Genomic DNA, 115,343 nt, shown 5'->3' with positions numbered 1-115,343 from the left:
ATGCGATATGACCGGTCGCCTCATAAAGAGAATCTGCATATTCCTTGGCGAAGTCACCCAATTCACCAATGGGAGAGTACTTCTTAAGGATCACTTCCCCTTCCCGATCCACGAAGATCTCTAAGGGATCTCCCTCTCGAATGCGAAGTGTCCGACGTATTTCCTTTGGAATAACAACACGACCAAGATCATCAATTCTTCTCACGATGCCTGTTGCTTTCATGTACGCTCTTCCCTCCTTATAGTCATTACGTGCCGCCTGGTTTGGGGCCGTTACAGACACAGCAAGACCACCTTAAAGCTTAAGTTAATCTGACAACTGTCCTGCCTGTGGAAAATTTTGCGTTGTCTTTAACTTCATAGATAGTATATATCTGGTGATTCTCTATTATTCATTTTTTTCCATGAAGTTACTAAACTGGATAAGGAAAGTTTAGGGATCGAAAAAGATATACTTAAAAAGAATCTCTTTCTAAGTATATCTTCATTGATTGTCAAGCATTCACCTTGGATAAATCCTTGTTCTTTAATTGTTCGTTAAACGGCCGGTTTGTATTTTTCCGAGTACTCAATATTGGCCTGGGCCTTCTCCCGCAATTCGTCGAAATAGCCCCCGAATTTTTGAGCCTTGGCATCGGCTAAAGCATCTTCCGTCACTTGGCCCTTGACTGCTTCATAATCCGCTTTGGTAGCCGCCTTATGATCTTCGACCAAGATGATATGATAACCGAATTCCGATTTAACCGGTGTTTTCGTATAGGTGCCTACTTCTTGGGCAAAAGCCGCCTCCTCAAACTCCGGAACCATTTTTCCCTTGCCAAAAGACCCTAAATACCCGCCGGAGCTTTGGGAACCCGTATCAGTGGACTTTTCCTTAGCCAATTCGGAGAAATCCGCTCCGCCGTCCAGTTGAGCGATAATGGCTTTCGCTTCATCCTCTGTCTCCACCAGGATGTGGCGGGCTTGAACTTCCTCTCCTTTACCGCCGTAGAGCTCCTGGTTATTCTCGAAGAAGGTCTTCTCCTGCTCCGGGGTTACCGTTACATCTTTGGTTATTTCAGCGGATAGAGCAAAGTAATTTTTCACTTCATCTTCCGTCATGGCTTGCTGTTTAAGCCATTCCTGATATTGACTTTCATCCCCAACCATTTGAATAATGTTCTTTTCCTGCTCCAGAATCGATGGATCATTGACATCCAGCTTAAGTCTTTGCGCTTCCTGTATGACAAGCCGGGAAGCAATCATCGCTTCAAGAACCTGGCTCTTCACTTGATTTAATGCCTCTTTGCCCTGATCGGTGCTGAAGTCCATTCCCATGCCTTCATAGGCCTTTTGCACATTAGAGACCCGAGCGGCAAAGTCCTGCTCTGTGATGGTTTCGCCATTCACTTTGGCTGCCCACTGATCCCCGCCGGCGGAAGAACATCCAGTCAAGGCCAAGGTCAAAACTAAGGCCGCAATTATTCCTTTACGGAAACTCCTCATTATTACACACCCTTTCGCATCCGTTAAAAGCAATTATATCAGGATGCTGTTTTGGACGCAATACCATTAAATACCATTAATACTTTATGAATCGCCTCTAAAAGCTCTTCTTGGACCACGGAACGCAAACGAACTTTAATCTCAAGATTGCCGTTGCCGGTGGTTCCAAAGGAAACCGGATAGGGGGATTGGGTCGCCATGGTCATCAGCATTTCCCCGGATATGCCGGGGTCAGCCGCAAAGCGGAACACCATCTGCTGCTTGAGCTGCTGAATCTGCTCAATCTTCATCCCTGAGGCCATCCATTTAATCCGGACAATCTTCAAAAGGTTCTCCACTTCCCGCGGCGGAGTGCCGAAGCGGTCGATCAATTCATCGATCATCATACTGAGGTCCTCTTCATTATCGATGGCTACCATCCGCTGATAGAGAGCCGCCTTAAGCTGACGCTCCCCAATATAGATGTCCGGCAGATAGGCATCCACCTGAACCTCGATACTGGTCTCGATCTTTTCCTCCACCTTCTCACCCTTGAGCTCCTGAACCGCTTCCTTAAGCATCTGGCTATAAAGCTCAAATCCCAAGGCAGCTAAATGACCATGCTGTTGGGCGCCAATCAGATTCCCGGCCCCGCGAATCTCCAAATCCCGCATGGCAATTTTAAGGCCGGAGCCAAACTCGGTAAATTCCCGTATGGCTGCCAGGCGTTTTTCAGCCACCTCGGTGAGAACCTTCTGGGGTTTATATAAAAAGTAGGAATAAGCCCGGCGATTGGAACGCCCTACCCGGCCCCGCAGCTGATAAAGCTGCCCCAGACCAAGGCGATCAGCCTCATCAATGATCAGGGTGTTGACATTAGGCATATCCAAACCCGTCTCAATGATAGTGGTGCAGACCAGGACATCGCTTTCATGCTCCAGGAAAGCCAGCATCTCCTGCTCCAGCTCTTTTTCGCTCATCTGCCCGTGGGCGATGCCGTAACGGGCCTCAGGCACCAACTGGCTGAGGAAATGAACCACCTGCTCCATATCTTCCACACGGTTATGGACAAAGAAGACCTGGCCTCCCCGCTGGATCTCCCGGCGAATGGCCTCTCTCACTACATCCGGACGGAATTCCGCCACATAGGTCTGGACGGGAAAGCGATCCTCCGGCGGGGTCTCAATGATACTGAGGTCCCGCACCCCTACCAGAGACATATGCAGAGTCCGTGGAATGGGCGTAGCCGACAGGGTCAGGACATCCACATTGGCTTTAAGAGTTTTCAGCTTCTCTTTATGGGCCACCCCAAACCGCTGCTCTTCATCAACGATTAAAAGTCCCAAATCCTTAAACTTAATCGAATCAGAGACCAGCTTATGGGTCCCCACCACTATATCAATGGATCCTTCCTTTAACCCCTGAAGAATCAGTTTCTGCTCCTTGGCGGAACGAAAACGGCTCAGCATCTGGATGCTCACAGGATAGCCCATAAAGCGCTCCTGAAAGGTGTTAAAATGCTGCTGGGCAAGGATGGTGGTGGGAACCAGAACCGCCACCTGCTTGCTGTCCATAACCGCCTTAAAGGCCGCCCGCAGGGCCACCTCGGTCTTGCCATAGCCTACATCCCCACAGAGCAGGCGATCCATGGGCCGCTGACGCATCATATCCTGTTTGACTTCGACGATGCATTGCATTTGATCCGGGGTCTCCTGGTAGGGGAATTTCTCCTCAAATTCCTGCTGCCAGACATTATCGGGAGAAAAGGCATAGCCCTTAGTCGCTTCCCGCTGAGCATAAAGTTTAACCAAATCAAAGGCCATTTCCTTAATGGCGCTTTTCGCCTTGGCTTTGACCTTTTTCCATTCGGAGCCCCCCAGCTTATAAAGCTTGGGCAGGGTCTCCGCATCACTCCCTAAATATTTCTGCAAAAAGTTAAGCTGATCCAGGGGAACATAGAGCTTATCCTGGCCGGCATATTTGACCGAAAAATAGTCCTTTTCCACTCCCCCCACGGCAATCCGCTCAATGCCCATAAATTGACCAATGCCATGATGAACATGGACCACAAAGTCTCCCGGCTTAAGATCCGCAAATTGCAGCCTCTGCCCTGTTTTCTCAGGGGCCTTTTTGCGCTTGACGGCCGCTTTGCGCTCCCGTTTATAAATCTCCGCCTCACTCAGGACGATCAGCTTGCTTAAGGGAAGCTCAAACCCCTGATCAAGGGAGGATGAATAGACGTAGACTCCGCCCTCCTGAACCGGCTCATGGAGCTCATGCTTTTTGGCCAGAGCTCCCCGATCCCTTAAACCTTGCAGCATCCGCTCTGCGTGCTCTTCATCGCCAACGAAAAGATTTACAATATGGCCGGATTTTTGCCAATGCTCAATCTCATCCACCAAAATCCCGGTTTTCCCCATAAAGCCCGTCAAAGGCCGGGCATTTAAATTGAAAATCCGTTTCGGAGCCACCCCGGGAATTTCTCTGGGTAAGGTGGAGATCAAAACAAACGGATGCTTTTCCCCATATCTCAGGAATTGTTCATAGCTTACAAATTGATCCTCAGGGCTATAAAATTCCTCACCCTTGGCCAAAGCCTGGGTATATTCCTCAAGCCTTTCCTTCTGTTGGAACTCCAGCTGTTCTTTCAGCCGCAGTGGCTCATCCAAAATGACATAATGATCTTGAGAAAGCAGTGAGAAAAAAGGCTCCAAAGGCTCCTCAAGGAGGCTCAGGTAGGGATAGATGCTTTCATCCACCCGGCCTGTTCTCAGCCGTTCTTCAATCCTCTGGGCTTGTTTCATAACCTGCTCGGCCACATCCGAACGACCGCTGCGGTTTAAGCGTCCGGCTTGCTTCCTGGCCTGAGCCCGAACCTCCCAGCCCAGCTTCTCCAATTCCTCAGGGCGAATCACGACCTCCAAGGCCGGAGGAATTTTAACGCTTTTCAGGGTCTCAGTAGATTTTTGGGTCTCCAGATCAAAGACCCGGATGGAGTCCACTTCATCATCGAAAAACTCGATCCGTAAAGGCTCCCCATCCAGAGGAGCAATATCCATGATCCCGCCCCGAATCGCAAATTGACCTTTCCCGTCCACTACGTCCAGCCGCTCGTAACCTGCCGTGATCAGCTTCTGGGCAAGATCTTTCAGATCATAGGATGTCCCTTCCTTTAATTCCAGGATGTACTCCTGCCAGCGGCGGCGGGAAAAGCTCCGCTGATTCACAGCCAAGGCCGGCACGACCACCGTGCATTGGTTATCCTGTGCCAAACGGTTGAGAACCCGGATTCTCTCGATGGTGGTCTCCCGGCTTTTACCCAGGACCTCAAAGGGCAGCCATTCCGAGGAGGGAAAATAGAGCACATCTTCCCCAGGAAGCCAGGAACGCAAATCATTGACCCATTTTTGCGCAAGCTCCTCCGAATAAGTAATAATCAGCCCCGGCTTACCCTTTTGGATCAGCTGGGCGGCAAAGGCGGGCTTCTGACTTCCTGTTAAGTTATAGATCATTTGCGGCCATTCCTTATAGGATATCGCCTTGTCCACTGCCTCAATATCGAAGCCTAAACGCAAATAATGGCTGAGGGTTTTCAAAAAATCCTTCCTTTCAGGCAACACAAAACCATGGACATCCGCCAAGAGGACCCCCATTGTCGCCTAAGTTTTAAGCATCATTCCATAGGTTATCTAACCACAAGTTATTAAAACAGAAAAAGTGCAAGAATGAACAAGAGGAGGAACAGGCAGATTTCACCCCACGCAGAGCCGTAAGGCGTGTGTACTGCCTAGTTTAAGCGACGGTACTCCCCGACTTCCAATTCATTCATACAATCCGGGCAAAGGGCATACGCCACATTCCCAATGATATTTATTATAGAGTCGGGACGCTCCGAGGTCAAGTCATCCAGCTCCATCTCTCCTAAGACTTGATCACAAACCTGGCACACCCTCATTACCAGCATGAAAAAGCACCTCCCAGAATAGGTTTGCCTGAGAGGTGCCGGGTTATTCATGGCTGCTGGTAAATCATTTTATAAACCGAGGCCAATCGGAATACCGGAAACATAAAAGAGATAACGGCCGGCGATTTCCCCCACAACAATGACAGCCATGGCTAAATATAAGAAACTCATTTGCTTAGCCAGCTTGCCCGTCCGGGAAAGAGACAGCAGGAAAACCCCTCCCAGGGTGAACAACCAACTTAAAATCAAGGTCGCCTGGCTTCCTGCCAGCAAGGCCGCAGTTTCCTTGCCTGCTCCGGTGAGAGCCCCCAGACTTGCCACATAACCAAGGGCGAAGGCCGCCTGGACAAGCACGACAGCCCATAGCATTAAATCGATGCGCGGGAGCTTTTCCCGCTGCTCCCCTGCCGTAACATAAAATACGACACCACCCAGAACAATGGCCGTGGCATAGAAGCTGATCAGGGTGTTGGCATTTTGCCAGGCGGGCATGATGCTCTCCATATAAAGCCGGGCCATGGCATAGATGTCAATCAGGCCTACACCCGCTGTGATAACACCTAAAGCAGTGCGGACGCCGGGGGCTTTTTCCCTTCTCTCCACCCACCAGAAGATGAGCAGCAAGCCAAAGAAAGCACCACTGAAGAAAATCTCACGGCTTAACCAAGACGTAGCCAGGTTGAACATACTGGTCAAAGCCAACATGGGTTTCCCTAAATGGAGTAAGGAAGCGACGATACCCACAGCAGCGAGGCTCAGTGCCGCAAGAGTATTCCGTTTAAAAAGAGGCGCATCCTGTGCTTTAATCCGAAAGACAACAGCCCATAGAACCGCTCCGACAGCAGCTTGTAAGCATAGGGTAAAGGTTAATAATGGTAATTCATGCATGCTACCCCTCCTTCCTACTCAATTGCTTTTTTATGAGGGCTGATGACGATACATGGTTTGGTGATCTGGGCTGAAGGCAACCCTTTGACTTCGTCCACATTGCCGTATTTGGCACGCAATTCGTCGATTGGCCCAAACTCAATGACCCGCATGATGCAGGCATCGACACAGGCGGGATTCTTGCCTTGTTCCAGTAAATCAATACAGAAATTGCATTTGGAAACCGTTTTCCCTGCCAATTTAGGAGCGCCGTAGGGACAGGACCAGGTGCAGTAGCCACAGCCCAGGCATTTATTTTGGTCCACCAGAACGATTCCGTCTTCTTCCCGTTTATACATGGCTCCGGCCGGGCAGTTTTGCACACATTTAGGTTCCTGGCAGTGATTGCAGCTCATGGACAGCCAGTAGGCGAAGACATTGCTGCGATACACCCCGCCTTCCAGGATGGTATCGCCCCCTTGGAATTCGTGGACTTTGCGCCAGCACTGCCCCACTTCCAAGTCATTTTTATCTTTACAAGCAATCTGACAGGTAAAGCATCCTATACAATTGGATTGATCCATATAAAATCCATACTGTTTTGCCATCGTTCGTCACCTCCTACGCTTTTTCAATTTGAACTAAGTTCGTATGCTGGGGATTGCCTTTGGAAAGGGGATTAGGCGTCCATTTCGTCAGAGTATTGATACATCCTCTCACATCAACACCGCTTTGGTCAGGAGTGTACCAGGCTCCCTGTGGAAGTGAGCAAACTCCGGGAATCAGACGGGGGGTCACTTTCACTTTAACCTTCACAGTACCCCGGTCATTGTAAACCTTAACCGTATCATGGTCTTTGAGCCCCCGAGCCGCAGCGTCCTGGGGATTCAGCCACAGCATTTGAGCTTCCGCTTCTTCCAGCCAGGGCATATTATCGAAAGTGGAGTGTACGCGGCGTTTGGTATGGTGACCGATGCATTGCAGGGGATACTTCTCCTTCAGCGGATCTTCCGGACCCTCCTCCACAGCCATATACTTAGGAATGGCCGGAATCTGCGGGTTTTGGATGTCATAGAGATCTTTGGAGAAAATCTCAAATTTCCCGGAAGGAGTGGTCAGAGGATTGGCCTCCGGATCTTTGATGAATTTTTCGTAGGCCACTACTTTCGTTGCTTTGGTCTTATAAATTCCTTTTTCCCTGAATTCTTCATAGGAGGGGAAGTCAGGATGACTGGCTTGGGATACCCCGACAAATTCCCGCAGATAATCTTCTTCCGACTTGCCGTCGTCGAACTGAGTCAAGACACCCAGTCTTTCCGCCAAAGCGCGGCCCACTTCATTGATGGTCTTGCACTCAAACATCGGTTCGACCAGTTTTTGCCCGTAATAAGCCACCCCATGGCCCATGGAACGGGTGATCATGTCATTGACTTCAAACTGGGTAACACCCGGCAGGACAATATCGCAGTACTGCATACTGGGAGTCATAAAATTATCCATGCCCAGGATAAACTCGCATTTGCTGTCATCTTTAAGCAGAGCAGCGGTCCGCCCGGAATCAGAATGCTGATTGATCAGGGTATTGCCGCCGTAATTGATGATCATTTTGATAGTCGATTTTGTTTTGTCCGCACCTTCAATGCGGTCCTGTTCTTTAGTCAAAATTCTTTCAATGGCGTCGGTCCACATGAAGATGGAGATTTTTGTCTTGATCGGATTCGTTCCAATCGGATAGTTGCCCGTTTTTACGGAAGGGCCGCCTTCATACAAGCCCGGATTGCTGCCCAAAATTCCCACATTGCCGGTCATGAATGACAGTACCGGAACCGCCAAAGACTGAAATTCTCCATTGCCATGGCGCTGAATTCCCCGTCCTTGCAGGATAAAGCTGGGCTTGGTCCCGGCAATGTCCCGGGCAAGCTGTTTGATGGTTTCCACGGGAATCCCCGTGATCCCCGAAGCCCATTCGGGTGTCTTCGGCTTGCCGTCACTTTCACCAAGGATGTAGCTCTTGTAGGAGTTACCGGCGGGAATCCCTTCCGGCATGTGTTCTTCGTCAAAGCCAAGGCAATATTTGTCCAGGAAGGCTTGATCGTGCAGGCCTTCGCTGATCATAACATAGGCCATACCGGCAACCAGGGCACTGTCCGTAGTGGGCCGGATGGGAATCCACTGATCGGCGAAGGTGCTCACTGTGTCACTATGGCGGGGATCAATAACGATAATGCGTGCTCCGTTTTGTTTGGCTAATTTCAGGTAATAAGTGGAGTTAAAGCCGCCTACCCGGGTACAGGCAGGATTATCACCAAACATAACAATCAGTTTGGCATCAGGGAAAGTGGTGGGGGAACTGCCGCTATAAGGATCGCCGAACATATAGGGAACTGCATACATATAGTTGGCCTGGCTGTAATTGCCATAGCTTTGCAGATAGCCACCCATGATATTAAGGAGCCGGCGCAGAGAGTTATTGGAGTTGGTCTGATTCAGTAAGCCATAAGCTCCGCAGGCATAGTTAAAGTAGACAGATTCATTGCCATACTGATCCACAATCCGGCGCAACTCCTTGGCGGTGATGTCGTAGGCTTCTTCCCAGCTGATGCGGGCCCATTCGCCGCTGCCCCGTTCTCCCACCCTTTTCATGGGGTATTTAAGCCGGTCGGGATGATAAAGCCGCTGCCGCTGTGTTCTGCCTTTTAAACAGGCCCGGGCCTGTAAATCCTCCGGGGTATCAGGTCCCACATTATCCGTACCAAACCTCACGACCACCCCATCCTTGACATAGGCTTTAAGCTGACAACGACCGCCGCAGTTATGCCAGCAAATCGAAGGTTTCTCCTCGGCACCGGCAAGACGCTGCCCGGCTTGCACTACTGCGGGCTCGCCACTGGCCTGAGTCTGTGTGCTGCAGCCCACGAGAGATGGTGCAATCGCTGCAGTAGCTGTTGCGGCTGCGCTCCATTTCACAAAGGCACGCCGACTGATTTTAGGTTTATTCTGCAACTCTGGTTGTTTTGACATTCCTTTCCCTCCTTGTTCTATAGTAGAATTAAAGATAAAGCCGTTCTTTAATAAAGTTATCACATTCACGTTTGTTCAGGCTTCCAAAATCCCAGGGGATTTTTTGTATGACCATACTATAGGTCACAGACTATAGTTATACTATTGAGAACAGAAAAGAACCCCACTGGGAGCAATGATTCATCATACAGATACTGAGGAGGTTGGTAAATGGACACTACTGAACAAAAGGATCTGCTGGAGATCCGCCAATTTATGTACTCCTTCTTAAGCGCAGCCTTTCTCTATCCACCCCAGGCAGAACAAGTCACCATGATTTTACAGCGCCAGCTCTTTAAGGAATTTCCCCTGGATATCGCCGATGAGCAGTATCAAGAGGCCTTAGATAACTTAGTTCGTTGGACGAATGAAAACTGTGCCTCCGATCTCGTGAATGTGACTTCAAGCCTAAATAAGGATTATACTACCCTGTTTATTGGTCCCGGCCATCTTGCGGCCCCACCCTGGGAATCCGTGTACCGCACCGAAGAAAAGCTTACCTTTGGCGAACCAACTTTGGAAGTCAGAGAGTGGTATCAACGCTGCGGTCTGGAGTTCGTTCACAAGAACTCTGAGCCGGATGATCATTTCGGCCTGGAGCTGGAGTTTATGAGCAAGCTTATCAACAGTGAGCTTGAGGCTTGGGAGGAAGACGATGTCCTGAAGGCTGAAGGATTAGCCCGTGAGCAGCTGGCTTTCCTTGACGAACATTTGCTGCGCTGGGCAAAAGAGTTTACTCAGGATGTTCAAGCCAGCACTCAGACTCTTTATTACCAAGGATTGGCCCAATTAGCTTATAGCTATCTGATTTGGGATTATGAGCAATTAAGAGACGGTAAGAACACTTAATTCCCGTCAGGCAAAGGGAACACCCCCCTATAAAAAGCGCCCTTATCTCACCATACACGGGAGATAAGGGCGCTTTTCTTCACTTCAGACCATTTCAGACACAAAAGGCTCCATAGAGGAGAACCGACCATAGGTTATCCGTCTTGCCAAAATTCTTCTCTGAGAAGCGAATGCAGTAGGCGGGATGATATCTTTTGCAGGACAAAATCCAGCTCGGCAGTATGCTCACTGGTCCAGTAATACAAATTGTGCCCATTTGCCGCCAAAGCTTGGGCAACATAGTTCTCCGCAACCGGGCCCATAAAAAGGTTAGCCTCGCCGGTCAACACAGACTGCTGCGGAAGGCCGGACTTCAATGCCATTTTTATACAAATATAACAATTATAGGCTATTCACCCAGGGGAATAAAACCCTGTGCCTTGATGGCGGCTACCGCTTCATCCGATTGCAGCCAGCTTAGGATCCCTCTGGCACTATGTCCTTCAGGCAAATCCTTCTTTAATACGGCATAATAGCCGTCGGCTAAAGAATAAGTCCCTTTGGCAATGTTCTCTTCCGTTGGTTCTACCCCTTCAAAGGAGAGGATTTTCAATCGCGAACCGATTCCCGTCACTTCATTCATATTTTGAAGGTAGGTATACAGGGTATAGCCTAAGGCATAGCTGTCGGTCGGCTGGCCATCCAATCCCCCATGATGATAAAAAGCCACCAGTTCCAGCATTCCCTCCATGGTCAGCTCCACATAGTTCTTTTGGATTTTGGGGTGCATGGGCTGATCATACAAAACCAGGTTGTCCAGCTGAGACTGGCTGCCGCTGTCAGCATTCCGGCAAATGGGGATCAGTTCCTTATCCGGCCCTCCCAGCCCGGACCAGCTCTGTATACCATAATCAAGATAAATGGTTCGCACCTGATCCCCCGTAATGTTATCCGCAGGGTTCTCCGCCGGTGTGATAAAGATAAGGGCTTCCGCAGCCACAGGATGGAATTCCAGCTCCACTCCGGATTCTTGAGCTAAAGCGAGAACCTCCGAGGAGGGGTAAGGCACAAGAATCAGATCCACTTCTCCGGCGATTAAACGCTTATAGGAAGGCACCGTTTTGGAGACTTCCAGGGGCAGATTTTCATTATCCAAATAGCGATACATGGCCCGATTGATAGCCATGACGATTCCTTGAGTGGAAGTTGAGCCATCCATACGGGGGTAATTCTCATGAGTAATACCATATTGAACAGCCGTTTCACTCATGGTGTTATAGACATTGTCCGGTTTTTCTTCCTGTGTCGGTACCGTCGGACCGGATACGGCTTCTCCTTGCCGGGTACAGCCGCTCAGGAGCACAGCTGTTATAACCATAAGGATCAAAAACTGTCTTTTCATACGAACCTCCAATTTCTTACCCCGGCAGGCATCGGCAAAGCCCCGCCCCCGAAGTCTTATCCGGTAGTCATACACACCAAATCATTGAGCGCGGAACCCAACTTTCCATTTGAATTCTGCAGCAAGGACCTGTTTTCCTCCTCTTTACCAGCCTCAATTCCCCAGGATTTACTCCGGATAAGTCCTGGAAACACTTCATGAACTTTACTTCTTAGTTTAAGTAAGCTGAATTGAATAGGAAAACATTATTACCTTGGGGGTGCAATCAAATGAACCTTGTCGTTTAGCTGGCCGGTGAAATCCACACACAATGGCGTGAAGAGCTTAAAGAAAAGGCTGCTGCACTTGATTTGCCTATTGAATTTGTAAGTCCCATGCAGGATCATGACTGTTCAGATAGTGTCGGTGAGCAAGTTCTCGGAACTCAACCCAATGCTATTTTTCGTGACGAGGCCGCTTCAAAGATTAACAACTTAAGAACACAGATTCTTTTAGGAAAATCCGATCTGATTATTGCTCTTTTCGGGGAGAACAAATATCGGCAATGGAATACAGCAATGGATGCCAATACCGCAATTGCGCTGAATAAACCCCTTATTATTATTCCTCCCGAAGCACTTCACCACCCATTAAAAGAACTTTCCCCAAAAGCCAACGTAACGGTTGAAACCATTGATCAAGCGATTAAGGTACTTTCTTATATTTTTGATACAAACGCCTAATTCCTAAAAATAAAAAGCTCGTGTTAAAGAACTGCCAGTTCTCTGACACGAGCTTTTACTTTTACCGGTTTTAAATCAATAAGCAAATCGGGAAAATATTATACCAAATTCTCTTACGGGTTACCTATTATACAAATTCATGGCTTTATCCCCGTCTCCTTTGGCCCACAGGGTGACCGCCTTCATCCCCTTGTCCAGGATCTCCTCCAGAACGGGGATCTCCTCCTTGGCAAAGGAGGCCAGAACGTAGCGGGCAGAATCCCAGCCGGCGGTTGGTCTGCCGATGCCTACCTTAAGCCTCCAGAACTCCTCCGTTCCCAGTTCGGCAATGGTGGACTTAATCCCATTATGCCCGCCGGCGCTTCCCGAGCTTCGCAGGCGCAGGCGGCCGACGGGCAGATCCATATCATCGTAGACCACCATAATATCCTCCGGGGCAATCTTATAGAATTGGGCCAGCTCCCGGATGGAGCGGCCGCTTAAATTCATAAAGGTCTGAGGCTTGAGCAGATAGACCTTCTCTCCTTCCATCATCGTCTCTGCCATTAAGCCCTGGAACTTGGGGCGAAAATCCAGTTTTAATTCTTCAGCTAAGCAATCCAGCAGGAGAAATCCGGCATTATGCCGGGTCTCCGCATATTGTCCCCCTGGATTGCCCAAACCGACGATAAGCTTCATGAAACTCCACTCCTCTAAGCATATTGCAGACATCCCGTGAATACATTGATGATAGCAGATTTATGTGTACTTGCACAAGAAATAAGGGGGTATTACGATTGAAACCAAGTAAAGAATTTTTATCCCTACCGATCGTCTCCCTAAGCGAAGGACAGCATATTGGCTATGTGAAAAGCCTGGTCATCGACGCTCAGGCCAAAGCTCTGGCCGCCCTGGTCATCGATCCCAAGGGCTTTTTCAGAGACCAGCGTATCATTCCTTATGCTAAGGTCGTCAGCGTCGGTGCGGATGCCATTACGATTGACAAAGGAGCCTATGTAGAAAAGTCCGCCAGCCTGCCCGAGATTTTGAGCCTGATCAAGGAAAAGCTGACCATCATCGGCACCCGGGTCATTACCCAGAGCGGCAAAACCCTTGGCGTAGTGGAAGAGTATTATGTGGACCCGGATACGGGCAAAATCACCCAGATGGAGATTTCCGGCGGGAAGATCGAGGGGTTCTTCAGTGGCAAGGCCATTCTCGAAGCCGACTATGTGGTCACCATCGGCCAGGATGTTATCGTGGCTCAAAAAGGCTGCGAAACCAGCCTTATGATCGCCGATAAAGGAATCAATGATACCTTTAAATCCGTCCTCCGCTCCACTTCCAACCTGGCCTCCGGGACAGGTCAGGCCTTTGGTAAAATCTTCAGTAAAAAAGACAAGGACAAAACCAAGCACTCCGCCAAAGGAAAAGCCAAAAATAAAGGCAAAGATACCGTTGATAACAGCGCCCCTTTGCTCCCTGTCATTGAAGGAGAAAGCACCGCCCCCCTACAAGATGCTTCCGTCGCAAAGGATGAGAACATCCTTTCCTCAGCCGACAATCAGCCTATCGAAGCAGCTATCATAGAAGAGCCCTCTTCAAAAATCCTAGAAATTTCCCCTGCCGAGCAGCCTCCCGAAGCCGGACCGGAGCTCAGCCAGGTGGCTGAAGCCCCTTCCACAAAAGAACCCCTGGGATAAAGAGCGAGTGCATAAAAGTTCAATATAAAACACCGCTAAGAAGAGAGACAGAACGCCGACAGGCGGTCAATGTACTTAAATTTGACCACTCCCCTGCCGGTTAGTGTATTTAAAACACACTAACCGGCAGGGGAGTGATCTATTAAGCACGTTAATATTTTCATCCGGTTGGCCCATGATGCCGTCTTGTCTTCACCATCCTCAGCACGTCTACATACCCTATAAGTAGATTCACAAATGAAAGGACGTGCCAATAAAAATGAACGTTCCTCTAACCGATAAACGCACTCCCCTGGTCATCGCGGCGGAAATCAACGCCATTAACCAGGAATCCAGACGAATGCTGCTGAAAAATGCCATCGAAGTGGGCCGCCGTTTGAAAGAAGCCAAGGAATTGCTTAACCATGGAGAATGGATGAAATGGCTTAAAGAATCGGTCAGTTATTCCAAGAGCACGGCGGCAAACCTGATGAGCCTATATGAAGAGTACGGATATCTGCTCCTCAACCCTTCCGATGACGATTCAAATTTCCAAGCGCTTGGAAATTTGACCTATACCCAAGCGGTCCTGCTCCTTGGTCTCCCCGAAGAAGAGCGGGAAGAATTCGTCACCCGGAACGATCTTGGCACTATGACTACCCGGCAATTAAATCAAGCCGTCAAAGAGCAGAAGACACCCCCTCCAGCCAAAGAGCGCCCTCAGGCTGAGACCGGAGCCGTGGCTGAAGCTGAGGCTGAGTCTCAGACCCAGCCTCAGTCCCAGCTTCCGCCCCAGACCCAGGGAGATATCCAAATCAAATATATCACCAGAACCGTCAGTCCCCGTCGGGAAAGCACTCCCATAACCGCCCCCGCTCCTGCTCCCTCCCACATCACGAACTATGAAGAAAAATGCACCGCCTGCTGCCAAACCATCGCCGACGCCTTCCAGGAGCTGCTCACCGCCCTGGGTCAGCTGGCCAGGCTTGATCCCCGGACCAAAGAAAAATGCAGCCAGGATGCCGGTCAACTGGCCTCATATATGGTGGAGAGGCTCAAAGACTGGCCCCCTGTGGCCGGCACCAATATGAAGGGAGTTCAAACCTACTCCACCTGCGAATGGGGAGGATAAACTTGTCACCCCTGTCTCCTTAAGGGCATAGGCTATAGGGGCGGAATAAACCGTCCCATTATACTGGAAAGGAGATGTGAAATTTGGCAGTAATCTCACTACCTTTAAAGGCAGCCCTAGTGGTTTCCTTTCAGACGGGGCTCTCCCCGTCCGGGGCTCCCATCATCAGAAAAAAGACCTTGGGTCATGTACGCTTTGACGCGGCTGAACAGGATCTCTATGATATCGCTCATGCGCTGTTCAGTTTGACCGATTATCCGGTATTGGATGTGGTCCTGCGCAAAGAGTACGACCTGGTCGATGAGGGGTAGCTTCGGCTGCGGATACTTTTACAGGCGTCTGTGGCATCAAGGTGATTGATACCACGACAAGCGACCTGTTCGATCCGCAACAGGCTTGAACAGCGAAGCTGCCGGCAGATTTTGCCGGCAGCTTCGTAAAAACCTACCAACGTTCATAATGAATATTGGACTTCGTATCCCACGGGACAGGTGCTTTCTCCTGTTCTGCGGGATAGCCCAACGCAATGACAGTGAGCGGTTCTACCTTTACAGGCAGACACAGATCGGCAGCAACTTGCCTGCTCCACTCCTTCCCGCGAAGCACACCGCACCACACGCCGCCAAGCCCAAGAGCGTGAATGGCAATCAGCATGTTCTGCGCGGCTGCAGCGCAGCCCCCCACCAAAAAATCACGAGTTCCTTCAAGATTGCCATCACCGCATACAACAATGCAACAAGGAGCATGACTGAGCATTTTTGCGTTTGAGTTGCCTGCTGCCCATGCACCAAGGACCGTTTTATCCTCAACCACAACGAAGTGAAATGGACGCTTGTTCTTTGCCGAAGGTGCACTTAGCCCGGCATGGAGAATCACCTCCAGCTTTTGCGGTTCTACTGTTTTATCCGCATATTTTCTGACACTTGTTCGTCCCGCTATGGCAGTGATCGCTTCCCTATCGGAACGAAGCCAGGGCGTCGCTTCCTTTTCTTCACCAGCCATCTCTGCCTGATTCTCACAGGTCATAGCAACGGTAACAGGCAAATCTTGACCGGCATAGCCCAACGCCTTTTGCAAGGTCTTGTCTATGGTCAGTACCTGCTTGCCATTTCCTCTTGACAGCAGCTTCCCCCGATAGGGTATTCCATTGATGGCTCCGCATACAAAAATCGTGCCCTTTGGCATTTGAAAAATTTCTTTCGCGTCAAACGGTACTTCCATTACTGTCAGACGGCCATCCTTGCCTATCTGTGACTGAAATTCCACCATTTTCGCTCTCCTAGCTCTGCTTGGGTTTGATGGGCACCAGCAGATCAAGCTGTGTGCCGAAAGGCGATGTATCCTCAAGATGATGGATGGCATTGAGCTGTTCTTCCAGAGAAGGATCGGCCCTCGGATCGGCCGGGTCTGTCCGGGGCGAAAAGTCCACCTCATACTGCTCATTGTCCATCACCCATTGCCACAGCCGTCCCCACTCCTGAAACTCTCCAAAGGCAATCATATGTGCAGCATACAGCCCACCCAAGAACTGCTTTTTGACAAGGGGCGCGGGCACCTCCATATCGCCGGGGATAGACACCCATGCTTCATATCCCAGGGAACCGCCCGGCTGTTCGCTGGCCGGGTTATTAAACCCGATGCGGCGAAAATCCGGTTTGAACTCCCCAAGCCCGCTCTCTTTAATGAATGTGCTGATGGCCGCACCCACCACTTCCTCCTGATTGTCACCGGTGCTCTGACAAGATGCTACCGTCATCGGGGGCAGGTATAGGATGCGAATGTCTTTGAGTTGTTCCAGTATTTCACTGGCTCGGTTCAGTTCTTCCATACTCGTTTCCTCCTTTTGGGAAAGGGTTTTAACAGAAAGAGCCTGTACCAATTCCATGACATGTTCCTGCTCAAAAACATGGGGAGATAGTGGCGCGGGCAGCAGCTTTTCAAGCTCTCTGACAAAGCTGCGCAAAATACCTTCAATAGTTTCCAGTGCCTGCTTTTCGCTTTGCAGGCCGGCGATACTCTGCTCAAACACCTCCATGGCAAGCCTGGCATCCCGCGTCTCCAAAATTGCACCAATCTGTTTCAGGGGAATCCGCAGTTTGCGCAGCACAAGAATCTGCCGCAGGCGGGAAAGGGCCTCCTCGTCATAGGCGCGGTAGGCATAACCCGGCAATTTGCTGCTCTGCAAAAGTCCCAATTGCTCATAGTAGCGGAGCGTGCGAGTGGATACACTATACGCTTTGGAAACTTTGGATATAGGCTGTAGTGTCATGGTTTTCGCTCCTTCTTATTCTAAGCATACAGTACGACACGACGTCAAAGTCAAGCTGTTTCATGAGTGCTTATTCTGCGCTGCTCAAAGGGTATAGCTTCATTTTGCGAACATTGCATTTGTTCTGCTCCAACTCACTATAATCAAACGGTTTACCATGACCCGGATAAATCTTGGTGGGCTTAAGTGCAATGATTGTTTGCCAGGATTGAAAAAGCAGATCTTTGTCCTCTGCCCAAATTGTAATTCTATTCATACTTGGCAATCCATTCATTGACGCATCACCGCAAAATAAAGCGCCGTCATTCAGCAAAAGAGCAATGGAATCAGCAGTATGTCCCGGCGTATCCACAATTATCCCACCTAGTTTAGCTTCTATCTCTTTACGGTTATCGTCAGATACAAGCACGCATCTCCGTTCAAATTTGGGGTTTAACGGCGGAAACCGGTGTGCTCCTTTTCCAAAGAGTTTCATCAAATGACAGAAGAAAAGCGCAAGCCGGCTTGTGCATCCCCCAGTAAAAGCGTTTTGCCCGCGATATAATGCTTCCAGCGCTCTATGGCTCATAATCACTTGTACATCAGGCAATTCCGATAAAAACTCATTCAAAAAACCTGCATGGTCATCATGCCCATGGGTTAAAAAAATATAGTGTATATCTTTTATATCTATCTTTAATAAATCCAAACGTTTTTTCAGGTTTGCAAATCCGTTTTCATATCCTGTATCAATTAGCACAAAGCCTTCCGGAATAGAGTATATCCAATTATTCACGATTCTGTTTCCAGCATTAAACACGAGCGCACCTCCTCACATAAAAATACACCCACAGTATATCGGCGTAATGCGCCCTTTTCTTTGTGCGCGGTGCAAAATGCGGCTCCAGGCTTTTTGCTATTTCGATCATGTCATCGAAAGAAATATAGGCATCCTCATAAATTACACGTTTTTTAATACTGTTCCGGGTTTCTTCATATGCGTCCGGCAGGCCGCTTGTTTGAAACAACAAATCATATAGGGTAAGTTCATAGGAATATTCCTGACTTTTATATACATGAAGGCCGCTTAACATGGAATGTCCAAAAAACTTTGTCACCTTATTGTCAAGGGATATTTCTCCCTGCTCTTGTAAAATCAAGATACAAGCTGTTGTAAAAAGCTTGGTGATGCTCGCTATCACCAATGGGGAGTCTATATTTTTTCTATTCTTTTCACTCTGTTCGTATCCATTATTCTCTTCCTGTCATATAAATAACCCCATTCTCAATTCCTGTTTGTTTATATGATGTAGTAAGATTAAATCTACAATACCATATTACTCCATACAAAAAAAGACATAGCATCCCCTAGTAAAACGATGTAAGCTTATTGACAATGGCTTTGGCTTGTGCTATATTCATAACAGTGTTTTGAAACACTGTTATGAATATACTGCCGAAAGGAGTGCCCGGATGGCCAGACAAATCGAAGGGGTCTATGAAAAAGTCCTGGCCTGCGCCAGACTGGAATTCCTGGATAAAGGCTTCAAAGACGCTTCCCTGCGCACCATTGCTCAAAACGCCGATACCAGCACCGGCTCCATCTATACCCGGTTCACGGATAAGGAAGGTTTGTTCAAGGCTCTGGTTCTGCCTGCCGTCAATGGCTTGAAGGAATGGTTTCACGCCGAGCAGGAGGTATTCGCCCAATTCCCCGCAGACCAGCAAAAAAGCGACGCCTTTGCCTATTCCGATGATAAATACATCTTCTTCGTCGATTATATCTACACCCATTTCGACGAGTTCAAGCTGCTGGTCAACTGTGCGGAGGGAACCACGTTCGCGGATTTTATCCATGATATTGTGGAAATCGACGTGGCCTATACCCTGCAATATATCCAGTCCACCGGCAATGACGCGCTGACCGCAGGCCGGGCCACCCCCGAATTCCTGCACATCCTCTCCAGCGCATTTTTCTCGGGCATCTTCGAGGTTGTGACCCATGATATGACCAAGGAAGCGGCCTACAGCCATGTTAGCCGTCTCAGACGCTTTTTCCGGGGCGGTTGGGAAACCATCTTAAAACCTTAAACGCCTCCGGCTATGCGCCGCGAACAAGCGAGGTCCTCAGGGACCTCAAAAAAATACATTAAAGTTAGTTCAATCTAACTTAAGAGGAGGATATCGTTATGGAACACACCCAAGCGCCCAGCCCGCTGGCCCGGCTGGCGGAATTCGCCGGTCCCCACAAGGGCAAATACCTCGCCTCGGTCATCCTGGCGGTGATCGGTGTAGCGGCGGGGCTGGTGCCCTACTTTGCCGTGGCCCAGATGATTATCGAGCTGATCGGCGGCGGAAGGGAACCGGGTTTTTACCTGAGCTGGTGTGCCGTCGCCGCGGCGGGCTTTATCTTCAAGTCTGTCTGCATGAACGTCTCCACCACCTTTTCCCACCGGGCCACCTTTGCCGTGATCTCCGAGGTGCGCTTCCGCCTGACCTCCAAGCTGACCCGGGTGCCCATGGGCTACCTGCTGGATACCCCGTCGGGCAAGCTCAAGACCACCATTGTGGAGCGGACGGACAGCATTGAATCACCCCTGGCCCACGTGCTGCCGGAGATGACGGCCAACCTGCTGGTGCCCCTGGGCATCATTGTCTATCTGTTCAGCCTGGACTGGCGCATGGCCCTGGTCTCGCTGATCACCCTGCCCATCGGGCTTTTCGCTTATATGGCCATGATGAAGGACTACGCCGTCAAATATGCCGCCGTCACCAACGCCGGCAAGCATATGAGCGCCACCACGGTGGAATACATCAACGGCATCGAAGTGATCAAGGCTTTCAACCAGTCGGCCGCTTCTTACGCCAAGTTTACGGATGCGGTCAAACAAAACACGGGGCTGGTGCTGGAGTGGATGCGCGCCACCCAGGGCTATTCCGCCGTGGCCCAGAGCGTCTGGCCGGCCGTGCTGGTGGGCGTGCTGCCCGTGGGCTGTATTTTCTACCTGAACGGAACTCTGGACGCCCCGACCTTTATTACAGTCATGATCCTCTCTCTCGGCATTATCGGGCCCTTGGTCGCCGCCATGTTCTTCACCGACGATATCGCCAAGATCGGCACCATTGTAAGCGACATCGGAATAGTTCTCGATACGCCTGATTTGGAAAGACCAACGGAAAAGCGGCAGCTGAACGGTTCGGACATCGAGTTAAAGGATGTTTCCTTCGCTTATAAGGATGAGCAGGTGCTTCGGAACGTGAACCTGGAAATCGCCGCGGGCAGCGTGACCGCTCTGGTCGGCCCCTCCGGCAGCGGCAAATCCACCATTGCCAAGCTGATCGCCTCCCTGTGGGACGTGGGCGGCGGTACGATTGCCCTGGGCGGCACGGATATCCGGGATATCCCGCTGGAGCAGCTGATGGACCACATCGCTTATGTAGCCCAGGACAATTACCTCTTTGACCAAACCGTGCGGGACAATATCCGGATGGGCAAGCCCAACGCCACCGACGCCGAGGTGGAAGAAGCGGCCAGAGCTTCCGGCTGCCATGAATTTATTCTCAAGCTGGAGCGCGGTTACGACACCGTTGCCGGCGGCGCGGGCGGGCATCTTTCCGGCGGCGAGCGCCAACGCATCGCCATTGCCCGCGCCATGCTGAAAAACGCCCCTGTGGTCATTCTGGACGAAGCCACTTCTTATACCGACCCGGAAAACGAGGCCGTGATCCAGGAAGCCGTGGCCAAACTGGTGGCCGGAAAGACGCTGATCGTCATCGCCCATCGCCTTTCCACCATTACGGACTCCGACAAAATCGTCGTGGTGTCCCAGGGACGGATTGTGGCCGAGGGCCGGCACGAGGAGCTGCTGGCCGGCTGTGAACTCTACCGCGGCATGTGGCAGGCGCACCTGGATGCTAAAGACGCAATGTAAGGAGGGGTACTATGTTTGGCGTATTCAAGAAATTTTTCACCTTTGCCGGCGAGCACAAACGCAAATGGCAGAAAGGGATCGCTTTTGCCGTTCTGCACTCTATTTTTGAAGCGTTCCAGCTGCTGGCCGTTGCCGTGGTTTTGCGGGCCATGCTGGAAGGAAACATGACCGCCGGCACGGCCTGGACGGCGCTGGGTATCCTGTTGTTCAGCCTGCTGGGGACCATCATTACCCGCCACATTTCCCACCAGAGCGAGATTACGGGCAGCTATCTGATGTGCGAGGAAAAACGCATCGGCATCGGCGACCGCCTCAAATATATGCCCATGGGCTATTTCAACAGCCACAGCCTCGGCCATATCACCGCCGCGGTCACCACCACCATGGAGGAGATCGAAAAGATCGGGCCCCCCGCCATGGTACGGACTATCCACGGGCTGATCCGCACCGCGATCATGGCTGTTTTCCTGCTGTTTTTCGACTGGCGCATCGGCCTGATCGTGGTGGCCGGAACGCTGCTCTTTCTCGGGATCAATGCCCTGCTGCACCGCAAGTCCCGCCTGCTCTCGCCCAAACGCCAGGCGGCTCAGGCCAGGCTGGTGGAGGCCGTGCTGGAATACATCCAGGGCATGAGCGTGGTCAAGGCTTTTCACCTGGATAAGCAGGCCAATAAAACCATCGACCAAACCATCGCCGAAGTGGAGAAATACAACTACCGGATGGAAATCGGCTTTATCCCCTACGTGGCCCTCCAGCAGATCGTGCTGCGGCTGACCAGCGTGGCCGTGGTCATTGTTTCCATTCTCCTGTATTTAAATGGCTCCATGGAGCTGTTTATGTGCCTGCTGATGATCGTGTGCGGTTTCTTTATCTTTACCGAGCTGGAAGTCGCGGGGCTCATGTCCTCCTTTATCCGGCTGATCGACGTTTCCATCGACCGGGTGCTGGAAATCCACCAGACCCCCGTCATGGACGTGGGCGGCCAGGAGCAGCAGCCATCAAGTCAGGATATTGCTTTACAAAATGTCAGCTTTTCCTACGGGGACCGCAAAATCATCGATAAGGTCAGTTTTACCATTCCCCAAGGCACAACCACCGCCCTGGTCGGCCCCTCAGGCGGAGGCAAAACCACCTTGTGCCATCTGATCGCCCGTTTCTGGGACGTTGATGAGGGCGCTGTTGCCTTGGGCGGCAAAGACGTGCGGGACTATAAGCTGGACAGTCTGCTGACCAACATCAGCATGGTCTTCCAGCATGTCTATCTCTTCAATGACACCATCGCCAACAACATCAAATTCGGCAAGCCCGACGCTACCATGGAGGAGGTGGTGGCGGCAGCTCAAAAAGCCTGCTGCCATGAATTTATCACAGCCCTTCCCAAGGGCTACGACACAGTGATCGGCGAAGGCGGAGCCACCATCTCCGGAGGTGAAAAGCAGCGTCTTTCCATTGCCCGCGCTCTGCTCAAGGATGCGCCCATCGTGATTCTGGACGAGGCCACGGCCAATGTGGACCCGGAGAACGAGAGCAAGCTGCAGGCGGCCATCGACGCCCTGACCCGCAATAAAACCATTATCATGATCGCCCACCGCCTGAAAACGGTCAAAAACGCCGATCAGATCCTGGTAGTCGATGCCGGCCGCATCGTCCAGCGGGGCACCCACGATGAACTGGTCCGGCAGCGGGGCATCTATGCCGACTTTATCGGCGTGCGCCAAAAAGCAGTGGGCTGGAAGCTGAAAGCCGAACCCGCCCGCTGAGTATGTAAGAAAGATTGCGCAACGGCGGAAAGGATGAGGGTCTCCCCTTGACTACATTCACATTAATCAGAAACAAACTGATCTCCCTGCTCCTGATTTTGCTCGGCGTCAGCCTGCTCTCCTTTGTTTTTTCTCATATTTCCCCCGTCGATCCGGCGGAAGCCCTGGCCCAGCGGACCCTATCCCGGCCGACGGCGGAGCAGATCGCCCAGCTCAGGCAGGAAATGGGCCTGGACAAACCCCTTTGGGTCCAATATTTTTCCTGGCTCACCCAGGCCCTGGGCGGGGATTTCGGGACCTCCCTGCTGACCGGCAGGCCGGTGCTGACCGAGGTGGCGGGCAAATTAACGGCGACTTTTCCCCTGGTCCTGCTGTCCATGGCGTTTACCCTTCTGATTACCCTGCCGGTCAGCATTGCCTCGGCGGTAAGAAAAAACGGGCTGTTTGACCAGGCGGCCCGGATCGGGACGATTGTCGGGCTCTCCCTGCCCAACTTTTGGCTGGGGTTTATGCTCCTGGCGCTTTTTGCCGTTTCGCTCCCCCTCTTTAAGGTGGTGGAGTACGGCAACCTGCGCAGCCTGATTCTGCCCGCCCTGGCCCTGGCCATACCGATGGCCTGCTCCTTTATCCGCGTCTTCCGCTCCAACCTGATCCGCAGCTATCAGGCCGATTTCATCACCTATGCCCGGGCCTGCGGCCTGCCGGAGCGCAAGATCACGGCGCTGGCCCTTAAGTCTGCCCTGCCGCCCATGGTCACCCTGTTCTTTCAGAGCTTCGGCTATACACTGGCGGGAAGCGCCATGGTGGAGGCAGTCTTTTCCTGGCCCGGCATCGGCTCCTATCTTGTTCAGGCCATTATCGGGCGGGACCTGCCCGGAATCAACGCCTGCGTCCTGATTTTTGCCACTTTTTTCGTGCTGCTGAATTTCGCCGCGGAGCTGATCAATCTGGCCATCCAACCCACGCTGCGGTCATCCGGGGAGGCCTGCCATGATTAGAGAGATAAGATACAATCCCCAGGCCGTCACCGGACTGATCATAATCTTCTGCATGCTGCTCCTGGCCCTGCTGGCCCCTGTCCTGGCTCCCCATGATCCGGGAACCATCGACATTGCCCATACCTACGCCCCGGCGAGCGCCCAGTATCCTTTGGGCACGGACGAGATGGGCCGCTGCGTTTTGTCCCGGCTGCTGTACGGCGCGCGCTATTCCCTGGGGATCGCCGTTCCGACCTTGCTGCTCCTGGCTGTTTTCAGCACGGCGGTGGCTACGGTCTGCACCTACGCGGGCGGCCGGGTGGACCGGGTTTTTTCCGCGGTCTGCGACGTGTTCATGGCTTTTCCGCCCCTTCTGGTAGCCGTGACCCTGATCGGTTCGTTGGGACACGGCACGGTCAATATCATGATTTCTATCCTTTTTCCATGTGGGTATGGTTTGCCAAGATCATCCGAACTTTTATCCTTCAGGAAAAAAACAAGCAATATGTTCTGGCCTGCCGGGTTGCCGGCTGCAGCGACCTGCAGATCGTTCTCGGCCATATCCTGCCCAACGTCCTGCCCCACCTGCTGGTCTATTTCAGCACGGGGGTGGCGTCCATTGTGCTGACGATTTCCAGCTATTCCTTTCTGGGCTTCGGCTTTGCCACGGGCACGCCGGAGTGGGGAGCCATGTTCAGCAAGGCGCCCTCCTACCTGTACGGCCATCCCCTGTTGCTGGTTTATCCCGGCTTGTGCATTATTTTTACCACAGCGGGCTTCAACCTTTTCGGGGAAGCCCTGCGCGATATTCTGTCCCCGGAGGAGGCTTGAGATGGAAAGAAAGCTGACCCAAGAAAAAGTGACGCCCCCCAAAACAACGGCGGCAAAAACGACAACGGCAAAACCGGCGACGTCAAAACCGGCGACAGAGAAGCTGCTGGAAGTGAAGGGCTTGACCATCGAACTGAAAAAGAACCGGCAAGCGTTGGTCAAGGACATCAGCTTCGCGTTGGCCAAGGGCCGGACCCTGGGCCTGATCGGCGAGAGCGGCAGCGGCAAAACCCTGACCAGCAAAGCCATCCTGCGGCTGCTCAATCCCGGGCTGTTTGCGCTGCAGGGCGAGATCCGCTATGCCGGCCGGGACCTGCTGGCCATGCCTGAAACGGGATACCGACCCCTGCGGGGCAAGGAACTCTGCATGATTATGCAGAATCCCATGACCGCTTTCGCGCCCATGACCCGGATCGGCAGGCAAATCACCGCTATTCTGGCGGCTCATCTGCCCATCGGCCCGAAGGAGGCCTATGCCCGCGCGCCCCAGGCGTTGCAGGATATCAACCTGACGCAGCCGGAAAAGATCATGGGCAGCTATCCCCACGAGCTTTCCGGCGGCATGCTGCAGCGGGTAATGATCGCCCTCTCCCTCTTGCTGAAGCCCCGGCTGATCGCCGACGAGGCCACCACCGCTGTGGACGCCGTTTCCGAGGAGATGATCCTGGGCGAATTCGCCAAAATCAAAGCCCAGGGGATTTCCCTGCTGGTGATCACCCATGATTTCGGGGTGGCCGGCACCCTGGCGGACGACATCCTGGTCATGAAAGACGGTCAGATTGTGGAGGGGGGCACGGTGCAGGAGATTTTCCGCCGGCCCCGGCACAGCTATACCCAGGAACTGATGGCGGCCGGCCTGCTGACCCAAGGAGGCGGAAATGCTCAAAGCGGTTGACCTCAGCAAACAGTACACGGCCCAAGGCACCTTTGGACCCAAACATACCTGCCTGGCGGTGGACGGCCTATCTCTCCAGCTGGAGGAAAATACGGTTTATGCTTTGGTGGGTGAGAGCGGCAGCGGCAAAAGCACCCTTTCCCGCCTGCTGGCTTACGTGGAAAGACCGACCGGCGGCCAGCTGCTGCTGGATGGCAGACCCATCCGGACTTACAATGCCCGGGAATTGCGGCAGAAGCGCCGGGACGTCCAGCTGGTCCTGCAGGACGGGCAAAGCTCCCTGGACCCGCGGCAAACCATTGCTCAGATCCTGGCGGAACCATTAAAAAACCTGCTCGGCCTGAGCAGGAACGAACAAAGGGAACGGGCCGGCCAGCTGCTGGGGCGGGTAGGTCTGGCGGCTGAGATCCTGGGGCGTTATCCCCATGAACTCAGCGGCGGTCAGCAAAAGCGGGTCTGCATCGCCCGGGCCATCGGTGTTTCTCCCAGACTGATTATTTTCGATGAATCCATCAGCGGCCTGGACGTTACCCTGCGCAAGCAGATTCTGGACCTGCTCCTCGCCCTGAAAGAGGAGATCCGCTGCAGCTATCTGCTGGTGACCCACGATCTGGAGGTCGCCCTGTACGCCTCCCAGCACATCCTGGTCATGAAAGACGGCAAGATCGTGGAAAAAGCAGAAAACATCCAGGGGTATCATGATTTCCGCCATCCCTATTCCCAACAGCTGGTGGGGGCGCTGCTTGCCAAACGGCAGGCTCTGCCCTGAGCCTGCCGTTTGGCAAATTTACCGGCAAGCATTCATAAGAATTCATTTGATGTATACGGGCTAATGAAGTTCTGCCAAATAACGGGTATGCAAGAGCAGATTCTAATTGATTAAATGAAGCGCACAACGTGCGCACAAGAGGAGAGATTGGTATGAACAAAAGACTCCCGGTCCTGCTTCTGGCCCTGCTCCTGGCGATCATGCCCGCGGCGGGCTGCACCTCCGCCCCGGCGTCCGGTATAAGCAAGCCCCAAACCATTACCATTGCGGAAAGCTCCAACTTCCTGGGCGGCTTTGCTTCCATTTACGGGCCCCAGCAGGGCAATTCCTTTTCCTACTATTATTACATCGGCAACTTTTATGAAACCCTCGTCAATTACGACAACGGGAAAATTACCCCCGGTCTGGCGGAAAGCTGGCAGGTTTCCGACGACGGGCTCGTTTACACCTTCAGCCTCCGCCAGGGCGTCAAATTCTCCGACGGCAGCGATCTTACCGCGGAGGTTGTCAAATTGAATCTGGACAATTTCAATACCATCCTCGGCGTGCACGGCATCAACTATGGGCTGCTGAACAGCCTGATCGAAGAAGTCGTTGCCGTAGATGAGCATGTACTGGAAATTCACCTCCAGCGGCCTTACTTCGCCACCCTGATCAACCTGGCCATGGTCATGCCGCGGGGCATCATGGCTGCCGCCGCCTTCCAGGAGGACGGCACCTTCGCCGAGGCGCTGGCCACCGCCACCTTCGGCACAGGCCCCTATATGTACGCAGGCGACACCAAAGACCACCGGGAATACACCTTTGTCCGCAATCCTTATTATCACGGTGAGAAGCCCCCGGTGGATGCCTTCACCGTCAAGGTGATTCCGGACAATGAGGCCAAGGTGCTGGCACTGCGCAACGACGAGGTGGATTTTATCTCCGGCACGGACAATATCTCCTACAGCGCCTATCTGGAATTGGATAAATCCGCTCAGTACACCGGCAAAGTCTCCGGGGTGAACGTGCTGACCGAGTTCCTGGCCCAAAACACCACAGCCGCGCCCTTTGACGATCTTAAGGTGCGGCAGGCCGTCCAGCACGCCGTCGATAAAAAAGGCCTGGCCGAGAACCTGTTCGGCGGCCTGAAAACCGCGGCGGATACCATTATGGATACCGCCCTTCCTTATTGCGATATTGCTGTAACTCCTTACGATTATAACCCCGCCAAGGCCCAAACACTGCTTACGGAAGCGGGCTGGGCGGACAGCGACGGCGACGGTATTCTGGAAAAGAACGGACAGAGGTTAGGGGCGGAGCTGAAATATGTCGCCAATGCCACCAATGACCAGACAGCCTTAGCCATTCAGGCCAACCTGAAAGACATCGGGATGGAAGTTACGTTGACCGGCCTGGAGCTGATGGCCTTTTACAGCGATATCTACAGCGCCGGCGACTACACCCTGACTTACTATGAAAGCTACGGCATCCTGTACGACCCCTTTACCTTTGTGGCCAACATGAACCCCAACCTGGATTACAGCAAATTTTCCTTTTCCACCGACCCCATGGTATCCAAGGCCCTGCCCAGCCTGAGCTACCACGAGGCCTACGAGCTTACCGGCGGCCTCTTAAGCCTGGTGGGGGAAGACAATATCCGGGCCGGCTTCCATTACGCCCTGGAAACCGCCCACCGGGACGGGGTGCTGGTTCCGGTCACCTACCTGAATGAGATTGCCGTATTCAACGGTGACGTCATCGCCGATTACACCTTCGGCAGCCAGCCGTCCTGGGTAAACGTGGCGGGCATTGCCCTCAGCCAATAGGCAACCGCTAATTTGCCAAATAAATTTGCCGCTTGCTCTCTTGATGCCAGAGCAAGCGGCTTTTTTGCAGCCAATACGCATAATTGCTGCTTTCAATATTTTCCCGCAAGCCGGCACTTTTGCTTACTGGATGTGAGGCCGTTGCCGGGTGCATTTGAGAAACAGTACAAGAGCCAAAGCAATAAACGGAAGTCCGCCGATCAGTCCGGTGATCGCCGGGCCAAGCAGGGTATTATACCCGTCTTTTGCAAGGTAGATGGGAAACGCTGCGCCGGCATTTACCACGGAATGAATCATGGCTGCCGGAATAACGCTGCCCAGCTTAATGAATGCATAGCCTTCAATAATCCCCAGAACGACACAGAATACAATCATGGCCAGGATACCCAGCCATGGATAGCCCCAATAACCGGTCCCGTAATTATGCCCCATAGCGATAATAGGCAAATGCCAAATTCCCCAGATTACGCCCGTAATCGTTAACGCCGCCCTGTCGGAGAAGAATCCCCTCAATTTGGGAAGAAGATACCCTCTCCAGCCAAGTTCTTCACCCAGTGTGGGAATGATGTTGATAACCGGACCAATGAGCAGCACCATCAGAACCTGGACAATCAGCAGCGTGACTGGGGACAGTCCGGCCGCAGAACCTGGCTCAGTCAATTCTGTTAAAATGGCAAGCTCCGTATCAAACGAGCCGGGAAAGATCAGAAAATAGAAGGCTGCACTCAAAAACAATAAAACTGTCGGGCCGAAATAGATCAGCAGATAGCGTTTCCCATTCCCTTTAAAATTCGGCTTCAGATACATATTGCCAAAACCTTCTTTGGTTATAAACCGTGTCAATATATTACATAATGCGGGAATAAACATAGCCGCTGCCAACAATATGACCGCCCAGCCACTGCCGTAGGTTAGTCCGCAGATGGGGATCAGCAGAAACACCAGCCAGCTGATGCCCATTGTAAGGGCGACAAAGATAATAAGACGCTTTTTTGCTGCCGATTTCTCTTGTTCCATAGAGTTATTCCGCCTCCTGACCGATAGTGTTATTGACAATTATTTTGTAGCTTTTCAGTGATGCTCCGAAAACGCGGCTCATCTGAAAGCACTGAAAAAACCGGATTACAAACGATCCCATTGGCCATGCTCTGCCGGATTGTCTTTTCGTCCCGCGGCAGGTCGGTTCCCAGGTCAAGCTTATCCAGCCATCTTTCAAGCAGGTCAAAAAAATCGTCGCCGTGCAGGCTTAGGGGGTATATATTGCCTGTTACCAGCTCAGTATATTGCTGCAGCATATCAAGGGCCTTGCCGTGATTGCCCTGCATAAGATAACCCTGGGCGGCAGAGATGTAAATACCGACCAGAACGCCGGGATGCAGGCGCTTCAGATCAAATACTTCAGCCATATGCAGCGCGCGCCGCAGTACCTCTTCGAATTTCTCAGGGGCATCCGTACACAGCCCAAGGTAAGCGGGGAGAAAATTAAACAGAACGACGATGTTCTGATAAATTCCGACCTGCAAAACAGATTTTGCCTCGTCAATGCGTCCCGTCATTTGATAAGCGGATGCCAAAATTGATTCGGGCGGCAGGGCCGGGGCGACTGTTCCGTCCAACAGCTCCAACGCGGCATTGGGGTCATTGGTGGCAAGGCTGCACAGAGCCTCCATAAACAAGGCCTGCTTTGTCAGCGATACATCGCCGCTTTCCTGCCTGACCCGGATAAACAAAACCTTGGCTTCTTCCAGCAAAGATGCTGATTGCTGCGGGTCCTTCTGCAGTTCGGCATGGTTGACCATAAGCATACCCATTTGCAGCAGCAGTGGAAAGCATGAATAGTATTTATGAATAACCTGGCGGCAGTCATCCATTACTGTATCAAAAGGTTTTGCGGCAAAATCAGCCGACAGTCTCCGATACAGCTTCCGAATCTCTTCCTTTGCCATTTGCGGTTCATAAGCCATCAGTTCGTCAATGCTGATGTTAAAATAGGCGGCCAACCGCGGAAGGAAGGTTACATCGGGATAACTCTGCCCGGTTTCCCATTTTGAGACGGAGGCCTTGGTAACTCCGATGAAATCAGCCAGCTCATCCTGCGTGATGCCTTTTTCCTTGCGTTTTTTCAGCAACACCTTTGCGATATTGATTTCCTTCATGGTCATTCCCTGTCATTCCTTTCGGCGAAAATAATTTTTCAAACTACCTGCCCTTGTTTATATTTTAGATAACCGGCGGGCAAAAAATCAATGGATTAGAAGTTGATAATGGTTGAATAAATCAACCTATGCGATATTTTGCCACAGGAATATAAAAATAAAAAGCCTTTGAAAATAAAAATCAAGGCTTTTCTATCAGGACCATAAATGCCCATATCGTTTTTTTCCTTTGCTTTTCACATGACAAAGCGCCGTATCTGCTTGTCAAAAATACTTCCCGCTGTTTTTTCTCTTTTCACATAATATATTCCACCGGATCATGAGAAGATCGTAAATGATGAGATAGATGGCCTTTGTGTTTGGATATTCAGCTGACTACCGATCCTGGATCAAATCAGTGAGTCCCCTGCGCTCTTTCTTGACACCTTCTTGCAGCTCCAGCGCCTTCATCCATGTTTTTTCCGTTTCATACCGGAGGAATTCATAGAGCGAATTCAGATCTTCCGTTTCGTCATATTTCTGCAGGCACTCATAATACAACCCTTTGTCCTCATCGTATATGATGAGGGGCGGGTGCTCGTGGATCATGAGGAAATAATTCATAAGCGTCCTGCCGACCCGTCCGTTGCCGTCGGCAAAGGGATGGATGTACTCAAACCGTGCGTGAAGATACGCCGCCGCTTTGAGAACATCTTTTCCCTCAAAGGCACAGACTTCTTCCATAAGCTCAGCCAAATCGACTTCTACCTCACCGGCTGCGGAGCCAACCTCGTGGATACCGGTGACATAGTCATGCTTTTTAAATTCGCCTGGGCGTTCTTTATTTTCAATATACCGCCGCTCGTCATAGGTTCCCGCGGCGAGAATCAGGTGGATCTCCTTGACGAGATTTACACTCGGAGGCTCCTTGACGACGATTTTCTCTTTGAGAAATTCATAGCATTGCTTCTGGTTTTGCTGCTCGAACAAAGCGCGGGGGTTGCCAGTGTAATTGTTCACCTTGCCGTTTTCAAAAATCTCTCTGGTATCGCGATAGGTAATTTCGGCATTCTCAATCCTGCCGGAATGATAGGCAAACAGAATGCGGAAGCTGCCCAAATATTGATCCAGAGCGGCGATGGATTCGACCTTATAAGAGCGCCACAGCTCGACCGCTTGTTCATATCGTGCCAAGGGCGTTCCCCCCTTTCTTGAATTATTATTATACCACATTTTTACTGTTCCATTACAGGCATGCCTGAAAATCACCAATTGGCGAAACAGCAACGCGCCTAGGAAAACTGGCATAAACCAAGAGCATCATGGTAACCGGTAATCCGATACTTCCATAAAGATAACGAACAACAATCAGAAACACCATGACCGCAACACCAAACGAAAAGCAAAGCTGATATGCGGAGTTGGGCACAACAAACGTTTCTTCATAGGTGATTGCGCGCCTACAGGTACCCCCGATCGTATCTTTGATGCGCTTTGCCTTATCTCCGTGCATATGAAAGGCTTTGATGACGGCGATTCCCTTTACATACTCCAAAACAGAGTCCGTAAGCTCCGCCGATTGCTGCTGACGAATTGCGGACTGCCTGCTGCCATACCGTGTTCTTCCACGAAAAGAAGATCAACTGTGATTGCCGAAGTGATATTGCCAATATTTCCGTCGCTGAAATAACCCATCGGAAAACGCTTGAGGTAATTGCCTCTTTGGTGGAGATGATGGGATTTTATTCTTCATTTCAATACTTTGCCGTTTTACAGCATACCCGCCTTCTCAAAATGCTTTTTCAGCAGCTTTTGCCCCAGCAGAGCACCCAGCCAGGCACCGATCCCGGTGCCGATCAGAGCCGCCATAAATACAGGAGCGCTCAGGAAGCCGAGCATAGTATCGATATACTCCGCCGACATGCCCGTTTGCAGGGAATAGGCCAGGTAGTAATCCCTCATCAGCAGCATGGGAGCGATCTGCCCGGACCACAGGCAGACCATAAAAACAATATAGCCGGTGGTATTTTTCTTAAAGCTTTGGTAAGCGCCGGAGGCGGAGATAGCCTCCGCCAGAAGGCCGCCGATCACTGTTCCGAGCGCAAAAGTCCAGATAGTCCCCAGACCGAAGAGAATGATGCCGACCAAAAGGGCCTGAAGGACAATCGCCCCCCGTTTGGGGATTTTGGCGCGCATATACATGTAAATGACACCGCAGGGAATGCCGCCCACCAGACCGTAGAAAATCATGGTGAGGGGGAAGATTCCCAGCACACCGGCCACGACAAAAAGGCAAAGGGTAAACAGCACGGAAAAAATAGCAATGGTGATCAGATCACGGCTGACCAATTTGGTATTGCTCCGGGAGTTGGACATAGCAATTAACCTCTTTTCTCTCTAATAAATATAAAATAAATTCCCCAACACATGAAGTCACTGCAAATCCTTCAAATTCTTTCGACAGGCGGGGCGGTACCAGGCAAAAAAAGACGCTGCAGCCTGGGCAGGTTTTGGCGGTTGACCGGATAATCCTCCCGGATCGCGCCGTCCTCGATCCGTAGCACCCGGGTGCAGACGGCAAGCAAAAATTCGTAATCGTGGGTGATGACGAAAATCCTCTTGCCCATGTGTTTCAGCAGATCCAGCACTTCTTTGACCCGCTGCGCATTTTTCAAATCCAGCCCACTGGTAGGCTCATCCAAAATCATCACCTCCGCATCCTGGGCAATGCCGGCAGCTATCGCCAGGCGCTGCTTCTGCCCACCGGAGAGCGTCATGGGATGACGGTCGCGGAACTCTTGCAAGGACAGCTTTTCCAGTGCCCAATCCCCCAGTTCCCTCCCTGCCCTGCCGGAGCTCTGCAGGGGAAGGTCCAGCTCCGCCGCCACGCTGTCGCTGAAAAGTTGGTAGCCCGAATGCTGCATGACCAAATAAATCTTTCCCGCCCGCCTTTTACAGGGTAGCGGTTTTCCTCCCTGCAGGACCCGGCCGCCGTTTTCCTTGCGCAACCCGCACAGACAACGGGCCAGGGTGGTCTTCCCCTGTCCGTTTCGCCCCACCACAGCGATCACTTCCCCTGGAGCGGCCTCACAGGTAATGCCTTGCAGCACCGGCTCACGTCGCTTGTAGCGAACCGACAGATTTTCCACCCGGAAGCCGTTATCCTCCGCCGGAAGTGCCGGTTCAGCGCTGACTGTCAGTTTCTCCAGCTCCACGGCGCGCAGCCCTTTGGCCAGGCGTTCTTCTTCCGGCAGCCGGAAAAACTGCTCCGCCGTCCAGTCCTGCTTAAGGATGCCTTTTTCCATATACAGCACCCGGTCGGCGATCCCGCGCAGGTAGTACACACGATGCTCAGCGATCACGACGGTTTTCCCCTGCCCTTTCAAGCAAGCGATAAGCTGCGCCAGCTGCCCGGTGGCCAGGGTATCAAGGTTGGCCGACGGTTCATCCAGTACAAAAATATCCGGCCCCATGGCATAGACGGAGGCGATGGCTACCGCCTGTTTTTCTCCGCCCGAAAGGGAGAAGATATTGCGGTCCATCAATCTGCCGATCTGCAGCAGATCGACAGTTTGGCACACTCGGGCGTGAATCTCCTCCCTGCTGAGACCCAGATTCTCACAGCCAAAGGCAATTTCGCCGGTGGTATCCAGGTTGAAAAACTGGCTGCGCGGGTTTTGAAAGACCGACCCGACCCTGGTATAAAGTTCGTCGATTCTCCACTCCGCCGGCGGCCGGCCGTCTATGGTTACCCGTCCATGCAGTTCGCCGCTGTAGAAACTGGGAATCAACCCGTTGATCAGCCGAGTCAGGGTGGTTTTCCCGCAGCCGCTTTCCCCGGTCAGCAACACACACTGGCCCTGGGGAATGTGCAGGTCGATGTGCCGCACCCCATTTTCCCCGCTGCCGTCATACCGAAAACTTACATCCTGCATCCGAATCATAGCAGCACCTCCAGCCCGCCGGACAGAGCAATCGCCGCCAAAACCAGGAACAGCACACTGAATATCGTGTCGGCTGTACTCCAGCGCACCTGATGGTAGGAGGTGCGGGGGAGGTCGGAATCAATGCCCCGGGTCACGGCCGCTGCGGACAGTTCATCGGCCACCACCGACAAGCGCAGCATCATGGGAACCAGGATATATTCCAGGAAAAGCAGAGGGTGCCGCAGAATGTTCAGAAGTGAAAAACGGATGCCGCGCACCTTCATGGCATCCAGAACACCGGCAAACTCTTCCCGGATGGTGGGGAAAAAGCGCAAGGTCACAGCCATCGGCACGATAATGTTCCTGGGCACCCGCGCCTTCTGCAGGGCGGCAATCATTTCGCCCACCCGGGTGGAGGAAACAAGCAGCGAGGCAACCAGAGCAATGGGAAGCATCTTGCGCGCCAGAATAAAGACAACCGCCAGCATGGCAACCAGGGTATTGTGAAAATTTGTGGATACCGTAACGAGCAGAAGCAGCGCTCCATAAGCGGCAATTGCCTTAGCGCAGCCTGTGTAGCGCTTGTGGTAAAGCAATGCGGTGCAGATCAACGCGATGCAGAACATCTCGGTGTAAAGGCCCGTATGAAAAAATACGGTGATATTGATCAGCACCAGGATTAGCAGCTTGGCCCGCGGATCCAGCGAAAGCCCTGACGACGCCTGGGCTGCCGGATTGCTGCTTGCTGCCATGTACACACTTTCCGTTGCAACTGTGCCTGAAAACCTGACCGGACTGTTATCAATCCTGTATTTACTCCTTAAGTTCATCCTGACCCTCTTTCCAAAAGCAAAAATTTTGTTATAATCTAAGTTAGATACATCTAACTTTATTCAAGTTTACATTCAGTCTTGCCCAGGATCAATCGGCCCATCGGTGATCTGACAATTGGCCGAAGATCTTTGTGCATTGGCCGAATACCGGAGGGGACACGATGAAAACAATTTTAAACCAATTGTATACGCCGTTCTTATCCCAAATTGGCCTGACGCCGGAAGAAGGAGCGTCCGGGCGCGGCTTGTTCTATAAACCCAATCCGGGACTGGGGGACGGCTTTATCTGGGTGTTCCCTGTGGATAACCTCTATGCGGTCACCATTTACGACATCGTCTTTAAGGAGGATGTCTGGTTCGGTTACCGGCACCCGGCCTTTCTGAGCGTCGGGACCTATACCGCACCGATCGCCAGGCTCATGTATGAAAGCGCGGATTCTTCGGGTGAAAGCCTGCTGGGCTATGTGGGGCAGGAGGAAATGCATGAACAGTCGGTCCACAAGAACGTGCCTCTTTGCTCCGTCAGCATCTCCCTGACCCCGGAGTTTTACGACAGTTACCTGGCGGAGAGGTATTCTCCCGCTTTCCGGAAGCTGCCGGACATCCTATCCCGGTTGAACGGCAACGACATCATACCTGGAGCCGCATCAGCCCTGAAGCTGCTCCGTACCTCCCGGCCCTGCGGCAGCACCGCCAAAGCCTATTATGAAAGCAAGGTGCTGGAAACTCTTGCCCTGATCATGCAGTGGGGGGAAGATCAATTACGGCATGAGGAAAAAACCCGTTTACGGGATTGGGAACTCAATAGCCTGCAGGAGGTTTCCCGCTACCTGAAGCAGCATTATGCCGAACCTATACCTTTGCAAACTCTGGCCCGACTGGCCTGCATGAGCCGGAACAAACTGACTACCGCCTTCAAACAGGCTCACGGCCTGACCATAACAGAGTATATCCAGGAGCTGCGCCTGGAAAAGGCCAAGGATCTGCTGCTCAATTCCGATTGGGATGTAGGGGAAATTGCCGGGACAGTAGGCTATAAGCTGCATCGCAGTTTTTCCGAGGCGTTTAAGGAGGCTACAGGGATTACGCCCAGCGAATTCCGCAGGCAAACGATTTGAGTAGACCTGTTGAATAGACCTGTATAATAGAAATCCCGCAAGATTTTGCGGGATTTCTATTCCTTAGTAGCGCCGATGGACGGAATCGAACCGGCGGTTTATAGCCATCTACTCATCCTTATTTGCTTTGCCTTTCAAATATTTAGACATCTCTATATCGAACTGTGAAACATAATCCTTGTCCTGCCGCACACGGAATTGCTCATAAATTTCTTCAGCCTTTTTTATAGCCGCCTCGTGAGATATTTTACCTTTCCCCTCAAGCACCTTCCGGCGGTTGTTCTGCAGAAAATTATCGGTCTCCCAAAACCAGTCGGCCATGCTCATCGGGATTTCATCGCCTTCAGTTTGAACTATTAAAAATTCCTTAATAGTTGAATTTGAATCCAATTCCTCATCGTCCAAAATATTTTTTATGTGAATATTAACATTAGCGGTCGTCGTTTCAAACAAATCCTCAATCGCTTTTTGCGTCATCCAAAAGTTATCCTCTTCAAATCGAACTGAGACGGTCACCTTGCCGCTGTCTGTCGTATATAGAACGATTTTGTCTTCATTCTCCAACTTGTTCATCCTCCCGTATATAAAATAAATTACCTCGTAGCGAAGTAATTTAAGTAGCCCGAGCTTTAAGCCCGTTGAATTCGAGGGGCTTAACTCGTCTGAAGAGTTCTGTCAATTAGATTTATTGTAACAAAAATTTCCATTATTCACAATCCGTATTCTGTCCGGCAAGCTTTTGGCTGAATTCCTCGCAGAGGCCCGCAATAGCTTACGGGCTCACTCCTGTTACACTCATCCTTGGTGAGTACCCTTTTTCAACAGCCGATGATAGATCGGCGAATCCTTAGCCACTTCAGACACAGCCTTAAGTTTTCCGGCATGGATCATTTCTTCTATCCGGAAGGCAACCCAGGCATCACCAATCCCAAGCTGGTATTTACCCAGCACCTGCCCGATAATCACTGCCTCCTGAAATACCTCGCCTGCTGCTGCTATTTCCCGAAGGATAAAATCATCATAGAGCGCTTCTGACATACTAACCAACTGCCCATTCAGCATAGCCCGCAAAGGTGCGTTCTCCCTTTGCAGTTCCCGCCAATAAGCTGCACAGCTTGTAATAAATACAAGGGAGACAGGCTTTTGTAAGGCAAGATACCGATGCCATTCTTCCGGAGCCACTTCACCCCAGCCATTTTTCCGTACGATACTGCCGTTTTCACCAGCTTCCCATTCTGGAAGTCTGACGATAGAGACCTGTGCGCCAAGCCCTTTCCATTGAACCAACTGCTCCATCAGCCAATAAAGTCCACATAGTTCATCAGGCTGATTACTGTACCAGATTCGCAGGGATTCTCCCGCTGCTATGCGTTCCTGAACCGTTTTCAGATTTTCATTAGCTCTGCCGAGCAGTTCCTGGGCAGCCTGATGCCCCGTATCACCGGGGTAAACACTATATAACTTTTCCAGTGTCTGCCTGCGCTTGATACCGGGCTGGTCCTCCGAGATGTCACCAATGCTCAGCATCAAATTAAATCCATAAATATCTCCTGTCTTGCCACCCAAGGGCGTCGCCCTCTCCCAAGCCAAGCGCGCCTTTTCCTCTGCTTTTCGTTGAGCCGCTTTGATTTCCGCTTGGGTTGGCTTTGCACCATCGGAGTGGATAACCATAACGCCACTACACCCGCCTTTATATTCCCCCTCACCAAAACGTTGTGCTATTTTAAGGCTTCCGCAGGCACTATCGCCGAATACAATCTCAATCATAATAATTATCTCCAAGTCCCGGATTGACTCATCCGCAAAATTACGGTCAACTTATACATCATTCACCCAGCAGCCAGTTGATTAAATTAACCTGCTTGATCCCTTCATAATTTGAACCTGCCCCCACCTCGTCAAGGGTCAAAAGAAATTTAGGATAATGATCGGGAATTTTTTGGAGCGGCGCAATCTCCCGTGCTAATGTTCCCGCATCTAATACTGAAGCTGCTACCTGATAGTAAGCGCGTCCACTCATGTCCGATGCGACAAAATCAATTTCGTTTTCCAACATCTTTCCAATATTCACTTTATATCCTCTGCGTTGCAATTCCAGGAAAACTACATTCTCTATGAGATGTCCAATATCGGATGCAGAACTTGATAAAAGCATATTTCGTATACCCGTATCAACAATATAGTATTTCCCTAATGTCTTTAAGAGCTGTCGTCCTTTAATGTCATAGCGGTGTGCCTTATATAAAATGTAGCTGTCAGCAAGCGCTTTCAAATAGTTATCTACCGTATTTACAGAAATCCTTCGTCCGGAAGAATTTATCGTGTCACTGATTTTTTTGGTTGATATAGGGCTTCCGATACTACTGGCAACAAATCTGATAATGCTCTCCAACAATACAATGTCGGTGATTCCTTCTCTTTTCGCAACATCTTTTATGAGAATTGTATTGTATATTCCCTCAATGAACGGCACAACTGCAGCATCACTGCGTTCAAGCTGCGCTATATAGGGAAATGATCCGAAACGCAGATATTCATTAAAATTATCTCTTAAGCTTTTTCCATTTCCGGCCTGAGCAACACAATACTCTTTAAATGATAGAGGGAGCATTTCGATAGTGATATAACGCCCTGATATCAGCGTAGCAAGCTCTCCCGAAAGCATATGCGCATTAGAGCCGGCTATATATACATCCACATTCGGCTTGATATATAAACTGTCCACAGTTTTTTCATAACCTTGGCAATTCTGTACTTCATCAAGGAAAATATAGGCATATTTTCCTTCCTGCAGACGTTCCTTAACATAACTATACAAAGCCCTGTAGTCCAAAAGGTGCTCATAATCCATATCTTCCAAATTGACGGATATAATTTGATCGTCAGTAACTCCTGTAGATTTAAGGTAATCGATATACAGTTTAAAAAGCGTCGATTTCCCGCAGCGGCGCACGCCAGTTACTATTTTGATGATATCCTTCTCCCTGCTTGCAATGAGCTGATCTAAGTATTCTTTACGTTCTATCATGTACAACCCTCCTTTTCATACCATTATAAGGCAATAAAATACAAAGGTCAAAGTTTTTTCTGTACAGAGAAAAAACTTTGACCTTTATTATATTTTTTCGTCCGAACAGATAAGAGCCTATAGCCGGAATCAGAACGGCGATTTGCGGGCGGCTACTCCCTTCACACCTGCCGGACGGCGCCGACCTCCCAGGCCGCGCTGGCCCTTTGCAGTTCGACCAAATGACGGTATAAGCCGTTTAAGTCCATCAATTCCCGGTGTCTGCCTGTTTCCGCGATTCGCCCTTCCCTGAGGACGATAATCTGATCGCAGTTTTCCACCGAACGCAGGCGGTGGGCGATGATCAGCACGGTTTTGTCTTTGATCAGCTTACCGATGGCCTCCTGGATCAGTGTCTCGTTTTCCGGGTCCAGAGAAGCGGTAGCCTCGTCCAGCAGGATGATCGGCGCATTCTTGAGCAGAGCCCTGGCAATGGAAAGGCGCTGCCGTTCCCCGCCGGACAGGGTCTTGCCGTTTTCCCCGATCACCGTGTCGTACCCCTGGGGAAGCTTTTGGATGAATTCCTCACAGCGGGCCGTGCGGGCAGCGGCCATAATCTCCGCCCGTGTGGCATCTTTTTTCCCGATTTTAATGTTGTTGTAAATGGTGTCATTGAACAGCACCACATCCTGAAAAACGATGGAAACATAGGAGAGCAGGGTTTCCGGTTCGATGCTGCCGATATCCCGGCCGCCAATGAGAATTCTGCCGCAGTTCACATCCCAGAAGCGCGCAGCCAGCTTGCTCAGAGTGCTTTTGCCGCATCCCGAGGGACCGACCAGTGCCGTGATCTCTCCCTGTCTGGCCGTAAAGGATACGTCGTTGATGACATTTTCCTCGTTGTAGGCAAAGGAAACATGCTCAAAGGTGATGTCATAAGTGTCGAGCCTGACCTCCGGCTCACCCTGCTGGACGGGGAAATCGCACACCTCACGAATTCGGGAGGCGCTAACCAGGGAATAGAAAAATTCGCCCATTTTGAAAAAGAGGGTCGTAAAGGGATCGTACACCCTTGCCGCTACAAACAGGAACAAAAGATAGGTGATCAGGCTGATCTCCCCGTGGATGATCAGATAGGAACCGGTGACGATCACCAGCCCCAGGCCCACCCGCAGCGTATTGTAAGCGCCGCTGATAAAAACACCCATCACCAACTCATAGATCATGGAAGTCCGGACGACTTTGCGAATGCGATCTTCCAGGCCCAGGCGGTAAGTTTCCTTTTGCGGTGAGCTCTGCACCACCTTCATATTCTCCAGGTACTCCTGAAGCCCTTCGCTGACGCTGAGCTTGGCCCGGCGGTTCTTCCAGTTGGAGGAGGAACTTAAGCGGCGGCTGAGGAGCAGAATCAGCATCGACACCGGCAGGCAGATAAACAGGGCCAGCCCCATCCGCCAGTCAAAGAAAAACAAGGTCAGCAGGATGACCGCGCTGGAAATGATCCCTCCGAACAGCTCGGCCACGCTGGTGGCCAGAGTATGCTCCACGGTGGCCGTATCATCCATCAGCGTGCTGGTCAGGTCGCTTAAATCCTTACTCCCGAAATAGGAAAGCGGGAGCTTGCGGATTTGTTCAGCCAGGGTAATGCGGGTATTGGCGCTTTCCTCATAGGCGGAAACATAGGTTTTGCGATAGGTAAAACGGTAAACCCAGTAGATGACAAGCAGCAGCAGGAGCGCCGTACTCCAGTAGAACAACAGGGATAAGTCCCGCGCCTGGGTTCCCAGGAACCGTCCCAGCATTTCCGCCACCAGCATCAGGAGCAGCACAGTAGGCAGCATGACGCTCAGGTTGTGGAGCGCGGTCAGGATGATGGCCCAAAACACATCCCTGGCCCCTTTGGCACTTAGGGCAAAGGTCTTTTTAAGCATGAAGCGCACCTCCTATTTTCCAGGCTGTACCGGCCTGGTATTCCCTGAACATCCGGGCATAAACACCATCTTTGGCTATCAGGTCTGGATGGGAACCTGCCTCGGCGAGCCGTCCCTCCTCCAGCACCAGGATTTGGTCCGCTCCGGTCACCGTAGACAGACGGTGGGCGATCATGATCACGGTCTTGCCCTGCATCAGCTTCTCCAGGGCCTTTTGAATCCGGTATTCATTTTCCGGGTCGGCAAAAGCCGTAGCCTCATCCAGCAGGACCACCGGCGCATCTTTTAAGATAGCCCGCGCCAAGGCAATGCGTTGCATCTCACCGCCCGAAAGATAAATTCCCTTGGCGCCAATCACGGTATGCATGCCGTTAGGAAGCTTAGCCAGGATATCATCACATTGCGCCAGGCTGAGGGCGTTTCTGATCTCTTCTTCCGTGGCCCCCGGTTTGCTGAAGGCGACATTTTGGGCCACAGTCATTTTAAACAAATTGACGTCCTGGAACACAAAGCTGATTTGGCCGATCCATTCCTGGGGGTCCATATCCCGGACATCGACCCCGTCCACCCGGATGCTCCCCGCTTCCACGTCCCAGAAGCGGGAAATCAGGTTGGCGACGGTGGTTTTGCCGCCCCCCGAAGCGCCGACCAATGCTGTAACCGTACCGGCTGGAGCGGTGAAGGACAGCCCATCGACCGCCGCCGCTCCCTCCTGTTCATAGCGGAAGGACACGAAATCAAAGACGATGTCATAGGAGCCCGGTTTTTGGGGTTGCGTCGTGCGGGGCAAGGGCTTTTCCGCCAGCAGGCTTTCGATGGTGTCCAGCGCCTGGGTCGTGATCAGCTGATTGGAAGAGCTGAACATGACCCGCATCAGCACGACGGACACCAGAGGCGTAAACACGACGAAGAAAATAAAACTCAGGATAAAGCTTTCCGCTCCTTGAGACAGCTGATAGAGAATGATGCCCGCCGGAACGAGCACAAAAAAGATCCCGTGCACCGCCGCGATATAGCCACTCATGGGCTTTTCCATAGATAACGCGTAGTCCGTCACGAATTTCCGGTAGGTAGTGATCGCCATATGGAAACGCTGGAAAGAGTGTACGGTCTGCCCGAATACCTTGACTACCGAAATGCCCCGGACGTATTCTACCGCCGCGTTGCTCATATCCCCCAGAGCTTTCTGGTAATTTTCCAGCAACACATCACTTTCGCTGCGCAGCATGGAACGCAGGAAGGCAAAGCCCGCAGCGATGGGGAGCAGGCAGATCAGAGCCAGCTTCCAGTCAAAATAGAACATGCTGGCCAAAAAAGCCACCGGCGTGACGATGGCCTGGGCCAGGTCCGGCAGCTGATGGGCGATGAAGTTTTCCGTGTTATCCGCGTTTTTTTCAATGATTTTGCGCAGCTTGCCGCTGGGGTTGGCAGTATGAAAACCCAACGGCAGCTCCCCCAGCCGCCGGACCAGGCGGATGCGCAGGTTGGCCACCAAGTTGAAAGCGGCCCAGTGAGAGCAGAGCAGGCCGATTCCATACAGCATAAAGGAAGCCACAGTCAGATTGACCGCCAGCCACCCGTAACGCGCCATAGTTTCATCAGCCAGCGTTAGGAGATTCCCCTCCGCGGCCACGAGCTCCCGCGCCACCAAAAAAATACAGATATAGGGTCCCAGACTGAGGATTCCGCTGCCAGCGGAGAAAACCCAGGACAGGATCATGGTGACTTTGTATTTGCCCGCATACTCCATCAGCCGGGGCAGGATACTTGTTTTGTTCAACGACTTCTTCCTCCTTTGCGGAGCGGTGTCCTTGTGAATTTCATAAAATTTCTTCCTTTCTGCCCTATGACGAATCATTCTTGTTTTCCGTCAGAACGGCTATATGCTGAAAGCGAAGTTAGGTATTGCTAACTTCGCTTTCAGCATACGTCCCATGAAATCAACCGTCAACAGATTCAGAACGCCTATGATCGATGGCCGAAAAAAAATGTGGCTCTGCCGAAGAATATTATAAGGAATCCAGGCATTCAACCTTGACAAAGGTGATACCGTCCCATTACCCCTAGATGTCAATTAATAACACTAGGGGTAATTTTTATGAAACGATATATTTCTTCACGGATCTTCCTGCTAGAATCAAGCCAAAAAACAGAAAATTTGTGTCGTAGTATTCTCACAGAATCCTCCACGGTATTCTTTCCGCTGATGTTCAATCCGCTGCGGATTCTTTAAGATTACTATAGGGGAGGCTTGAGGAAATGGAGCTGGATCCCAAAAGGCTGGGCAGAGCCATCAAGAATGCCCGTTTGGAAAACAACCTTACTCAGGAAGAACTGGCCGAGCGGGTGGATATTGCCACCGTCCATGTCAAACAGCTCGAAGCCGGTAGCCGTAAACCTTCGGTGGATGTCCTGTATAAGCTGGCCAGATTCCTCAATTTTTCGGTAGACGCCGTATTCTTTCCCGAGCGGACGAATGGGTGGGAGCTACAGCGTAAAATCGAACTCAGCCTGAATAACTCTTCTACGCATGAATTGCAGGTTATTTATACCACTTTGATTGAATTGCGACGGGTCCTATCTTCGCTGCAAGCCCAAGAAGCGCGGCCCCCCGAACGCCCGGAATGACGCAAGGCAGCCCCGGCAAACGCGGGGTGAAATAGATGTAGATAAGGAGAATTTGCCCTATGAAAATCGCTTTATGTGACGACATCCCGCTTCTGCGCCGGATGCTGGAGGCCATGATCAGGGAATACGAGGCCAGGAAGAATGTCCGGTTTCAAATCCGCCAATTTGGGAGCGGCGAAGAACTGCTGAAGCAGGCGGAAGAAGAGCACCTACATTTTGATCTGATTTTCCTGGACCAGTGTATGAAAAAACTGTCCGGCTCGGAAACAGCACTGCGCATCCGGAAGTATGACACGGCCTGTCAGATCGTATTTTGCACCGGATCCGGGGCTCACCCTCAGTTCGCGGAGGCTTCACCGCTGAGAATCCTGGAGAAGCCGATCGATATGGAGGATATCTATGTTATCCTGGATGAGGTACGGAGCAGCTACAAGCTATCCGGGAGCTCCTGATAATTTCATCTTATGCCGTGAATAATAAAGTGCGTTTCCGTAGCTTGGAAATGCACTTTTTTAATTACGCAGACGAATCATACCCTGTTGACTATGATTTCAATGCAGGGTAAAATTATAGTTATACCCCTACGGGTATAAAGGAGGCGCCGTTATGCGACAGTGTATGGATTTTGATAATCTGCATAGACGATTGAACAAGGTTATGGGACAAATCAAAGCCGTTGATAAAATGTTGGAAGAGGATATTCCCTGTGAGGATATTCTAATTCAGATTAATGCAGCTAAAAAGGCTTTGCATAAAGTTGGCCAAGTCGTTTTAGAGGGACATTTAAACCACTGTGTTCGGGAAGGCATCGAGCATGGAGATGCGGATAAAACAATTAATGATTTTGCTAAAGCAGTAGAACATTTTTCAAGATTGACTTAGAATAAACACCACAAGCGTATTGCTGACCGGTGACAACCATCATGCTGGGAATGGCTGTTCTTTAATATAGTTTAGGATGCCGTAGTACCATCTAAAAAAATCCCCCTGCTTTTATCTTTGATAGCAGAGGGATTTTTATTTATTTTAAATTAAAAAATTACTCGTCAACATATGCCCAGGATAAGACGGCTTCCAGACGTGTGTTGATCCCAAATTTGAGAAGGATAATCTTCACCTGAAGGTGAGCCGCCCGGGCGGTGATTCCTAAAACTGCGGCAATCTCTCTGTTATGGAGAGGCTTGGTCAGAAGGCCCATAATTTCTTTTTCTCTGGGTGTCAACAGCCTTTTAAGGACTTCGGCAGGCTTCGCGGGGAAATGCAAATCATGGAAATCTATTTCAACCTGGGAAAACGTCAACGGGCTTGGCGAAAAATACACGCCCCCTTTAGACACGCTTAAGACAGCCTGTATCAGTTCCTCGACGGCACAGGTTTTCAACAACAGCCCTTCAGCCCCTTTGCGGCTTGCCGCCAGAACATAACCCTCCTGACTTTGTTCCACCATCAGAATAGCCTTTACATCGGGATGGGCCGCTTTTATCTTATCCATCAAGTCCAGCCCGCTGATATCCTGAAGATAAAAATCCAATAAAACAACATCAGGCACAGAATGGCGGAGAAAATTCAGACATGAGTCTTCATCCCCGGCAATTCCGCTGATCACTATGCGCGGTTCAGAAGACAGCAACGCCCTGGTCCCTTCTGCAAAGGGCCGGTGGCTGTCCACGATGAGCACATGTATCTGCTCTTCAGTTTCTTGTGATTTTTCCCAATGAACGGACATCCTGCCTCACGCGCCTTTAACCATATTTGGGAGCCCCGATGAGGGTTTCACCATTATGAGAAAACCGGGATAAGCGCTTTGAGCGTTGTTCCGCGGTTTATTCCCGAAATGATCTGAAGTTCCCCGCCCAGACCCTCAATACGCTCCTTCATTTCAACCAGGCCGAAGTGGGTCCCTGTCAATAACCAGTTTTCTATCTGGCCGGTGTCAAAGCCCCGGCCGGAATCACTTACGGTCAATTCAAGCCAGGTTTCGTTCAGGGTCATGCGAACCGTTTGCATATTGGAGCGGGAGTGCCGCACTGAGTTCATGATGCCTTCCTGTAAAAAACGATAAGCGGTGACTTCCACATCCTCCTTAAACCGGTTTTGCTGGCCCAGTCTGCTGATTTCCAAGGAAATCAGGGATAATTCTTCAGTCATGATTTCCTGGCACAGCCATTGGACGGCGGGGACCAACCCCAGGTGGGTTAGAATCGGGGGACCTAAATCATTGACCATACAATTGAGCTCATAATTCAGGTCCTCCGCCCGTTCCTGCAGATAAGCAATTACCTTCAGTGTCTTGTCGTCGGCGGGGCATTCCTTTTTCAGGTATTTCAGCCACCGGCTCAGGTCCATGCTCCACTGCAAAGGACCGGCGCAGATTTCGTCGGTAAGAAGTTTCCTTTTCTGCTCAACTTTGCGGAACAAGGCGTTGGTGATTCCCTGCAGCTCCATCTTTCTTCGGTACGAACGCCCGGAACTTTTGGTCATGAAATGTATTTCTTTGGTCAGTTTGCCGATCACCTGCGACATAAGGATCTGATGCTCCAATTGACCGGCCAGCAGGGTAAAAAAGGGCAATTCCGATTGCTCGAATTTGATGCGGGAAGAACGCCGGCCAAAGAAAATTCCACAGGCAGCATCATGGGAAATAAATGGGATATAAATTCCGGCCGGGCAGTCGTCAGGCATCATTTTGGCTTCCAGATCAATCCTTTGATTCCTATGAAAAACATCCTCCAGCTCCTCAAGTTCCTTGAAACTCTCCTTAAAACGCCCCGCCGCTTTTTTCAGGCAGCCGACTTGCGCATTCTCTATAATCACGAAAATCCCGTCAATACCCAAGTTCTTTACAATCTCATCCAACATCCGCCCCTCAGCCAAAGGAGAAGCCAGATTTTCATTGAGGTCGGCCATCTTTTGCTTGAAAGCTTGTTTGCCTGGGGATAGGTTACTTCTTTCCAAGAGCTTGCTGATTCCAATTCGAATTAAATGAAAACAAACGATAAACAGCAAGGTGAAAAGCAACAATGCCGTATAGTATTCAAGACGGATGGTGGGTAGGATTTGCAGAAAGAAAAGAGCCAGGAAGACAATAAGGCTCAGGATACTTGCTGCACCGATATAAGAGAGGGCAGCCGCATAAAGCCGGCGGCTGTCCGGCAAATACTTATTAATAATTACATAGTATAAAGAGATCGGGATCGCGGAAATAAATAAAGAACTTACCTGAGAATAAACCAATTGCTCTAAATTAAAAATCATTGGAAGCGCTGACAATAATACAAATGGTAAAAAGCCGATCCCCATCCCTAACAAAATAATATAGGCTTCATTTTTTCCCGGCTGATTTTTGGGCAACTTCACAAGTACCCCTAAATTCCAGAGCGCAAAAAGTATGCCGATGATCATATTCAATAATGGCATTTTTTTAATCAAGCTTATGAGCTGAACTAAGCCCAAAGATTGCAAAACAGTTAAAACCAAAATCAGACTGAATAAAACCGTTACGATTTTGCGGCCAAAATTATTTAATCTGTTTTGGTTATAGAAGGGAAAAACAGAAATAAAAACAATAAGAAAAACAGGTGCTAGAGAGAACGTAATATACTCCAATTCTCTGGCCAGCAACAAACAACGACTGGAAGCATGGGCCAAAACGATTGCCAAACCAAACGCCCAGTTCATCCAAAATAAGATGCGTGCCTGTTCCAGAAAAGGACGCTTGTACCAGGTCATAAACCCTAAAAACAAAAAAATAAACCCCAGAATAAGCAAAGGAATTTCTCTGAGCACTGTCAACAGGACAGGTTGTGGGGTGATTGTTACTGTCTGATCCGTCAACACAACTGGCCGTTTGAATTCAATGGTTGAAGCACCTTCCGCCTCCCCCCATTTTTGAACAAAGCGATAGCTACCAGCATCCTCCCCATTGATTTTCAGGATTTCATCCCCCACCCGGATACCGGATCGATACCCCTCGCCAGAAGGGTCACTGGTTACCACCAGCCATTGCCCACCATTGTTTTTAAGTTCAATGCCTATAAAGGGTTGGGTCAAGCAAGCTGCAAAATAGCCCAACCCCAGCGCAATGAAGACAAGACTGGCGATATAATAAATTGGCCGTTTAAATATTTTCTCTAACAAGTTCTTTCATGTTCTCCTTATGCTTTTCGGGAACAGGAATTCCCTCCAAAATTTCCCTCGCCTTTTGGCAATAAATTTCAAACATCACGGTGCAATAGGGAGCAACCCCTTCTTCAGCAGCCAGTTGTCTGACATATTCCCTTTCTCTATCCCCGGCCCGGTACACCCCTTCGCCGCGCCTCTGTGTCAGTTCTTCAAACCGTTTGGCGGCTTCTCCTTTAAGAGTATTTAACAGGTATACGTAAGGCAGAGTTTTTTTATTGTTTACAAAATCATTTTTTCTGGAAAAATCCAAAAAATCATTCAAATCGTTTCTGATTTGATTCAGGATCCCCAGATTGATTCCAAACTGTTCCAAGGCATGTATTACGGGTTCCTCTGCCCCGCCTAAGATGGCTCCAATTCTGCAGGCGCAGGCGGTCAAGCTGCCGGCCTTTTGCTCAGCCATCTCAAAGTATTGCTCAAACGATACCTGCTGCCGGCCGTCATATAAAAACTCCCGGAATTGCCCATTGCTGGCGCATATTCCCGTACGGTGCAAAGTTGCTGCAACCTCTCGAAACAGCCGGCTATCCGGAATGGCGGAAATGGCCTCATCACTGAGCATGAGCAAGCAGATCGCCAGATTGATGGCCTGAGCATCCGGAATCTGACGCCAGGGCATATTCTCATTATCCCGGTCCTGCACATCATCGAAAATATCCAGGGCCAGAGCAAAAAACTCCATCCCAATGGCGCCCGGCAACGCGGCTTCCTGCTTTCCACCCGCACATTCACAGCTCATATGCGTTAAATGAGCCCAGCGAAACAATTCTCCCGTAGGACTGTCGGCGTTGAGGGAGATCCGGATCAGCCGCTCCATTTCTGCATCCAGCCTAACTCTTGTTAAAATATTATCAATTTCTCTGAAAAAAAACTGATCAAGCTGAAGATTCATCAGATTTTATCCCCAAAAGCCCAGAGGAAGCACGCCGATTGCCGCGCCGTTTCCGGCCATTTCATGCCTGGAAAAGACATTTTGAACAATCGAAAATTCACCGGGCTTAATTTTGCTTTCGCCCGACTTTTCCTTTTGGGTTACCAAACACGTAGGATTTTTGACACATTCATGGACCAAATTCGCAATAGCTGCATAATTCATCTTAATACCCCTTTCTAAATTAAAAAGTAACCTGAAATTTTCCATAGTGCCGCTGAATTACCAAAATATCCTTCAGCTTGATCCTATACTCACTGTATTTCTCTATTTTACTTATTTTTCCTCTATCGAAATATAGCTTATTATGTCGTAATTTGCTTAGTTTCAATGCCGATCCCCGGAAGCTTTGCTATACCAGAGTTAGCCGTATTTTTTATTGGAAATATTTATCCAAATAATAAAATTTTCTCTTGTACAAATTTTCACCTATATCCTGCCAAGTCTTTCGACTCATCCCACAGTCTTAATGGGAGTATTGACTGGCGGGTTGACCATCACCTTTTCAGGTACAGGGCTCCCGCCAATTCCAAATGGCTAATACCCTATTTCCATATCTATAATGATAACCTTGATTCTGTCCTTGACGAACTGGCCCGTGATCAGGACAAAATCATTGCAAATCCGCTGGGGATGCCGGCAATCCACACACCTGTTCAGTTTGGTACAGGGTGTTTCTTTTTTCAGCCGTTTAGCATCCATTGGAGCAGCGATTTGCCGAACACGCTGAATGGCACTCTCGACATCCTCCGTGATTTTATTGGTCCCTACCACGATAATAACCTGTCGTGGGCCATAAATCATGGGGGCGACCCGGCTACCGTTTCCGTCGATATTAAATAGCTTTCCATCCGTGGTGACGGCATTGGTTCCTGTGATAAAGGTATCTGCGGCAAAGTTTTGAATATACAACCTTCGCTTATCTTCAGAGGTCAGGCCCGGCACGTATTTATCATAAAAAATATAATCCCCCCTGCGCAGGAAATCAAAGACCCCCAGCTCTTCTAATGTCACCGAATCGCCGCAGCCAACTGTCTGTCCCTTTTCCATCAGGCCGGACAAAAGCGCCATTAATTCCTGCCGATTATGGACAAAATACCCTGCCATGTTGTTGCGCTGCAAGCCGGCAATCGTCCGTTCGATCATTCCAACCATACTTCACATCTCCTTCTGATATTTAGCAAGATAGTACACCATAGTAAATACAACCAAGAGATATCCCCCTACTAAAATCAATATCACCTGAAGAGCCACCTGCATGAGTGCAAACCCTAAAAGCAGTGCGCTGTATAGCACCAGCATTAGGTCATAGGCTTTGGCCTTGGCTTGGTTGCTGATCGCTATGTTGCGCTCGTCCTTTTCTTCGATTTCTATCTGCCTGGCAGTTTCCGGATGTTTTTTGAATTGACGGAGCCTTATCGCCGTCCCCAGATTGCTGCCGAATACACCTGCGCCGACTCCAACACAGATATAGGGCAAGGTGTGCAGCATCCCTTCGGCATCCCCCTGCCATTTTATGAGTCCCAATCCTGCGGCCAACAGCACAAACCCCAGCACAGTCAATCCCATATATTTTTTGACGCTGTCATTTTTCATCGTACTCCTCCTCTTCATAGATAAAAATCTCTTCGATGCTCATTCCGAAAAACCGGGCGATCTTGAAAGCCAGTATAATGGATGGATTGTAGCGCCCATTTTCCAGCGAGCCGATGGTTTGCCTGGATACCGCCAGGGCGGCGGCCAGCTCTTCCTGCCGAATGCCGCGCTGCTTGCGTATTTCTTCCAACCGATTCTTCACTGTCGGCCTCTCCCCTTTCTATGGAAAGCATACTTTCCATTTATAGAATAACATTGCCGCATAGAAACGTCAAGCAAGCTTTCCATTCAATTGCGGGGTTTCACCACGCTACTCTCAAAGTGTTCTGCATGTCATCTGATACCTTTCAGAGGTTTTCCTGCAAAGGTATTTTTATTGACAAACGTATACCCGTAGGGGTACAATTACTTTCGTAATATATACATATACCCCTATAGGTATATGAGGGAAAGGAGTAGGTGATGTGCTAACATTTTTCAAGAATGAGGAAAAGAGAACGATTCTTTTTCTCGTTCTTTCTCTTCCGGCTCTTATTCTGAGCTTTTTTGAAATCGGTTCATTTCCTGTCGACCCTGCCTGGATCGCTATTCTGCTTTGCGGTATTCCCATTATCAAAGGCGCTATTGTCGGACTCGTTACAGAATTCGATATCAAGGCGGATGTTCTTGTCTCCCTTGCCTTGATTGCCGCCATCTTTATTGGGGAAATCTTTGCTGCCGGTGAAGTGGCATTTATTATGGCGATAGGTACCTATTTGGAGGAACGTACCGTCGCGAAAGCCCGGGCAGGCATAGAAAAGCTGGTACACCTTACTCCGACAACAGCGAGACTCGTCAATAATGGTGAGGAAAAAATTGTTCCCGCCGAGCAGGTTAAGGTCGGTGATGTATTGCGTGTGCTTGCCGGCGAAACGATTGCCGTTGACGGGATCATCACCAGTGGTCAAACTTCTGTCAATCAGGCGGTCATGACCGGTGAATCCTTACCGGTTGATAAGAGCACCGGAGATGAGGTTTCCAGCGGAACCGTTAATCAATTCGGTACCTTCGATATGCAAGCCACCAAAGTTGGTGAGGACAGCTCTTTGCAACGGATGATCCGTCTGGTTCAGTCAGCCGATGCGGGAAAGGCAAAGATTGTCGGCATCGCGGACCGATGGGCCACCTGGATTGTGGTCATTGCCTTGCTTTCTGCCGGAGCCACCTGGTTCATCACCGATGAAATCATCCGCGCCGTGACCATTTTGGTCGTATTCTGCCCCTGTGCTTTGGTGCTGGCTACCCCCACGGCCATTATGGCCGGCATTGGCAATGCTACAAAGTTTGGCATCCTTGTCCGGGAGGGCGATGCCTTGGAAAGACTCTCGATGGTAAAACGAATTGCCTTTGACAAAACAGGGACCCTTACCTATGGCAAACCCGATGTAGCAGCTGTTGAGAGTTTTGATCCCGGCCTGTCTGCCGACGAGCTCTTGTCTCTGGCTGCTTCTGCAGAGCTGCGTTCCGAGCATCCGTTGGGAAAAGCAATTATTGCCCATTACAAGACTGCCGCCAAGGCCGCTCTGTCGGAGCCCCATGATTTTCGGATGCTTGCGGGGCGGGGTGTTTACGCAGTCGTGAATAAACACACGATATATGCCGGCAATGGGGAGCTGCTGCAGGACAACGGCATTCCTCTTGCCCAGGGGATCATAGAAAAGGCCGCTGCATACAAAGATGATGGCTGCACCATCATCTTTGTTGCCATAGACGGCTGTGCTTCAAGTTTTATCGCTTTATCCGACACTTTACGGCCTGATGCCGTGGATATAGTCAGGAATCTTGAGAAATTAAACATCACAAGCGTATTGCTGACCGGCGACAACCATCATGCCGCTTCCCATATGGCGAGGATTGCCGGGATTCATGATATCCATACCGATTGCCTGCCCGAAAATAAACTGGCTGTAATCGAACAGTACCAAAGCAAAGGGGATTTGGTCTGCATGGTTGGCGACGGGGTCAACGATGCTCCTGCACTGAAGAAGGCTCATGTCGGCATCGCTATGGGAGGGATTGGCAGTGATATCGCCGTGGAGGCCGCCGATATCGCCCTGGTCAGCGATGATATAAAAAATATTCCCCATCTGTTTGCCCTGTCCAAGCGGACGATGAACACTATTAAAATTAATATGGCTCTTTCTATGGCTCTTAACTTTGGCGCTATTCTTCTGGCTATGTTCGGACATCTCGGGCCTGTCGTAGGTGCTTTAGTACACAATGTGGGATCGGTGGTTGTTATTATCAACTCATCACTGTTATTAAACTGGAGGAAAACAAAATGAGCGAATGGCTGTTCTTTATACTGTTTATCCTGGTCGGATTAGGAATGCTGTGCAACGGCATTCTCTATATGCGTAAAGAAAAAAACGACCCTGAATCAGTAAAAATTTATCGAGTCGTTGCAATTCTAGGCGCCGTTATGGCAGCCGTTGCCATAGCCTTTAAATTCGTGTTTTGATAGCTATCATCCACGCAAAAAATCAGAAGGAAGGACTTTGTCCCTCACTTCTGATTTTTTTATCTAAACCTATCAACTGTCCCTGACCATCACGGCCTTAGGGAGACTCAGGAAGCAGAAACTAACTGAACAGCTTGCTTACGGAAAGGTCCTCATGAATACGCACGATGGCCGCTCCCAATAAAGGAGCCACAGAGAGGACTTTAATCTTGGGGATCATTTTTTCCGGCTGAACGGGAATGGTATTGGTGATGACCACTTCCTTGATGACGGAATTCTCCAGGCGCTCAAAGGCTGGGCCGGATAATACCGGATGAGTACAGCAGGCATAGACATCCTGAGCTCCGCGATCCTTCAAGGCTTGAGCTCCTTGAGTAATCGTCCCGGCGGTGTCGATGATATCATCGATCATAATCACATGTTTGCCTTGAATATCACCGATAACATTCATAATCTCTGATACATTGGGTTCCGGACGGCGCTTGTCGATGATGGCCAAAGGCGCTCCGATGCGTTCCGCCAGGTTGCGGGCCCGTTGTACTCCGCCATGGTCCGGGGAAACAACCACCACGTTCTCTAATTCTTTACTTTTGAAGTACTCCGCCAGGATGGGAACACCGGGGAGATGGTCCACCGGAATATCAAAGAAACCTTGGATGGCCGGGGCGTGGAGATCCATGGTCACGACCCGGTCGGCACCGGCGGTGGTGATCAGATTGGCCATGAGCTTGGCTGTGATCGGATCCCGGGCTTTGGATTTCCGTTCTTGACGGGCATATCCGTAATAAGGGATAACTGGAGTGATGCGGCGAGCCGACGCTCTTTTCAGGGCATCAATCATGATCAAGAGTTCCATGATATTATCATTGGTCGGATTACAGGTGGGTTGAACCACAAAGACATCCGCCCCCCGGACGCTTTCATCAATGGCGATGGTAGTTTCCCCGTCCTGAAAGCGTTTTACTTTAGCCTCTCCCAGAGGAACCCCCAGATAATCAACAATTTCTTCCGCTAATGCTCGGTTGGCATTGCCGCAAAAGATTTTCAACTCCTTGACAGACATTCCAAAATATCCCCCTACTTTTTCTTATTTCGAACCCAATTTTCGATATGTTTTTGGGTGCTGCGCTCTATGGCTAAGGTATTGGCCGGTACATTCTTGGAGATCGTGGATCCCGCTCCTGTCACTGAGCCTTCACCAATTTCCACCGGGGCTACAAGATTAGTATTGCTTCCCAGAAAAGCCTTATCCCTGATAATTGTTTTATATTTATTGACCCCATCATAATTGCAGGTAATGGTACCTGCGCCAATATTCACAGATTTCCCCACTTGGGAATCTCCTACATAGCTAAGATGAGGAATTTTTGACCCTTCGCCAATCTGGCTGTTTTTAATCTCTACGAAATCCCCCACCTTCACCTTATCCTGGAGAACCGTGCCCGGACGCAGATAAGCATAGGGGCCGATGGTGCAGCGATCGCCGATCACGGCTTGATTGCCCACCGTATGAGATACCTCTGAGCCTGCTCCCACAGTACAATCGGTTAGGGTCGTATGAGGACCGATGACCGCATCCTCGGCCACCTGGGTTCTGCCTTTCAGAATGGTAAAGGGCTGAAGGACCACATCCGGTTGAAGCACTACCTCAGCTTCGACAAAGGTGGAGCGGGGATCGATGATCGTCACTCCTTCCTCCATCCAATAGGACAGAATCCGTTGGCGAACCACATCCTCAGCCGCCGCCAGCTGAGCCCGGCTGTTGATTCCCAGAGCTTCATGGACATCCTCAGTACAGTAGGTGCGGATGACTTCGCCCTGGGCATGAAAAACAGCAAAAACATCGGTTAAATAGTATTCCCCTTGAGCGTTCTTGGGGGTTATGTTCTTCAGGGCTTCCCTAAGCTTGGCAACATTGAAGCAGTAGGTTCCCGTATTGATCTCTTGAATCAGCCGTTCCTGGGGAGTAGCATCCTTCTCCTCCACCACCCGCAGAAACTGCTCTCCCTCTTTGAGAATCCGGCCTAATCCGTGAGGATTTTCAAAGCAGGCCGTTAAAAGAGTGGCTGCCGCATTATGTTCAATATGAATTCTGATCAAACTCCTGAGAGTCTCCGGCCGGATCAGGGGCTGGTCTCCACTTAAAACAATAATATGATCAACCTCATGGCAATGAGGAATCGCTTGCATGATCGCATGCCCTGTTCCACATTGTTCTTCTTGAACCACCACTTCCGTCCGGTCGTCCAAAGTGGCCTCGATCAGCTCTCTGCCATGGCCCAGAACAACCATGGAACGGGGGATTTCCACGGAGCGGACACAATCCAAAACATGTTGAAGCATGGGTTTTCCAGCCAGTGTATGCATGACTTTAGGCAACTTGGACTTCATTCGGGTACCTTTGCCCGCCGCCATAATCACCGCAGCCCAATGTGGCATAAACTTCGCCTCCATCAATAGTTTACCCTGATTCGTATTCAATACCCAAAAGACTTTAATTCGTCAAAAAACGGCAAATTCCTCTTTCATAATACATTTTCTCTATCTGTTTTTCATCTTTAAACCAGATTCTCTCCCTATCTCATGAGCAAAAGAGACCCTGGAACAGGGTCTCTTAATGCTTGTCTTACATTGCTTCCTGGTAAGCCTTTAATACTGCGTTTTGAATCACTTCGCGGGCTGCAGAAGAGATAGGGTGTGCTATATCACGGAATTCACCTTCCGGAGTCTTCCGACTGGGCATAGCAACGAAAAGCCCGTTTGTCCCTTCCACTACCTTTACATCGTGAACGACAAACGAATTGTCGAAAGTAACAGAAACAACGGCTTTCATCTTACCCTCGACATTCACCTTCCGTACCCGTACATCAGTAATGTTCATTATGAATCACCACCCTTCTCATCCCGGTGACCAGCAATATTCTTACCAAACATATTCTCTATATGGTAAAAAACTCCTTCTTTTAAGCGAAAAAATTCTTTTTTTCGCTTATATGCCCCGATCTTTCCCGTTTGGAAGGCATTTTTGAGTGTTTTTAGAGTGATAAGAAGCTATTCTGAGGAATCACCTGGACGACTCCTTTAACAGGATCCAGCTCTCTGAGCTGAAGAAGGGATAAATAATGATCGACAAGCTTGGGCTCTTCTTCCCGGGGCGTTTCCATCAAGACTCCCAGACCGACCACATCGGCATCAAACTCTTTCAAGAGATTGATCATGCCTAAAGCAGTTCCACCGGCCTTCATGAAATCATCAATGATCAAGACCTTCCGTCCGGGCTCTAAAGCTCTCCGCCCCAGGGTCATGGACTGAATCCGTTTGGAAGAACCGGAAACATAATTGATACTGACCGCGGTTCCTTCCGTGACCTTATTGCCATGACGGATGATGACCATCGGTACTCCTAAGGCCTCTGCTGTAACCAGGGCGAGAGGTATTCCCTTCGTCTCGATGGTAACCACCACATCCGGCTTTTTCTCCCGAAAAACGCCGGCAAAGATCAAGGCCAACGGACGTAAAATAGCAGGGTCGTAAAGAAGATCCGTCATGTAAAGGAACCCACCGGCTAGGACCCTGTCCTGGCTGCTTAAACGCTCCGCTAAACTTATGAGAAATTCGCCGGCATCCTCTGCTGAAATCTCCGGAATATAACGAACTCCCCCGGCAGCACCGGACACAGTCTCCAAACGCCCCCGACCTGTACAACGCATGCTTTCCTTAACGGCCAGCAAATCTTCACTGATGGTGGATTTAGCCGCCCCAAAGCGTTCAGCCAGCGTGGTCAGAGGAATCAACATATTGGGTTTTGACATAAGTACTTGCATCACAGCAACCATTCGCTCAGCGCGTTTCATCTTTTCCACGGACTAACCCTCTATTCTTTCTCAGAATTGGCTTCACTGCCCTCCTTAGGGTCTCCCTGTTCCCTGGAAAGGCGCAGGGCTTCAAACATGACATTTTCAGCCGTCACGATATGAGCCATAGCTAAGGATTGGGCCTCTTCCACGTCATGACGGGCCAGGGCCTCCACAATGCCGCGGTGTTCATCAATGGCATTCTTAAGCCGCCCCGGAACGGACAGGGAAGTGGCGCGGAACCGTTGAATCTGCTCCCGTAAATTGGCCAGGATCTGAATCAACCGTTCGTTGCGGCTGGCCTTGTAGACCAACGCGTGGAAATCCGTATCTGAGTCCACCATCTGATCCAAGCTCATCTCTTGCCCTTCATAATAAAGAAGGAACCGTTCCATCTCTTCAATCTCCTGAACCGTAGCCCGTTCTGCCGCCAGTCCGGCGGCCAAGCCTTCCAGAGCGGAACGGATTTCAAAAACATCCGCCACATCCTTATGGGACACTCCTGCCACATAAGCTCCTTTACGAGGAATCATGACGACAAAGTTTTCCAGCTCCAGCTTACGGATAGCCTCTCTTACCGGGGTGCGGCTTACACCCATTTCTTCAGCCAATTGGATCTCCATTAAGCGTTCACCGGGTTCAAGGACGCCATTGATAATGGCTTCACGCAAGGACTCAAACACAATCTCTCTTAAGGGTTTATAACTATCGAGTTTAACCGGTACCAGTTTTCTACCCATAAATATTTCCCCTTTCCATAGTATGCGTTACCCAGACATGATAGTTTCTTTCTCGCCATATCGCTGCAATTTTTTCCGCTTGTTCCTCAGTCTGAACGATTCCAAACACTGAGGAGCCGCTGCCGGACATCAAAGCTCCCAGACAGCCGTTTTGCTTCATCAATTCCGCTTTGATCCAGGCAATTTCCGGCAGAAGCTTCATGGAAGCCGGCTCTAAATCATTATAAAGAAGGGGGATAAGGCTTTCTGCTCTCCTGGATGCCAAAGCCCTTTGCCACCCGGCATAATCCAGATGAGAGAATTCTCCTTGCTGATCAAAGGTACGGTAGGCTTCAGCAGTATCTACCCCTTGGTCGGGCTTGATGAGAACAAGATTGAGTTTCGGGGCAGGAGGCAAATCTTTTAATTCTTCACCCACACCGGTTGCCCATTGGGTCCCGCCTTTCAGGCAAAAGGCCACATCAGCACCCAGCCGGGCGGCAATGCTCTTCAGTTGTTCCTGAGTATAGGGCTCTTCAAAAAGCTTATTCAGAGCCTGCAAGGTTGCCGCCGCGTCGGCGCTTCCTCCACCCAATCCCGCTTGCACAGGAATATTCTTCTCGATGTCAATCTGAACACCCCGGCTGCTCCCCAGTCCGCTTAAAAAAGCTTCCGCCGCCCGGTAAGCCAGATTTTCCGGACCGCTCCACTCTCCGCAGGAGCACTGAATTCCCCTCTCCGCCAAAGTCACCCGTATCCGATCATAGATGCCTATGGATTGCATGACGCTTTCCAATTCATGATACCCATCGGGACGACGGCCGGTTATAGCCAGAGCAAGATTTATTTTGGCGTAGGCGAACATTTCGACCTGATTCTTAATCATTACCCTGTCCCTTCCGAACGTTCGAATCGTATTTCTATACATTATACCCTAAAACAGCTCTGTTCTTCTAGTATCTGCATTATTTAATATTTGATAATTTATTAAGCATGATTTATAAAATATCTTTAAATTACCTTTGACCCTGGGAATCGTTCAGAAAAAAGAAAAGCTATCGTTGCCAGGCACGCTCTCCTTCCGCTCCACACTTGGTTTAGCAGTAAGGAGAGCAATTTCATGGCGATAGCTTTGTCACTAGATGGCCCCCAGATTGACTACTTCAAGAAACCCTTCTTCTTCTTTAGCCAATGGACCGCTTTCAAGGCGGAGGGCGATTTCTTCCTCAATGGGCTCCAGATGTTCATAGAACATCACAAAAATCTCTCCCGGTTTGCAGGTGTCCAAGCCGTGGCAGAAGGCTTCCCGTTCCGGCAGAACCACAGAAATTCTCCGGGGATCCATACCCGAGGCAATCGCTTCCTCCATGATCATCCCCGCAATTTCACCGGGCCGCCTTCCTCTCAGATCTCCATCCTCGCGAATAATCAGGCGATGAAAGCCCCGGGCCGCTACCCGGGCCACTTCCCGGATGGTTTCATCCGGCCGGTCCCCCGGCACGGTCACACATCCCACCACTGCAGGGGCTTTAAACTTCCTCAGGGTCTGGGCAATGGCTTTAATCCCCGCCGCATTATGTCCATAGTCGATGAAGACCTGAACGCCCCCAATCGTATAAGGGTTCAACCGCCCGCGATTGCATTCCGGATCGGAAGTAAATTCCGATAAAGAGGTGCGGATTCCCTCAGCCTTAAGCCCCAGGGACCAGCCCACGGCGATGGCTGCCAAGGCATTCTGTAAATTATGGAGGGCCTTTCCGTTCCAGGTCGCCGGCAGGTCTTTGACTCCGCAGATTTTATGGGATTGATCCCCCTGACAGAGGAGAACATTCCCCCGGCGCACGAAGACGGCGATCCCCCCCACCGCTAAATGCTTGCGTAGGGTAAGGTTATCTTTTTCGGTACTGAAGAAAATGACTTTGCCTTTGGTTTTCCGGGCAAAGGAAGCAACCAATGGATCATCGGCGTTGAGGACTACATAGCTGTGGGGACGAACGACCTCGGCGATCAGGCTTTTGACATGGGCAATATCTTCCAGGTTTTCCATGCCATATTGACCGAGATGGTCGTTGGCTACATTGGTTACCACGGCGACATCGGCGTAATCATAGGCCAGACCGGCCCTCAAGATCCCACCCCGCGCCGTTTCCAGCACGGCCACCTGAACATCAGGGTGGCGCAGCACGATCTGAGCACTTTCCGGACCGGTGGTATCTCCTTTAAGCAGCAGCTTACCCCCCACATAAATACCATCTGTGGTGGTCATACCCACCGCCAGCTCCCGATCCGTCAGCATTTTGCCGATCATCCGCGTGGTTGTGGTCTTACCATTGGTTCCGGTCACCGAAATAACGGGAATTCTTCCATTTCCTTTGGGCATGACATGGTCAACGATGATTTTTCCCACATCCAAAGACCGGCCCACAGTCGGGTATTGGTGCATTCTCAAGCCCGGTGCCGCGTTGACCTCAATGATCGCTCCCCGCTGCTCCTGGTGGGGCCGCTCAATATCCTCCAGGACCATATCGACCCCCGCGATATCCAACCCCACGATTCGTGCCGCATACTCAGCTAAAGCGGCATTATCAGGGTGAATCCGCTCCGTAACATCCACGGAAATTCCCCCGGTGCTTAAGTTGGCGCTGTCCCGCAGATAAACGACCTCCCCATCGGCGGGTACCGTCTCCAGGGCGATCTTTTTTTGGGTCAGGGTCATCAGCACAACAGGATCAATTTTTATCTTGGTTAAAGCTTTCTCATGGTCCTCTCCCCGCTGAGGATCGCTGTTGGCCAGCTGAACAAGCTCTCCCACCGTGGAAACGCCATCCCCGATGACATGCGCCGGAATGCGCTCAGCAGCAGCAGCCATTTTTCCGTCAACCACAAGCAGCCGGTAGTTCTTTCCTTCAATATACTCTTCGACTACAACCTGCTCCTCATATGTCTGAGCTACTCGAAAAGCCGCCCGGACTTCAGCCTCAGTCCTGAGCTTAAGGGTCACTCCCTTGCCTTGGTTACCGTTATAGGGCTTGACCACAACAAGTTGAGCCAGCTGCCGAAATCCCTCCACCGCCTCGTCTTCATTCCGGGTAACCACCCCGTCGGGAACGGGGATGCCCCCCTCATAAAGCAGTTTTTTGGTCAGCCCTTTATCACAGGCGATATCCACACCGATACAGCTGGTCTGGTCACTCATGGCGGCCTGCACCCTCTTCTGGTTGCGTCCATAGCCTAACTGGAGGAGGCTGCTGTCATTTAAGCGTATGACCGGTATACCCCGACCCTCGGCCGCTTCGATAATGGCCCGGGTGGAAGCGCCCAGTTCAAACCTTTGAATGACTTCCCTGATGCGCTCAATTCTGCTTGTGACACTGGGTTTTTGGCCCGCCAGCAACTCCTGTACCAGCGCATAGCCCTGCTTGAAGCCTTCGAGTCCTCCTTCAAGGGAGTCGTAGTTGAAAATGATCTCATAATGGCCTGGATGCTCAGGCAGACATAGGGTTTTCCCATAAGGTATGTTCTGTCCTGCACGAGTCAGCAGTTCGATGGTTACGTGCTCAATAATATGTCCGACTAAGGTTCCTTCATTCAACCGTTCTACAAATCCTCCCGGTTTGCCCCGGGAGCAAAAATGCTCGTAAAGACTGGGCAAACATTGAACCAAACGGGTATTAAAATCGCCAAAGGTATCGCTGGTTCGTTCTGTCCATTCCTGGAGATCCACGACGGCCCGGATGACTGGTCGGTAGCTGTAGGCATTAGCTCCCGGGATCGCCTGGATTTTCAGTATCTCCATTGTGATATTTGTCCTCCTTCAACCCATGGGAAAAGTACACCTCTAGTATTTTTACCTTTTTCCGGCACAATATTCTTTTTTTCCGTTTTTCCAGGTGCCTAAGGAAATACAATCACCCACCGGAGGAAGCCTCGTTTAAGCTTGCGGCTCTCCTCTTAAGATCAAAACGATAACCGTCGGATAAGATATGCATGAGCACAGGGGTGAGAACCAGGGCCTGGCCCGGCGAAATTTCCGAAACATTGCTGGCCATGGTGGGGGAAGCGTCCACCACCGTAACGGTCTGGTTGCCCACCACTGTAAAATGGCCGTCTGAGTAAACAAGAATGGAAGTATCTTCATCAATACCTACTCCCAGCACATAAGGATTCTGGGCGATAGCCGAGAGCAGGCGGCCGATGCGGCCCCTTTGGGCAAAATGTTGGTCCACGACAACAGAATGAAGCAGACCCAGGCCGGGAGCCATGGTCAGGGTATCTTTTTTGGGCGTACCCGCCTCCCCGCCCACGATCATAGTATCGGACATGGCTGACGCCCCGGCACTGGTTCCCGCAATGATCACCCCCCTTTGATAGAGGTTATGCAGGGTTCTCCCCAAACGGGTTCCTCCCAAAATTCCCGTGATACGCAGCTGGTCTCCTCCCGTGAAGAAAATCCCGGTAGCCTTCTGCAACTCCTGGGATATAGATTCCTGATTGGCTGAAACCCTTTCGGCTATATCCAGAACCTGTACCTCAGCTGCCCCTAAGTTTTCAAAAAGCTCCTTGTATTCCGAACCGACCTGCTCCGGCATCTCCGTGGCGGCGGTCAGAACCACCACGCGGCTTTCCCTTCCTCCCGCTTCCTGGATAAACCGCTTCAGTATTTTGCACTCTCCCTTTTTGTCTTCAGCTCCGCCAATAATGAGGAGCTTGCCTTCCACATAATGATTCATGTCATTCCTCCCTTTGATCACTGAAAGAAGTCTCGTTCAATGCCTCCCTTATTTTCCGCTTTAACCCCCCCGGATTATTCAGAATCTAAAAGGATCAAGAAAGCATACACTGATTAAGAAATAGGGAAGGAGGTAACCTGATGAATCCGCTACCCCAACGCAGAATTATCATTCGCCGTTCTTCACGGCAAATAGAACTTTATGATGGCAATCAACTCTTAGGCTGTTATCCCTGTGCCGTAGGCAAAAGCTCAACCCCCACTCCTTTAGGGAATTATGCGGTAGCTACCAAGGTCATGAATCCCGGCGGGGCCTTTGGTACCCGCTGGCTCGGCCTGTCCCTCCCCGACTATGGGATTCATGGGACAAATAAGCCCGCCAGCATCGGTACTCAGGCCTCCTTAGGCTGTATTCGTATGCATAATCATCATGTGGAGGCTCTCTACGATCAGGTTGGTGCAGGGACGCCGGTAATTATCACGGAGTAGGCTGCTAAAAATGCATGAGCGCCTGCGTTCATCTGCGCAGGCGCTCATCATCATCAATAAGGGCTTCTCGGATATCCCTTGCGGAGCTGACCCCGGGTTTCGATTCCCCCCAGACCATCGGTCCCAGTGACCGTATGCTGAATGATTTCCTTCAGGGATACCATCTGATCGATGGGGGTAAAGGCGATTCTCTCCACGATAAAGACCGGATCAAACGCATGGATCAACGTCCTTTTGGGAGAGGAGGCAAAATTGGCCCCTGCTCTGATGATGGCTTCATAATTGGATTGGCAGGCCCCGGCGAAGATCACCAGGGCATCCCGATTGGGTTGGAAACGGCGAGCCTCAAGGACGGATTGCACGAAAAAGCGTGAACTCCGATAGCTGTCAAGGCTCTTGAAATCCTTTTTTCCCTTGAGAAACCCGTCATGCCCCGTGAGAACCACGATGTCTGTGGGGTTTTCCTGAAGAACCTGCCGTATCTTCTTCGGCTGCTCCCCTTCAGATATACAGATTCCCTTAGCATCCAGCCCCAGCTGCTGATATGTCTTGATGCATTGGCTCAGATATTCCTCATCCCCATCCAGATGCAGCACCCGCCCCGGGATTTCATAGAATTCATCCTGTACCTCCGGAACATACTTACGCTGATTGACCACAATTTTCAGCTTGTTATAAATATCCTGGTAATCTTCCCGCTGATAATGGGCAACCTCTGATGGCTCTTTTTCCACCAGATCCTGAAGAGGTGCATCGGCTATAAGCCTGAGATTAATGCCCTTTAAGATTGCAATCCGCTCTCCTTTAACCGACATAATCTGCTCAATACGAAAAAATAAATCTTGTTTATGGGATTTTCTAGCCACAATATCGCCAACTTTTAACATGTGTACCCTCCTTCCGACCCCTTCTCTATATCCTATGACCGATGAGAAAAAACGGCATATAAATAATAAAAGAAAACTCTGCCCGGAAAGCAAGAGCTCTTATTCTTGATCACTGAAATTCAAAATAAGCTTCCCTGAGGAGAGATAGCATGTATGATGTGGTCATTCCTGCCCAAAATGAAGAAAAAAGCATTCTGGCCGTCTTAGCCACGGTCTTGAAATTGCCCATAAAAAGGGTCATTCTGGTCCTCAATGGCTGTACTGATCGGACCCTTGATTTGACCCGCACTATCCTGGATCAGCGCATCCATACCATTTATTTTGCCGAACCCCTGGGCATTGATGTTCCCCGGGCTATCGGGGCCCTTTATGCCCGTTCTCTCCATACTCATGGCGTGCTCTTTGTGGACGGCGATACTTCGGGGGATATTTATGATGGCTTAGCCAAACTCCTGGCTGCCTTAACCGATGGTACGGATATAGCCCTGACCAACTGCTATCCTTACATCACTCACCGCGCTAAGCTGGCTAATCTCGTCCTCCGCTTCCGGGGAAGTTTGAATAAAGAATTAGGCTATTTTCAGCTATTAGGCAATGCCACTCCCACCCACGGTCCCCATGCCCTGTCTGCTAAAGCGCTGGGAGTTCTTATGCCTGAAGCCATTGCCATTCCCCCCCTGACCCTGGTCCTGGCCAAGCGCTTCGACCTTAAGGTCAAAGTGGCCACCTCCATACGCCATCAGGACCTTAAATCCCCCCGCAAACACCGCCGCCATGCCCGTCTCATCGCTGAAACCATCATTGGTGACTGCGTGATGGGGCTGACCCTGGCCCGCAACGAGGAGGTCTCACGTTCTCTGGGAAAACACAAAATGCTGGGTTATCATCCCGAACGACGCTTTGATATTCTCCAGCTTTGGACGGAATCTTTAATCACCACCCACTCTTATTGCGAAAACCATTTGATCATTCCCAGGGATACACCTTGGTTGGGCGGATATTCTTGAGGCAAGTCCCTTGGTGTTGGGTTTTTAACCTGATATACTATAAGTGATACAGAAAATCCGGTGCCGCCCAAAGACACTGCCTTTTCAAAAGCCCGTCATTACCATGGCAGGCTTTGATTAATTGTGAGAGGATGAAGCACTTGTCACCTAACCGCTTTTCCATCATTGACAGTTTGCGTACCCTGGCTCTTGCTTTAATGATTACCTATCATCTCGTCTATGATTTAGATCAATGGACCAATTTAGCTGTTGATGTGGATGCCCTTTTCTGGTTTATCCTCGGCAAAACGGCTGCTCTGCTTTTTATCTTTCTTTCCGGCCTAAGCAGCGGTTTCAGCAAACATCCCCTTAAAAACGGATTGCGGGTCATATTTTTTGGCATGATTATTACCCTGGTGACTTATGTGGCCTTTCCTGAGCAATATGTCCGCTTTGGGATTCTTCACTTTTTAGGGGTTATGATGGTTCTCTATCCCCTGATTCAAAAACTTCCCAATGGTGTGCTCATTCTAGGCTCAGTTTTGATCATCGCCAGCGGCTTGATTATCAAAGACCAAGCGGTGAACACTCCCCTGCTTCTCCCTCTGGGGTTTATGTATCCCGGCTTTGCCACCATGGACTTTTACCCTCTGTTTCCTTATAGTGGCGTCACCTTGCTGGGGGTTCTTTGTTATCGTTATGTCTTTGCGAACCGAAAAGAGAGCAAAACCTCGGTCTCTTCAGCGAAAAGAGACGAGCAAAAGCAAAAAGCGGCCTACCCCATAGTCACATGGGTCAGCCGCCATTCCTTATGGATTTACTTAATACATCAACCCATTTTACTTGGGCTTATTTTTGCTTTGAAAGCCGTCGCCGTTATATCTTGAATTTCTGAAGTGCCTGCTCCATATCTTCGGTCATTTTGGCCAGCAATTGGCTGGAAGAAGCGATCTCTTCCACAGAGGCGGATTGCTCCTCCGTTGAAGCCGACACATTGAGGGTCTGTTCGGCAATGGATTTGCTGATCTGGTTGACTTGATGGATGGAGGCAACAATCCGTTCATTGCCCTGAGAAATTTCTTCAATCTCATGAGAGATTCCCCGAACCTGCTCGGTGACCTCTTGAATAAGTCCGGCAATCTCTTCGAAAGCGCTGCCTGCATCATGGACTACCTTGGACCCTATCTCAACCTCTTGTGTCCCGTTCTTCATCGAGTCTACGGCCTTATGAGTATCCTCCTGAATTTCCCCAATAAGATCGGCGATTTGTTTGGCGGCAATCTGAGATTGTTCAGCCAGTTTGCGGACCTCTTCGGCCACCACTGCAAATCCTCTTCCTTGTTCGCCGGCCCGGGCTGCTTCGATGGCGGCATTGAGAGCCAAAAGATTGGTTTGATCGGCGATCCCAGCAATGGCTTCAACGATCTGTCCGATCTCCTGGGAACGGACTCCCAGGTGCTCCACTAAGGAAGCACTATGGTTGACCGCCTTTTGGATACTCTCCATTTGCTTGACGGTGGTATGGATGGATTGTTGGCCTTTGTCAGTGGCTTTGGCTGTTTCTTCAGCTGAACGAACCACATATTCCGTATTGTTCAGCACTTGACCCATTCCTGCCGCCATTTCTTCCACCACAGCCGCCACGTCATTCACTGCGGTCATCTGCTTTTCCGTCCCCTGAGCCACCTCGGTGATCGCAGAGGCTACTTCATTGGCCGCCTGGGCTGATTGTTCGGCTCCTGCGGACAATTGTTGGGAAGAGGAGGCGATATGTTCCGAAGCCAGGGAAACCTGTTTGACCAGTTGGGTAAGATTCTCTGTCATGTGGTTAAAATCCTGAGCCAGCTGACCCAGCTCATCACTGGAATCCACTTGGATTTTCTCAATCCTCAGATTGCCTTGGGCCACTTCATTGGCACCCTGGGCAACCTGTTTGACCTGCCTGGTAATATTCTGGCTGATCTTAAAGCCGACGGCACTTACTATGATTAAACCAAGAATCATGGCGACAGATATACGGATAATATCCTGCAACATCTGCTCTCTATAGATCATCTCTTGTTCAACGACCTTTACCTCAATATCGTCCACCCAGTTCCCGGTTCCTATAACCCAGCCATAGGGGGCAAAGAGCTGGGTATATCCTCTCTTGGGGGTGGGCTCCGTTTCATTGGGTTTAGCAAATTCATAGTCTGAGTAGCCTCCGCCATTAAGCGCATTTTTTATAAAGCCATCCCGTACATAGGCATAGCCATTAGGGTCCACTGCATCAAGCCGGCTTTTCCCTTCGGTATCCCGCCCCAGGAGAACCACATTAATTCCTTCAGTGGTATCAACCCAGAAATAGTTCTCCCCGTCAAAGCGAAGCTCCCGAACCAGGTCGGCAGCCTTGGTCTTAGCCTCCTCCTCTGAGAGCAGACCTGCCTGCTGCTCTTTACATACCTTGTCAATGACGCTGATGGCAATCTCTACATCCGTCTTAATTCCCCGATCATATTCGGCAAAGAGGGTTTCCCGGTAGGTCTGGACATTGTTTTTCAAAATGTCTATTTGCCGGTAGATATTATACCCTCCCACAATAATGCTCATCAGCATGGATGTAAAAAGAAATGCCAAAATTAGACGCGCTCTGATACTTTTCAATGTTCTTGCTCCTCCCTTATCTTTATGACTTTTTTCTAAAAAATATATTTAGCTATGTAAAATCAGGCAGCGGTCAGACCCCTAAGCCATTATTAATTAATTCACCACATAATGCAATATAATTTTATTAATTTTGTCTATTTCGAAAACTTTTTATTTTCTAAATAGTATAAAGGTCACAGCTAAGCTGTGACCTTTATACTATTCTCTAGGACTTTAGAACTACTTTCTTTTATACTTTGAATTTTGCCAGAATCTTTTCCAATTCCATGGCCATATTCTCCAATACCTGACAGGAAGACGCGATTTCTTCGACAGAAGCGGACTGCTCTTCAGTGGAAGCCGAGACACCGTAGGTCTGATCCGTAATCTCCCGGCTGATCTGATCCACTTCTTCCACCGCCCGAATGATCCGCTCATTCCCCTGGGATATTTGCTCAATCTCAGCGGATATATCCCGAACTTGCCCGGTCACTTCTTGAATAAGCTCGGCTATCTCTGCAAAGGCACTTCCGGCTTCGACGACCACTTTTGCTCCTTTTTCTACCTCAAGGGTTCCATCCTGCATAGCCTCCACGGCTTTCACCGTATCCCCTTGGATTTCCAAGATGAGGGTGGAGATCTGCTTGGCTGCCCCTTGGGATTGTTCCGCTAACTTCCTTACCTCTTCGGCAACCACGGCGAAACCTCGTCCTTGTTCACCTGCCCGGGCTGCTTCAATAGCTGCGTTCAGGGCCAGAAGATTGGTCTGGGCCGCGATGCCGGAGATGGTCTCGATGATTTGGCCGATCTCCTGGGAGCGAAGGCCCAGCTGTTCTACCAATTCTGCGCTATGGTTAACCACCTTTTGGATATGATTCATCTGTTCAATGGTGGTCTGTACAGAACCCTGACCTTTGGCAGCGGCTTGAGATGTCCCTTCAGCCGAGCGAACCACATAGCCTGTATTGGTTAAAACCTGCTCCATCCCTGCCGCCATTTCTTTCACGACTTCGGAAACTTCACTGACAGAGCTTATTTGTCTTTCCGTACCCTGGGCAACGTCGGTGACTGCCGCAGCAACCTCCATAGCCGCTTGAGCAGACTCTTCCGCTCCGGAGGAGAGCTCCTGAGCAGTCAGAGATACTTGTTCGGAGGCGTAGGCCACCTTTTTGACCACTTCCGCCAGGTTATCGGTCATTTGATTAAAATCACCGGCCAATTGGCCCAGCTCGTCCTGGGTATCCACCACAATCTTGTCAATGGTCAGATTACCCTGAGCGACTTCCCTGGCTCCTTGGGCGATGCGCTGAACCCTTTGGGCAATGCGCCGACTGATGACAAAAGCCAGAACGGCCACCACCCCAAGGCCGATCACCATGGCGGCGACTACTTTAATAATATCGTTCAGCATGTGTTGGTTATAATACATTTCTTTTTCACTGACTTTGGTCTCGATATCATCAACCCAGTTCCCTGTGCCCACGATCCAGGCATAAGGCTTAAAAAGCTGTGTATAGCTCCGCTTGGGCTTAGGCTCTGATTCATTGGGTTTGGCGAATTCATAATCTGTATACCCGCCACCCTCCTGCATACCGTTTTTAATCAGTTCTCTTATGTAAAGAAAGCCACTGGGATCTACCGCATCAATCCGGCTTTTTCCCTCTGAGTCTTTACCCAGATAAACCACATTGATCCCTTCAACGGTATCCACCCAGATATAATTGCCCTGATCATAGAGAATAGTGCGCACCAAAGCCGCCGCTTTTTCCTTGGCTTCCGCCTCAGTCAATAATCCTTCCTGCTGCTCTTGATAGACTCCCTGAATAATGCTTATTGCGATCTCTACATTCATTTTAAGGCCTCGATCGTATTCCTCATACAAAGTCTTGCGATATTCATCCACATTGTTTTGCGTCAACACTGTTTGGTTATAGATATTAAACCCACCGACAATGCCCGCCATCATGATGGATGTGAGAAGGAATACCAAAATCAACCGAGTTCTAATGCTTTTCAACCGCCGTCCCCCCCTCTTCACGTTCACACAATTGACAAAGTTTCCATTTTCGAGTAATCTCTTTACTTTTGATGCATTGAAAAGATGTTGCGGGTGGTGTAATATTTGGAGTAGATTATTAATTCCAAATTTTGTCCCCCGGAAAAATATACCACTCAACAAAATAGGACAAACAATTTAAAATTAAAATAGGTCTATTTTACTTTGTATTATTACCAAAAAACGCACTTTTGGCAAGAATATTCTTTGAAGTTATTTGAACAGAAAATTTCTTTAATAAAAATGCATTTTTTAATTGAAAGAATTGTCCAAATTGTTATACAATTGTACTGACATGCTTAGACTGGATTTATCTCTGTGAGGAAGGAGGCAATACGGAATCCCAGGGACTAAATCCAATAGATAAGGTGGAAAAAACATTTAGAGAAGGGAAAGGGATAGAAATGGAGAACCGTTTTAAACAGTCTTTGTTGGACCCTAATACCCTCTCCGTCACTTGGGAGCTGGTCCCTGGGAGAGGAGCACGTGAGAAAGCTCAGGAAAGCGCATTGCTTGCTGCAGAGCAGGCGGCTAAGGGCGGCAAGGTTCATGCCCTGACCATCACCGATAACCCCGGCGGCAACCCTGCTATTCTCGCCGATTATCTTGGTCAGGAGATTCTTAAGCTGGGGATAGAGCCCCTTGTCCATTTCACCTGTAAGGATAAAAACCGCAACCAAATGGAAAGCCAGCTTTATGCCCTTGATCGGGCCGAAGTCCGCAGCCTTTTGGTCATGACCGGGGATTATACGGTCTCCGGCTTTAAAGGCCGGCCTAAACCGGTTTTTGACCTCGATCCCACCCATGCCTTAGAACTTATCGCCCAGATGAATGAGGGACTTGGCATCCCCGGCCCTAAGGGCATGTCTTATCATCAGCCCAGCGATTTCTTTGCCGGTGCCGCCGTTTCTCCTTTTAAAGGCACCGAAGCCGAGCAAATGGTCCAATATTATAAACTGAAGAAAAAGGTGGCCAGCGGAGCTCAGTTTATTGTCACTCAGCTTGGCTATGATGCCCGAAAAATCCATGAAGTCCTCCAGTTCATGAAGCTTAATGATCTCAATGTTCCTCTTGTGGGCAATATCTATATTCTCCCCTTCGGTGCAGCCAGAATTATGAACCAGAATCAGCTGCCGGGCTGTGTGGTCACGGATAAGCTCCTGGCTGAAATTGATAAGGAAAGAACCGCTGAAGATAAAGGGGTAAGCGCCCGCTTGCTGAGAGCCGCCAAGATGTATGCTCTCATGAAAGGCATGGGCTTTGCCGGTGTTCATATCGGCGGGCATAATATCAAGTATGAGCAAGTGGAGTATGTGATCGAAAAGGGCGAGGAGCTCAGCAAAGACTGGATGGCTCTGGTACCTGAGTTTGATTATCCTATGCCCAATGGATTCTATTATTATGAAAAGGATCCCAAAACCGGCCTGAATAGCACTACACCCGTCAATCGGAAGAACCTGCCCCTGGATGCCCCTGTAGGAGTAGCTTACAGCGGTATGCGCTTGATGCACAGCATGCTCTTCACTCCCGGCAAAAACTTCTTCCCTGTCATGCGCAAGATTTATAAAGGGCGCAAGGATCACCGCAAGCACGGTTTGGAGCATCTGGCTAAAGTCATCACCAACGACTGTAAAGACTGCGGTGACTGCGCCATGTTTGAACTGGCTTATCTCTGTCCCATGTCCCAATGTCCCAAGAACCAAAGAAACGGTGCCTGTGGCGGCAGCTATCAGGGCTGGTGTGAGGTTTATCCCAACCAGAAGCAATGTATTTATGTCAGAGCGTATGCCCGTCTGAAAAAATACGATGAAGAAGGGGATCTGGATTCCCATCACATCCCTCCCGCCGACTGGGATTTGTACCAAACTTCCTCATGGTCTAATTTCTTCTTAGGGCGGGATCACTCCGGAAAGATTTTAGGCATCCCTACACCTGAAGAGGAAGCAGCCAAAGTTAAAGGTGCCGAATCGGCTAAGTAAGCAGGAGGCATCTAAACACAAAATAGAACTTAGTAATAAAGCAGCAAATCCTTAGCGGTTTGCTGCTTTTTCATTATATTTTTCGGCTATTCTTTATTACTTCCAAAAAACAAGTAAAGTCGAGGGACGTACTGCATGTTCGCGCAAATACGTCCCTGGAATTTAATGCTTAACTATTTGATAAGCTTATCAACCTTTTCTTTCTAAGCTGCCAGGCGATTATCAAAATGCTTGATATCCGTCCAGACATGGCCAAGATCACGCTTAATATCTTTTACGTCTTTCTTAAGATGGCCTACATCATACTGCAGAATACTCAGATCACTTTCCATTCTTTCCTGGCTATCCTTGATTGCCTGCACTTCAGAAGTTAAGCCTTGCAACTGGGTTAGAATTTGTCTTAATAATTCTTCTTCCATAGCCGCACTCTCCTTTGTCTCTATTCTATCATAGTGAGCACAGAGATGAATAGACGGAATTCTTGCTCCCCTGACTATTCTTTGTTATCCCCAAAACAAGTAAGGCCAACACTAATGAATAACAAGGTCATTAATAAACCCAGGATATTTCCTGTTCCCTCAATGAAGGTAAATACCGTGCCAATGCCGGAGATAACTCCCAGCATTAAACAAAGAGCTGCAAAGTACTTTCCGGCATTGGTCCCTGAGGCATATTTTAATTGAGGATTTATGTTGCCGCCGAGATAATGTCCCGGGTCGTATTGATACCGCTGCCATTCTTCCAAGTCATTCAGATATGCGGAGGGATGCCGTTGTTGTGACTGTTAAGCTATCACTTCATAGACTCCCCATGTCATGGCTGTTCTTCTTTTGCCACTTATTGAGTTCTGGTACTTCAGTCTAAATTTTTCATAACAGCTTCCGTCACTGCTTGAAACTCCTCTATGCTTAAGGTTTCCGCTCTTCTCTGTTCATCCACACCGGCTGCGGCCAGAATCTCCCCGATCTGCTGTTTAGGGAGGCCAAGTCCTCCGGCCAAGGAATTCCCTAAGGTTTTGCGCCTTTGACTAAAGGCGGCCTTAACCACCCGGAAGAAGTCCTTTTCCTTTACCCTGAATCCCGGATAAGAGCGCAGCTCAAAGCGCACCACGGCTGAAGTGACTTTAGGTGCCGGCCAAAAGGCCTGGGGGGTCACCTCAAAGAGTTTCTCCGCTTGGGCTGAGACTTGGGCTGCTATGGACAGAATCCCATAATCCTTGCCGCCGGGTTTGGCGACCAAACGATCCGCCACTTCCTTTTGGACCATGACCACCATACTAGCGAGGGAGTCCTTCTGCTCCAAAAAATGCATCAACAGGGGGCTGGTAATGTAGTAAGGGAGGTTTCCTACCAGCACTCCTTTTCCCGTGCCCCAGATATCCTTCAAATCCAGCTTTAGGGCATCCATATTGAGAATATCTACGGGCAGCCCTTGCAGCTCTCTCTGCAATAGATTCACTTTCCCCCGGTCCAGCTCTACCGCCCACACTTTTTGCGCTTTTTGGGCCAAGACCCGGGTCAGGACTCCCAATCCTGGTCCAATCTCGACGATGGGGATTTCCGGGTCTTTAATACTGGCGGCTGCAATAGCCTCGATGACCCGGTCATCCATCAAAAAATTCTGTCCTAAGGATTTGTGGGCTTTGGCACCGCCTTTAAGAATGCGCCGGGTATAATTCGCTGCGTTCTCCATGAATAGCCTCCCTAACCGCCTTATTGAATTCCTCATGGGTGATTCCAAACCGATTTAAGCGCCGCAAAAATTGCTTGGCATTAGCATCCCCAATCCCTAAGATCTTTCCCACTGCCAGGCGTCGTTCTGCCGAATGGCTCAATCCCGCCAGCCCGGCTTCCAGCAAATCCTTCATTGCGAATGAGGTCCCTTCAGTTGGGTATTCACTATTCTTTGGTTCGGAATAAAGTGTATCTGTCCTGATCTTTTGGAACGCCTTTTGAATGTCTTCAGGACTGGCATTTTCTACACCAATATCATCATCCTTGGCAGAGCGGGCATCCTTTTTAGACAAATAAACATGCTTGGCTTCCGGCACATGCCGCCGGATCCGTTCCCGGATTTGTTCCCCTACGGAATCCGGATCTGTCACTACGATTACGCCGCAGCGCTTGGCTGCCTCAGCAATGTAACCTAACTTTTCCTGGGTTAACCCGTAACCCTCCGTCCACAGTATATCCACATTTCCTAAAGCTCTGCGCACTGCATGAGCATCATTTTTACCTTCCACCACGATTAACTCTTCAATCATCTTTGCAAACAATTCCTCCCTTATCTTTTCTATCTTAACCTACCTGCACTGATTTCACAAATAAGCACGCCTATAAAAAAGTAAGGAGCAGAAGAGATTTCTCCTGCTCCTTACCGTACGCCCTATTTCAGAACGGCCTATTGGCTACTGGCTATTTCTTATTCTTATTGGTTCCGTAAGTCTTGACCAAGCTGTCCCAGATGGAGGGATCTTCCATCCCCAATCTCCAGATGGCTACGCCATGAAGCTTATGCTCCCGGGCATATTCCATCTTGGGCTGCAGGCTTTGCTTGTTTTCAAAGTATACTTCATGACGGACACCATTGGCTGTGTAAGTATACCAGGGAACTTTATGCTCTTCATCATAGCCAACTTCCACCCCATGTTTTTTGGCACGGGCCATACTTTGCTCATAGGAGAGATAGTCGGGCATGGTGGGCTTGTTGGAACCCCAGTCAAAGGAGTAGACAGGAAGCCCTAAGACGATTTTCTCCCTGGGGATTTTGGTTACCGCATAAGAGATTACTTTATTGACCCAGGCGTGGGAAGATATCGGTCCATGGGTGGTTCCCAGTCCATGCTCGTCATAGGTCATCAGCACGATTTGGTCGGCATTTTTACCGATGGAGGCATAATCATAAGCCCCGGACCAAAGGTCAGATGGGTAATCGATAAACTTAGCCGGAATGGATACGTTGAGCACCTTGTCTTTAGCCTTTAAGGCACCGTGAAGTTCACCTAAGAAGGCTGTGAAGTTGTTGCGGTCAGCGGGTGGTGTCTTTTCAATATCAATGGCCACACCATCCCATTTCTCATTCAAAACCAGTTGCACAATATTGTTGATAAACTTAGACCGGGTCTGAGGATTGGCGAACACACTGTGAGCCAGGTTGGCATCGAAGAGGCCGCCGCGCATATTATGAATTAAAGCGTAGGCTTTAGCTCCATTCTTTTGCGCTGCTTCTTTAATGCTGAGATCTTTTTTCCCTGTGGTGAGAATTTTTCCATTGGCATCAAAACTATACCAGAAGAAGGAAACCTCATCCATCATTTTGATGTTCTTCATCATCGATTCCTTGGAGCCGGGGATCTCTCCTTCAGGGTCCGTATAGAAACCCATGACCACCCGTTTCTCTTCCCCTAGAACATCCTGACGAGTCTCTGCCTCAGCTTTTGGAGGTTCGCCGCTTTCCGTGGCGATCTGATTCGGTGCTTGGGTGTTTTGCTGCTGCGCTGTATTACACCCAACCAAGCTAAAACTCAATACCAAAACAGCTATTAAATTTAAAGTCAGAAACCGCTTCATTCTGAGATCAACTCCTTCATCTTGATTCGGTCACTGACTTTATTGTCCCCTCTTCAATTGTCCTTATGTATAAGTATTGCCGGAATCCCAATCCACTATTTTACATTAAGAAGGGATCCCTTTAGAAATCAATAAAAATCGCTGAAGATTTCTTCAGTTTTAATTTTTCCCGGCAAGGAGTCAACTATCCAAAAAGTATCAATACCCGAGAAAATTTGTAAACTTAAGGCAAGCCGAAATAATTGGCTACACCTTTAGCCACAGCCTGAGCCAACTGATCCTGATACCAGGACTGCCGCAGCCTGGCCAATTCTTTGGGATTGCTGATATAGCCCAACTCGACAATGACCGCAGGCATAGGAGCATTTTTGATCAGATAAAAATCCCCCGGCTTGGCAATCCTGCGATTCATTCCCGGAACTTTGATAAGCTCCTGCTGAATCGTTTCTGCTAATCGCTTCCCCTCTTCGGAATCAAAATAATAAAAGGTTTCGGCACCGGTATTTCGTCCTGAGGGCGTTGCATTCAGATGTAAGCTGATCAGGGTATCGGCCTCGACTTCGTTAGCTAAGGAGATACGATGATTAAGATCGGCCTGCTTCTTGGGCTGCCTGCCTCGGACCCCTTCCGGAACATAATCAATATCCTCTTCCCGGGTCAGAATAACCTCAATACCGGCAGGCTCCAGCAGCTCCTTTACTCGCTTGGCCATTTGCAGATTAATTTCTTTTTCGTAAACGCCCTGCTTCGTGATCGCCCCCGGATCATATCCGCCATGACCTGCATCGACCACAACCTTAACTTTTGTTTCGAGAGGTCCCAGAACTGCCGCCGAACCTTGATAAAATACGGAAAGGACTAATCCAAACATTACGGTCAGGACGATTATGATCGCCATGCCCTGAGTCTGCCTGCCAGGAATTACTACGGGTCTTCGCAATCCGCTCCCCCCTTGATTTTCTTTGCCGCTGCCAGCCGGTTTCCTTTAGATAATATGATGCTGGATATAGAAAAATGAGGCCCTTCGACTTTATTTCGAAGAACCTCATGGTTTGATTGCTTATATCTTAATCTCGAAAGTTGTGTAGGTCACTTTCATTTTTGTTTTCCTTATTATTGAATGGTTTATGAACTGCCTGTCAGGCCTCGCTTATTTTACATAAACCACTACGGAGCGAACCCCCCAAGACCAGCAGGCGTCCTCCGTATTCATATATAAATCAACCCGGTTTCCTTTGATCGCACCCCCGGTGTCCAGTGCGACTGCCTCACCATATCCATCCACATAAACTTCTGTTCCTAAAGGAATCACTCGCGGATCTACGGCAATCACTCCGTAGCGAACGTTATGCCCTGTTGCTGTCCTTCCGCCGCCCGAATAAGCGGAAGCCCTCATCAAATAAGCGCGTTTAAATTCGATGGTTTTGCCACCACGGGAAATGGTGGTCTGTGCTCCTCGTGAAACCACTTGATTCACAGGAGCCCGTAAAACCTCCTGCTGCAAAACCTCTCGTGCGACTTCGACCCCATCTTCCATGGTGATCTTCATCGTCTGCTCATGTTGACCGTTTACCCCTTTTGTCACAACCTTATCCGGCAATCCTATTGGAAAATCTGCCGACTGAGCAACCGTCTGATAGGGAATCTCATTGGTCATGGTCTCGATTTTTTCCTCTACCCGAACCACTTGAATCTCGTCTTCGGCTTCTATCATGTGCTTCATTGGTAGAGATACCTTATCCTTCTCGTTTAAAGCAATATCAAGCTTATCCAAAGCTTCTTCCACTGTGCGCGGGGCTAAATAAGTATCAATTTCTTTCCCATCGACTTTGACCTTAACAGGAACTGCCCGCCGAACCTCAAGTTTAGCATCGGCTACCAGGACAGCCTCTCGATGGAGATTAACCTCATCCGTTACCTTGAGATCCAATCCCAAACGATTTGATAAATCAACCAGGGCTTCACCCACAGTGGGCGCAGGGGTCCGAGCCGGATACGCTTCCCCGTCCACTGTCAACTCCACAGGGAGGCTGCGCGTAATCTTAATCTCTAATCCTTTCGCGATACCCGTCTCGCGATTCGGTTCTACGATATCCTCGGGGTAAATACCAAGCCTTGAGTGTTCAAGAGCTGCACCGACGGTTGAGTAGAGGGTTGTGAGGCTCTGTGTTCCTCCATCAATCTCAACGGTGATCGTCTTGGCTTTTAACAAAAATACTGATGCTACGATGAATGCCACAGTCAGTAATGTAACGGAGATTTGGGCTTTACGGGAGCTACGAACTAGGGAAAAGACCGAAGTTCGTGTCTTCTCTAACATCTCATCCCTCCATAATTTAACTCTGACCTACCCCATTATTTTAACCAAATCTCCCGCATCTGTCAAAGCTTTTTGGTTATATTTTCCATTTTCTTATTTATTATCCAAAATGTGGATGACCACCGGCCTTCTTCCCCATTGAATGCAGCGCTGTAAACTGGGAAAAAAGACATCGATAATATTCCCTTTAATCGCCCCCCCTGTATCGGCAGCTATGGCATGTCCATAGCCTTCCACATAAACCTCTGTTCCTAAAGGGATCACCCGCGGATCCACCGCAATCAACCCTTCCCGGGGCCAGACGCCCGTCGCCGTCGGGTTGCCTGTATAGGTATAGGCCGTAGCTTCCACCTCGAAGGTCTTCAGGACAGTGTATTGGTTGAGATCCACATCACTCCGCTCCACAGGCCTGGTATTCTGGATCACCACCCTCTTCTTCGGGGCATTGAGGAAAAATTGATTCACGATCTGCTCATCGTTGAGCTCCCCTCCTATGGTCGTCGTGCGAATAACCTGGCGCTCTACCCCTACCTGGCCCTCCTCCTGAACCTGGCTCGTGCCGGGAAGCAACCGATCCGACTCTATATACTCCGTATTGATGGGAATTTCCACATCTTCGATGCGATAGGTCATGGCTATCTGGCCAATTTCCACCCCAACCCCCTCCGCGGCCCCTATCCCCTCCGCTAAAGGAACCGCTGTTCCTTCCGGATTCAGGAGAGTTTCCTCCCTCCCCAAAGCTTGGGTGCCGGGAACAGAAGCCGGGCTTTGACTGTTCCTTTCGAACACAGGCAGGGTTAGTTCCATTCTTTTGGGAAAGGCATCCGTCGGAGCATAAAGCAACGTGCTTCCTGCCAATACCAAGGTTCCACCCATGGTCAGACTACGGTTTTTCGCTAAGCGCCAATAATCCGTATAGGTAGCTATAGGTAATGAATACATACTATTCCCCCCTGCTAAACGTTATGTAAGCAGGGGAAAAAAAAGAACTTCTCTTGTCCTTCCCGACAGAAGCCAGGGAGCTTTTCACTCATTCACCCAAGGCTAAGCCAGTGTTCCAGCTTAAAAACATAAAGAAAGCACAAATCCAGGGGACATTTCCCCAGGATCTGTGCCATGATATCCGACCTATGCCGGTTTATACTGTGCTTTGAGCTTACAGCCCAAATAACCTATTCCCATTCTCAAAAGCCAGCCTTGCCGCCTCCTCAGCCTCCAGTCCCCGGATGGTCCCGAACCGCTCCACCACCTGCCGCACATAAGCCGGTTCGTTGCGCTTGCCGCGGTAAGGCTCCGGAGTAAGATAGGGAGAATCCGTCTCCACCAGGAAACGGTCCAGAGGGACTTTCTCAGCCACTTCCACCGTATGCCGGGCATTTTTAAAGGTAAGCGGTCCAGCAAAGGAGATATAAAATCCTAAGTTAAGGATGAGCTTAGCCATTTCCCAGGATCCCGAATAGCAGTGAAACACCCCGCCCTTTTTCGGAGTATGGGCCTTCACGATCTCTAAAAGATCCTGATGGGCATCCCGATTGTGGATAATGATGGGGAGTCCTGCTTGATCCGCCAGTTCAATCTGGCGGATAAACACCTCCTGCTGAATTTTGCGGGGAGAGAGATCCCGATAATAATCCAGTCCGATTTCTCCCCAGGCGATCACCTTATCTTCCCGAGCCAGCTGGGCCAAACGCTCCCAGGTTTCCTCGGTCGCTCCCTGGGCATCATGGGGATGAACCCCCACGGCGGCATAAATGGCATCATGGTGATGGGCCAAACGAACCGAGCGTTCTGAGGAAGGCAGGTCATAGCCTACATTAGTGACCCTGGTGATGTGAGCCCGGGCCATATTGTCCAGAACCCCCTGGAAATCCCCTTGATAGCGGGGATCATCCAGATGGGCATGTGTATCCCAGATCATTTGACTCGTGCTCCTGCCGGAAGTTCCTTATCCAGGACCAGGACTTCCAGAACTCCTTCATGAGAAGCCGCCAGGATCATCCCTTCCGAAGTGATTCCCCGCAATTTTGCCGGCTTTAAGTTGGCGACGATGATCACATGCTTGCCTACCAGCTCTTCCGGCGCATAATGCTGAGCAATTCCCGAGACGATGGTGCGGGGTTTGCCGGCCACCTCGATTTCCAGTTTTAAAAGCTTATCGGTTTTCTCTACTTTTTCCGCGTGGAGGACCTTAGCCACCCGCAGATCGATTTTGGCAAAATCATCGATGCTGATTTCTTCCTTAATCGGCTCAAATTCCACTTTATTATCTTCAACTTCCGGAGTTTCCTTGATTTCGTTCACAGATGCTTTCTCCTCTTCAACACTGAATTGTGCCAGATCAATACGGGGGAACAACGCCTCTCCCCGCTGCACTTGGATCCCTTCCCCCAGGACATCCCACTTTTTGGCAGCTTCCCAGGTGAGCAGCTCTGCACTGATGCCGCATTGCCGGAACATCTTCCCGGTAAGCTTAGGCATAAAGGGTGCGCAAAGGATACCCAGAATGCGGATAGCCTCAGCAAAGGTATGGAGTACCGTGTCCAGACGAGCCTGCTGCCCCTCTTGCTTGGCCAGGGTCCAGGGAGCGGTTTCATCCACATATTTATTCATGCGGGAGACCAGACGCCAAAGGTTTTCCAGAGCCCCTGCCGGATCATGAGCTTCCAGCCGCTCTTCCACCTTGGCAACGACCTCCTGCCCCAAAGCTCTAAGCTCTGCTTCAAGCTCTGTGGGTTCGGCGGCCTTAGGTATCACACCGCCCCGATATTTGACGATCATCGCCAGACTGCGGGACACGAAGTTCCCCAAGTCATTGGCCAAGTCACTGTTTAACCGTTCCACCAAGGAGTCTTCTGAATAAGCCCCATCGGTTCCCACCTGCATTTCCCTAAGCAGGAAGTAACGAATAGCATCGGAGCCATAACGCCGGATCAACTCAAAGGAATCCTGAACATTGCCCCGGGACTTGGAAATTTTGCCCCCTTCTTTGCTGAGGTACCAGCCATGGCCGTAGACCACTTTGGGCAGGGGAACATCCAAGGCCATTAAAATAATCGGCCAAATCACGGCATGGAAGCGGACAATATCCTTGCCCATCAGGTGAACTTCCGCCGGCCAATAGCGTCGATACAACTCCCCGTCGGGATAGCCCAAAGCGGAAATATAGTTAATCAGGGCATCCAGCCAGACATAGACCACATGCTTAGGATTAAAAGGAACCTGAATTCCCCATTGGAAAGTGGTGCGGGAAACACAAAGATCCTCCAAGCCCCCCTCAATAAATTTAACCATCTCATTGCGGCGGGAAGCAGGCTGAATAAAGTCCGGATGATCCTTGATATAGCGTAAAAGTGCATCCTGATATTTAGAAAGCCTGAAAAAATAGCTTTCTTCTTTAAGCAATTCCACATCCCGTCCACAATCCGGATTCGGGCATTTGCCGTCGATGAGCTTATTTTCCGTCCAGAAGGTTTCACAGGGCGTACAATACCAGCCTTCATACTCTGATTTATAAATATCCCCCTGCTCATAGAGCTTGGTAAAAATCCTTTTGACCACCTCATGGTGACGTTCTTCTGTGGTGCGGATAAAATCATCATAGGAGATATCCAGCTCCTCCCACAGAGCTTTGAACCGCTCCACCACCCCGTCCACATAAGCTAAAGGCTCCATGCCCTGGCTTTCAGCCGTGCGTACAATCTTCTGCGCATTCTCATCGGTACCGGTCAGAAAGTACACATCATGCCCTTTCAGCCGGTGGTAGCGGGCAAAGGCGTCAGCAGCTACCGTGGTATAAGCCGTCCCAATGTGGGGGCTGGCATTGGGGTAAAAAATCGGTGTCGTAATATAGTATTTCAATGTTAACCTTCCTCTCTTTCAGGAGGGGGCCGCTGCGGTCTGTTCTGCTTGCGGCTTGTCCTGGTTATTAATAGTATCATCCGGGAGGGGGTCCTGCAAACAAGGCTGGGTAAAAAGTTTCTGCACAAAGTCTAAGCCGAAAGTTAATTCTCCAGGATTTTGATTTACACCGGTCGCTCCATAAGCTGCGCGGACAAAACTAACGCTCAAGCTCTCCGCTCCGAAAGGTCCCCGGCTAAATCGGCTCCTGCCTCATAGCCGGTTGGAAACGTCCTGTTTCCAACCTTTCTCCGCTCCGTGCTTTTCGCGAAGTTTTGTTTCCGCTCGCTTAAATTCGCTCCCTAACGTAAATCAAAATCCTTGGGCTGCTTTTCGGGTTTGAGTAAACGGGCGTTGCGGGAAACGTAAGGACCTGGCCCGAGTTGCTTTTTCCGTCTTTACCGACGCCGCTTGAGCGGCAGGGTCGGCTACCCTATGAAAGGCGCTGAAGAAGAACCCCAAAACTGACCCCAGAAATTCTTCACAAAAGTCCTCAGCCCCCCCCAAGAAAAGCTGAAAGAGACCCGCAAGACGTGGCTTTGCGCACAAAAGCGTACGGATTTAGCGGAGGGGCGGTTAGGTCAACGAGGCTTTCTTAACGTAGCGGAGCCACCGGTTAACATGCAGAAAGCAGCGGGGTTTGGCGGAGCTGTTAAGAAAGCGAGTGGACCAGCCCCAGAGCTATGGAGTACGCGTTGTGCGTAAAGCCACGCGACCCGAAATCGCTTTTCGTTAGCATGAGAAATATTCCTGAAAAAAATTCCATTTTTCTTACAAAAAACCGTTGACTTTAAATGGTACGATTGGTATCATAAGGGTGTAACATTGTGTCGAAAGATGTAGTTTAGAGGAGGACTAATAATGAAATCAACTGGTATAGTGAGAAAAGTAGACGAACTGGGTCGGGTGGTATTACCTATCGAATTGCGCAGAACTCTGGGAATCGATGAAAAAGACGCTCTGGAAATCTATGTAGACCAAGAAAAGATCATTCTCAAAAAATATGAGCCTGCTTGTGTATTTTGTAATAATGCCACAGATGTTCAAATTTTCCGTGGGAAAAACGTCTGCCGTGAATGCGCCACCGCCATGGGCGAAGCTGCATCAGGCAACCAGCCCGAAGCTGTTTAATTTCACCCTAAGGCAAAAAGAAGCAACCTCATTAGAAATTATAATTCTACATAATAGAAGGCGTAAAGCCTTCTTTTTCTTTTTATATAGATTTTTTTATATTTCTTTGAAGCCTCTTGCTATTGTCTCTCGTTTAATCCTTTTTTTGAGAAAGAACCGCTTGATAAACCTCACGCTTGCTCACTCCGTATTTTTGAGCAACTACTTTCATGGCATCATTAGGTTTCATCCCCTGCTCAGTAAGCTCCTGCACTTCCTGACGCCATTCCTCTTCCCCTCCTGTCGGCGGGACGGGGATATAAGGGGAAGTCAGGACACAGATTTCCCCGCGGGGGGCAGTGTCTTTAAATTCATGGATAAGGGTGCTCAACGTCCCCTTATGGACGCTTTGATGAAGCTTGGTAATCTCCCGGACCACCGCCGTCTCCCGCTCTCCGAAAACCTCCCATAAGTCCTCCAAGGTGGCCACTAAGCGGTGGGGTGCCTCATAGAAAATCTGGGTAAAAGGCAGCTGAGCATAATTTTGTAATTCTTTCTTGCGGGCACCGGATTGGGAGGGCAAGAAGCCATGAAATAAAAAATGATCATTGGGCATCCCGGAAAGCAGCAAAGCCGTCAGTCCGGCATTGGCTCCCGGCAAGACATCCAAGGGTATGCCTTTTTCCAGGCATAGCTGAATCACTTCCTGACCCGGATCCGATATCCCCGGCATTCCCGCATCGGAGATTAAGGCGATGGCTTCCCCCTGCTCCAATCTTCTGACCAGTTCCAGGGCTTTCCCTTTTTCGTTATGTTCGTGATAACTGGTCAGGGGCGTGGCAATGCCAAAGTGATCCAGGAGCTTGCGGGAATGACGGGTATCCTCCGCCGCGATAAGATCCACACCCTTAAGCACTTCCAAGGCCCTCAAGGTGATATCCCCCAGATTCCCGATGGGTGTCCCGCAGATATAGAGGGTGCCCCTCTGAACCGTAGCCAAAAGAACCGCTCCCATCTTACTTAATCTTTACGCAAAAAGCCCATACAGAAGAGGCAATCCCCCTCCTCTAAAGGCTGTCCAAAATGAAGATGACAAACATGGAACCCTTCCCGATAGAGTCGTTCCAAATTATCATGGGCAACGCCCTGAAGATGCTCAGCATTGGCAATGACCCGCGACCTTTCTTTCTCAGGCAGGGCACATAGCTCACGCTTCAGCCTGGCATTCTCATCTTCCAGGCTTTTAACATAGGGCAGCAAACGCTGCACTTCTTCCAGCAAAGAGTTAAGCTTCTCCTCCACTTCCGTTAAGGCCTGGGTTAATTGACTCATACCTTCTCACTCTTTCCTCTGTTCTTTTCTCCTTTCTTATGGCGCCCCTCTTGACGCCCCTTCCCAGCGGCCGGTACAGCAGGACCTCGTTGTTCTCCCTTAACCTCTTGATCCTCCAAAGCCTTGAGCACCGAATCCTCGCTGAGAACCAGGATGTCTTCTTCTCTTTGATGGCATCCCTTTCCACAATTCTCCCGGCAATGAGACTCATCATAAGCCCCATTCTCATATTTCAGGCAGCACATAAGGCGTCCGCAAATCCCTGATATTTTCGTGGGATTAAGCGAGAGCTTCTGATCCTTGGCCATGCGAATGGATACAGGCTCAAAATCTCCTAAAAAGCTGGAGCAGCACAGCACTCTGCCGCAGGAACCGATACCTCCCAGCATTTTGGCTTCATCCCGAACGCCAATCTGGCGAAGTTCAATGCGGGTCCGAAAGATCGAGGCCAGATCCTTAACCAGCTCCCGAAAATCCACCCGACCTTCTGCCGTAAAGGAAAAAATAATTTTGTTCCCGTCAAAAGTATATTCCACATCCACCAGCTTCATCGGCAACTGATGATCCCCTATTTTCTTCAGGCAGATGTCAAAAGCTTCCTTCTCCTTGGTGCGATTGGCTTCAACAATCCGCTCATCCTCAGGAGTAGCCTTGCGGATCACCGGTTTTAAAGGCATGACCACATCTGCTTCAGGTACCTGACGAGGTGCCAGGACACACTCTCCATATTCGACCCCCCGGGCAGTTTCCACGATCACTTTATCATTGGCATTCAGGGCAAGATCCCCTGTAGAAAAATAATATATTTTACCGGCCCGCTTAAAACGAACCCCCACGACCTCAACCATTCTGATTCCCTCCTTACTGGAATAATTTTAGGGCTAATCCTTCGATCACCAATCTGGGGTTAGCCTGCATTTGAATCTGCTCGATAGCTTTGCCCACAGCCAGCATAGCCTGGGGATTGACTTGAGGTTTTTGAGCTATCCCTAAGGCCAAGATGTGCAAATATAGCTCAGCTTCTTTTTTTTCTACGGGAAAAAGAGGGAAAAGTTTAAGAAAATCCCCCTCCTCCACCGCTTGTTCAAACCCACGAATCCACTCCTTGACCTTTTCCACTCCCAGAGTCAGAATCTCATAAGCCAATTCAGGGTTATGGCTGCTCAGTCGAAAAGCCTCCCGGGCTTCCCAGGGATCTATGGACTCTTCAAGGGATTCCAGCCATTCCTCCTCCCCCCGGAAGGGAAAGTAAACCGCCTGGGCCCTGCTCTGAATAGTGGGCAAAAGAACTTCAGCATTCTGAGCGCTCAGCACGATCAGGGTTCTTTCCGGCGGCTCCTCAATGACCTTGAGCAAGGCATTGGCAGCGGGAATCGTTAACTTATCCGCTTCTTCGAGGATAAAGACTTTATAGTTTCCCTCATAATGCTTGCGATAAACCCGCTCCTGCCAATCCAGAATCTGCTCGATCCCTATGGATGCCTTGGCAGGCTTGACTACCTCCACATCCGGATGGTTCCCGGAAAGAATCTTCTTGCAGGAGAGACAATGCCCACAGGGCGCGTCCTGACCTGAAGTGCAATTGATTCTCCGGGCAATCTCCAGCCCTGCTTTCCGTCTCTCCGGGCCACTCCCTCCGTGAAAGAGCAGCAAATGAGCAAGCCGCCCTTCCTGAGCTGCTTTTTCGATCAGGTGAAGTGCAATGTTCACATTAAACCTCCTCGACGATCCAGACTCCCTGGCCTGCATCCTCCCAGCCTTGCCAGCGTCCCTTATGCCGGGTCAGAAGCTCTAAGATCTCAGGAGTCATCTCTTCTCCCATCACGATCCAAGGAATGCCCGGGGGATAGGGGGAAATGCTCTCGCCCACTATGTGTCCCACACTCTCCGCAAGGGGGAGCTTGCGCTTCCGGGCAAAATAGGCTTGGCGGGGAGTGAGCCTGGCTGGCGGCAGAGGAATTTCGCAAACGATTTCCTCAGGAGATGCCACAACATCTTTGTTCAGGCTTGCTAAGCTTAATAAACCCTTGGTAAGGATCTCTACCTCTTCGGGAGTATTGCCAATGCCTAACAGAAATAAAATATTTTTGTCATCCCATAATTCAGGGTCAATTCCATAACTCTTACGCAAATGCTCTACACAACGGGGAGCCGCAACTCCCAGTCTTTGGGTATTGATCATGATCTTCGTCCAATCCAGCCCAGCAATCCCGTAAGTCCCTACATCCTGTGGGTTTAAGATCCGCAAGGATCCGCCCACACGGTGATGCAGTTCCTGCACTGCTTCATGAAGCAGCTCCCAGCGCCTGCTTTCCAAAGCATGTTCGACAGCCCTTTCCAAAGAGGCCATCAGGAGATAACTGGGGCTGGAAGATTGCAGCAGCTCAAGGGCCTCCTTAATAGCGGACCAGGGTATCCGCGAGCCCTGTACATGAAGCATCGCCGCCTGAGTCAAGGCGCTTAAGGTCTTATGGGTGCTGCACAGCACCAGATCCGCCCCATAAGCCAGAGCTCCTTTGGGGAAGAGCGGGCTCAAATAATGGGAGCCATGAGCCTGATCCACCAAAATGCTCACTTGAGCTGCCTGGCGATCCCTTTGGGCCGCGATCGTTTCCAAATCCGGCAAGGTCCCATAATAGCCGGGATAGGTCAGATGAACCCCCAGAAATTCGCCTAAATCCACTTCAGCGATGGATTTCAGTCCCAAGGGCAGCCCGAACTCCGGATGAACCACACTGGGGATATATTCCGGTTCACATCCCGATAACACCAAAGCCGAAAACACAGAACGGTGGGACTGCCTCTCCACCAGAACCTTAGGCGGCTGCAGGTCCTCCCCCCGCTTCCCGGTACCGGCCAAAGCCATGAACATCCCTTGGTTGCCCACCGTTGCCCCATTGATCAGATAAAAGCTGGCATCACTTTGATACACAGCAGCAGCCCGGTCCTGAGCCTGAGCAATCACCCCCGCGGGGGAGTGCAGCATATCCAAGCCCGGCAGTTCTGTAAGATCCTGATCGGGAAAATGCAAATCCGTAAAAAATTCCGCTTTTCCTTTATGTCCTGGAGTATGAAAGGAAATCAGCTTCTGCGCTTCATACTGAAGCAATTTATGACCTAAATTCAACACATTTTTTTCCTCCAGGGTTGACAAAGGTAATACACATCATTATATCATAATATTTCCATTGAAGCACCTATTGAAGAGTATGGGAGCCACCCTTCGCCCCATTTTCCTGAGGACTTACCGGTGAGTTGCGGGCCAGCCCTGAATGTTCAATTTTAACGTTGATATCATAAGCTACCGGAATATCTTTGATCCCCTGGGGCCAGTTCTCTTTGATTTCCCGCCAATACTTGGGGTTTTTAATTTCAATTTTTCGCCCAATCCCTATAAAATCCAGCCCCTGCTCCCTGCTTTTGGCTACTGCCGCTTCGCATTCTTCCTGAATCGCCTGCGCCATTAGAGGCTTTAATTCTTCGATAAATTGCTTCCAACCGCGGATATCTACTTGCTCCTCCTTACCCAGGATTTCATTGATAGAAACCGCAGCCTTAATATTGAAGCGAATCCCTATGTTGCCCTCGATGTTTTCCACCTTATATTTTGTCTTAGAGCTCAATACCCAAGCCGTTACTTTGAGACCTCCATCTTCCTTGTGAAGAATCCGGCTCTCAATCTCGTCATCCAGCCAGAGGCAACCCTTTGTTTCCTGGTCGCTAAGAGACGCAACACATTTCCCGCCTTCAAACACTGCCGATTCATGAATCAGAATTTCCTGGGCTTCTTGATCAGCATAGAATAATCCATGTTCCCCTGATCGGATGCTCTCCACCCTGGGAATGATCGGATTCTGGCTTTCTCTCCCTAAAACCGTCAGGTAGTGCCCTAAACGGGTTACAGGAAAAGCCGACTGCCCTTTTTGACCTTCGATGGTATTGAATAAACTTAAGCTGGGAATCTGCCTTGTGCGCAACTCTGTATTCAGGATTTCCCTAGCTTGTCCTTTGGCCACGAGCAGATAAATCGTCCGTCGAAATTCATAAAAGCGCTGGAAATAATCCAAAGCCTCATTGATCCCCTCTTCAGCAAGGTCTTCACCAAGTACGACGACCCGCACCGTTCCTGCAAAAGGCTGTTTGTCAAACGCTTCCGCCACCCGTTCCGTAATTGCGGCAAGACTTTTGGTTTCTATACTGATGGTCCAATTCTCAAGCTCTGCGGCTCCACCTCCGCTTGCTTTAGGCTTAGCCATCTGCATGGTGACGAGATAGGTTCCCTCTTCTTTCCCCTTATCGATCCCCATCCCCAGCATATAGGCTAATTCATTGATCTCACGCTTTCCACCACACCCCCCCATGAACAGAATACCGATAATAAGCAGCAGCACGATAGGGAGCCTTAATTTGAAGAATTTTTTTTGCGGCGTTTCCATCGCTCCACCCCCCATATCCATACTACCCATAAAACCGTGAAGGGGAGAATAAAATAGTCATCCATTAACCCTATCTCCACTACCACATTGATGCCTGTTAACGTATACAAAGGGATCAGCACATAAATAATTCCTACAATAACACTCATTTTAACACCTGCTTTGCGACTTTTTATGCCGAAAACAGCTTGCAGACCCCATATCCCTGCAAACAACAGGGCTGTGATCTTTAAAGTTAACGCCCCTGTCCAGATCAGAGTGAAAATCACCTCAACTCCGGATATGGTCCGGGAAATCTCAATCATATTCCCAAGTACCAAAATGGCATAGGTAAGACGGGAGGTTTCAAAAGGACCAAAGGTCATGATTTGAATAAGAATCATCAGGGTGCTTAATAAAATAACTATGGAAAAAGCTTTAAGTATCCCTCTTTTTAATACCTTTAAATCTTTTGCTTTGCGTGGCAAGAAGGGCAGCAATCCCCCTAAAAAGAGAATATATTCCATAGGCCAAGGCGCTACCTTCCACATAGCATTAAGCACCGGTTTGACTCCATTATCTAACAAGGGAAAAAGCTCCCCTCTCTCAAAGCGGGGAATGCTGAATAAGGCTATAAAAACCAATGATAAACAGATAATAGGAAAAATAACTTCTGAAAAGCGACTTAATACTTCTACCCCACTGAAGTACAGATAGGCAACAATAACGAAGCTCCCTAAAACCAAGATATATTGAGGCATCAGAGGGAGAACACTTCGATTATACATATCCACTCCCTGACCCAATAAGATGGCCCCGAAATAGAGCGTAATCCCACTATATAAAAGCCCCATTCCCTTGCCAAGCCACTTCCCCAGTACTTTTTCCGATATTTCGATCAGATTCATACCGGGGTACCGAGGCATTAGAGAAAATATCATGAAAGCCAGGGGGATTCCCAAGGCAAACCCGGGCAGGATGGCCATCCAGCCATCCCTTCCCGCTGTTCCAGCCAGCACTGACCCGGCAACCATATAGGTTGTCCCCAGGAGGACTGCCGTGCTTAATATCGTGAACTGATGGGTGGATATGCGTTCCACTTATTTTTTCCTCCCTGACTTTGTGTCATGAACATCTACTAAATCCGGTATCTCCCTGGAAGCCCACCATGGTGCTCTGACGAAAGTATCCTGAAGAAAGGCACGGATTCTTAAAGGGGCAATAGGGCTGAGGTAAGGAGTGCCAAAAGAACGCAGAGCCAGCAAATGAATTATACAAAGGTAGAGCCCAACTGCCAAGCCGAAAAAGCCCATGGTTCCCGCCAGAATCATCAGGGGCAGACGAATCAAACGGATGGCAATGGCCAGATCGTAGTAAGGAATCGTATAGCCGGATACCGCCGTAAGACCGATGACAATCACCATAATCGGGCTGATCAAACCGGCGCTGACAGCCGCATCCCCTATGATCAAAGCTCCCACGATCCCAATGGTCTGTCCGATAGGCTTGGGGAGCCGCAGCCCGCCCTCCTGGAGGATCTCCAGGGCAAGCAGCATTAGTAGTGCCTCTCCAAGAGCTGAGAAGGGAACCGCTTCCCGATTGGCTGCAAGACTTAAGACCAGGGTAGTAGGCATTAACTCCTGATGAAAGGTGGTCACGGCAATATACAGGCTAGGGGCCAAAAGGGCTATAAATGCCCCCCAATAGCGTATTGTGCGCACAATAACGACAATCATCGCTCTTTGATAATAGTCGTCATTGACCTGCATAAACATGGGCAAGGTAACCGGCACGATCAAGGCCGACGGAGTGCCATCCACCATAATGGCTATTCGTCCCTCCAAAAGGTCGGAGGCCACAATATCGGGCCGCTCCGTATTGGAGACTTGAGGAAAAGGGGAATAAGGATGATCTTCAATCAACTCCTCCAGCATGTCTCCGGAAATCACCGCATCGGTCCGGATGCGGCTCAGTCGCTTAAGCACCTCTCCAACCACGTCCATATCGGCAATACTCTCCACATAGGCAATCACCACATCCGTTTTGGAAAGATCCCCGATTTTCATGGAAACCAGCCGCAGAGATGGATGCTTGATCTTTCTTCTCAGCAGAGAGGTGTTAGTCCGCAGAGTCTCATTGAACCCCTCCTTGGGTCCGCGGATGGAGGATTCGTTCTGGGGAACGCCCACTCCCCGGTCCGACCAGCCGCGGGCACTGATGACAAGGGCCTCCTGGCTTTCCTTAATGAAAAGAACGGCATCACCGGACAGCATTGCATCAATGGCCTCCCCCAAGCGGCCGATCTTCTTCACTTCATTGGTTGGCGTAAAAAGAGTCAGCAAACGATCAATGACATTTTTTAGAGTCATTTCCTGAAAGACCGGATCATCAACGGCCTCAACCATGATTACCCGCAGGATATAAGCATCTAATAAGTCTTTATCGACCAAACCATCGACCACGCCAAGAGAACAGGGTATTTCTTCTTTGCCCCGCAAGGTGAAATCCCGAAAAATAATATCACTGCTTTTGGATAATTCTTCTTTAATCCGCGCAAAAGAAACAGGCTTATCCCATTCTTGATCGATAGGAACCTTATGAACCACACGGATTCTCTTCCGATAAGGACGCTGAGTAAGTTCTTTGATCATGGTGAAAAAACGTTTAGCCAAAACGACCACCCCCTCCTCATGTGCTTATTGTCCTCGAAAAGCTTTTCTCTTATACGCCCATGCCGCATTTGCAGGATTTTCAGCACAGCAAAACATCCCCTTTCCAGGCTAAGCCTACAGAAAAGGAGATAGAATCCTTTCCTAATAGATAAGATTCTATCTCCTCAATTTTGATTTAATCCTGGCCAGGGAAGGAATTATAGTGTCTCGATCTTGTCTTCCATCAAGTTCTCCCTCAGAGTATCGAACAATGCCGTATGCAGATGTTCATCCACAAAATTATGTTTCAGCTGACTACAAAGATCTCCGCTGGGATCCTCTCCCCCTGCCACCAGGTCCTGAACTAATTTCTTATAATCGCTCATAGCTTTTCTTTCCAGCTCCATATTCAGCTGCAGAGCTCTTTCCAGACCGGTTAAAGACATCAGATTGCCCAAGGACATGCCGAGAATGGGAGAAACCACTTCTCCCAGCAGGGTAGGCTTGGCGCCTAAACTCGTAATGCGGGCAGCCACATTATCCACATGGGACTGTTCTATGGCGGCCACTCTCTCAAAGACCTGCCCGGCATAGTGATCTTTAAATTGCTTGCTTTGCACCTTATACAGTTCCACTTGATTGAGCTCCAAGCTGTAGAACCAATTCAGCCTTCGTATCAGGTCTTCCTGGTCCATATCCATCTTCCTTCCCCTGCAGAAACTTTTTTCATGTACAATTTATGGTAGTTTAACTCGGATAAGGAAAAATTATTCCATGTACAGCCGCATAGGCACCTGATTAATACAAAAAGAGCGGGCCAAAGCCCGCTCTTTTATACAATATAGAATGAATCTTATTCGTATTTGTAACTTGCTAAGCGCTTGTAGGAATCCAAGCGGACCTTTGCATATTTCTCGGCACCTTCAAAGAGCTCTTCGGCAGATTCCGGGAAGGTGTTGATCAAGGAGGTGTAACGAACTTCGCCCATGAGGAAGTCACGGAAGGAAGCTGTGGGCTCTTTGGAGTCCAGGGTGAAAGGATTCTTGCCTTGATCTTCGAGATCGGGGTTGAAGCGATAGAGGTGCCAGTAACCGGCTTCAACTGCTTTCTTCGCCTCGGTGACGCTCTTGGACATACCGGACTTCAGGCCATGGTTGATGCAAGGAGCATAAGCGATGATGATGGAAGGTCCTTTGTAAGCTTCTGCCTCTTTCATCGCCTTAATGGTTTGAGCCATATTGGCGCCAAGGGCTACTTGAGCCACATAGATATAGCCATAGCTCATGGCCATCATACCCAGGTCTTTCTTGCGGATCTTCTTACCGGCCGCGGCAAATTTAGCCACAGCAGCGCGGGGGGTAGCCTTGGAAGACTGACCGCCGGTATTGGAGTAAACTTCGGTGTCCATAACCAGAATATTGACGTCGTCACCGGAAGCCAAGACATGATCTAAACCGCCGTAACCGATATCATAAGCCCAACCGTCGCCGCCGACGATCCATTGGGATTTCTTAACAAGATGATCTTTTCTGCCTTTAATATCGGCGATTAAAGCGCTGTCGCCTGCATAGGCATCCAGAGCGGCACGGACCTTAGCGGCTGCAGCTTTGGAAGCATCGGCGTCATCCATGCCAGCGATCCACTCTTGGAACGCTTCCTTCATGTCGGCGCTGATCTCGGTTGCGCAAGCTTCCTCCATCAACAGAGCCAGTTTTTCCCGCTGTTGACGAACGCCAAGATACATACCATAACCAAACTCAGCATTGTCTTCAAAGAGGGAGTTCGCCCAGGTAGGACCTTGTCCCTTAGCATTGACAGTATAAGGTACGGAAGGAGCACTGCCGCCCCAGATGGAGCTGCATCCGGTGGCGTTGGCAATCATCATGCGATCGCCGTAAAGCTGGGTGAGGAGCTTAACATAAGCTGTTTCTCCGCAGCCTGGGCAAGCGCCGTTGAACTCGAGGAGAGGCTGGGCAAATTGGCTGCCCTTAACGGTGGTGATATCAAAACGCTCAGCTTTGTTGGTCACGGTCAAAGCATATTCCCAATTGCCGGCTTGGGCGGCAGTTTGTTCAGCCGCATCCTTCATGACCAAAGCTTTGCCTTTAGCCGGGCATACTTCGGCGCAGTTGCCGCAGCCTGTGCAATCCAGCGGGCTCACTTGAACACGAAGTTGGAGGCCGTCAGCTTCTTTACCGAGGGCTTTCTTGGTCACGAAGCCTTCGGGAGCATTGGCCACCTCTTCTTCATTCAATAAGAAGGGACGAATAGCCGCATGAGGGCATACATAAGAGCATTGGTTACATTGGATACACTTTTCAACATCCCATTCAGGCACGATTACGGCAATACCGCGCTTCTCATAAGCAGTCGTTCCTACGGGAACCGTTCCGTCTTCATGGCCTATAAAAGCACTGACAGGAAGGCTGTCCCCTTCTTGGGCGTTCATAACATTTTGGATTTTGGCCACATACTCGGGAAGATCTGCGGCAGCAGCTGCTTCAGCTTGGGCAGGAGCAGCATCGGCCCAGGAAGCGGGAACCTCAACCTTGACCAGGGAATCGGCGCCGCGATCAATAGCGGCATTGTTCATATCAACAATGTTTTGTCCCTTTTTACCATAAGTTTTGACGACGGATTCCTTCAGATAGCCAAGGGCTTCTTCCACAGGAATAACGTTAGCAAGCTTAAAGAAAGCGGACTGCATAATCATATTAATACGGGAACCTAAACCAATTTCCCGGGCGATGGTCACTGCATCAATGACATAGAGTTTAATATCATTTTTAGCGATGAATTGTTTCATGGAAGCAGGAAGCTTTTCAGCCAATTCTTCAGGCTGCCATTGGCAATTCAGGACGAAGGTGCCGCCTTTCTTCAGACCTTTGGTCAGATCATATTGACCGACATAGGCTTGGTTATGGCAGGCAACATAGTTGGCATCGGCTACATAGTAAGGGGACTTGATTGGTTTTTTACCAAAACGAACGTGGGAAATGGTGATACCACCGGATTTCTTGGAATCGTATTGGAAATAAGCTTGAGCGTACATAGTGGTGTGGTCACCAATAATTTTAATCGCTTGCTTGTTGGCGCCAACGGTACCGTCAGAGCCTAATCCCCAGAATTTACAAGCAATTGTGCCTTCAGGAGCAGTGCTGACGACTTCATCTTCCGCTAAGGATTTGAAGGTAACATCGTCCACGATACCGATGGTGAAGTCATTCTTAGGCTCAGCTTGGGCAAGATTCTTGTAAACAGCCAGTACTTGAGAAGGAGTCGTATCTTTGGAACCTAAACCATAACGTCCGCCCACGATCACAGGCTTGATTTCATGATTGAAGAAGGAATCCTTCACATCGAGATAGAGAGGCTCACCGGTGGAACCGGGTTCTTTGGTCCGGTCAAGAACAGCGATCGCCTTGACTGTCTTAGGCAGAACTTTGAACAGATATTTGGTAGAGAAAGGACGGAAGAGGTGAACCTTAACCACGCCCACTTTTTCACCTTTTGCTACTAAATAATCCACAGTTTCTTCAATGGTATCACAAACAGAACCCATGGCGATGATCACACGCTCAGCATCTTCAGCACCATAGTATTGGAATGGCTGGTATTCACGGCCGGTGATTTTAGCGTATTCGTCCATATAATGAGCCACAATATCAGGAACAGCATCATAATAGCGATTGGATACTTCACGGCCTTGGAAATAGACATCCGGGTTTTGGGCAGTGCCACGCAGAACAGGGCGCTCAGGATTCAAGGCATTATCACGGAAAGCCTGGAGAGCGTCACGATCCAAGAGTTTTGCCACATCATCATAATCGGTTACTTCGATTTTTTGAATTTCATGGGATGTACGGAACCCATCGAAGAAATGAACGAAAGGAACTTTGGCTTTGATGGTGGCTAAATGAGCAATAAAGCCCAGGTCTAAAGCTTCTTGAACATTATGTGAAGACAATTGAGCAAAACCGGTAGCTCTTACGGACATAACATCCTGGTGATCACCGAAAATGGAAAGTGCATGGGTAGCCAAAGCCCGGGCACTGACGTGGAAGACGCTGGGCAGAAGTTCGCCGGCGATTTTATACATATTCGGAATCATTAAGAGCAGACCTTGTGAAGCTGTATAGGTGGTGGTAAGAGCACCAGCCTGGAGGGACCCGTGAACTGCACCGGCAGCTCCTGCTTCAGATTGCATCTCAACAACTTTGACAGGTTGACCGAAGATATTTTTCTTGTTATGGGCAGCCCATTCATCTACCAATTCAGCCATCGTTGAAGAGGGAGTGATCGGGAAGATGGTTGCTACTTCTGTAAACGCATACGACGCCAGAGCAGCAGCTTCGTTACCATCCATTGTCTTCATTTTTGCCATTTGGTACATCCTCCTAAAAGAAAATTTAATAAAAGGGTTAAAAAAGAGATTCTTTTTAAAGAGATTCTTTTTCCACCCAAACCTTGCTTATGTAAAGCAAATGGGTAAAGATGAGAAAAAAGGGGTTAATTCTACATGGCATGATAAGGAAAGACTAACAGGCATCAAAGGGCAGTTTAATCTTTCGGAAATCAAATGATTAAATTTTCGCAAAAATTCTACAAAAACGAGTTGAGGGAACTATTTCGGTAGTTAGACCGAAACGTCCCCTGCAGTCAGTATCAGTATACTCTCGGCTGGATAAATCCGTCAAGACGTAAAATGGAGCTAGATGAATAATTATGTAAAAAAACCGCTATAAACGAAAAGAATCACATTCAAAGGGCCTTTATTCTCTCTCAAAAACCACTTAAATCTTTAAATATAAGTAACACAAAAATCAAGTCTGTTTTTTCATTAAATGCCCAGGACCTGCAGGCCTACCAAAGCTACGACCCCCGGAAAGCCTAAAAGACCTACCAAAGTTATGGTAAATACGTTAATAGGAATACCGAATCCGACAACACTTAATATCAAGTCGAAAATCCACAGGCCCACGATTCCGCCCAGGATATGAATCCCCGCCTTTAAAAAGGTGTTGGGTTGACCTAAGCTGCTCTTAACCACTAAGCCGATCAATAGAACGAATAAGGCCAAAAAAATTAAGGTCATGATAAGCCCTCCTTTACCACTACTAGTCCAAATTATGCAGAAAGTGGACAAAGAAGAACATTATTGACCTTAATTTTTTGAGGATCACCTTTAGATCTGACGACGGCCTTCTAAAGCACGGGCGATGGTAATTTCATCGGCATACTCCAGATCACCGCCCACCGGTAAACCATGGGCAATCCGTGTCACCTTGATTCCCAAAGGCTTTAAGAGCCTGGATAAATACAGTGCCGTAGCTTCTCCTTCTACCGTGGGGTTCATAGCCATGACGACTTCCTCGATTCCTTCCAAACGCCCTAAAAGCTTGGGAATCGTCAGCTGCTCCGGCCCAACCCCTTCCAAAGGAGATATGACACCATGCAGGACATGATAAAGACCTTTAAATTCTCTTGTTTTCTCTAAAGAAACCACATCCCGGGGCTGCTCCACAATGCAGAGCAGGGTACGCTCCCTTTTCTCCCCGGTACAGATCGGACAGGGATCATGATCCGTATAATTACAGCATAGGGAACACTGCCTGATTTCCCGCTGAGCTCTGATCATGGTTTCCGCTAAGTTTTCAGCCACCTGAGGTTGCTGCAACAGATAAAAAGCCAAGCGCCCCGCCGTTTTCGGTCCGATTCCGGGTAAACGGGATAAACTCGTAATCAAATCGGCCAGGGGCTCAGGATAATTTAAAAAATCCATACTTCCTCACTTAGAAGAGACCGGGAATTTTTAAACCATTGGTTAATTTGCCCATTTCCGAGGATACAAGCTCTTCCACCTTGCGCAAGCCTTCGTTGACTGCGGCTTTGACCAGATCCTCCAGCATCTCCACATCATCGGGATCCACAGCCTCCGGTTTAATCTTTAACTCCACCAGTTCATTTTTACCATTAACCACGACCTGAACGGCACCCCCGCCCACTGATGCTTCCACTGTGCGGGTCTTCAGCTCCTCTTGGGCCTTCGCCATTTCTTCCTGAAGCTTCTGAGCTTGCTTGAGCATATTGCCCATATTTCCCATACCGCCGCCTTTAAATGCCATTTCAACTACACTCCTTACACTATTATTCTTCAACAATCAATAAATCCGCCCCAAATAAATCGGCCGCTTTTTTGATCATCGGATTTTCCTTGGCTTTTTCAACTTGTTCTGAATCCTTAGGGTCTTTTCCATATTCATTTTCCAGGAGACTTTGCAACCGATAGGCTTTGCCCAGGATACTTTGGAGAACCTCTTCGATGGTTTCTCGGTTTTCCTTCTGATTGACCTTATCCCGGTGGAAAGATAGACCTTCCTTAAATACGATAACCAGACTATCTCCATCCAATTCAACAGGCTTGCCTTCCATCAAAAAAGCATGGGTGGATTTTTTGCGTTTTCTTACTTGCTCTAAAATATCTCCCCAGCGGCCTTGAACCTGTTCAATGGACAGAGGAGAGGTTTCTCCCCCTTGGAGAATTACCGGTTTATCCTGGAGGGGGGGTAATTCAGGCTTTTTGTGACCCGGCGGCTCTGAGCTTCTCTCCGTAAGCTTTTTGGGTGGTTCTCCTTTGCTTTCCTGGCGGCTCTTCCCTGAAGAAAGATTCTTGATCTCCTCCTCCAATTCCTGCAAGCGTTCCAGAACTTGGGGAGATTCCTTGCTATAACCGGGCTGAGAGTCATAAATCACCTGAACCAAGAGAAGTTCCGCCGCTAAACGGGCATTAGCGGCATATTTTAACTGACTTTCCCCCTGCAGCAAAATCCCTATCCATTGCAAGAGGGTTTTGAGCCCCAGCTTTTGGCATTGGTAAGCCAAATGCTCTCTAAGATGAGGCGCAATCTGAGGAAAGGCTTGAGTTGAAGCATAGAGCAAGGCCTGCCGCAGATAATCCAGCAGCTCGCGGATGATCTGTCTGGGATCCATCCCCTGATTGATGCCTTCCCCTAAACATCCCAAGGCCTTAGCATAGTCACCGGTCAGGAGGTGATCCACAAGCTGGGAGCTGAATTCTTCACCAACCATACCCAGGACCTGATAGACCTGCTCTACTCCCAGTTTCCCATCCAGCAAGAGGCACTGATCCAAAATACTCAAGGCATCTCTCAGCCCACCCTCCGATTTTTGGGCAATAATCTGGAGGGCTTCCGGCTCCACATCCCGGCCGATGGTTTGGCACACCTTATCTAAATGGCTATGAATCTGTTCCAAAGGAATCCGGTGAAATTCAAAGCGTTGCACCCGGGAAAGAATGGTTAAGGGAATTTTATGTACCTCCGTGGTGGCCAGAATAAATACCACCCGCTCAGGAGGTTCCTCCAGGGTTTTGAGAAGGGCGTTGAAAGCTTCGGTGGTTAACATATGAACTTCATCAATAATGTAAACCTTATATTTGCTTTCTCCGGCACTGAGGCGAACCTTATCCCGCAAATCACGGATTTCATCGATACCCCGGTTGGAGGCCGCGTCGATCTCAAAGACCTCCATGGCGCTTCCTTGATCGATGCTCAGACAAAAGTCACATTGATTGCAGGGTTCAACCCCATCCCGGCGCTCACAATTTAAAGCCTTGGCCAAGACCTTTGCCGTAGTGGTTTTACCCGTTCCTCTCGGTCCGCTGAAAAGGTAGGCATGGGCTACTTTGCTCTGCATAAGGGCATTGGTCAGCGTCTTGGTGACATGGTCCTGCCCTACCATATCTTTGAAATTCTTCGGTCTCCATTCGCGGTATAAAGCCAAATAAGCCATTGGGATCCCCCTTCCGCTATACTCCCTCGGAAGTAGATTCTGTGGTCCAGTCCAAGCTGCATGAATGTTGATAGTGGAAAAAAAGATGGTCTTAGACCACCTTTATATGATAAATATTTAAGGCCGTGCACCTTTACTCGAACAGACGCTTCCGGACGAATCCGGGATTCACTGCTCAGCCTAGGCGACCTTCCGGCACACAGAGTTTGCTCCTTAGTGCTGCTTCCGTCAGGACCTGACACGGTTCGAAGTGCTCTGTTGCGCAAGACCCAGACATCATCACAATTAGCCCCGGCCGCTCCACAAACGCTGCCCTTATGCAGGAATTCCACCTCGCTAAAGCGGGTTGCGAGTACAAGGATCCGCTACCTCCCCGTCTAGCACGGCCAAATCAATTATAACAAAATAAAAAGCCAAAGTCGAATGCGAACGAATCCAACTTGGCTAAATTGCATTTTATGGCGGAGAGAGAGGGATTTGAACCCTCGACACAGTTGCCCATGTACTCGCTTTCCAGGCGAGCGCCTTCGACCACTCAGCCACCTCTCCGTGTTCGTCTTGTCAAAAAGACTATGAAATTTGGTGACGAAGCTTATTATAAGCTAACATTCAGGACATGTCAATAAAAGACGAATAAAATCACCAAAAAGACAGCTGTCTGTATTTATTCAAACGCTGATATTGATTCAAAAGGTGATCCAGCTCTTGGCTTAACTCGACAACTCTTGCATCAACTAAGCTGTGTGTCGTTGCATATCGATTTAATTTCTTGCGAAGTGCCTCGATTTTCTTTAATAACCTCTTTTCCACATTAATTCCTCCTGAAATTCCTTTCAAGATGATTTTAATCGATTCACAGGCAAATAACAACGAAATTTAATCCATAATAAGGAAAACAAATGTCGAAAAATTAGAGATTAATAAGGATAAATATAGCCCTCCACAGCCTCTGCCGGTGTAATTTTCGTTACCCTAATCTGGGGTTCATCAGAAAGGACACCATCATACTCATACTGTCCCTGAGTAAGGGTTCCTTCAACCGTCACCCACGACTCTGCCTGCAGCTGGTCAGCCTGATCGTATTTACAGAGTATCCCGGCAGGCGCTAAATCCCCAACACAGCAGGACATCATCAGGCGGGCCGGCACAAATTCATCTTCCTTAAGGAATTCAGGATCTTTGAAAACAAATCCCGTCATAACCACTGTATACCCTTGATATTGCTTCATATTGGTGTACATTTCCGTAATCCACATGCTGAAGTCTTCATGGGCCACGGTGATTTTTTTATTCCCCATATCCAAACCAGGCAGCTCCGAGGAATAGGCACCCACCGGCAACTCGCCAAGGGGTTCCTGGATGATTTCAGCCTGTACCTTATCTTCCGGGGATGAAGCATCCTCTATAGTAATAGACAGGCCGCCAGGAGAACCCGTACCCTCTTCTGCAGAATCCTTCACTGCAGCTTGCTTGGGGAGCATACCCAAAGCGCTTTGGCCGGAACGGTTGAAAAAAGCGCTGCCGCCGATATAATTGCCGGAAAGATTGGACGCGCTGACAGGAGCATGGGGAAGCAACAGCAATACGATGGGGATCACCAACACAAAGCAGTGGGCGGAGCGTAGTTTATGCTGGGGGCGAAACAATCTGCCCAGGGCGGTCAAAGCCCACACACCCATGACGATGGACGTAAAATAAAGATAGGGCTTCAGCCGGGGTGTGACATAAGTAAGATACTTTTCACTGCTTACCAAATAAAAGATCAATCCTCCAAAAGCACAATAGCATAAGAACTCCAGAAAGATCTGAGGATTAAATGCCTTGGCCGGCATGTTACATCCCTCCCCAATTAAAAAACAGAAAGACTAAAACAAAACATATACTCAAGGACGTCAGCAATAATCTGCCGATGAAAGGTTTGGAAAATCCCGAAGAGAGCATCATGACATTTTTTATATCCATCATCGGCCCAAAGACCAGAAAGCCCATAATTGCGCCCATAGGGAACTGATTGGCAAGACTGCGGGCGATAATCGCGTCGGAGGAGGAGCATAGGGAAAGCACGAAGGCCATCACCATCATAATTAAAATGGAAACCGCCAATCCCGCCCCATCCTGGGCCTTGGTAAACAGCCCGGTTCCCATGACCTGAAACAGGGCCGCGATAAAGCTTCCCATCACTAAATATTTGCCGACACCGAAGAATTCCGCTTGGGAATGACGGAGGAACAGACCGGCTTTCCCCTTGAAGGTTGTGATGGACTCAGCATCATCGTAACAGCCGCAGCTGCATAAAAGCCTGTCAAAAGCCCCCCCGGCCAAAACAGAACCCTTGGGCGGCCAGAAACCCATGGTCAGCCCGATCAGGACAGCAGCTACAATACCAAAGAAAATCCGCCCGACCACGATCCCCGTATTGCCACTGAAAGCATAATAGGTGGACACGATCACCACCGGATTGATCACCGGGGTAGCGGTCATAAAGGTGACGGCCACCGGGAGGGGAATCCCCCGGCGAACCAGACTCCGGAAAACGGGAATGGAAGCGCAGTCGCAGACCGGCAGGCAGAAGCCCCCCAGAATGGCCACCAGCATGCCCATGCCAATGGATTTGGGAAAGCGGCGCTCAATAAAGCTTTGGGGGATAAAGACCTGAATGGCGGAGGAAAGCAGTACCCCAATCAATAAAAAAGGGACTGCTTGCAGGATAATCCCCAAGAATACATTGACAATGGTGTTGACCGGGATCTTCGCCCCCTCCAGGACCGGCTTGGCCATGAAGTACAGGGCGCTCATGGCGATAACCATGATCAAAAAAAGATTGACCGGATGCTCCTTCTTCCCGAAAAGCTGTTTATAGAAATCATGATACTCTTTTACCTTATAGAGGGGGACACCGGGATTGATCCCGTTGACGAGGCGCCGAATCCGGCGGTAAGTACCCGCCGAATCCACATTGCGCATCACGACAAAATCGCTGTTGGCAATCTGTTCCGGCAAAGAGGCTCCCGTCCTGCCCAACAGGTTTTCTATGTTCTCCCCATCGGCAATATGCACCATTTTTTGAATTTGGCAGAGGCTCCGCAGGGAGGGATGCAAAAACAACGCCTGCAGCTCTGCAAAGGGAACGACGCCATTCCACTCAATCCAAATCTCATCAAACCGGCGCTCCTCTATGCTGCTGCAGATTCGTTCGACGATTTGCTCGGGCCGCTGCTCTAAAATTTTCTTGGGGACGTTAAGCTTATAGCAATTGAGATGCCGTGCCTGAAACTCCTCTTCACCGGACTCGAACTGGATGACAAAGGTCCTGACATCCCGCCAGCTATACTTGTTCAACAGATTATTCAAAAAGGTCGTCTTGCCGGCATCCAGGAAGCCGGTCACTACATAAACCGGTATCGCCATCCCATCACTCCCCGCTAAAAATGGCGCACAGCTCCTGCCGGTTGAGGTTGCGGCCGATGATGCAGAGCATATCACCCCTGGCCTGGCAGCCTGTAATCCGAATATCCCCGGGGAGATATTGCAGGTTTAAATAACCCTTGGAGCCGCGGACGATCCCTTTAGCCCGCAGGATCGTTCCCTTGGCACTGTTCTCCATTTTCACGACCTTGGCCTTTAAATCTTCAGTATCGAATACCCGCTTTGTCCGGATAGTGACGGTATCAAAGACATCTTCCGCCCGGCTGTTATGTTCACACCCCTCTGGGTGGCCGCAGTCCGCTGCATGGTCATGGCGATGATGGTGATGGTGATGGTGATGGTCATGATGATGATCACCATCATGATTATTGTCATTATGACCATGGCAGCACCGGCCTGTAGACTTGTGGCTCCGGGGATTTAAAAGTTCCGCCGTATTGATTTGAGACCACGGCTTGGTCAGGACCCTTCCGTGAGGGTTCAGCTTTTTGATTATTTTTTCCCCATCCCCTATTTTGGAGGGGAAACTTTCCGTGCGGCTGAACACAACCACATCGGCGTTGCGAATCTGATCTTCGAAAAATTCGCCAAAGTTATCGAGGTGCATTTGGCAGCGTTTCACATCCACCACCGTAATTTTGCCCTGCACTTTGGCATTGAGTACAATACGCGGATCGGAACAAGCTTTCATAACATCGGAAAGCTTGCCGACACCGGAAGGCTCAATAATAATTTTATCAGGGTGAAAACGGAGCAAAAGATCTTTAAGGGCTTTCACGAAATCGCCGGAAAGGCTGCAGCAAATGCACCCGGCACTGATTTCTTTGACTTCCACACCGCCTGATTTAAGCAAGGCCGCATCGACGCTGATCTCACCGAAATCATTTTCGATCAGAACTACTTTTTCCCCCTGGAATGCCTCTTTAAGCATTTTTTGGATTAAGGTGGTTTTGCCTACTCCCAGAAACCCGGAAATAATATAGATTTCTGTCCCCATCGATACCCTCCTCTTATTTTTCTATCTATAAACTATATGCCTGTACACAGGAAATAAGCCTGAAATCAGGTGAGGGTCTGCATTATTATTTAACAGAGCATTCCCGGCAGTAGCCGTACACTTCTAAATTATGGCCCAGCACCCGGAAATCATCATCCTCGATTTTCGGGATAAATTTCTCCATCGGGCAATTATTCATCGTGACAATTTTATGGCAGCCCAAACAGATGGCGTAATGCTTATGCTGAAAACGGTTCAGTTCATAAAGGGCCATCTCATTGTTCAGCACGGCAATTTTAACAACTACGCCTTTCTTGACAAAAAGCTCCAGTATCCGATAAATGGTGGACAGCCAGGGGGCTTCCCCTTCTTTTTCGATCTCGGAACAGATCTCCACAGCACTGAGAGGCTTGGGGGCATGCTCAAGGACAGAAAGTACACTCTCCCGCGGTTTGGTTCTTTTGACACCGGCAGGCCAGTTATTGTTTACTTCTTTCATGATCATCACCTCTTTCAATAACTGCATTAATTATAGAATATACGGGCTACATTTTAAACTCCGTTCGCCTAAGCATGGAAATTATTTGCTTGATAAGCAACATCACGACCAGGCAGAGGACGCCGATCAGGACGATAGTGCCCCCGGGTTTCAACTTCAGGTAATAGGATAGAAACAATCCAGTCACTGTAAAAGCAACCGCAAAGATGACCCCATAAATAACCGTCTGCCGATAACTTTTGCCAACCTGCATGGCGCAAGCCACCGGAACAACCATCATTGAGGAAACGATCAGCGCTCCCACCGTGCGGGCGGCAACGGATACCGTTACCGCCGTCAGTATGGTAAAGATAAAATTGATCACACCCACCGGAATGCCCGCCAGCCGTGCCGCCCTTTCATCCAAGGCAATATAGAATAACTCTTTGTACAAAAGGATGAAAGCAAGCATCACGATACAACTGATGCCTGCCACCAGGATCATTTCAAAATCACTGATCGATACGATGCTTCCAAACAAAAAGCTGTTAAAATTGGCCGCATTTTTGACATGACCGGATAACACCCCGGCCAAACCGATGCCTGCCGACATCACGATGGCGATGGACATCTCTGAGAATTTGGGGATTTTTTTACGGATAAACTCAATGCCCAAAGCAGCGGCGATACAGGCCGTAACCGCACCCAGTATAGGGTTGATTCCCATGATCAGGCCGGCGGCCACACCGGCCAGAGAGGTATGGGACAAGGCATCGCCGATCATGGAGAGGCGCTTCAGGACCACGATGATGCCAATACAGGGAATAATCACGGCCAGCAGAATTCCCACGATAAAAGCCCGGCGCATAAAATCATATTCCAGAATGGCAATCACACTCATATTTTCCTTTTCCCTCCTTCGAAAATTCCTGCCCAGGGTGCTTGTGCTTATGCAAAAGCTCCTCTTCGATCTGCGTTTTCCCCAGTTCCACAAGGGAGCCTTCTTCCAGACAGAGAATCCTTGACACATAATTGGCCGCCCGGCTGATATCATGGGTGACCATCACAATGGTCAGCCCGTTCTCCTGATTAAGTCTCGCCAGCAGCTCATAGAGGGATTGTACGGTTTGGGCATCCACTCCAGTGGTAGGCTCATCAAGAATCATAATTTCCGGGTCGCCGGCCAATACCCTGGCCAGCATAATCCTCTGCTGCTGCCCCCCTGAAAGCTCACCAATCATGCGCTTGGCGTATCCCTCCATACCCACCAGCTCAAGAGCCCGCTGTACTTTATCACGGTGCTCTTTCCCGGGGAACCGGAGCAGCCCGATCTGTGAAAAAAGATTAGCCCTGACAATTTCCTCCGCGGTAGCAGGAAAATTGGCGTTGGAGTGCTGCCCGGCCTGGGGCACATAACCGATTTTCGGCCAGTTCCTGAACCGGCGGCTATCCTGACCGAACAGACGGACAGAGCCTGCATTGGGAACGAGCTCTCCCAGGATAAGCCGCAGCAGGGTGCTTTTGCCGGCACCGTTGGCACCGATGATCGCGGCAAAATCTCCCTTATAAACAGAGAAGCCGATTTTTGAAAAAACCGGCTCATTTCCATAACTGAAACCTAAGTCATCTATTTCTATTATGTTAGACATGCACAACTCCTTATTGCAATGCCGCTTTCAACGCCTCCAAATTCTGACGCATCACGGCCAGATAATCATCTCCCGCCGCCTGCTGCTCATCACTAAGCCCTTCAATGGGACTGAGCACTGCCGTTTTGGCTCCGGTAGCTTTGGCAATGGTCTCGGCGACTTTCGGACTTACCAGCTCTTCAAAGAAAATAACCTTAACCTCATGCTCTTTGGCGAATTCAATCACCTCAGCCATCCTTGCCGGATCCGGTTCGGAATCAGGAGCCAGCCCTTCGATGCCAATCTGATTGAGTCCGTAAGCCCCGCACAGATAGCCAAAGGCCTCATGGGAAACAATAATATCCTTTTTCGGCAGAGGGGCAAGAGTATCCTTAAATTCTTTGTCCAGCCCATCCAAATCAGCTGCGTACTTTACATAGTTGGCTTCATAATAATCCTTGTTGTCCGGGTCGGCTTGAACAAGAGCATCCTTAATCGTCTCCATCTGCTTTTTGGCATTCAGGGGACTGAGCCAGGTATGGGGGTCATATTGCTTTCCTTCGTTCTCATGATCCTCCCCTTCTTCATGTTCTTTTCCTTCGTCTTCATGCTCATCTTCATGGTCGTGTTTATGGTGCCCCTCTCTGAGGGTAATATCTTTGGAGGCTTCCACAGCAATCAGGGCTTTATTCTGGAGGGATTCCAGAACATCCTCCACCCAATGCTCCATACCGGCTCCGTTATAGACAAAGACATCCGCCTTTTCCAGCCCCGTAATATCGGCGGCAGAAGGCTCCCAATCATGGGGCTCCATTCCGGCCGGGACCATATTCACTGCGGCAATCTTATCCCCGCCGATCTTTGCCGCAAAATCATACATTGGATAAAAACTGGTATAAACGGATAGCTTTTCACTTTGAGTTTGCTTATCATTCGTATTTGGAGAAGAAGAATTCTGCACCTGGCTGCACCCCGCCATCAGGAACAGAACCAAGCCTCCAACTAGGATTTTACTCCAAAGTCTTTTCATTTTCAATAAACCCTCCTTGAATTTTTTATGATTTTTTAAATGCATATAATTCGCATTCGCATTTTATTATAATTTGGGAAACTTTGGTTGTCAAGAATTTGTTCCCTGCCCTCTCCGGAATTTCCTTGTTCAAATAATTTAGGCCGAATTAGCTGCTCAAGCAACCGATTCGGCCTAAACTAAGAATCTTTTAGTCAATTATCCGTACCTATTAAAAATAGGTTATACTATTCAATCAATTGATCCGCTGTCACCGTTTGAATGCCTTGCTCCACCGCAGCGCGAATAACCTCGTCGGTGAAGCCACTTTTGGAGAACAGCCAGTAATCTATCCGGTTGTTTTTATCTTTTGGCATGAACTTCGCCTGCATCTGCCTCAGCTCGGAAAGGTTAAACGCACTGTTTTTATACTTGCATTCACCCAAGAGAAATCTTTGTTTGTTTTGGTCGGTAGCCATTATGTCCAGCTCATCGGTCTTGTTCCACCAACGTCCAATCTTAGTGAAGCGAAAGGGCAGAGCATTTTTCCGATTTTTCCGGCGCAAATACTGACGGCAAATGTCCTCAAATACATAAGAGGTATATCTGTCCAGCTCCGGCTTCACCACATAGCGCCAAACACCCTCGGCGTCTCCTGCCTCCAGCTCGGACAGGTTGGGGAACACAAAAGCATACCAAAAGCGGAAGAAGCTGTCGGTAACCTGATACACTCCCCGCTGAATATTTGCCTGTGCCTTGACGCCGTCCGCTACTGGAAACTCCCGAGTCAGGACGCCAAGGTCGATGAGATTCTTCAGATAGACACTCAGTTTGGTTTTTTCAATCTGTGTTTTCTGATGGATGTCGTTCATCCTGGTGTTACCCATGGCCACCGCCTCAATGATGGCGTTGTAAGTAGCCGTTTCCCGCAATTCCTGCCGCATGAGAAATTCTACCTCACTGTACAAGATACTGCCTCGGGAGAGGATATTGAGCCGGATATTTTCACCTAATGACAAGCTGTCGTCAAACTGTTTCAGGTAGTGTGGGATGCCGCCCAGCACGGCATAGGTGGTGATCTTATCCAGCGAGCTGTAGTGGGGCACGAACTGAATGGCATCGTAAAAATCCATCGCCTTCATCTTGAGAATACCGGTGGCCCGTCCATACAGCGGATTTTTCTCTGCTAAAATTTCCTTCTCAATAAAAGACATGGCGCTGCCGCAGAGAATAATCAGTACATTCTCATTTTTCAGCTTCTCATCCCACAGATTTTGCAGGATGGATGGAATAGCGCCGTTGCCCTTGACCATATAGGGAAACTCGTCTATGACCAGCAGTTTTTTCTCCTCACCCGGCAACTCTGCGACACTTCCCAGCGCCTGCGTCCAGTCGGAGAAGCGTTTGATGTATTGCGCCGCGGGCAGCCCTTTTTGCAGCATCCGCTCGCTGAATGCGGTCAGCTGTTGCTCATCGGGGCTCTCTGTGCAAGCGTAAAACACATGGGACTTGCCCTGGCAAAACTTCCGTAGAGTCTCGGTCTTACCCACCCGTCGACGTCCGTACAGGATTACAAGCTGCCCGCCTCTAGCGGTGAAGCGATCCTGTAAAAACTGTAATTCCTCTGCACGTCCAACAAACACAGCCGCACCCTCCACTCTTTATATAATCATAATTATTATAATCTAAATTATATAAAATTATACCGTCTGCAAGTAAAAAATACAAGTACTGCAGTTCCCTGCCCTCTCCGAATTTCCCCGACTAATATTTCGTGATATAGTTAGTCATATAGTTAGAAGTATAGCAAGTGGTAACGGCTTCCCGCCTTGTCTGGAGGAAGGGTACAGGGATAGCTTTAAGGAGGAGGAGGGTAACATGCCGGAAAACTCAACCATTCTTGTGGTGGACGACGATCCTGAAATACGGGAAATTATTCATATCTTGCTGCAAAGGGAAGGTTTTGCAGTGCAGGAAGCTACCGACGCAGACACCGCCTTGGCAAGGCTTACACCTGAGGTGGATTTGGCTATTCTGGATATTATGATGCCGGAAAAATCCGGGTTTGAGCTATGTTCGGAAATCCGCAAAACCACAACCATCCCCATTTTATTCCTGACCGCCAAAAACCAGGATACGGATAAAGCAGAAGGATTCACCTGCGGCGGCGACGATTACCTTATCAAACCTTTTTCTTCAATTGAATTGATTTCCCGGGTAAAGGCACTGCTGCGCCGCTATCTGATCTACCAAAAGCAAGAGCCTGCCTCTAAAAAAGAACTCAGGCTGGGGGATTTATATATTGATTTAGATACGGGAGCAGTTTCTCGTTCGGGAGAAAAAATCGCCCTGACCAGCATGGAATATCAGGTGTTTCGGCTCTTATTGCTCAACCGCCGCAAGGTTTTTTCCGCTAAGGAAATTTACGAATACATCTGGCAAGAGCCCTTTCTTCCTCTTTCCAATAACACGATCATGGTCCATATTAAAAACTTGAGAAGAAAATTAGAGAAGGATTTAGGGCGTCCCCAGTATATTCGTACTGTTTGGGGAAAGGGGTATTATATTGAATAGGGCAAAACGTGAATATAAGCTGTCCCAAACCTTGATGATAACGGCTGTTTTGGCATGCCTTGCTTCCGCTTTGCTTTTTCTCGGTCTGCAATACCTATCCCGCGGCATCATCCACGATTATTGCAAAAAACCGGAAGTAATTTCTGCTCATATCGAGAAAAAAATAACCAGCCTGCGGCAGTATATTAAAGACAATCATATCTCTTTGTCGGACCTGTCCGAATTGGATAATTGGATGCGGGGGAAGGAATTAACGGAGATTGTGATTTATCACGACAATATGTTGATCTATAGTTCGCATACCCTGTCGCCGAGCTTTTCTTTTCCCAGCCAACCCAAATTTCCCGACTTTTATCTATGGCATAATAAATATATATTGACTTTCCAGGAGGGAACCGCTGAAGTTTTTATCAAGGACTTTTTTGAACACCGTTATATAGATTATATTACTTATTTTAATTTGCTGGTGTTCTTCCTCTGTTTCATTACCATCATGGTCTTTTTCATCCATAAAAAGGTGTCCTATATCAATACCTTGGAAAAGGAAATAAGGATTTTAGAAGGGGGCGATCTCCATTACTCAATTACCATCAAGGGCAACGATGAACTGGCCTCTCTGGCCCAGGAAATTGATGAAATGCGCAAAGCGTTCATCGCACGGGAAGACTACGCTGAACGGGTTCGAGTGGCCACCAACACCTTGATGGCCGGTGTCTCCCATGATCTCCGCACCCCTCTTACGGCATTAATCGGCTATCTGGAGGTGCTGGAAGGTGAAGATATCCCGGCCAGGGAAAGCCCTTTCCTTCGCAAATGCAAAAATCGGGCCCTGCAAATTAAAGACTTGATTAACCATCTGTTTGACTACTTTTTTATATCCACCAACGATTATAAGGAGATTGACTTAAAGCATTACCCTGCTCAAGAAGTACTGAGAGAAATGATCCATGAGCATATCTATTTAATGGAACAGAGTGGCTTTACTGTTTCCTCCACTATTGAGCTGCCTGAGAGAACGATCAAGGTGGACCCAGGCATGATTCAGAGAATATTTGACAATATGCTCTCCAATGTGCAAAGGCATGCTGATCCTGCTCATCCGATCCGGTTGTATAGCACCATTGACTCCGGGGAGTTGGTTTTAGTCTTTGAAAATCATGGTCAGCATTCTCTGGAACCTACTCCCAAAACAGGCCTGGGCTTAAATAATTGCCAAAAAATCATGCTCCTGCATCAGGGGTGGTTTATATATAGGCAAAACGATCATGTATTCACAGTTCAACTTTCTTTCCCGCTTATCTAAGTGCTGCAACAAGAGGATGGCCAATTTTAAGCCATCCTCTTGTCTATAGTCCGTATTTTCTCCTCTGTTTCACTTCAGTTTTCCTAGGCACCCCTATCCCAAGATTGTTCCTACGTATTCCCAACTTTAATGACATTGTCACACAGGCGGTTGAGGAGACTGATCTCATGGCTGACCACAATCACGCCGATCTTTCTGCTTTGGCAAATATCGAGAAAACCATGCCAAATCCTGGCCTGGGTAATAGCGTCCAGCATAGTGGTCATTTCATCGGCAATAATATATCGCGTCTGTGGGTTCAAAGCACGCACAATACAAAAACGCTGCAACTCTCCGCCGGAGAGCTCGATAGGCCAGCGCTTCCGCCAATCTTCCCGGATGCCGAAAGCATCCAAAATATCCTGGGAAGGGGTATAGGTTTCGGTTAAGACATCCTCCATTTTCCAACGGGGATTGATGGCCTTTTCCGGGTGCTGATAGATCAATTGGACCGGGCGAAAGCCTTTTGGGGCCAAAGGCTGAGCATCCACGCTTACCCTGCCGGTCTGGGGATGGATATATCCGGCTAAAACCCTGGCCAACGTCGTTTTCCCGCAACCGCTGTATCCGGATAAACCAAGAACTTGGCCGGGTAGCACCTTGATGTTCATATTCTTAAAAATCCACTGATCCTTTTGATAACAAACCCCCAGATTCTCTCCGCTCAAAGCCATTATGCTTCCCACCTCAATTCCTGGCAGGCAAAATCATTTTGTGGTAAGGCCCGCCATAATTTTCTGGCATAGTCTGTTTGCAGCTGTTCCCCCGTTCCGGAAAAGGCAGATACCGGGGAGATCTCTATAGTTTGTCCATCCTTAATCACAGCAACGCGATCGGCAATTTCAAGGGCGGACATGATATCATGGGTGATGAGCATCACTCCGGCCCCTTCCCGGGCAAACTGCTGCAGCTGTTTAAGGATTTCCGCCAGAGCCTGGGGATGGATGCCGGGGGTTGGTTCATCAGCTATAACCAGCTTTACTCCCTCTCTGACGCTGGTAGCAAACAGCACCCTGCGCAGCATACCTCCCGATAGTTCATGGGGATAAAGCTTTCCGTCGCTTTCTTTTAAGCCGTAATGGGCAAACAGCATGTTCTGCCTTTCTTGTGCTTTTTGTTTAGCCAAGCCAATCTGGACCTGTTTGCCCACCGGCATCAAGGGATCCAGATAATTAACCGACTGAGGTATAAAGGAGATTTCCCGGCCCCTCAGTTCTTCTTTGCGCCTTTTGGTTAATTCTTCACCACGATACATAATACTACCGGAGCAAATGGCATTGGTAGGGAGAATTCCCAGAACGGCATGGGCCAGCAAACTTTTCCCTGAGCCGCTGGCCCCCACAACCGCGACGATCTCCCCTTCAGCGATATCCACATGAAGGTTGGCAATGGGCTGTATGAGACGTTTTTGAGTTCCTCTAAAATATTGGGAAAACCCAATGGACAGATTTTCTACTTTCAATAAAGGTTGGGCTGCTTTAAGCATGATTCCTACCTCCTATTCATTGGAGCTGGTCGGGTCCAGCAAGATCCTTAGTTGTTCGCCAATATTATCAAAGCTCTTGGCCACAAGAATCAACAGAATTCCCGGGAACAGGATCAGCCACCATTGGCCTGTAGAAAGATGGCTCATGGCTTCGGACAGAATAATCCCTACAGCCGGTGTTTGGGGTGACAGCCCAAAGCCTAAAAAGGTGAGGGCTGCCTCATGCAGGATGACATGAGGAAACATTAGGAACGAGCCAATCATAATTTGCGGAAATACAGAAGGCATGACATGTTTTCTGGCAATATACCAGGCGGACTTACCATAACTTTGGGATAGTTGGATGTATTCCGCACTCTTTATCTGCAACACTTCAGCCCGCACCACCCTGGCCAGTGAGGTCCAGTGGGTCATGGCGACGCCGATAACAATGCCCCGTATCCCCCCGCCCACGATATAACAGATTAGAATCATGAAGATCAGGTGAGGCATACCGATGAAGAGGTCAATGAGCCAGGAAATCAGCTCATCTATTTTTTTGCCGAATAGGGCGGCGGCGGTCCCGAGCAGGGTGGCCACAGTAACACTGATCACCGTAGCAAATATGCCAACGGCCAGGGACAGCCGCAGCCCTTTCATGGTTCGGGTAAACATATCCCGGCCCAGCCAATCCGTGCCAAACAAATGTTGCAAGCTGGGCATAAGGTTCTTGCTGGTATTGTTCACGCGAAGATTATCGCTGCTTAAAATAAAGCTAAATATAAGGATCAAACCGATCAGGCAGGCGGAAAAGCCAATCATCCAAATGATCTTTTTGCGCACATTACCTGTTTTTCCCATATCAAGAAGAACGTCCTCTTTCCTTCCTAATTGCTCTAGCATCTTAACTCCCCCCTTTTAATGCGCGGGTCGACAATGGTATTTAAGATGTCGGCAATAAAATTGCCAATAAAGACAAACAAGGAAGCGATTAAAATAATTCCCAGCAGCAGGGGAAGATCTCCTTTTAAGCCGGCGGTGGTCAGAGTGCTGCCCAACCCTGGATAGGCAAATACCTGCTCCGCCAGAACGGAACCGCCGAACAATTCACTGAAATAGGCAAACTGAATGGAAATAGCCGGAATAATGGAGTTGCGGAAACCATGGTTTTTGAAAATTTGCCAGGTTGTTTCTCCCCGTGCTCTGGCAAAGGTAACATATTCCGTATTGAGGATATCGATCATTTTTTCCCGGGTATGCATGGCGATATTGGCAACCCCTAAAAGGCTTAACGTCAAGGCGGGGAGAATGAAATGGCGGAGGCGATCCACCAAAGTAACATCGGCATCCGCTAAACCAATAGGTTTAGTCAGGCCAATCGGAAACATTCCTAACCAAACTGCAAATACAAGCAGTAAAATTAAAGCCAGCAAGAAAGTGGGTATGGAAACTAGAATATAACTGTACCATTTAATAAAGCGATCCAGCAGCTTCCCTCTTCTCATGGCGGCCACCGCTCCCAGTATATAGCCGAAAACACCGGACAAGAGCCATGCTGTTCCCATGAGCGCAAAGGATGTCATGGCTCTGCTTTTAATAATGTCGATAACGGGGACTCTATACAGCTTGGACATACCAAAATCACCCTGCAGCAGGGCCCCTGCCCAGGAAAAATACTGTTCCACAGGAGATTTGTTAACCCCCCAGTATTCCTTCAGCTTTTCCAGCTGTTGCTGCGACATCGAGGTATCACTGATCGCATAGGCATTGACCGGATCAATCGGAGACAAATGGATCAACCAGAAGGTCAGGATGGATAAGCCAAGCATCAGGGTAATCATGCGCAGAAAGCGCCTGAGGATTTTTTGAGACATGAACACAGCACCTCCCGTTTATGTAGCGGCCCCATTCAAACAGGTGCGTTCAAAACGCCAATGCTTCGGGCAGGCGTTTCAGACGCACCTGTTCTGATAGAGCGTTCAGCTTGATTGGCTTTATGGGTTGATTGACCACTCCGTAATATTGCCAAACAGCCCAAATTCATAACCATGGGAATGCATCAGTTGGTTGCCGATATTCACCTTATCATTGACAAGATACAAATGGTCCACCCGGGCCAACCAAACGATGGGAACGTCACCAAGGGGGCTGAAACCGGTTTTTCCATCCCATTGGGCCAGTTTCCAGTACTTGTTGGCTTCCTCCTGGGTAGATGCATGCATGGCTTTATCCAGATGATCATCCACTACAGGATGTATATAGTGAGTCATATTGTTATAACCGTGATTAAGTACCTTCGAGGAATACATGGTATACAATTGATGAGGGTGAAGCCGCCCGCCTCCCCATAAGCAGGCATTGGCCTTGCCCTGGATAAATATTTCATCCCAGGTAGCACCAATGAGATTGATCTTAATACCCAGGCTAAGGGCCTGATCGGCAACAGCTAAGGCGATGTCGCCGCGCAGCTGGTCACTGGAAGGAAAATATAAATCAAATTCTGCCTTCAGCCCGTCCTTCTCGACGATGCCATCCTTGTTGGTATCGGCCCAGCCGGCATCTGCCAGCAACTGTTTGGCCTCTTCAACCCGGCCATCCTCAATGACCGTTTTTTCATTAAACCAGGGTGTGCCGTCCACAATGGAATAGGCAGCCTTTCCGTATCCGTCCATGGTCACATCAATAATTCCCTGACGGCTTAACCCGATGTTCAATGCCTGGCGGATGGCCAAATGAGAGGTAATATCATTGCCGACTTTGACCTCGTTGGCGTTGATATACCCGGTTCCGCCGCTGGGCAGGACAGGAAGAGTAATCCCTCTGGAATCAACGCTTTCCAGAACGTGTAAAGTCATCCCCGGTAGGGTTTGCCCGGCAAATTTGGGAGGAATGTAACAAATATCAACTTGACCGGCCTTGGCCGCTGCAAAAGCGGCATCCTCTTCCAGCAGCAGGAAGGTGAGTTTCTTGAAGTGAGGCTCCTCACCATACCAATAAGGGTTATAGTCCATGATGATTTGTTCGCCGTCATTATACTGGGTTACCTGATAGGGTCCGGAGCCAATGGGATTTTTGGAATAATTGTCATCATAAATATGTTTAGGCACAATACCGATTTCGGAAAGCTGACTGACAAATGTGGAACGTGGCTCTTGCAAAGTAAACACGATGGTATCCTTGCCTGTAATCTCCATTTTATCCACAAAGGAAAGGTCAAAGGCGATGCCGTCTTCTTTCAGCATTTCATAGGTAAACAGGACATCCTCTATGGTAACCGGGTCGCCGTTGGAAAATTTGGCATCATTGCGGATTTTGAAGGTCCAGGTAGTGCCGTCTTTACTCGTCTCAAAAGATTTGGCAAGATCGCCGACAAAGGTTAAGTCCTTCGTGGCTTTAAGCAGCGAGCTGTGGGTTAAGCGGATTTGTCCGATAGCACCCCAGGTCTTTTTCGGATCGAACATCCCATAATCGGCCATTCCCACAGCCAGGACCAGTTCCTCCTTCTTCCCCTCCTCCGGCGCCTTTGAAGTCGTCGGGGAGGGACTGCACCCAGGCAGGCCAACCAAAAGAACGACAACCAGCAGAATCAGCAGGGGAGCGAACCGCTTCCGAAGCAAATGTAACTTGGGCTTGTTCATCTTTTCTACCTCCATAAAAATAGTTAACTCCCTTACCTGCACCTTTGCTCATGGGCGGGGAAACTCCGCTCCTCCCGGCAATTTAGGTATGCTCAAGTAAGTTAGCTGCCTCTAACTATAAAAAAACTCTTATATAATTTCAATTTCTTTCAGCTAATCTTTAGAATTCTTCAGAATCACTGACCCAAAATCATTGACCCAAAACAAAAAAACCTTTTCCAAACGGAAAGGGCTTTCTATCCTGTATTT

Annotated in this window: 108 protein-coding genes, 1 tRNA gene, 1 other RNA gene and 1 pseudogene (1 of these 111 cut by a window edge); 27 read left to right on the top strand and 84 right to left on the bottom strand. The window is 49.5% G+C overall.

The window, feature by feature from the left end:
- From spoVT to BUA14_RS10495, 7 genes are all read right to left on the bottom strand, one after another.
- Nucleotides 1-223, bottom strand: partial view of a stage V sporulation protein T gene (gene spoVT, locus BUA14_RS10520; RefSeq protein ID WP_072772560.1) — the 5' end (the start) only. It extends 320 nt beyond the left edge of the window; only the first 223 of its 543 coding nucleotides appear in the window; the start codon lies at nucleotides 221-223; its stop codon lies off the left edge, out of view.
- Nucleotides 224-537: 314 nt separating this feature from the next.
- Entirely contained in the window at nucleotides 538-1,485 is a 948-nt protein-coding gene (locus BUA14_RS10515; protein ID WP_072772559.1) for a peptidylprolyl isomerase, read from the bottom strand.
- A 38-nt stretch (nucleotides 1,486-1,523) separates the two neighbouring features.
- Nucleotides 1,524-5,117 carry a transcription-repair coupling factor gene (gene mfd / locus BUA14_RS10510; RefSeq protein ID WP_072772558.1) on the bottom strand — a complete coding sequence of 1,198 codons (3,594 nt, stop codon included), beginning with the start codon at nucleotides 5,115-5,117 and terminating at the stop codon, nucleotides 1,524-1,526.
- Between the two features lie 134 nt (nucleotides 5,118-5,251).
- Nucleotides 5,252-5,428, bottom strand: a complete 177-nt coding sequence (locus BUA14_RS27880) for a hypothetical protein (RefSeq protein WP_015942590.1) — start codon at nucleotides 5,426-5,428, stop codon at nucleotides 5,252-5,254.
- A gap of 69 nt (nucleotides 5,429-5,497) precedes the next feature.
- A complete protein-coding gene (locus tag BUA14_RS10505; RefSeq protein WP_072772557.1) occupies nucleotides 5,498-6,316 on the bottom strand; it encodes a dimethyl sulfoxide reductase anchor subunit family protein in 819 nt (272 codons plus the stop codon).
- A gap of 14 nt (nucleotides 6,317-6,330) precedes the next feature.
- The gene (locus tag BUA14_RS10500; protein ID WP_005814880.1) at nucleotides 6,331-6,903 is read right to left on the bottom strand and encodes a DMSO/selenate family reductase complex B subunit; all 573 of its coding nucleotides are present in this window, start codon (nucleotides 6,901-6,903) and stop codon (nucleotides 6,331-6,333) included.
- A 13-nt stretch (nucleotides 6,904-6,916) separates the two neighbouring features.
- Nucleotides 6,917-9,316, bottom strand: a complete 2,400-nt coding sequence (locus tag BUA14_RS10495) for a dimethyl sulfoxide reductase subunit A (protein ID WP_072772556.1) — start codon at nucleotides 9,314-9,316, stop codon at nucleotides 6,917-6,919.
- A 210-nt stretch (nucleotides 9,317-9,526) separates the two neighbouring features.
- On the opposite strand from BUA14_RS10495, the gene BUA14_RS10490 reads away from it, so the two are divergent.
- Nucleotides 9,527-10,204 (top strand): TorD/DmsD family molecular chaperone, encoded by a 678-nt coding sequence (locus BUA14_RS10490; protein ID WP_072772555.1) that lies wholly within the window; start codon nucleotides 9,527-9,529, stop codon nucleotides 10,202-10,204.
- 134 nt (nucleotides 10,205-10,338) lie between these two features.
- On the opposite strand, the gene BUA14_RS28505 is transcribed toward BUA14_RS10490, so the two are convergent.
- Together BUA14_RS28505 and BUA14_RS10480 are read right to left on the bottom strand one after the other, a co-directional pair.
- Nucleotides 10,339-10,506, bottom strand: a complete 168-nt coding sequence (locus BUA14_RS28505) for a DUF4143 domain-containing protein (RefSeq protein ID WP_242954624.1) — start codon at nucleotides 10,504-10,506, stop codon at nucleotides 10,339-10,341.
- Nucleotides 10,507-10,592: 86 nt separating this feature from the next.
- Nucleotides 10,593-11,585, bottom strand: coding sequence for a PstS family phosphate ABC transporter substrate-binding protein (locus BUA14_RS10480; RefSeq protein WP_072772553.1), 993 nt, complete (start codon nucleotides 11,583-11,585; stop codon nucleotides 10,593-10,595).
- Between the two features lie 287 nt (nucleotides 11,586-11,872).
- On the opposite strand from BUA14_RS10480, the gene BUA14_RS10475 reads away from it, so the two are divergent.
- A complete protein-coding gene (locus tag BUA14_RS10475; protein WP_345788630.1) occupies nucleotides 11,873-12,307 on the top strand; it encodes a YtoQ family protein in 435 nt (144 codons plus the stop codon).
- A gap of 120 nt (nucleotides 12,308-12,427) precedes the next feature.
- Here BUA14_RS10475 and pth read toward each other — a convergent pair whose 3' ends face one another.
- The gene (gene pth / locus BUA14_RS10470) at nucleotides 12,428-12,985 is read right to left on the bottom strand and encodes an aminoacyl-tRNA hydrolase (RefSeq protein ID WP_072772552.1); all 558 of its coding nucleotides are present in this window, start codon (nucleotides 12,983-12,985) and stop codon (nucleotides 12,428-12,430) included.
- Between the two features lie 98 nt (nucleotides 12,986-13,083).
- Between pth and BUA14_RS10465 the strand changes: the two genes are divergently transcribed.
- The 3 genes from BUA14_RS10465 to BUA14_RS10455 all read left to right on the top strand — a co-directional run bounded on the left by BUA14_RS10465 (nucleotide 13,084) and on the right by BUA14_RS10455 (nucleotide 15,411).
- Nucleotides 13,084-13,989 carry a PRC-barrel domain-containing protein gene (locus BUA14_RS10465; RefSeq protein ID WP_072772551.1) on the top strand — a complete coding sequence of 302 codons (906 nt, stop codon included), beginning with the start codon at nucleotides 13,084-13,086 and terminating at the stop codon, nucleotides 13,987-13,989.
- Nucleotides 13,990-14,248: 259 nt separating this feature from the next.
- Entirely contained in the window at nucleotides 14,249-15,100 is an 852-nt protein-coding gene (locus tag BUA14_RS10460) for a DUF3102 domain-containing protein (protein WP_072772550.1), read from the top strand.
- 83 nt (nucleotides 15,101-15,183) lie between these two features.
- Nucleotides 15,184-15,411, top strand: a complete 228-nt coding sequence (locus BUA14_RS10455) for a DUF1659 domain-containing protein (protein ID WP_072772549.1) — start codon at nucleotides 15,184-15,186, stop codon at nucleotides 15,409-15,411.
- Between the two features lie 133 nt (nucleotides 15,412-15,544).
- Here the strand turns inward: BUA14_RS10455 and BUA14_RS10450 are convergent, their stop codons facing one another.
- The 4 genes from BUA14_RS10450 to BUA14_RS28975 form a co-directional block, all read right to left on the bottom strand.
- The gene (locus tag BUA14_RS10450) at nucleotides 15,545-16,369 is read right to left on the bottom strand and encodes a nitroreductase family protein (RefSeq protein ID WP_072772548.1); all 825 of its coding nucleotides are present in this window, start codon (nucleotides 16,367-16,369) and stop codon (nucleotides 15,545-15,547) included.
- A gap of 10 nt (nucleotides 16,370-16,379) precedes the next feature.
- The gene (locus BUA14_RS10445; protein WP_072772547.1) at nucleotides 16,380-17,369 is read right to left on the bottom strand and encodes a MerR family transcriptional regulator; all 990 of its coding nucleotides are present in this window, start codon (nucleotides 17,367-17,369) and stop codon (nucleotides 16,380-16,382) included.
- A 70-nt stretch (nucleotides 17,370-17,439) separates the two neighbouring features.
- On the bottom strand, nucleotides 17,440-18,168 hold the full coding sequence (locus BUA14_RS10440) for an MBL fold metallo-hydrolase (RefSeq protein WP_072772546.1): 729 nt from the start codon (nucleotides 18,166-18,168) through the stop codon (nucleotides 17,440-17,442).
- Entirely contained in the window at nucleotides 18,161-18,550 is a 390-nt protein-coding gene (locus BUA14_RS28975) for a serine hydrolase (RefSeq protein ID WP_207649544.1), read from the bottom strand. The genes BUA14_RS10440 and BUA14_RS28975 overlap by 8 nt, the downstream gene beginning before the upstream one ends.
- Nucleotides 18,551-18,821: 271 nt before the next feature.
- On the opposite strand from BUA14_RS28975, the gene BUA14_RS10430 reads away from it, so the two are divergent.
- The 9 genes and pseudogenes from BUA14_RS10430 to BUA14_RS10395 all read left to right on the top strand — a co-directional run bounded on the left by BUA14_RS10430 (nucleotide 18,822) and on the right by BUA14_RS10395 (nucleotide 28,320).
- On the top strand, nucleotides 18,822-19,439 hold the full coding sequence (locus BUA14_RS10430; RefSeq protein WP_072772544.1) for a TetR/AcrR family transcriptional regulator: 618 nt from the start codon (nucleotides 18,822-18,824) through the stop codon (nucleotides 19,437-19,439).
- A gap of 98 nt (nucleotides 19,440-19,537) precedes the next feature.
- Nucleotides 19,538-21,280 (top strand): ABC transporter ATP-binding protein, encoded by a 1,743-nt coding sequence (locus tag BUA14_RS10425; RefSeq protein WP_072772543.1) that lies wholly within the window; start codon nucleotides 19,538-19,540, stop codon nucleotides 21,278-21,280.
- Between the two features lie 11 nt (nucleotides 21,281-21,291).
- The gene (locus BUA14_RS10420) at nucleotides 21,292-23,040 is read left to right on the top strand and encodes an ABC transporter ATP-binding protein (protein WP_072772542.1); all 1,749 of its coding nucleotides are present in this window, start codon (nucleotides 21,292-21,294) and stop codon (nucleotides 23,038-23,040) included.
- A gap of 47 nt (nucleotides 23,041-23,087) precedes the next feature.
- Nucleotides 23,088-24,038, top strand: coding sequence for an ABC transporter permease (locus tag BUA14_RS10415; protein ID WP_207649543.1), 951 nt, complete (start codon nucleotides 23,088-23,090; stop codon nucleotides 24,036-24,038).
- Nucleotides 24,031-24,111 (top strand): annotated as a pseudogene (locus tag BUA14_RS28500) (hypothetical protein); the annotation flags it as partial. The gene BUA14_RS10415 and the pseudogene BUA14_RS28500, both read left to right, overlap by 8 nt.
- A 350-nt stretch (nucleotides 24,112-24,461) precedes the next feature.
- Nucleotides 24,462-24,848, top strand: coding sequence for an ABC transporter permease (locus tag BUA14_RS28495; protein ID WP_242954623.1), 387 nt, complete (start codon nucleotides 24,462-24,464; stop codon nucleotides 24,846-24,848).
- 1 nt (nucleotide 24,849) lies between these two features.
- Nucleotides 24,850-25,743: an ABC transporter ATP-binding protein gene (locus tag BUA14_RS10405; RefSeq protein WP_242954622.1), complete on the top strand. Its 894-nt coding sequence runs from the start codon at nucleotides 24,850-24,852 to the stop codon at nucleotides 25,741-25,743.
- Entirely contained in the window at nucleotides 25,727-26,512 is a 786-nt protein-coding gene (locus BUA14_RS10400; protein WP_072772541.1) for an ABC transporter ATP-binding protein, read from the top strand. The genes BUA14_RS10405 and BUA14_RS10400 overlap by 17 nt, the downstream gene beginning before the upstream one ends.
- A gap of 152 nt (nucleotides 26,513-26,664) precedes the next feature.
- The gene (locus BUA14_RS10395) at nucleotides 26,665-28,320 is read left to right on the top strand and encodes an ABC transporter substrate-binding protein (protein WP_072772540.1); all 1,656 of its coding nucleotides are present in this window, start codon (nucleotides 26,665-26,667) and stop codon (nucleotides 28,318-28,320) included.
- A gap of 123 nt (nucleotides 28,321-28,443) precedes the next feature.
- Here the strand turns inward: BUA14_RS10395 and BUA14_RS10390 are convergent, their stop codons facing one another.
- The 7 genes from BUA14_RS10390 to BUA14_RS10360 all read right to left on the bottom strand — a co-directional run bounded on the left by BUA14_RS10390 (nucleotide 28,444) and on the right by BUA14_RS10360 (nucleotide 35,211).
- Entirely contained in the window at nucleotides 28,444-29,337 is an 894-nt protein-coding gene (locus tag BUA14_RS10390; RefSeq protein ID WP_072772539.1) for a CPBP family intramembrane glutamic endopeptidase, read from the bottom strand.
- A 29-nt stretch (nucleotides 29,338-29,366) separates the two neighbouring features.
- Nucleotides 29,367-30,482 (bottom strand): helix-turn-helix domain-containing protein, encoded by a 1,116-nt coding sequence (locus BUA14_RS10385; RefSeq protein WP_242954621.1) that lies wholly within the window; start codon nucleotides 30,480-30,482, stop codon nucleotides 29,367-29,369.
- 369 nt (nucleotides 30,483-30,851) lie between these two features.
- Entirely contained in the window at nucleotides 30,852-31,649 is a 798-nt protein-coding gene (locus BUA14_RS10380; RefSeq protein ID WP_072772538.1) for a Fic family protein, read from the bottom strand.
- Between the two features lie 52 nt (nucleotides 31,650-31,701).
- Entirely contained in the window at nucleotides 31,702-32,010 is a 309-nt protein-coding gene (locus BUA14_RS10375) for a hypothetical protein (protein ID WP_072772537.1), read from the bottom strand.
- 215 nt (nucleotides 32,011-32,225) lie between these two features.
- Nucleotides 32,226-32,831 (bottom strand): MptD family putative ECF transporter S component, encoded by a 606-nt coding sequence (locus tag BUA14_RS10370; protein ID WP_072772536.1) that lies wholly within the window; start codon nucleotides 32,829-32,831, stop codon nucleotides 32,226-32,228.
- Nucleotides 32,832-32,902: 71 nt separating this feature from the next.
- A complete protein-coding gene (locus BUA14_RS10365) occupies nucleotides 32,903-34,399 on the bottom strand; it encodes an ABC transporter ATP-binding protein (RefSeq protein WP_072772535.1) in 1,497 nt (498 codons plus the stop codon).
- Nucleotides 34,396-35,211 carry an energy-coupling factor transporter transmembrane component T gene (locus BUA14_RS10360; protein ID WP_084078548.1) on the bottom strand — a complete coding sequence of 272 codons (816 nt, stop codon included), beginning with the start codon at nucleotides 35,209-35,211 and terminating at the stop codon, nucleotides 34,396-34,398. The genes BUA14_RS10365 and BUA14_RS10360 overlap by 4 nt, the downstream gene beginning before the upstream one ends.
- A 164-nt stretch (nucleotides 35,212-35,375) precedes the next feature.
- Between BUA14_RS10360 and BUA14_RS10355 the strand changes: the two genes are divergently transcribed.
- Complete coding sequence (locus BUA14_RS10355) at nucleotides 35,376-36,332, top strand: AraC family transcriptional regulator (protein ID WP_072772534.1); 957 nt, start codon at nucleotides 35,376-35,378, stop codon at nucleotides 36,330-36,332.
- Between the two features lie 108 nt (nucleotides 36,333-36,440).
- On the opposite strand, the gene rhuM is transcribed toward BUA14_RS10355, so the two are convergent.
- From rhuM to BUA14_RS10330, 5 genes are all read right to left on the bottom strand, one after another.
- The gene (gene rhuM / locus BUA14_RS10350) at nucleotides 36,441-36,896 is read right to left on the bottom strand and encodes a RhuM family protein (protein ID WP_072772533.1); all 456 of its coding nucleotides are present in this window, start codon (nucleotides 36,894-36,896) and stop codon (nucleotides 36,441-36,443) included.
- A gap of 231 nt (nucleotides 36,897-37,127) precedes the next feature.
- Complete coding sequence (locus BUA14_RS10345; protein ID WP_072772532.1) at nucleotides 37,128-38,099, bottom strand: DUF3658 domain-containing protein; 972 nt, start codon at nucleotides 38,097-38,099, stop codon at nucleotides 37,128-37,130.
- Between the two features lie 58 nt (nucleotides 38,100-38,157).
- Nucleotides 38,158-39,360 (bottom strand): ATP-binding protein, encoded by a 1,203-nt coding sequence (locus BUA14_RS10340; protein WP_072772531.1) that lies wholly within the window; start codon nucleotides 39,358-39,360, stop codon nucleotides 38,158-38,160.
- Nucleotides 39,361-39,521: 161 nt separating this feature from the next.
- The gene (locus tag BUA14_RS10335; protein ID WP_072772530.1) at nucleotides 39,522-41,270 is read right to left on the bottom strand and encodes an ABC transporter ATP-binding protein; all 1,749 of its coding nucleotides are present in this window, start codon (nucleotides 41,268-41,270) and stop codon (nucleotides 39,522-39,524) included.
- Nucleotides 41,263-43,050 carry an ABC transporter ATP-binding protein gene (locus tag BUA14_RS10330; RefSeq protein ID WP_084078544.1) on the bottom strand — a complete coding sequence of 596 codons (1,788 nt, stop codon included), beginning with the start codon at nucleotides 43,048-43,050 and terminating at the stop codon, nucleotides 41,263-41,265. The genes BUA14_RS10335 and BUA14_RS10330 overlap by 8 nt, the downstream gene beginning before the upstream one ends.
- Before the next feature lie 479 nt (nucleotides 43,051-43,529).
- Between BUA14_RS10330 and BUA14_RS10325 the strand changes: the two genes are divergently transcribed.
- The 3 genes from BUA14_RS10325 (at nucleotide 43,530) to BUA14_RS10315 (ending at nucleotide 44,780) form a co-directional block, all read left to right on the top strand.
- Nucleotides 43,530-43,898 (top strand): helix-turn-helix transcriptional regulator, encoded by a 369-nt coding sequence (locus BUA14_RS10325; RefSeq protein WP_072772529.1) that lies wholly within the window; start codon nucleotides 43,530-43,532, stop codon nucleotides 43,896-43,898.
- A gap of 59 nt (nucleotides 43,899-43,957) precedes the next feature.
- On the top strand, nucleotides 43,958-44,350 hold the full coding sequence (locus tag BUA14_RS10320) for a LytR/AlgR family response regulator transcription factor (RefSeq protein ID WP_072772528.1): 393 nt from the start codon (nucleotides 43,958-43,960) through the stop codon (nucleotides 44,348-44,350).
- Nucleotides 44,351-44,504: 154 nt separating this feature from the next.
- Nucleotides 44,505-44,780, top strand: a complete 276-nt coding sequence (locus BUA14_RS10315; RefSeq protein WP_018211865.1) for a metal-sensing transcriptional repressor — start codon at nucleotides 44,505-44,507, stop codon at nucleotides 44,778-44,780.
- Between the two features lie 157 nt (nucleotides 44,781-44,937).
- Here the strand turns inward: BUA14_RS10315 and BUA14_RS10310 are convergent, their stop codons facing one another.
- The 7 genes from BUA14_RS10310 to BUA14_RS10280 form a co-directional block, all read right to left on the bottom strand.
- Nucleotides 44,938-45,624, bottom strand: coding sequence for a response regulator (locus tag BUA14_RS10310; protein WP_072772527.1), 687 nt, complete (start codon nucleotides 45,622-45,624; stop codon nucleotides 44,938-44,940).
- A gap of 53 nt (nucleotides 45,625-45,677) precedes the next feature.
- Nucleotides 45,678-48,035 (bottom strand): ATP-binding protein, encoded by a 2,358-nt coding sequence (locus BUA14_RS10305; protein ID WP_072772526.1) that lies wholly within the window; start codon nucleotides 48,033-48,035, stop codon nucleotides 45,678-45,680.
- A complete protein-coding gene (locus BUA14_RS10300) occupies nucleotides 48,016-48,972 on the bottom strand; it encodes a polyprenyl synthetase family protein (RefSeq protein WP_072772525.1) in 957 nt (318 codons plus the stop codon). The genes BUA14_RS10305 and BUA14_RS10300 overlap by 20 nt, the downstream gene beginning before the upstream one ends.
- A gap of 6 nt (nucleotides 48,973-48,978) precedes the next feature.
- Nucleotides 48,979-49,176 (bottom strand): hypothetical protein, encoded by a 198-nt coding sequence (locus BUA14_RS10295; RefSeq protein WP_072772524.1) that lies wholly within the window; start codon nucleotides 49,174-49,176, stop codon nucleotides 48,979-48,981.
- A gap of 372 nt (nucleotides 49,177-49,548) precedes the next feature.
- Nucleotides 49,549-50,166: a lactate utilization protein gene (locus tag BUA14_RS10290; protein WP_072772523.1), complete on the bottom strand. Its 618-nt coding sequence runs from the start codon at nucleotides 50,164-50,166 to the stop codon at nucleotides 49,549-49,551.
- Nucleotides 50,167-50,169: 3 nt separating this feature from the next.
- Nucleotides 50,170-50,607, bottom strand: coding sequence for a hypothetical protein (locus BUA14_RS10285; RefSeq protein WP_072772522.1), 438 nt, complete (start codon nucleotides 50,605-50,607; stop codon nucleotides 50,170-50,172).
- Complete coding sequence (locus BUA14_RS10280; RefSeq protein WP_005814946.1) at nucleotides 50,597-50,809, bottom strand: helix-turn-helix transcriptional regulator; 213 nt, start codon at nucleotides 50,807-50,809, stop codon at nucleotides 50,597-50,599. The genes BUA14_RS10285 and BUA14_RS10280 overlap by 11 nt, the downstream gene beginning before the upstream one ends.
- A gap of 262 nt (nucleotides 50,810-51,071) precedes the next feature.
- Here BUA14_RS10280 and BUA14_RS10275 point away from each other — a divergent pair, with 262 nt between their 5' ends.
- Nucleotides 51,072-52,931 carry a heavy metal translocating P-type ATPase gene (locus BUA14_RS10275; RefSeq protein ID WP_072772521.1) on the top strand — a complete coding sequence of 620 codons (1,860 nt, stop codon included), beginning with the start codon at nucleotides 51,072-51,074 and terminating at the stop codon, nucleotides 52,929-52,931.
- Complete coding sequence (locus BUA14_RS10270; protein WP_072772520.1) at nucleotides 52,928-53,107, top strand: hypothetical protein; 180 nt, start codon at nucleotides 52,928-52,930, stop codon at nucleotides 53,105-53,107. Before BUA14_RS10275 ends, BUA14_RS10270 begins: the two co-directional genes overlap by 4 nt.
- 121 nt (nucleotides 53,108-53,228) lie before the next feature.
- On the opposite strand, the gene BUA14_RS10265 is transcribed toward BUA14_RS10270, so the two are convergent.
- The 8 genes from BUA14_RS10265 to BUA14_RS10230 all read right to left on the bottom strand — a co-directional run bounded on the left by BUA14_RS10265 (nucleotide 53,229) and on the right by BUA14_RS10230 (nucleotide 62,410).
- Entirely contained in the window at nucleotides 53,229-54,170 is a 942-nt protein-coding gene (locus BUA14_RS10265; RefSeq protein ID WP_072772519.1) for a ribose-phosphate diphosphokinase, read from the bottom strand.
- A gap of 14 nt (nucleotides 54,171-54,184) precedes the next feature.
- A complete protein-coding gene (gene glmU, locus BUA14_RS10260) occupies nucleotides 54,185-55,546 on the bottom strand; it encodes a bifunctional UDP-N-acetylglucosamine diphosphorylase/glucosamine-1-phosphate N-acetyltransferase GlmU (RefSeq protein WP_072772518.1) in 1,362 nt (453 codons plus the stop codon).
- 187 nt (nucleotides 55,547-55,733) lie between these two features.
- A complete protein-coding gene (gene spoVG / locus BUA14_RS10255) occupies nucleotides 55,734-55,988 on the bottom strand; it encodes a septation regulator SpoVG (RefSeq protein WP_005814955.1) in 255 nt (84 codons plus the stop codon).
- 154 nt (nucleotides 55,989-56,142) lie between these two features.
- A complete protein-coding gene (gene purR / locus BUA14_RS10250; RefSeq protein WP_072772517.1) occupies nucleotides 56,143-56,970 on the bottom strand; it encodes a pur operon repressor in 828 nt (275 codons plus the stop codon).
- Nucleotides 56,971-56,981: 11 nt separating this feature from the next.
- The gene (locus BUA14_RS10245) at nucleotides 56,982-57,701 is read right to left on the bottom strand and encodes a GntR family transcriptional regulator (protein WP_072772516.1); all 720 of its coding nucleotides are present in this window, start codon (nucleotides 57,699-57,701) and stop codon (nucleotides 56,982-56,984) included.
- Nucleotides 57,694-58,566, bottom strand: coding sequence for a 4-(cytidine 5'-diphospho)-2-C-methyl-D-erythritol kinase (ispE, locus tag BUA14_RS10240; protein WP_072772515.1), 873 nt, complete (start codon nucleotides 58,564-58,566; stop codon nucleotides 57,694-57,696). The genes BUA14_RS10245 and ispE overlap by 8 nt, the downstream gene beginning before the upstream one ends.
- A gap of 252 nt (nucleotides 58,567-58,818) precedes the next feature.
- Nucleotides 58,819-61,476, bottom strand: a complete 2,658-nt coding sequence (gene cphA / locus BUA14_RS10235; RefSeq protein WP_072772514.1) for a cyanophycin synthetase — start codon at nucleotides 61,474-61,476, stop codon at nucleotides 58,819-58,821.
- A 112-nt stretch (nucleotides 61,477-61,588) separates the two neighbouring features.
- Complete coding sequence (locus tag BUA14_RS10230; protein WP_072772513.1) at nucleotides 61,589-62,410, bottom strand: cyanophycinase; 822 nt, start codon at nucleotides 62,408-62,410, stop codon at nucleotides 61,589-61,591.
- 140 nt (nucleotides 62,411-62,550) lie between these two features.
- Between BUA14_RS10230 and BUA14_RS10225 the strand changes: the two genes are divergently transcribed.
- Nucleotides 62,551-62,898, top strand: a complete 348-nt coding sequence (locus BUA14_RS10225) for a L,D-transpeptidase (protein ID WP_072772512.1) — start codon at nucleotides 62,551-62,553, stop codon at nucleotides 62,896-62,898.
- Between the two features lie 53 nt (nucleotides 62,899-62,951).
- Here the strand turns inward: BUA14_RS10225 and yabG are convergent, their stop codons facing one another.
- Entirely contained in the window at nucleotides 62,952-63,785 is an 834-nt protein-coding gene (gene yabG / locus BUA14_RS10220) for a sporulation peptidase YabG (protein ID WP_072772511.1), read from the bottom strand.
- A 149-nt stretch (nucleotides 63,786-63,934) separates the two neighbouring features.
- On the opposite strand from yabG, the gene BUA14_RS10215 reads away from it, so the two are divergent.
- Nucleotides 63,935-64,792 (top strand): glycosyltransferase, encoded by an 858-nt coding sequence (locus tag BUA14_RS10215; RefSeq protein ID WP_072772510.1) that lies wholly within the window; start codon nucleotides 63,935-63,937, stop codon nucleotides 64,790-64,792.
- A 131-nt stretch (nucleotides 64,793-64,923) separates the two neighbouring features.
- Nucleotides 64,924-65,658, top strand: coding sequence for a heparan-alpha-glucosaminide N-acetyltransferase (locus BUA14_RS10210; RefSeq protein WP_427846684.1), 735 nt, complete (start codon nucleotides 64,924-64,926; stop codon nucleotides 65,656-65,658).
- On the opposite strand, the gene BUA14_RS10205 is transcribed toward BUA14_RS10210, so the two are convergent.
- Together BUA14_RS10205 and BUA14_RS10200 are read right to left on the bottom strand one after the other, a co-directional pair.
- Complete coding sequence (locus tag BUA14_RS10205) at nucleotides 65,648-67,414, bottom strand: methyl-accepting chemotaxis protein (protein WP_072772508.1); 1,767 nt, start codon at nucleotides 67,412-67,414, stop codon at nucleotides 65,648-65,650. The two genes, BUA14_RS10210 and BUA14_RS10205, sit on opposite strands and share 11 nt — an antisense overlap.
- A gap of 232 nt (nucleotides 67,415-67,646) precedes the next feature.
- A complete protein-coding gene (locus BUA14_RS10200) occupies nucleotides 67,647-69,413 on the bottom strand; it encodes a methyl-accepting chemotaxis protein (RefSeq protein WP_072772507.1) in 1,767 nt (588 codons plus the stop codon).
- A 443-nt stretch (nucleotides 69,414-69,856) separates the two neighbouring features.
- Between BUA14_RS10200 and BUA14_RS10195 the strand changes: the two genes are divergently transcribed.
- Nucleotides 69,857-71,431, top strand: a complete 1,575-nt coding sequence (locus BUA14_RS10195) for a methylenetetrahydrofolate reductase C-terminal domain-containing protein (protein ID WP_072772506.1) — start codon at nucleotides 69,857-69,859, stop codon at nucleotides 71,429-71,431.
- Between the two features lie 203 nt (nucleotides 71,432-71,634).
- Here the strand turns inward: BUA14_RS10195 and BUA14_RS10190 are convergent, their stop codons facing one another.
- The 10 genes from BUA14_RS10190 to metG form a co-directional block, all read right to left on the bottom strand.
- Nucleotides 71,635-71,850: a hypothetical protein gene (locus tag BUA14_RS10190; protein ID WP_072772505.1), complete on the bottom strand. Its 216-nt coding sequence runs from the start codon at nucleotides 71,848-71,850 to the stop codon at nucleotides 71,635-71,637.
- Between the two features lie 74 nt (nucleotides 71,851-71,924).
- The gene (locus tag BUA14_RS10185; protein ID WP_242954620.1) at nucleotides 71,925-72,176 is read right to left on the bottom strand and encodes a hypothetical protein; all 252 of its coding nucleotides are present in this window, start codon (nucleotides 72,174-72,176) and stop codon (nucleotides 71,925-71,927) included.
- 110 nt (nucleotides 72,177-72,286) lie between these two features.
- Nucleotides 72,287-73,123 (bottom strand): 16S rRNA (adenine(1518)-N(6)/adenine(1519)-N(6))-dimethyltransferase RsmA, encoded by an 837-nt coding sequence (gene rsmA / locus BUA14_RS10180; protein WP_072772504.1) that lies wholly within the window; start codon nucleotides 73,121-73,123, stop codon nucleotides 72,287-72,289.
- On the bottom strand, nucleotides 73,086-73,694 hold the full coding sequence (gene rnmV / locus BUA14_RS10175) for a ribonuclease M5 (RefSeq protein ID WP_072772503.1): 609 nt from the start codon (nucleotides 73,692-73,694) through the stop codon (nucleotides 73,086-73,088). Before rnmV ends, rsmA begins: the two co-directional genes overlap by 38 nt.
- A gap of 151 nt (nucleotides 73,695-73,845) precedes the next feature.
- On the bottom strand, nucleotides 73,846-75,000 hold the full coding sequence (locus BUA14_RS10170; protein WP_072772502.1) for a glycosyl hydrolase family 18 protein: 1,155 nt from the start codon (nucleotides 74,998-75,000) through the stop codon (nucleotides 73,846-73,848).
- A 223-nt stretch (nucleotides 75,001-75,223) separates the two neighbouring features.
- Complete coding sequence (locus tag BUA14_RS10165) at nucleotides 75,224-75,940, bottom strand: N-acetylmuramoyl-L-alanine amidase family protein (RefSeq protein WP_072772501.1); 717 nt, start codon at nucleotides 75,938-75,940, stop codon at nucleotides 75,224-75,226.
- A 210-nt stretch (nucleotides 75,941-76,150) separates the two neighbouring features.
- On the bottom strand, nucleotides 76,151-77,320 hold the full coding sequence (locus BUA14_RS10160) for a resuscitation-promoting factor (protein WP_072772500.1): 1,170 nt from the start codon (nucleotides 77,318-77,320) through the stop codon (nucleotides 76,151-76,153).
- 93 nt (nucleotides 77,321-77,413) lie between these two features.
- The gene (locus BUA14_RS10155) at nucleotides 77,414-78,262 is read right to left on the bottom strand and encodes a G5 and 3D domain-containing protein (protein ID WP_072772499.1); all 849 of its coding nucleotides are present in this window, start codon (nucleotides 78,260-78,262) and stop codon (nucleotides 77,414-77,416) included.
- A 214-nt stretch (nucleotides 78,263-78,476) separates the two neighbouring features.
- Nucleotides 78,477-79,238 carry a TatD family hydrolase gene (locus tag BUA14_RS10150; protein ID WP_072772498.1) on the bottom strand — a complete coding sequence of 254 codons (762 nt, stop codon included), beginning with the start codon at nucleotides 79,236-79,238 and terminating at the stop codon, nucleotides 78,477-78,479.
- Entirely contained in the window at nucleotides 79,235-81,178 is a 1,944-nt protein-coding gene (gene metG / locus BUA14_RS10145) for a methionine--tRNA ligase (RefSeq protein WP_072772497.1), read from the bottom strand. Before metG ends, BUA14_RS10150 begins: the two co-directional genes overlap by 4 nt.
- Nucleotides 81,179-82,078: 900 nt before the next feature.
- Between metG and BUA14_RS10130 the strand changes: the two genes are divergently transcribed.
- Nucleotides 82,079-82,348, top strand: a complete 270-nt coding sequence (locus BUA14_RS10130) for an AbrB/MazE/SpoVT family DNA-binding domain-containing protein (protein ID WP_005815009.1) — start codon at nucleotides 82,079-82,081, stop codon at nucleotides 82,346-82,348.
- Nucleotides 82,349-82,481: 133 nt separating this feature from the next.
- On the opposite strand, the gene rsmI is transcribed toward BUA14_RS10130, so the two are convergent.
- From rsmI to BUA14_RS10005, 25 genes are all read right to left on the bottom strand, one after another.
- On the bottom strand, nucleotides 82,482-83,342 hold the full coding sequence (gene rsmI / locus BUA14_RS10125; protein ID WP_072772496.1) for a 16S rRNA (cytidine(1402)-2'-O)-methyltransferase: 861 nt from the start codon (nucleotides 83,340-83,342) through the stop codon (nucleotides 82,482-82,484).
- A gap of 5 nt (nucleotides 83,343-83,347) precedes the next feature.
- On the bottom strand, nucleotides 83,348-83,659 hold the full coding sequence (locus BUA14_RS10120) for an initiation-control protein YabA (RefSeq protein ID WP_072772495.1): 312 nt from the start codon (nucleotides 83,657-83,659) through the stop codon (nucleotides 83,348-83,350).
- The gene (locus BUA14_RS10115) at nucleotides 83,656-84,507 is read right to left on the bottom strand and encodes a PSP1 domain-containing protein (RefSeq protein WP_072772494.1); all 852 of its coding nucleotides are present in this window, start codon (nucleotides 84,505-84,507) and stop codon (nucleotides 83,656-83,658) included. The genes BUA14_RS10120 and BUA14_RS10115 overlap by 4 nt, the downstream gene beginning before the upstream one ends.
- Before the next feature lie 13 nt (nucleotides 84,508-84,520).
- A complete protein-coding gene (locus BUA14_RS10110; RefSeq protein ID WP_072772493.1) occupies nucleotides 84,521-85,369 on the bottom strand; it encodes a DNA polymerase III subunit delta' in 849 nt (282 codons plus the stop codon).
- A gap of 1 nt (nucleotide 85,370) precedes the next feature.
- Entirely contained in the window at nucleotides 85,371-86,789 is a 1,419-nt protein-coding gene (locus tag BUA14_RS10105; RefSeq protein WP_486598958.1) for an aminotransferase class I/II-fold pyridoxal phosphate-dependent enzyme, read from the bottom strand.
- Nucleotides 86,790-86,856: 67 nt separating this feature from the next.
- Complete coding sequence (locus BUA14_RS10100; protein WP_072772491.1) at nucleotides 86,857-88,095, bottom strand: Ger(x)C family spore germination protein; 1,239 nt, start codon at nucleotides 88,093-88,095, stop codon at nucleotides 86,857-86,859.
- Nucleotides 88,062-89,174 (bottom strand): GerAB/ArcD/ProY family transporter, encoded by a 1,113-nt coding sequence (locus BUA14_RS10095; RefSeq protein ID WP_072772490.1) that lies wholly within the window; start codon nucleotides 89,172-89,174, stop codon nucleotides 88,062-88,064. Before BUA14_RS10095 ends, BUA14_RS10100 begins: the two co-directional genes overlap by 34 nt.
- Nucleotides 89,175-90,725: a spore germination protein gene (locus BUA14_RS10090; RefSeq protein WP_178371674.1), complete on the bottom strand. Its 1,551-nt coding sequence runs from the start codon at nucleotides 90,723-90,725 to the stop codon at nucleotides 89,175-89,177.
- 218 nt (nucleotides 90,726-90,943) lie between these two features.
- A complete protein-coding gene (locus tag BUA14_RS10085; protein ID WP_072772488.1) occupies nucleotides 90,944-91,426 on the bottom strand; it encodes a demethoxyubiquinone hydroxylase family protein in 483 nt (160 codons plus the stop codon).
- Between the two features lie 152 nt (nucleotides 91,427-91,578).
- Nucleotides 91,579-95,109 carry a pyruvate:ferredoxin (flavodoxin) oxidoreductase gene (gene nifJ / locus BUA14_RS10080; RefSeq protein ID WP_072772487.1) on the bottom strand — a complete coding sequence of 1,177 codons (3,531 nt, stop codon included), beginning with the start codon at nucleotides 95,107-95,109 and terminating at the stop codon, nucleotides 91,579-91,581.
- A gap of 456 nt (nucleotides 95,110-95,565) precedes the next feature.
- Nucleotides 95,566-95,820 carry a pro-sigmaK processing inhibitor BofA family protein gene (locus BUA14_RS10075; RefSeq protein WP_005815033.1) on the bottom strand — a complete coding sequence of 85 codons (255 nt, stop codon included), beginning with the start codon at nucleotides 95,818-95,820 and terminating at the stop codon, nucleotides 95,566-95,568.
- A 90-nt stretch (nucleotides 95,821-95,910) separates the two neighbouring features.
- Nucleotides 95,911-96,507 carry a recombination mediator RecR gene (gene recR / locus BUA14_RS10070; protein ID WP_072772486.1) on the bottom strand — a complete coding sequence of 199 codons (597 nt, stop codon included), beginning with the start codon at nucleotides 96,505-96,507 and terminating at the stop codon, nucleotides 95,911-95,913.
- Between the two features lie 10 nt (nucleotides 96,508-96,517).
- Entirely contained in the window at nucleotides 96,518-96,850 is a 333-nt protein-coding gene (locus BUA14_RS10065) for a YbaB/EbfC family nucleoid-associated protein (RefSeq protein ID WP_005815036.1), read from the bottom strand.
- Nucleotides 96,851-96,872: 22 nt separating this feature from the next.
- Entirely contained in the window at nucleotides 96,873-98,537 is a 1,665-nt protein-coding gene (gene dnaX, locus BUA14_RS10060; RefSeq protein ID WP_072772485.1) for a DNA polymerase III subunit gamma/tau, read from the bottom strand.
- 123 nt (nucleotides 98,538-98,660) lie between these two features.
- Nucleotides 98,661-98,923: signal recognition particle sRNA large type (gene ffs / locus BUA14_RS10055), an RNA gene on the bottom strand.
- Nucleotides 98,924-98,996: 73 nt separating this feature from the next.
- Nucleotides 98,997-99,086: transfer RNA gene (locus BUA14_RS10050), tRNA-Ser, on the bottom strand.
- Nucleotides 99,087-99,176: 90 nt separating this feature from the next.
- The gene (locus BUA14_RS10045; RefSeq protein ID WP_072772484.1) at nucleotides 99,177-99,347 is read right to left on the bottom strand and encodes an aspartyl-phosphate phosphatase Spo0E family protein; all 171 of its coding nucleotides are present in this window, start codon (nucleotides 99,345-99,347) and stop codon (nucleotides 99,177-99,179) included.
- A gap of 107 nt (nucleotides 99,348-99,454) precedes the next feature.
- A complete protein-coding gene (locus BUA14_RS10040; protein WP_072772483.1) occupies nucleotides 99,455-100,369 on the bottom strand; it encodes a TIGR03943 family putative permease subunit in 915 nt (304 codons plus the stop codon).
- Nucleotide 100,370: 1 nt separating this feature from the next.
- Nucleotides 100,371-101,945, bottom strand: coding sequence for a permease (locus BUA14_RS10035; RefSeq protein ID WP_072772482.1), 1,575 nt, complete (start codon nucleotides 101,943-101,945; stop codon nucleotides 100,371-100,373).
- Between the two features lie 4 nt (nucleotides 101,946-101,949).
- Nucleotides 101,950-102,960, bottom strand: coding sequence for a CobW family GTP-binding protein (locus BUA14_RS10030; protein ID WP_072772481.1), 1,011 nt, complete (start codon nucleotides 102,958-102,960; stop codon nucleotides 101,950-101,952).
- An 85-nt stretch (nucleotides 102,961-103,045) separates the two neighbouring features.
- A complete protein-coding gene (locus BUA14_RS10025) occupies nucleotides 103,046-103,459 on the bottom strand; it encodes a Fur family transcriptional regulator (protein ID WP_178371668.1) in 414 nt (137 codons plus the stop codon).
- Between the two features lie 46 nt (nucleotides 103,460-103,505).
- Nucleotides 103,506-104,339 carry a metal ABC transporter permease gene (locus tag BUA14_RS10020; protein WP_072772480.1) on the bottom strand — a complete coding sequence of 278 codons (834 nt, stop codon included), beginning with the start codon at nucleotides 104,337-104,339 and terminating at the stop codon, nucleotides 103,506-103,508.
- Complete coding sequence (locus tag BUA14_RS10015) at nucleotides 104,311-105,087, bottom strand: metal ABC transporter ATP-binding protein (protein ID WP_072772479.1); 777 nt, start codon at nucleotides 105,085-105,087, stop codon at nucleotides 104,311-104,313. Before BUA14_RS10015 ends, BUA14_RS10020 begins: the two co-directional genes overlap by 29 nt.
- A 10-nt stretch (nucleotides 105,088-105,097) precedes the next feature.
- Complete coding sequence (locus tag BUA14_RS10010) at nucleotides 105,098-106,096, bottom strand: metal ABC transporter substrate-binding protein (RefSeq protein ID WP_072772478.1); 999 nt, start codon at nucleotides 106,094-106,096, stop codon at nucleotides 105,098-105,100.
- 227 nt (nucleotides 106,097-106,323) lie between these two features.
- Nucleotides 106,324-107,718 carry an ATP-binding protein gene (locus BUA14_RS10005; RefSeq protein ID WP_072772477.1) on the bottom strand — a complete coding sequence of 465 codons (1,395 nt, stop codon included), beginning with the start codon at nucleotides 107,716-107,718 and terminating at the stop codon, nucleotides 106,324-106,326.
- 235 nt (nucleotides 107,719-107,953) lie between these two features.
- Between BUA14_RS10005 and BUA14_RS10000 the strand changes: the two genes are divergently transcribed.
- Together BUA14_RS10000 and BUA14_RS09995 are read left to right on the top strand one after the other, a co-directional pair.
- A complete protein-coding gene (locus BUA14_RS10000) occupies nucleotides 107,954-108,649 on the top strand; it encodes a response regulator transcription factor (protein ID WP_072772476.1) in 696 nt (231 codons plus the stop codon).
- Nucleotides 108,642-109,952, top strand: coding sequence for a HAMP domain-containing sensor histidine kinase (locus tag BUA14_RS09995; RefSeq protein ID WP_072772475.1), 1,311 nt, complete (start codon nucleotides 108,642-108,644; stop codon nucleotides 109,950-109,952). Before BUA14_RS10000 ends, BUA14_RS09995 begins: the two co-directional genes overlap by 8 nt.
- A 110-nt stretch (nucleotides 109,953-110,062) precedes the next feature.
- Here the strand turns inward: BUA14_RS09995 and BUA14_RS09990 are convergent, their stop codons facing one another.
- From BUA14_RS09990 to BUA14_RS09970, 5 genes are all read right to left on the bottom strand, one after another.
- On the bottom strand, nucleotides 110,063-110,665 hold the full coding sequence (locus BUA14_RS09990) for an ABC transporter ATP-binding protein (protein WP_072772474.1): 603 nt from the start codon (nucleotides 110,663-110,665) through the stop codon (nucleotides 110,063-110,065).
- Nucleotides 110,665-111,477 carry an ATP-binding cassette domain-containing protein gene (locus BUA14_RS09985; protein WP_072772473.1) on the bottom strand — a complete coding sequence of 271 codons (813 nt, stop codon included), beginning with the start codon at nucleotides 111,475-111,477 and terminating at the stop codon, nucleotides 110,665-110,667. The genes BUA14_RS09990 and BUA14_RS09985 overlap by 1 nt, the downstream gene beginning before the upstream one ends.
- A gap of 12 nt (nucleotides 111,478-111,489) precedes the next feature.
- Nucleotides 111,490-112,359 carry an ABC transporter permease gene (locus tag BUA14_RS09980; protein ID WP_072772472.1) on the bottom strand — a complete coding sequence of 290 codons (870 nt, stop codon included), beginning with the start codon at nucleotides 112,357-112,359 and terminating at the stop codon, nucleotides 111,490-111,492.
- On the bottom strand, nucleotides 112,353-113,330 hold the full coding sequence (locus BUA14_RS09975; RefSeq protein ID WP_072772471.1) for an ABC transporter permease: 978 nt from the start codon (nucleotides 113,328-113,330) through the stop codon (nucleotides 112,353-112,355). Before BUA14_RS09975 ends, BUA14_RS09980 begins: the two co-directional genes overlap by 7 nt.
- Before the next feature lie 120 nt (nucleotides 113,331-113,450).
- The gene (locus BUA14_RS09970; protein WP_072772470.1) at nucleotides 113,451-115,094 is read right to left on the bottom strand and encodes an ABC transporter substrate-binding protein; all 1,644 of its coding nucleotides are present in this window, start codon (nucleotides 115,092-115,094) and stop codon (nucleotides 113,451-113,453) included.
- Nucleotides 115,095-115,343 lie beyond the last annotated feature (249 nt).

This window comes from Desulfitobacterium chlororespirans DSM 11544 (assembly GCF_900143285.1).
Classification (GTDB): Bacteria; Bacillota; Desulfitobacteriia; order Desulfitobacteriales; family Desulfitobacteriaceae; genus Desulfitobacterium; species Desulfitobacterium chlororespirans.
Note: the sequence above shows the minus strand (reverse complement) of the source record. Positions and strands in the feature narration are given on the sequence as shown.

Bases quoted from the DNA above. Each gene is read 5' to 3' on its own strand.
- BUA14_RS10115 (WP_072772494.1), bottom strand. From the start codon at position 84,507: ATGGTTGAGGTCGTGGGGGTTCGTTTTAAGCGGGCCGGTAAAATATAT.
- BUA14_RS10065 (WP_005815036.1), bottom strand. From the start codon at position 96,850: ATGGCATTTAAAGGCGGCGGTATGGGAAATATGGGCAATATGCTCAAG.
- BUA14_RS10345 (WP_072772532.1), bottom strand. From the start codon at position 38,099: ATGATTGAGATTGTATTCGGCGATAGTGCCTGCGGAAGCCTTAAAATA.
- BUA14_RS10495 (WP_072772556.1), bottom strand. From the start codon at position 9,316: ATGTCAAAACAACCAGAGTTGCAGAATAAACCTAAAATCAGTCGGCGT.
- BUA14_RS10505 (WP_072772557.1), bottom strand. From the start codon at position 6,316: ATGCATGAATTACCATTATTAACCTTTACCCTATGCTTACAAGCTGCT.
- BUA14_RS10385 (WP_242954621.1), bottom strand. From the start codon at position 30,482: ATGACCATGAAGGAAATCAATATCGCAAAGGTGTTGCTGAAAAAACGC.
- BUA14_RS10085 (WP_072772488.1), bottom strand. From the start codon at position 91,426: ATGGATATGGACCAGGAAGACCTGATACGAAGGCTGAATTGGTTCTAC.
- BUA14_RS10230 (WP_072772513.1), bottom strand. From the start codon at position 62,410: ATGAATCATTATGTGGAAGGCAAGCTCCTCATTATTGGCGGAGCTGAA.
- BUA14_RS10315 (WP_018211865.1), top strand. From the start codon at position 44,505: ATGCGACAGTGTATGGATTTTGATAATCTGCATAGACGATTGAACAAG.
- ispE (WP_072772515.1), bottom strand. From the start codon at position 58,566: ATGATTAAGAATCAGGTCGAAATGTTCGCCTACGCCAAAATAAATCTT.
- BUA14_RS10090 (WP_178371674.1), bottom strand. From the start codon at position 90,725: ATGATCAAAGAACTTACTCAGCGTCCTTATCGGAAGAGAATCCGTGTG.
- BUA14_RS10295 (WP_072772524.1), bottom strand. From the start codon at position 49,176: ATGAATTATGCAGCTATTGCGAATTTGGTCCATGAATGTGTCAAAAAT.
- BUA14_RS10155 (WP_072772499.1), bottom strand. From the start codon at position 78,262: ATGTATTCATTACCTATAGCTACCTATACGGATTATTGGCGCTTAGCG.
- BUA14_RS10285 (WP_072772522.1), bottom strand. From the start codon at position 50,607: ATGAAAAATGACAGCGTCAAAAAATATATGGGATTGACTGTGCTGGGG.
- BUA14_RS09980 (WP_072772472.1), bottom strand. From the start codon at position 112,359: ATGCTAGAGCAATTAGGAAGGAAAGAGGACGTTCTTCTTGATATGGGA.
- BUA14_RS10480 (WP_072772553.1), bottom strand. From the start codon at position 11,585: ATGAAAAGACAGTTTTTGATCCTTATGGTTATAACAGCTGTGCTCCTG.
- BUA14_RS09985 (WP_072772473.1), bottom strand. From the start codon at position 111,477: ATGCTTAAAGCAGCCCAACCTTTATTGAAAGTAGAAAATCTGTCCATT.
- cphA (WP_072772514.1), bottom strand. From the start codon at position 61,476: ATGGAGATACTGAAAATCCAGGCGATCCCGGGAGCTAATGCCTACAGC.
- BUA14_RS10300 (WP_072772525.1), bottom strand. From the start codon at position 48,972: ATGAATCTTCAGCTTGATCAGTTTTTTTTCAGAGAAATTGATAATATT.
- BUA14_RS28505 (WP_242954624.1), bottom strand. From the start codon at position 10,506: ATGGGCCCGGTTGCGGAGAACTATGTTGCCCAAGCTTTGGCGGCAAAT.
- BUA14_RS10215 (WP_072772510.1), top strand. From the start codon at position 63,935: ATGTATGATGTGGTCATTCCTGCCCAAAATGAAGAAAAAAGCATTCTG.
- BUA14_RS10340 (WP_072772531.1), bottom strand. From the start codon at position 39,360: ATGATAGAACGTAAAGAATACTTAGATCAGCTCATTGCAAGCAGGGAG.
- BUA14_RS10160 (WP_072772500.1), bottom strand. From the start codon at position 77,320: ATGTTAGAGAAGACACGAACTTCGGTCTTTTCCCTAGTTCGTAGCTCC.
- BUA14_RS10265 (WP_072772519.1), bottom strand. From the start codon at position 54,170: ATGTCTGTCAAGGAGTTGAAAATCTTTTGCGGCAATGCCAACCGAGCA.
- BUA14_RS10120 (WP_072772495.1), bottom strand. From the start codon at position 83,659: ATGAGTCAATTAACCCAGGCCTTAACGGAAGTGGAGGAGAAGCTTAAC.
- glmU (WP_072772518.1), bottom strand. From the start codon at position 55,546: ATGCCACATTGGGCTGCGGTGATTATGGCGGCGGGCAAAGGTACCCGA.
- BUA14_RS10015 (WP_072772479.1), bottom strand. From the start codon at position 105,087: ATGTCTAACATAATAGAAATAGATGACTTAGGTTTCAGTTATGGAAAT.
- BUA14_RS10035 (WP_072772482.1), bottom strand. From the start codon at position 101,945: ATGGCGATACCGGTTTATGTAGTGACCGGCTTCCTGGATGCCGGCAAG.
- BUA14_RS10270 (WP_072772520.1), top strand. From the start codon at position 52,928: ATGAGCGAATGGCTGTTCTTTATACTGTTTATCCTGGTCGGATTAGGA.
- mfd (WP_072772558.1), bottom strand. From the start codon at position 5,117: ATGGGGGTCCTCTTGGCGGATGTCCATGGTTTTGTGTTGCCTGAAAGG.
- BUA14_RS10420 (WP_072772542.1), top strand. From the start codon at position 21,292: ATGTTTGGCGTATTCAAGAAATTTTTCACCTTTGCCGGCGAGCACAAA.
- BUA14_RS09990 (WP_072772474.1), bottom strand. From the start codon at position 110,665: ATGGCTTTGAGCGGAGAGAATCTGGGGGTTTGTTATCAAAAGGATCAG.
- recR (WP_072772486.1), bottom strand. From the start codon at position 96,507: ATGGATTTTTTAAATTATCCTGAGCCCCTGGCCGATTTGATTACGAGT.
- BUA14_RS10225 (WP_072772512.1), top strand. From the start codon at position 62,551: ATGAATCCGCTACCCCAACGCAGAATTATCATTCGCCGTTCTTCACGG.
- BUA14_RS10400 (WP_072772541.1), top strand. From the start codon at position 25,727: ATGCTCAAAGCGGTTGACCTCAGCAAACAGTACACGGCCCAAGGCACC.
- BUA14_RS09970 (WP_072772470.1), bottom strand. From the start codon at position 115,094: ATGAACAAGCCCAAGTTACATTTGCTTCGGAAGCGGTTCGCTCCCCTG.
- pth (WP_072772552.1), bottom strand. From the start codon at position 12,985: ATGAAGCTTATCGTCGGTTTGGGCAATCCAGGGGGACAATATGCGGAG.
- BUA14_RS10395 (WP_072772540.1), top strand. From the start codon at position 26,665: ATGAACAAAAGACTCCCGGTCCTGCTTCTGGCCCTGCTCCTGGCGATC.
- BUA14_RS10195 (WP_072772506.1), top strand. From the start codon at position 69,857: ATGGAGAACCGTTTTAAACAGTCTTTGTTGGACCCTAATACCCTCTCC.
- rsmA (WP_072772504.1), bottom strand. From the start codon at position 73,123: ATGGAGAACGCAGCGAATTATACCCGGCGCATTCTTAAAGGCGGTGCC.
- BUA14_RS10355 (WP_072772534.1), top strand. From the start codon at position 35,376: ATGAAAACAATTTTAAACCAATTGTATACGCCGTTCTTATCCCAAATT.
- BUA14_RS10170 (WP_072772502.1), bottom strand. From the start codon at position 75,000: ATGAAGCGGTTTCTGACTTTAAATTTAATAGCTGTTTTGGTATTGAGT.
- BUA14_RS09975 (WP_072772471.1), bottom strand. From the start codon at position 113,330: ATGTCTCAAAAAATCCTCAGGCGCTTTCTGCGCATGATTACCCTGATG.
- BUA14_RS10020 (WP_072772480.1), bottom strand. From the start codon at position 104,339: ATGAGTGTGATTGCCATTCTGGAATATGATTTTATGCGCCGGGCTTTT.
- BUA14_RS28495 (WP_242954623.1), top strand. From the start codon at position 24,462: ATGTGGGTATGGTTTGCCAAGATCATCCGAACTTTTATCCTTCAGGAA.
- BUA14_RS10130 (WP_005815009.1), top strand. From the start codon at position 82,079: ATGAAATCAACTGGTATAGTGAGAAAAGTAGACGAACTGGGTCGGGTG.
- BUA14_RS10150 (WP_072772498.1), bottom strand. From the start codon at position 79,238: ATGATCTGGGATACACATGCCCATCTGGATGATCCCCGCTATCAAGGG.
- BUA14_RS10490 (WP_072772555.1), top strand. From the start codon at position 9,527: ATGGACACTACTGAACAAAAGGATCTGCTGGAGATCCGCCAATTTATG.
- rsmI (WP_072772496.1), bottom strand. From the start codon at position 83,342: ATGGGAGCGGTTCTTTTGGCTACGGTTCAGAGGGGCACCCTCTATATC.
- BUA14_RS10075 (WP_005815033.1), bottom strand. From the start codon at position 95,820: ATGACCTTAATTTTTTTGGCCTTATTCGTTCTATTGATCGGCTTAGTG.
- BUA14_RS10010 (WP_072772478.1), bottom strand. From the start codon at position 106,096: ATGAAAAGACTTTGGAGTAAAATCCTAGTTGGAGGCTTGGTTCTGTTC.
- nifJ (WP_072772487.1), bottom strand. From the start codon at position 95,109: ATGGCAAAAATGAAGACAATGGATGGTAACGAAGCTGCTGCTCTGGCG.
- BUA14_RS10335 (WP_072772530.1), bottom strand. From the start codon at position 41,270: ATGCTTAAAAAGACCTTTGCCCTAAGTGCCAAAGGGGCCAGGGATGTG.
- BUA14_RS10245 (WP_072772516.1), bottom strand. From the start codon at position 57,701: ATGGGTAGAAAACTGGTACCGGTTAAACTCGATAGTTATAAACCCTTA.
- BUA14_RS10325 (WP_072772529.1), top strand. From the start codon at position 43,530: ATGGAGCTGGATCCCAAAAGGCTGGGCAGAGCCATCAAGAATGCCCGT.
- BUA14_RS10210 (WP_427846684.1), top strand. From the start codon at position 64,924: ATGAAGCACTTGTCACCTAACCGCTTTTCCATCATTGACAGTTTGCGT.
- BUA14_RS10000 (WP_072772476.1), top strand. From the start codon at position 107,954: ATGCCGGAAAACTCAACCATTCTTGTGGTGGACGACGATCCTGAAATA.
- spoVG (WP_005814955.1), bottom strand. From the start codon at position 55,988: ATGAACATTACTGATGTACGGGTACGGAAGGTGAATGTCGAGGGTAAG.
- BUA14_RS10390 (WP_072772539.1), bottom strand. From the start codon at position 29,337: ATGGAACAAGAGAAATCGGCAGCAAAAAAGCGTCTTATTATCTTTGTC.
- BUA14_RS10360 (WP_084078548.1), bottom strand. From the start codon at position 35,211: ATGAACTTAAGGAGTAAATACAGGATTGATAACAGTCCGGTCAGGTTT.
- BUA14_RS10405 (WP_242954622.1), top strand. From the start codon at position 24,850: ATGGAAAGAAAGCTGACCCAAGAAAAAGTGACGCCCCCCAAAACAACG.
- BUA14_RS10370 (WP_072772536.1), bottom strand. From the start codon at position 32,831: ATGTCCAACTCCCGGAGCAATACCAAATTGGTCAGCCGTGATCTGATC.
- BUA14_RS10320 (WP_072772528.1), top strand. From the start codon at position 43,958: ATGAAAATCGCTTTATGTGACGACATCCCGCTTCTGCGCCGGATGCTG.
- BUA14_RS10515 (WP_072772559.1), bottom strand. From the start codon at position 1,485: ATGAGGAGTTTCCGTAAAGGAATAATTGCGGCCTTAGTTTTGACCTTG.
- BUA14_RS10025 (WP_178371668.1), bottom strand. From the start codon at position 103,459: ATGAAAGAAGTAAACAATAACTGGCCTGCCGGTGTCAAAAGAACCAAA.
- BUA14_RS10290 (WP_072772523.1), bottom strand. From the start codon at position 50,166: ATGGTTGGAATGATCGAACGGACGATTGCCGGCTTGCAGCGCAACAAC.
- BUA14_RS10190 (WP_072772505.1), bottom strand. From the start codon at position 71,850: ATGGAAGAAGAATTATTAAGACAAATTCTAACCCAGTTGCAAGGCTTA.
- BUA14_RS10450 (WP_072772548.1), bottom strand. From the start codon at position 16,369: ATGGTGGAATTTCAGTCACAGATAGGCAAGGATGGCCGTCTGACAGTA.
- BUA14_RS10030 (WP_072772481.1), bottom strand. From the start codon at position 102,960: ATGGGGACAGAAATCTATATTATTTCCGGGTTTCTGGGAGTAGGCAAA.
- BUA14_RS10365 (WP_072772535.1), bottom strand. From the start codon at position 34,399: ATGATTCGGATGCAGGATGTAAGTTTTCGGTATGACGGCAGCGGGGAA.
- BUA14_RS10430 (WP_072772544.1), top strand. From the start codon at position 18,822: ATGGCCAGACAAATCGAAGGGGTCTATGAAAAAGTCCTGGCCTGCGCC.
- dnaX (WP_072772485.1), bottom strand. From the start codon at position 98,537: ATGGCTTATTTGGCTTTATACCGCGAATGGAGACCGAAGAATTTCAAA.
- BUA14_RS27880 (WP_015942590.1), bottom strand. From the start codon at position 5,428: ATGCTGGTAATGAGGGTGTGCCAGGTTTGTGATCAAGTCTTAGGAGAG.
- BUA14_RS10445 (WP_072772547.1), bottom strand. From the start codon at position 17,369: ATGACACTACAGCCTATATCCAAAGTTTCCAAAGCGTATAGTGTATCC.
- BUA14_RS10100 (WP_072772491.1), bottom strand. From the start codon at position 88,095: ATGGAAACGCCGCAAAAAAAATTCTTCAAATTAAGGCTCCCTATCGTG.
- BUA14_RS10310 (WP_072772527.1), bottom strand. From the start codon at position 45,624: ATGTCCGTTCATTGGGAAAAATCACAAGAAACTGAAGAGCAGATACAT.
- yabG (WP_072772511.1), bottom strand. From the start codon at position 63,785: ATGTTAAAAGTTGGCGATATTGTGGCTAGAAAATCCCATAAACAAGAT.
- rnmV (WP_072772503.1), bottom strand. From the start codon at position 73,694: ATGATTGAAGAGTTAATCGTGGTGGAAGGTAAAAATGATGCTCATGCA.
- BUA14_RS10040 (WP_072772483.1), bottom strand. From the start codon at position 100,369: ATGCCGGCCAAGGCATTTAATCCTCAGATCTTTCTGGAGTTCTTATGC.
- BUA14_RS10425 (WP_072772543.1), top strand. From the start codon at position 19,538: ATGGAACACACCCAAGCGCCCAGCCCGCTGGCCCGGCTGGCGGAATTC.
- BUA14_RS10500 (WP_005814880.1), bottom strand. From the start codon at position 6,903: ATGGCAAAACAGTATGGATTTTATATGGATCAATCCAATTGTATAGGA.
- BUA14_RS10460 (WP_072772550.1), top strand. From the start codon at position 14,249: ATGAACGTTCCTCTAACCGATAAACGCACTCCCCTGGTCATCGCGGCG.